Origin of the sequence: Burkholderia sp. SIMBA_051 (assembly GCF_046534915.1) — a bacterium.
Lineage (GTDB): Bacteria > Pseudomonadota > Gammaproteobacteria > Burkholderiales > Burkholderiaceae > Burkholderia > Burkholderia ambifaria.
Window position 1 is genome coordinate 1 of the sequence record NZ_JAWRXS010000017.1, and the last position, 111379, is coordinate 111379.

Annotated in this window: 112 protein-coding genes, 4 tRNA genes and 1 other RNA gene (1 of these 117 cut by a window edge); 42 read left to right on the forward strand and 75 right to left on the reverse strand. The window is 66.8% G+C overall.

Annotation, left to right across the window (positions count from 1 at the left end; all coding sequences use genetic code 11):
• Positions 1 to 2: 2 nt before the first annotated feature.
• The 4 genes from SB771_RS31205 to uvrC form a co-directional block, all read right to left on the reverse strand.
• Positions 3 to 75 (reverse strand) — tRNA-Gly (locus SB771_RS31205).
• A gap of 52 nt (positions 76 to 127) precedes the next feature.
• Positions 128 to 203, reverse strand: a tRNA-Gly gene (locus SB771_RS31210).
• A 141-nt stretch (positions 204 to 344) separates the two neighbouring features.
• Positions 345 to 932, reverse strand: coding sequence for a CDP-diacylglycerol--glycerol-3-phosphate 3-phosphatidyltransferase (gene pgsA, locus SB771_RS31215; RefSeq protein WP_006757520.1), 588 nt, complete (start codon positions 930 to 932; stop codon positions 345 to 347).
• A gap of 108 nt (positions 933 to 1040) precedes the next feature.
• Positions 1041 to 3095 carry an excinuclease ABC subunit UvrC gene (gene uvrC / locus SB771_RS31220; protein WP_175661046.1) on the reverse strand — a complete coding sequence of 685 codons (2055 nt, stop codon included), beginning with the start codon at positions 3093 to 3095 and terminating at the stop codon, positions 1041 to 1043.
• Between the two features lie 75 nt (positions 3096 to 3170).
• Here uvrC and earP point away from each other — a divergent pair, with 75 nt between their 5' ends.
• The 3 genes from earP (at position 3171) to SB771_RS31235 (ending at position 6717) form a co-directional block, all read left to right on the forward strand.
• Positions 3171 to 4364, forward strand: coding sequence for an elongation factor P maturation arginine rhamnosyltransferase EarP (gene earP, locus SB771_RS31225; protein ID WP_175661045.1), 1194 nt, complete (start codon positions 3171 to 3173; stop codon positions 4362 to 4364).
• Between the two features lie 137 nt (positions 4365 to 4501).
• On the forward strand, positions 4502 to 5059 hold the full coding sequence (gene efp / locus SB771_RS31230; protein WP_006751871.1) for an elongation factor P: 558 nt from the start codon (positions 4502 to 4504) through the stop codon (positions 5057 to 5059).
• A 272-nt stretch (positions 5060 to 5331) separates the two neighbouring features.
• A complete protein-coding gene (locus tag SB771_RS31235; RefSeq protein WP_175656041.1) occupies positions 5332 to 6717 on the forward strand; it encodes a sigma-54-dependent transcriptional regulator in 1386 nt (461 codons plus the stop codon).
• A gap of 158 nt (positions 6718 to 6875) precedes the next feature.
• On the opposite strand, the gene nagZ is transcribed toward SB771_RS31235, so the two are convergent.
• The 22 genes from nagZ to SB771_RS31345 all read right to left on the reverse strand — a co-directional run bounded on the left by nagZ (position 6876) and on the right by SB771_RS31345 (position 26758).
• Complete coding sequence (gene nagZ, locus SB771_RS31240; RefSeq protein WP_175661044.1) at positions 6876 to 7904, reverse strand: beta-N-acetylhexosaminidase; 1029 nt, start codon at positions 7902 to 7904, stop codon at positions 6876 to 6878.
• A 16-nt stretch (positions 7905 to 7920) separates the two neighbouring features.
• A complete protein-coding gene (gene acpS, locus SB771_RS31245) occupies positions 7921 to 8361 on the reverse strand; it encodes a holo-ACP synthase (protein WP_175661043.1) in 441 nt (146 codons plus the stop codon).
• Positions 8362 to 8430: 69 nt separating this feature from the next.
• The gene (pdxJ, locus tag SB771_RS31250) at positions 8431 to 9207 is read right to left on the reverse strand and encodes a pyridoxine 5'-phosphate synthase (protein ID WP_011656356.1); all 777 of its coding nucleotides are present in this window, start codon (positions 9205 to 9207) and stop codon (positions 8431 to 8433) included.
• The gene (gene recO, locus SB771_RS31255; protein WP_175661042.1) at positions 9204 to 10043 is read right to left on the reverse strand and encodes a DNA repair protein RecO; all 840 of its coding nucleotides are present in this window, start codon (positions 10041 to 10043) and stop codon (positions 9204 to 9206) included. Before recO ends, pdxJ begins: the two co-directional genes overlap by 4 nt.
• Positions 10030 to 10929, reverse strand: a complete 900-nt coding sequence (gene era / locus SB771_RS31260; protein ID WP_011656354.1) for a GTPase Era — start codon at positions 10927 to 10929, stop codon at positions 10030 to 10032. The genes recO and era overlap by 14 nt, the downstream gene beginning before the upstream one ends.
• A gap of 60 nt (positions 10930 to 10989) precedes the next feature.
• On the reverse strand, positions 10990 to 12267 hold the full coding sequence (rnc, locus tag SB771_RS31265) for a ribonuclease III (protein ID WP_175661041.1): 1278 nt from the start codon (positions 12265 to 12267) through the stop codon (positions 10990 to 10992).
• Between the two features lie 160 nt (positions 12268 to 12427).
• Positions 12428 to 13321 carry a signal peptidase I gene (lepB, locus tag SB771_RS31270; RefSeq protein ID WP_105833451.1) on the reverse strand — a complete coding sequence of 298 codons (894 nt, stop codon included), beginning with the start codon at positions 13319 to 13321 and terminating at the stop codon, positions 12428 to 12430.
• 16 nt (positions 13322 to 13337) lie between these two features.
• Positions 13338 to 15131, reverse strand: a complete 1794-nt coding sequence (lepA, locus tag SB771_RS31275) for a translation elongation factor 4 (protein ID WP_006759775.1) — start codon at positions 15129 to 15131, stop codon at positions 13338 to 13340.
• Between the two features lie 213 nt (positions 15132 to 15344).
• The gene (locus SB771_RS31280) at positions 15345 to 15581 is read right to left on the reverse strand and encodes a glutaredoxin family protein (RefSeq protein WP_012363408.1); all 237 of its coding nucleotides are present in this window, start codon (positions 15579 to 15581) and stop codon (positions 15345 to 15347) included.
• A 7-nt stretch (positions 15582 to 15588) separates the two neighbouring features.
• Positions 15589 to 17088, reverse strand: coding sequence for a DegQ family serine endoprotease (locus SB771_RS31285; protein WP_011656350.1), 1500 nt, complete (start codon positions 17086 to 17088; stop codon positions 15589 to 15591).
• 16 nt (positions 17089 to 17104) lie between these two features.
• Positions 17105 to 18157, reverse strand: coding sequence for a MucB/RseB C-terminal domain-containing protein (locus SB771_RS31290; RefSeq protein WP_175661040.1), 1053 nt, complete (start codon positions 18155 to 18157; stop codon positions 17105 to 17107).
• A 5-nt stretch (positions 18158 to 18162) separates the two neighbouring features.
• Positions 18163 to 18780, reverse strand: a complete 618-nt coding sequence (locus SB771_RS31295; protein ID WP_012363405.1) for a sigma-E factor negative regulatory protein — start codon at positions 18778 to 18780, stop codon at positions 18163 to 18165.
• An 87-nt stretch (positions 18781 to 18867) separates the two neighbouring features.
• On the reverse strand, positions 18868 to 19467 hold the full coding sequence (gene rpoE / locus SB771_RS31300; RefSeq protein ID WP_006752490.1) for an RNA polymerase sigma factor RpoE: 600 nt from the start codon (positions 19465 to 19467) through the stop codon (positions 18868 to 18870).
• 91 nt (positions 19468 to 19558) lie between these two features.
• The gene (locus tag SB771_RS31305; protein WP_105833448.1) at positions 19559 to 20023 is read right to left on the reverse strand and encodes a protein YgfX; all 465 of its coding nucleotides are present in this window, start codon (positions 20021 to 20023) and stop codon (positions 19559 to 19561) included.
• A 12-nt stretch (positions 20024 to 20035) separates the two neighbouring features.
• Positions 20036 to 21268, reverse strand: coding sequence for a beta-ketoacyl-ACP synthase II (gene fabF / locus SB771_RS31310; RefSeq protein ID WP_105833447.1), 1233 nt, complete (start codon positions 21266 to 21268; stop codon positions 20036 to 20038).
• A gap of 162 nt (positions 21269 to 21430) precedes the next feature.
• The gene (gene acpP, locus SB771_RS31315) at positions 21431 to 21670 is read right to left on the reverse strand and encodes an acyl carrier protein (RefSeq protein ID WP_004197638.1); all 240 of its coding nucleotides are present in this window, start codon (positions 21668 to 21670) and stop codon (positions 21431 to 21433) included.
• A gap of 144 nt (positions 21671 to 21814) precedes the next feature.
• The gene (fabG, locus tag SB771_RS31320) at positions 21815 to 22564 is read right to left on the reverse strand and encodes a 3-oxoacyl-ACP reductase FabG (protein ID WP_006752487.1); all 750 of its coding nucleotides are present in this window, start codon (positions 22562 to 22564) and stop codon (positions 21815 to 21817) included.
• A gap of 36 nt (positions 22565 to 22600) precedes the next feature.
• Positions 22601 to 23533, reverse strand: a complete 933-nt coding sequence (gene fabD / locus SB771_RS31325; RefSeq protein WP_105833446.1) for an ACP S-malonyltransferase — start codon at positions 23531 to 23533, stop codon at positions 22601 to 22603.
• A gap of 85 nt (positions 23534 to 23618) precedes the next feature.
• On the reverse strand, positions 23619 to 24608 hold the full coding sequence (locus tag SB771_RS31330; RefSeq protein ID WP_011656343.1) for a beta-ketoacyl-ACP synthase III: 990 nt from the start codon (positions 24606 to 24608) through the stop codon (positions 23619 to 23621).
• Positions 24609 to 25715, reverse strand: coding sequence for a phosphate acyltransferase PlsX (gene plsX / locus SB771_RS31335; RefSeq protein ID WP_165751092.1), 1107 nt, complete (start codon positions 25713 to 25715; stop codon positions 24609 to 24611).
• A 129-nt stretch (positions 25716 to 25844) separates the two neighbouring features.
• Complete coding sequence (rpmF, locus tag SB771_RS31340; protein WP_006051932.1) at positions 25845 to 26024, reverse strand: 50S ribosomal protein L32; 180 nt, start codon at positions 26022 to 26024, stop codon at positions 25845 to 25847.
• 98 nt (positions 26025 to 26122) lie between these two features.
• On the reverse strand, positions 26123 to 26758 hold the full coding sequence (locus SB771_RS31345; protein WP_175661076.1) for a YceD family protein: 636 nt from the start codon (positions 26756 to 26758) through the stop codon (positions 26123 to 26125).
• A gap of 256 nt (positions 26759 to 27014) precedes the next feature.
• Here SB771_RS31345 and SB771_RS31350 point away from each other — a divergent pair, with 256 nt between their 5' ends.
• Both SB771_RS31350 and SB771_RS31355 read left to right on the forward strand, forming a co-directional pair.
• Positions 27015 to 27644 (forward strand): Maf-like protein, encoded by a 630-nt coding sequence (locus SB771_RS31350; RefSeq protein ID WP_006759763.1) that lies wholly within the window; start codon positions 27015 to 27017, stop codon positions 27642 to 27644.
• The gene (locus tag SB771_RS31355; protein ID WP_011656340.1) at positions 27641 to 28363 is read left to right on the forward strand and encodes an SAM-dependent methyltransferase; all 723 of its coding nucleotides are present in this window, start codon (positions 27641 to 27643) and stop codon (positions 28361 to 28363) included. Before SB771_RS31350 ends, SB771_RS31355 begins: the two co-directional genes overlap by 4 nt.
• Before the next feature lie 70 nt (positions 28364 to 28433).
• On the opposite strand, the gene SB771_RS31360 is transcribed toward SB771_RS31355, so the two are convergent.
• Genes SB771_RS31360 through SB771_RS31375 form a run of 4 tightly spaced genes read right to left on the reverse strand, consistent with a single transcriptional unit; the run spans position 28434 to position 31515 of the window.
• Complete coding sequence (locus SB771_RS31360; protein ID WP_011656339.1) at positions 28434 to 29426, reverse strand: S49 family peptidase; 993 nt, start codon at positions 29424 to 29426, stop codon at positions 28434 to 28436.
• 12 nt (positions 29427 to 29438) lie between these two features.
• Complete coding sequence (locus SB771_RS31365; protein ID WP_126227395.1) at positions 29439 to 29849, reverse strand: Rieske (2Fe-2S) protein; 411 nt, start codon at positions 29847 to 29849, stop codon at positions 29439 to 29441.
• Complete coding sequence (locus SB771_RS31370; RefSeq protein WP_041491125.1) at positions 29846 to 30505, reverse strand: HAD-IA family hydrolase; 660 nt, start codon at positions 30503 to 30505, stop codon at positions 29846 to 29848. Before SB771_RS31370 ends, SB771_RS31365 begins: the two co-directional genes overlap by 4 nt.
• 5 nt (positions 30506 to 30510) lie before the next feature.
• Positions 30511 to 31515: an RluA family pseudouridine synthase gene (locus SB771_RS31375; protein WP_105833442.1), complete on the reverse strand. Its 1005-nt coding sequence runs from the start codon at positions 31513 to 31515 to the stop codon at positions 30511 to 30513.
• A 721-nt stretch (positions 31516 to 32236) separates the two neighbouring features.
• On the opposite strand from SB771_RS31375, the gene SB771_RS31380 reads away from it, so the two are divergent.
• From SB771_RS31380 to SB771_RS31405, 6 genes are all read left to right on the forward strand, one after another.
• Positions 32237 to 35428 carry a ribonuclease E/G gene (locus SB771_RS31380; RefSeq protein ID WP_175661039.1) on the forward strand — a complete coding sequence of 1064 codons (3192 nt, stop codon included), beginning with the start codon at positions 32237 to 32239 and terminating at the stop codon, positions 35426 to 35428.
• 131 nt (positions 35429 to 35559) lie between these two features.
• The gene (gene moaA / locus SB771_RS31385; RefSeq protein WP_175661038.1) at positions 35560 to 36672 is read left to right on the forward strand and encodes a GTP 3',8-cyclase MoaA; all 1113 of its coding nucleotides are present in this window, start codon (positions 35560 to 35562) and stop codon (positions 36670 to 36672) included.
• A gap of 28 nt (positions 36673 to 36700) precedes the next feature.
• Entirely contained in the window at positions 36701 to 37318 is a 618-nt protein-coding gene (mobA, locus tag SB771_RS31390; protein WP_175661037.1) for a molybdenum cofactor guanylyltransferase MobA, read from the forward strand.
• Between the two features lie 105 nt (positions 37319 to 37423).
• The gene (glp, locus tag SB771_RS31395; RefSeq protein ID WP_175661036.1) at positions 37424 to 38719 is read left to right on the forward strand and encodes a gephyrin-like molybdotransferase Glp; all 1296 of its coding nucleotides are present in this window, start codon (positions 37424 to 37426) and stop codon (positions 38717 to 38719) included.
• Between the two features lie 37 nt (positions 38720 to 38756).
• Positions 38757 to 39032, forward strand: coding sequence for a hypothetical protein (locus SB771_RS31400; RefSeq protein ID WP_006476519.1), 276 nt, complete (start codon positions 38757 to 38759; stop codon positions 39030 to 39032).
• Positions 39029 to 39514 (forward strand): GNAT family N-acetyltransferase, encoded by a 486-nt coding sequence (locus SB771_RS31405; RefSeq protein WP_175661035.1) that lies wholly within the window; start codon positions 39029 to 39031, stop codon positions 39512 to 39514. The genes SB771_RS31400 and SB771_RS31405 overlap by 4 nt, the downstream gene beginning before the upstream one ends.
• A gap of 94 nt (positions 39515 to 39608) precedes the next feature.
• On the opposite strand, the gene SB771_RS31410 is transcribed toward SB771_RS31405, so the two are convergent.
• The 5 genes from SB771_RS31410 to pncB form a co-directional block, all read right to left on the reverse strand.
• Entirely contained in the window at positions 39609 to 41096 is a 1488-nt protein-coding gene (locus tag SB771_RS31410; protein ID WP_175661034.1) for a DNA recombination protein RmuC, read from the reverse strand.
• Complete coding sequence (locus SB771_RS31415) at positions 41093 to 42082, reverse strand: 2-hydroxyacid dehydrogenase (RefSeq protein WP_175661033.1); 990 nt, start codon at positions 42080 to 42082, stop codon at positions 41093 to 41095. The genes SB771_RS31410 and SB771_RS31415 overlap by 4 nt, the downstream gene beginning before the upstream one ends.
• 81 nt (positions 42083 to 42163) lie before the next feature.
• Complete coding sequence (locus SB771_RS31420) at positions 42164 to 43594, reverse strand: sodium:proton antiporter (RefSeq protein ID WP_175661032.1); 1431 nt, start codon at positions 43592 to 43594, stop codon at positions 42164 to 42166.
• Positions 43595 to 43646: 52 nt separating this feature from the next.
• A complete protein-coding gene (locus tag SB771_RS31425; protein ID WP_175661031.1) occupies positions 43647 to 44309 on the reverse strand; it encodes a lactate utilization protein C in 663 nt (220 codons plus the stop codon).
• Positions 44310 to 44395: 86 nt separating this feature from the next.
• Positions 44396 to 45595, reverse strand: a complete 1200-nt coding sequence (pncB, locus tag SB771_RS31430; RefSeq protein ID WP_011656325.1) for a nicotinate phosphoribosyltransferase — start codon at positions 45593 to 45595, stop codon at positions 44396 to 44398.
• Positions 45596 to 45881: 286 nt separating this feature from the next.
• Between pncB and fdxA the strand changes: the two genes are divergently transcribed.
• The 8 genes from fdxA to SB771_RS31470 all read left to right on the forward strand — a co-directional run bounded on the left by fdxA (position 45882) and on the right by SB771_RS31470 (position 50274).
• Positions 45882 to 46205, forward strand: a complete 324-nt coding sequence (fdxA, locus tag SB771_RS31435; RefSeq protein WP_006753067.1) for a ferredoxin FdxA — start codon at positions 45882 to 45884, stop codon at positions 46203 to 46205.
• A 105-nt stretch (positions 46206 to 46310) separates the two neighbouring features.
• Positions 46311 to 46386 (forward strand) — tRNA-Asn (locus tag SB771_RS31440).
• Positions 46387 to 46457: 71 nt separating this feature from the next.
• Positions 46458 to 46533, forward strand: a tRNA-Asn gene (locus tag SB771_RS31445).
• A gap of 107 nt (positions 46534 to 46640) precedes the next feature.
• Positions 46641 to 47126: a CreA family protein gene (locus tag SB771_RS31450; RefSeq protein WP_011656324.1), complete on the forward strand. Its 486-nt coding sequence runs from the start codon at positions 46641 to 46643 to the stop codon at positions 47124 to 47126.
• A 63-nt stretch (positions 47127 to 47189) separates the two neighbouring features.
• Entirely contained in the window at positions 47190 to 48110 is a 921-nt protein-coding gene (locus SB771_RS31455; RefSeq protein ID WP_175661030.1) for an AraC family transcriptional regulator, read from the forward strand.
• A gap of 122 nt (positions 48111 to 48232) precedes the next feature.
• The gene (locus SB771_RS31460; RefSeq protein WP_175661029.1) at positions 48233 to 49006 is read left to right on the forward strand and encodes an AzlC family ABC transporter permease; all 774 of its coding nucleotides are present in this window, start codon (positions 48233 to 48235) and stop codon (positions 49004 to 49006) included.
• Positions 49003 to 49341, forward strand: a complete 339-nt coding sequence (locus SB771_RS31465; RefSeq protein ID WP_012363382.1) for an AzlD domain-containing protein — start codon at positions 49003 to 49005, stop codon at positions 49339 to 49341. Before SB771_RS31460 ends, SB771_RS31465 begins: the two co-directional genes overlap by 4 nt.
• A gap of 156 nt (positions 49342 to 49497) precedes the next feature.
• Positions 49498 to 50274 carry a DUF4088 family protein gene (locus tag SB771_RS31470; protein ID WP_105833464.1) on the forward strand — a complete coding sequence of 259 codons (777 nt, stop codon included), beginning with the start codon at positions 49498 to 49500 and terminating at the stop codon, positions 50272 to 50274.
• A gap of 115 nt (positions 50275 to 50389) precedes the next feature.
• On the opposite strand, the gene SB771_RS31475 is transcribed toward SB771_RS31470, so the two are convergent.
• Positions 50390 to 50800: a hypothetical protein gene (locus tag SB771_RS31475; RefSeq protein WP_011656319.1), complete on the reverse strand. Its 411-nt coding sequence runs from the start codon at positions 50798 to 50800 to the stop codon at positions 50390 to 50392.
• A 287-nt stretch (positions 50801 to 51087) separates the two neighbouring features.
• Between SB771_RS31475 and SB771_RS31480 the strand changes: the two genes are divergently transcribed.
• The 3 genes from SB771_RS31480 to fumC all read left to right on the forward strand — a co-directional run bounded on the left by SB771_RS31480 (position 51088) and on the right by fumC (position 54359).
• Entirely contained in the window at positions 51088 to 51306 is a 219-nt protein-coding gene (locus tag SB771_RS31480; RefSeq protein WP_006753074.1) for an RNA-binding S4 domain-containing protein, read from the forward strand.
• A gap of 128 nt (positions 51307 to 51434) precedes the next feature.
• Positions 51435 to 52823, forward strand: coding sequence for a multidrug efflux MATE transporter NorM (gene norM, locus SB771_RS31485; RefSeq protein ID WP_011656317.1), 1389 nt, complete (start codon positions 51435 to 51437; stop codon positions 52821 to 52823).
• A gap of 141 nt (positions 52824 to 52964) precedes the next feature.
• Positions 52965 to 54359 carry a class II fumarate hydratase gene (gene fumC / locus SB771_RS31490; RefSeq protein WP_166725229.1) on the forward strand — a complete coding sequence of 465 codons (1395 nt, stop codon included), beginning with the start codon at positions 52965 to 52967 and terminating at the stop codon, positions 54357 to 54359.
• 55 nt (positions 54360 to 54414) lie between these two features.
• Here fumC and SB771_RS31495 read toward each other — a convergent pair whose 3' ends face one another.
• Together SB771_RS31495 and SB771_RS31500 are read right to left on the reverse strand one after the other, a co-directional pair.
• The gene (locus tag SB771_RS31495; protein ID WP_011656315.1) at positions 54415 to 54927 is read right to left on the reverse strand and encodes an acyl-CoA thioesterase; all 513 of its coding nucleotides are present in this window, start codon (positions 54925 to 54927) and stop codon (positions 54415 to 54417) included.
• Positions 54928 to 55070: 143 nt separating this feature from the next.
• Positions 55071 to 55211 (reverse strand): hypothetical protein, encoded by a 141-nt coding sequence (locus SB771_RS31500; RefSeq protein WP_006753078.1) that lies wholly within the window; start codon positions 55209 to 55211, stop codon positions 55071 to 55073.
• A gap of 174 nt (positions 55212 to 55385) precedes the next feature.
• On the opposite strand from SB771_RS31500, the gene SB771_RS31505 reads away from it, so the two are divergent.
• Together SB771_RS31505 and SB771_RS31510 are read left to right on the forward strand one after the other, a co-directional pair.
• Positions 55386 to 56093: an ArsR/SmtB family transcription factor gene (locus SB771_RS31505; RefSeq protein WP_175661028.1), complete on the forward strand. Its 708-nt coding sequence runs from the start codon at positions 55386 to 55388 to the stop codon at positions 56091 to 56093.
• Positions 56094 to 56255: 162 nt separating this feature from the next.
• Complete coding sequence (locus SB771_RS31510) at positions 56256 to 58826, forward strand: DUF6600 domain-containing protein (protein WP_175661027.1); 2571 nt, start codon at positions 56256 to 56258, stop codon at positions 58824 to 58826.
• Between the two features lie 107 nt (positions 58827 to 58933).
• Here the strand turns inward: SB771_RS31510 and SB771_RS31515 are convergent, their stop codons facing one another.
• Both SB771_RS31515 and SB771_RS31520 read right to left on the reverse strand, forming a co-directional pair.
• The gene (locus tag SB771_RS31515) at positions 58934 to 59905 is read right to left on the reverse strand and encodes a thymidylate synthase (RefSeq protein ID WP_126227378.1); all 972 of its coding nucleotides are present in this window, start codon (positions 59903 to 59905) and stop codon (positions 58934 to 58936) included.
• Positions 59906 to 59947: 42 nt separating this feature from the next.
• Positions 59948 to 61345, reverse strand: a complete 1398-nt coding sequence (locus tag SB771_RS31520) for a sigma-54 dependent transcriptional regulator (RefSeq protein ID WP_012363373.1) — start codon at positions 61343 to 61345, stop codon at positions 59948 to 59950.
• A gap of 464 nt (positions 61346 to 61809) precedes the next feature.
• Here SB771_RS31520 and SB771_RS31525 point away from each other — a divergent pair, with 464 nt between their 5' ends.
• Positions 61810 to 62178: a hypothetical protein gene (locus SB771_RS31525; RefSeq protein ID WP_410721234.1), complete on the forward strand. Its 369-nt coding sequence runs from the start codon at positions 61810 to 61812 to the stop codon at positions 62176 to 62178.
• A 282-nt stretch (positions 62179 to 62460) separates the two neighbouring features.
• Positions 62461 to 62961 carry a dihydrofolate reductase gene (locus SB771_RS31530; RefSeq protein ID WP_041491123.1) on the forward strand — a complete coding sequence of 167 codons (501 nt, stop codon included), beginning with the start codon at positions 62461 to 62463 and terminating at the stop codon, positions 62959 to 62961.
• 87 nt (positions 62962 to 63048) lie between these two features.
• Here SB771_RS31530 and pmbA read toward each other — a convergent pair whose 3' ends face one another.
• Entirely contained in the window at positions 63049 to 64419 is a 1371-nt protein-coding gene (gene pmbA / locus SB771_RS31535; RefSeq protein ID WP_011656307.1) for a metalloprotease PmbA, read from the reverse strand.
• Between the two features lie 130 nt (positions 64420 to 64549).
• Between pmbA and yjgA the strand changes: the two genes are divergently transcribed.
• Entirely contained in the window at positions 64550 to 65152 is a 603-nt protein-coding gene (gene yjgA / locus SB771_RS31540; RefSeq protein WP_279607318.1) for a ribosome biogenesis factor YjgA, read from the forward strand.
• Entirely contained in the window at positions 65136 to 65744 is a 609-nt protein-coding gene (gene mog, locus SB771_RS31545) for a molybdopterin adenylyltransferase (protein WP_011544905.1), read from the forward strand. Before yjgA ends, mog begins: the two co-directional genes overlap by 17 nt.
• 34 nt (positions 65745 to 65778) lie before the next feature.
• Here mog and orn read toward each other — a convergent pair whose 3' ends face one another.
• Complete coding sequence (gene orn, locus SB771_RS31550) at positions 65779 to 66399, reverse strand: oligoribonuclease (RefSeq protein ID WP_011656304.1); 621 nt, start codon at positions 66397 to 66399, stop codon at positions 65779 to 65781.
• Between the two features lie 99 nt (positions 66400 to 66498).
• Here orn and SB771_RS31555 point away from each other — a divergent pair, with 99 nt between their 5' ends.
• From SB771_RS31555 to SB771_RS31565, 3 genes are read left to right on the forward strand one after another with little or no spacing between them, the layout of a single operon-like run.
• Positions 66499 to 67758 carry a M48 family metallopeptidase gene (locus SB771_RS31555; protein WP_175661025.1) on the forward strand — a complete coding sequence of 420 codons (1260 nt, stop codon included), beginning with the start codon at positions 66499 to 66501 and terminating at the stop codon, positions 67756 to 67758.
• A complete protein-coding gene (gene rsgA, locus SB771_RS31560; protein WP_012363367.1) occupies positions 67755 to 68696 on the forward strand; it encodes a ribosome small subunit-dependent GTPase A in 942 nt (313 codons plus the stop codon). Before SB771_RS31555 ends, rsgA begins: the two co-directional genes overlap by 4 nt.
• Before the next feature lie 52 nt (positions 68697 to 68748).
• The gene (locus SB771_RS31565) at positions 68749 to 69066 is read left to right on the forward strand and encodes a hypothetical protein (RefSeq protein WP_012363366.1); all 318 of its coding nucleotides are present in this window, start codon (positions 68749 to 68751) and stop codon (positions 69064 to 69066) included.
• Positions 69067 to 69178: 112 nt separating this feature from the next.
• On the opposite strand, the gene SB771_RS31570 is transcribed toward SB771_RS31565, so the two are convergent.
• The 6 genes from SB771_RS31570 to rpsP all read right to left on the reverse strand — a co-directional run bounded on the left by SB771_RS31570 (position 69179) and on the right by rpsP (position 73305).
• Entirely contained in the window at positions 69179 to 70117 is a 939-nt protein-coding gene (locus SB771_RS31570; protein ID WP_011656300.1) for a CobD/CbiB family protein, read from the reverse strand.
• Positions 70118 to 70237: 120 nt separating this feature from the next.
• Complete coding sequence (locus SB771_RS31575) at positions 70238 to 70924, reverse strand: CoA pyrophosphatase (RefSeq protein ID WP_011656299.1); 687 nt, start codon at positions 70922 to 70924, stop codon at positions 70238 to 70240.
• A gap of 86 nt (positions 70925 to 71010) precedes the next feature.
• Entirely contained in the window at positions 71011 to 71403 is a 393-nt protein-coding gene (gene rplS / locus SB771_RS31580) for a 50S ribosomal protein L19 (protein ID WP_011883860.1), read from the reverse strand.
• A 133-nt stretch (positions 71404 to 71536) separates the two neighbouring features.
• On the reverse strand, positions 71537 to 72331 hold the full coding sequence (gene trmD, locus SB771_RS31585) for a tRNA (guanosine(37)-N1)-methyltransferase TrmD (protein WP_175661024.1): 795 nt from the start codon (positions 72329 to 72331) through the stop codon (positions 71537 to 71539).
• The gene (rimM, locus tag SB771_RS31590) at positions 72328 to 73008 is read right to left on the reverse strand and encodes a ribosome maturation factor RimM (protein ID WP_105833421.1); all 681 of its coding nucleotides are present in this window, start codon (positions 73006 to 73008) and stop codon (positions 72328 to 72330) included. The genes trmD and rimM overlap by 4 nt, the downstream gene beginning before the upstream one ends.
• A gap of 42 nt (positions 73009 to 73050) precedes the next feature.
• The gene (gene rpsP, locus SB771_RS31595; protein WP_006476550.1) at positions 73051 to 73305 is read right to left on the reverse strand and encodes a 30S ribosomal protein S16; all 255 of its coding nucleotides are present in this window, start codon (positions 73303 to 73305) and stop codon (positions 73051 to 73053) included.
• 153 nt (positions 73306 to 73458) lie between these two features.
• On the opposite strand from rpsP, the gene SB771_RS31600 reads away from it, so the two are divergent.
• Together SB771_RS31600 and SB771_RS31605 are read left to right on the forward strand one after the other, a co-directional pair.
• Positions 73459 to 74598: a PQQ-dependent sugar dehydrogenase gene (locus tag SB771_RS31600; RefSeq protein WP_175661023.1), complete on the forward strand. Its 1140-nt coding sequence runs from the start codon at positions 73459 to 73461 to the stop codon at positions 74596 to 74598.
• Positions 74599 to 74707: 109 nt separating this feature from the next.
• A complete protein-coding gene (locus tag SB771_RS31605; RefSeq protein ID WP_175661022.1) occupies positions 74708 to 75175 on the forward strand; it encodes an NINE protein in 468 nt (155 codons plus the stop codon).
• A 17-nt stretch (positions 75176 to 75192) separates the two neighbouring features.
• On the opposite strand, the gene SB771_RS31610 is transcribed toward SB771_RS31605, so the two are convergent.
• Both SB771_RS31610 and SB771_RS31615 read right to left on the reverse strand, forming a co-directional pair.
• Positions 75193 to 76371 carry a PA0069 family radical SAM protein gene (locus SB771_RS31610; protein WP_175661021.1) on the reverse strand — a complete coding sequence of 393 codons (1179 nt, stop codon included), beginning with the start codon at positions 76369 to 76371 and terminating at the stop codon, positions 75193 to 75195.
• Between the two features lie 103 nt (positions 76372 to 76474).
• Positions 76475 to 76963, reverse strand: a complete 489-nt coding sequence (locus SB771_RS31615; protein ID WP_006762687.1) for an Lrp/AsnC ligand binding domain-containing protein — start codon at positions 76961 to 76963, stop codon at positions 76475 to 76477.
• A 145-nt stretch (positions 76964 to 77108) separates the two neighbouring features.
• Between SB771_RS31615 and SB771_RS31620 the strand changes: the two genes are divergently transcribed.
• Positions 77109 to 78395, forward strand: coding sequence for a D-amino acid dehydrogenase (locus tag SB771_RS31620; RefSeq protein WP_175661020.1), 1287 nt, complete (start codon positions 77109 to 77111; stop codon positions 78393 to 78395).
• Between the two features lie 378 nt (positions 78396 to 78773).
• On the opposite strand, the gene SB771_RS31625 is transcribed toward SB771_RS31620, so the two are convergent.
• From SB771_RS31625 to SB771_RS31645, 5 genes are all read right to left on the reverse strand, one after another.
• Positions 78774 to 79721, reverse strand: a complete 948-nt coding sequence (locus SB771_RS31625; RefSeq protein ID WP_175661019.1) for an electron transfer flavoprotein subunit alpha/FixB family protein — start codon at positions 79719 to 79721, stop codon at positions 78774 to 78776.
• Positions 79722 to 79737: 16 nt separating this feature from the next.
• Positions 79738 to 80487: an electron transfer flavoprotein subunit beta/FixA family protein gene (locus tag SB771_RS31630; RefSeq protein ID WP_175661018.1), complete on the reverse strand. Its 750-nt coding sequence runs from the start codon at positions 80485 to 80487 to the stop codon at positions 79738 to 79740.
• 229 nt (positions 80488 to 80716) lie between these two features.
• A complete protein-coding gene (locus SB771_RS31635) occupies positions 80717 to 81511 on the reverse strand; it encodes a MetQ/NlpA family ABC transporter substrate-binding protein (RefSeq protein ID WP_011656290.1) in 795 nt (264 codons plus the stop codon).
• A gap of 28 nt (positions 81512 to 81539) precedes the next feature.
• Positions 81540 to 82193 (reverse strand): methionine ABC transporter permease, encoded by a 654-nt coding sequence (locus tag SB771_RS31640; protein WP_011656289.1) that lies wholly within the window; start codon positions 82191 to 82193, stop codon positions 81540 to 81542.
• On the reverse strand, positions 82183 to 83217 hold the full coding sequence (locus tag SB771_RS31645; protein ID WP_105833416.1) for a methionine ABC transporter ATP-binding protein: 1035 nt from the start codon (positions 83215 to 83217) through the stop codon (positions 82183 to 82185). The genes SB771_RS31640 and SB771_RS31645 overlap by 11 nt, the downstream gene beginning before the upstream one ends.
• Positions 83218 to 83432: 215 nt before the next feature.
• Here SB771_RS31645 and SB771_RS31650 point away from each other — a divergent pair, with 215 nt between their 5' ends.
• On the forward strand, positions 83433 to 84353 hold the full coding sequence (locus SB771_RS31650) for an alpha/beta hydrolase (protein ID WP_175661017.1): 921 nt from the start codon (positions 83433 to 83435) through the stop codon (positions 84351 to 84353).
• A 26-nt stretch (positions 84354 to 84379) separates the two neighbouring features.
• Here SB771_RS31650 and SB771_RS31655 read toward each other — a convergent pair whose 3' ends face one another.
• The gene (locus tag SB771_RS31655) at positions 84380 to 85303 is read right to left on the reverse strand and encodes a histone deacetylase family protein (RefSeq protein ID WP_006750743.1); all 924 of its coding nucleotides are present in this window, start codon (positions 85301 to 85303) and stop codon (positions 84380 to 84382) included.
• A 43-nt stretch (positions 85304 to 85346) separates the two neighbouring features.
• Here SB771_RS31655 and mltB point away from each other — a divergent pair, with 43 nt between their 5' ends.
• Complete coding sequence (gene mltB, locus SB771_RS31660) at positions 85347 to 86693, forward strand: lytic murein transglycosylase B (RefSeq protein ID WP_175705033.1); 1347 nt, start codon at positions 85347 to 85349, stop codon at positions 86691 to 86693.
• A 78-nt stretch (positions 86694 to 86771) separates the two neighbouring features.
• Here mltB and cysM read toward each other — a convergent pair whose 3' ends face one another.
• The 16 genes from cysM to gyrA all read right to left on the reverse strand — a co-directional run bounded on the left by cysM (position 86772) and on the right by gyrA (position 104490).
• Positions 86772 to 87674 carry a cysteine synthase CysM gene (gene cysM / locus SB771_RS31665; protein WP_011656285.1) on the reverse strand — a complete coding sequence of 301 codons (903 nt, stop codon included), beginning with the start codon at positions 87672 to 87674 and terminating at the stop codon, positions 86772 to 86774.
• A 192-nt stretch (positions 87675 to 87866) separates the two neighbouring features.
• Positions 87867 to 88211, reverse strand: coding sequence for a ComEA family DNA-binding protein (locus SB771_RS31670; RefSeq protein ID WP_006750746.1), 345 nt, complete (start codon positions 88209 to 88211; stop codon positions 87867 to 87869).
• A gap of 73 nt (positions 88212 to 88284) precedes the next feature.
• On the reverse strand, positions 88285 to 89277 hold the full coding sequence (gene rfaD / locus SB771_RS31675) for an ADP-glyceromanno-heptose 6-epimerase (protein ID WP_166722807.1): 993 nt from the start codon (positions 89275 to 89277) through the stop codon (positions 88285 to 88287).
• 55 nt (positions 89278 to 89332) lie between these two features.
• Positions 89333 to 90283, reverse strand: coding sequence for a D-glycero-beta-D-manno-heptose-7-phosphate kinase (rfaE1, locus tag SB771_RS31680; RefSeq protein WP_175661015.1), 951 nt, complete (start codon positions 90281 to 90283; stop codon positions 89333 to 89335).
• A 7-nt stretch (positions 90284 to 90290) separates the two neighbouring features.
• Complete coding sequence (locus SB771_RS31685) at positions 90291 to 91691, reverse strand: UDP-glucose dehydrogenase family protein (protein WP_175661014.1); 1401 nt, start codon at positions 91689 to 91691, stop codon at positions 90291 to 90293.
• Between the two features lie 90 nt (positions 91692 to 91781).
• Positions 91782 to 92954 (reverse strand): lipopolysaccharide assembly protein LapB, encoded by a 1173-nt coding sequence (gene lapB, locus SB771_RS31690; RefSeq protein WP_175661013.1) that lies wholly within the window; start codon positions 92952 to 92954, stop codon positions 91782 to 91784.
• A gap of 53 nt (positions 92955 to 93007) precedes the next feature.
• Positions 93008 to 93301 (reverse strand): lipopolysaccharide assembly protein LapA domain-containing protein, encoded by a 294-nt coding sequence (locus tag SB771_RS31695; RefSeq protein WP_006750751.1) that lies wholly within the window; start codon positions 93299 to 93301, stop codon positions 93008 to 93010.
• 210 nt (positions 93302 to 93511) lie between these two features.
• Positions 93512 to 93835, reverse strand: a complete 324-nt coding sequence (locus SB771_RS31700; RefSeq protein WP_006750752.1) for an integration host factor subunit beta — start codon at positions 93833 to 93835, stop codon at positions 93512 to 93514.
• A 22-nt stretch (positions 93836 to 93857) separates the two neighbouring features.
• Positions 93858 to 95570, reverse strand: a complete 1713-nt coding sequence (gene rpsA / locus SB771_RS31705; RefSeq protein ID WP_034183438.1) for a 30S ribosomal protein S1 — start codon at positions 95568 to 95570, stop codon at positions 93858 to 93860.
• A 141-nt stretch (positions 95571 to 95711) separates the two neighbouring features.
• A complete protein-coding gene (gene cmk, locus SB771_RS31710) occupies positions 95712 to 96398 on the reverse strand; it encodes a (d)CMP kinase (protein ID WP_006750754.1) in 687 nt (228 codons plus the stop codon).
• A 13-nt stretch (positions 96399 to 96411) separates the two neighbouring features.
• On the reverse strand, positions 96412 to 97716 hold the full coding sequence (aroA, locus tag SB771_RS31715) for a 3-phosphoshikimate 1-carboxyvinyltransferase (protein ID WP_105833411.1): 1305 nt from the start codon (positions 97714 to 97716) through the stop codon (positions 96412 to 96414).
• A 13-nt stretch (positions 97717 to 97729) separates the two neighbouring features.
• Positions 97730 to 98656 (reverse strand): prephenate dehydrogenase/arogenate dehydrogenase family protein, encoded by a 927-nt coding sequence (locus SB771_RS31720; RefSeq protein ID WP_175661012.1) that lies wholly within the window; start codon positions 98654 to 98656, stop codon positions 97730 to 97732.
• 186 nt (positions 98657 to 98842) lie between these two features.
• Positions 98843 to 99925, reverse strand: coding sequence for a prephenate dehydratase (gene pheA / locus SB771_RS31725; RefSeq protein WP_011656277.1), 1083 nt, complete (start codon positions 99923 to 99925; stop codon positions 98843 to 98845).
• A gap of 34 nt (positions 99926 to 99959) precedes the next feature.
• A complete protein-coding gene (gene serC / locus SB771_RS31730; RefSeq protein ID WP_175661011.1) occupies positions 99960 to 101042 on the reverse strand; it encodes a 3-phosphoserine/phosphohydroxythreonine transaminase in 1083 nt (360 codons plus the stop codon).
• A gap of 161 nt (positions 101043 to 101203) precedes the next feature.
• Positions 101204 to 101803, reverse strand: a complete 600-nt coding sequence (locus tag SB771_RS31735; protein ID WP_006750759.1) for a DUF2059 domain-containing protein — start codon at positions 101801 to 101803, stop codon at positions 101204 to 101206.
• An 83-nt stretch (positions 101804 to 101886) separates the two neighbouring features.
• The gene (gyrA, locus tag SB771_RS31740) at positions 101887 to 104490 is read right to left on the reverse strand and encodes a DNA gyrase subunit A (protein WP_011656274.1); all 2604 of its coding nucleotides are present in this window, start codon (positions 104488 to 104490) and stop codon (positions 101887 to 101889) included.
• Positions 104491 to 105028: 538 nt separating this feature from the next.
• Between gyrA and ompA the strand changes: the two genes are divergently transcribed.
• From ompA to ssrA, 4 genes are all read left to right on the forward strand, one after another.
• Positions 105029 to 105697 carry an outer membrane protein OmpA gene (gene ompA, locus SB771_RS31745; protein ID WP_006750761.1) on the forward strand — a complete coding sequence of 223 codons (669 nt, stop codon included), beginning with the start codon at positions 105029 to 105031 and terminating at the stop codon, positions 105695 to 105697.
• Between the two features lie 154 nt (positions 105698 to 105851).
• Positions 105852 to 106550 (forward strand): bifunctional 2-polyprenyl-6-hydroxyphenol methylase/3-demethylubiquinol 3-O-methyltransferase UbiG, encoded by a 699-nt coding sequence (ubiG, locus tag SB771_RS31750; RefSeq protein ID WP_011656273.1) that lies wholly within the window; start codon positions 105852 to 105854, stop codon positions 106548 to 106550.
• Positions 106551 to 106563: 13 nt separating this feature from the next.
• The gene (gph, locus tag SB771_RS31755; RefSeq protein ID WP_175661010.1) at positions 106564 to 107280 is read left to right on the forward strand and encodes a phosphoglycolate phosphatase; all 717 of its coding nucleotides are present in this window, start codon (positions 106564 to 106566) and stop codon (positions 107278 to 107280) included.
• A gap of 17 nt (positions 107281 to 107297) precedes the next feature.
• Positions 107298 to 107667, forward strand: a transfer-messenger RNA (tmRNA) gene (ssrA, locus tag SB771_RS31760).
• 240 nt (positions 107668 to 107907) lie between these two features.
• Here the strand turns inward: ssrA and SB771_RS31765 are convergent.
• From SB771_RS31765 to SB771_RS31775, 3 genes are all read right to left on the reverse strand, one after another.
• Positions 107908 to 108261, reverse strand: coding sequence for a DUF4148 domain-containing protein (locus tag SB771_RS31765; RefSeq protein WP_011656259.1), 354 nt, complete (start codon positions 108259 to 108261; stop codon positions 107908 to 107910).
• Between the two features lie 324 nt (positions 108262 to 108585).
• On the reverse strand, positions 108586 to 108855 hold the full coding sequence (locus SB771_RS31770) for a hypothetical protein (protein WP_012363336.1): 270 nt from the start codon (positions 108853 to 108855) through the stop codon (positions 108586 to 108588).
• Positions 108856 to 108955: 100 nt separating this feature from the next.
• Positions 108956 to 110062, reverse strand: coding sequence for a substrate-binding domain-containing protein (locus SB771_RS31775; protein ID WP_175661009.1), 1107 nt, complete (start codon positions 110060 to 110062; stop codon positions 108956 to 108958).
• A gap of 131 nt (positions 110063 to 110193) precedes the next feature.
• On the opposite strand from SB771_RS31775, the gene SB771_RS31780 reads away from it, so the two are divergent.
• Both SB771_RS31780 and SB771_RS31785 read left to right on the forward strand, forming a co-directional pair.
• A complete protein-coding gene (locus tag SB771_RS31780; protein ID WP_175661008.1) occupies positions 110194 to 110694 on the forward strand; it encodes an NAD(P)H-dependent oxidoreductase subunit E in 501 nt (166 codons plus the stop codon).
• A protein-coding gene (locus tag SB771_RS31785) for a formate dehydrogenase beta subunit (RefSeq protein ID WP_175661007.1) crosses the window boundary here: on the forward strand, positions 110691 to 111379 show its beginning. Its footprint extends 889 nt past the window's final position; only the first 689 of its 1578 coding nucleotides appear in the window; the start codon lies at positions 110691 to 110693; the stop codon falls past the right edge of the window. Before SB771_RS31780 ends, SB771_RS31785 begins: the two co-directional genes overlap by 4 nt.

Below are 111379 nucleotides of genomic sequence, written 5' to 3' on the forward strand. Positions count from 1 at the left end.
GGAGCGGGAGACGAGTCTCGAACTCGCGACCTCAACCTTGGCAAGGTTGCGCTCTACCAACTGAGCTACTCCCGCATATGTCCTGCATCTGCAGCGCTTTGCCGTACAACACGCTGCCAGAAAAATCTGGAGCGGGAGACGAGTCTCGAACTCGCGACCTCAACCTTGGCAAGGTTGCGCTCTACCAACTGAGCTACTCCCGCGTATTGCTGCCTACTGCTTCCGTCACACACTTACTTCGTCGTGCAGCGGAGAAGCGAGATTATGGCGAAGGCACATTCGTGTGTCAAGAGCTTTTCCAGCCCTTTTTACAAAAACCGGTGCGATCGAATCGGACGATCACGTCATGCGCCGCCGCGCTCGCGGATCTGCGGCCATGCGAGCTTCATGTAGTACAGCATCGACCAGATCGTCAGCACCGCCGCCAGATACATCAGCCACTCGCCCCACACGCGCGTGTCGATCGTCGCGATGCCGAGCGGCAGCGGGCCGTAGTACAGCAGCATCGGAATCGCGACCATCTGGCACGCGGTCTTGAACTTGCCGAGCTGGTTCACCGCGACGCTCTTCGATGCGCCGATCTGGGCCATCCATTCGCGCAGCGCCGAGATCGCGATCTCGCGACCGACGATCACCAGCGCGATCGCCGCATCGACCCGCGAAATCTGCACGAGGATCAGCAGCGCGGCCGTCACCATCAGCTTGTCCGCGACCGGATCGAGGAACGCGCCGAACGACGACGTCTGGTTCCACTTGCGGGCGAGAAACCCGTCGAACCAGTCGGTCAGCGCGGCGAGGATGAAGATCGCCGCTGCCGCGAGGTTGCGGTGCGCGCCGCCCATCACCGTGTCCGGCAGATAGAACACGCCGACGACGAGCGGAATCAGCACGATCCGGACCCACGTCAGGAAAATCGGGAAATTGAACGGCATGGCATGCGGGTCAGTAAGGGATTCGCAATTGTGCCGTGTCGACCGGCCTGCTACAAGGACGCAAGACCGCGAGAGCGCGGGCAGGCGCGGCCGGTCGCACGGCCCGGATCAGTGAAGCTGCTTGTAGATCTGCTCGGCGAGCGCGTGCGAGATGCCCTCGACGCTCGCCAGTTCCTCGACGCTCGCGGCGACCACCCCGCGCAGCCCGCCGAATCGCGCGAGCAGCCGCTGACGGCGTTTCGCGCCGACCCCTTCGAGCTCCTCGAGCCGCGACGTCTGGCGTGCCTTCGCCCGCTTCGCGCGCATCCCGGTGATCGCAAAACGGTGCGCCTCGTCGCGGATCTGCGCGACGAGCATCAGCGCGGCGCTCTCCTTGCCGAGTTCGAGCGGCGTGCGTCCGTCGGCGAACACGAGCGTCTCGAGGCCGACCTTGCGCCCCTCGCCCTTCGCGACGCCGACCAGCATCGACGTGTCGAGCCCGAGCTCGGTGAACACCTGCCGCGCGATCTCGACCTGTCCCTTGCCGCCGTCGATCAGCACGATGTTCGGCAGCAAACTCGACGCCTCGGCCTCGCGCGTCGATTCGCCGTCGATGCCGGCTGCCGCGTCGGCGGCCGCCGCCTGCGCGGCCTGCTCGACCATCTTCTCGTAGCGGCGCGTCAGCACCTGCCGCATGGCCGCGTAATCGTCGCCCGGCGTGATGCCGGTGATGTTGTAGCGACGGTACTCGCCCGACTGCATCTTGTGATGGTGGTAGACGACGCACGACGCCTGCGTCGCCTCGCCCATCGTGTGACTGATGTCGAAACACTCGATCCGCAGCATCGCGAGATCGTCGCATTCGAAGCTGAGCGTCTCCGCCAGCGCGCGCGTGCGCGCCTGCTGCGAGCCCTGCTCGGACAGCAGCCGCGCAAGCGCGAGCCGGGCATTCTGTTCGGCCATCGACAGCCATGCGCGCCGCTGCCCCTGCGGCTGCCGCACCAGCGATACCTTGTGACCGGCCTGCTCGGACAGCAGCTCGAGCAGGTCGCGGCTTGCGGGCGCATGGCTCACGACCAGCACGGGCGGCACGCGATTGCCGAGATAGTGCTGCGCGATGAACGCATCGAGCACCTCGGCCTCGACCGAGGCCGCCGATGCCCCCGACGCCGACGGCGCCGCGTCACGCGCGGCGGCAGCTTCGTCCGCGGACTCGCCGGGCAACGCCGCGGCGGCTTCGTCGGCACCATCCGCGCCGTCGGCTTCGTCGCCGAGGCCGCCTTCGGCAAGCGTCAGCGCACTTTCGACATGCGCGGGGAAATAGGCCTTGTCGCCAAGATGCCGGCCGCCGCGCACCATCGCCAGGTTCACGCACACGCGTCCGCCCTGCGCGACCACCGCGAGGATGTCGACGTCGCTGTCGCTGCCGACCTCGATCGCCTGCTGGTGCAGCACCGTCGCGAGCGAACTCATCTGGTTGCGCACGGCCGCCGCCTGCTCGAACTTCAGCTCGGCCGCGAACGCGTGCATCTTCTGCTCGAGCTCCTTCATCACTTCCGACTGCCGGCCGAGCAGGAAGCGCGCGGCGTTCGACACGTCGATCGCGTAGTCGTCCGCGGAAATCGCGCCGACGCACGGCGCCGTGCAGCGCCCGATCTGATGCAGCAGGCACGGCCGCGTGCGGTTGTTGAAGACGGAATCCTCGCAGGTGCGCAACTGGAAGACGCGCTGCAGGATCTGGATGCTCTCGCGCACGGCCCACGCGCTGGGGAACGGTCCGAAATACTGGTTCTGCTTGTCGACCGAGCCGCGGTAGTAGGCCATGCGCGGAAAGCGGTGCGCGGTGAGCTTCAGGTACGGGTACGACTTGTCGTCGCGAAACAGGATGTTGTAGCGCGGCGCGAGCGCCTTGATCAGGTTGTTCTCGAGCAGCAGCGCCTCGGCCTCGGAGCGCGTGACGGTCGTCTCGATGCGCGCGATGCGCGTGACCATCATCGCGATGCGCGGCGACAGCTGCGTCTTCGTGAAATAGCTCGACACGCGCTTCTTCAGGTCGCGCGCCTTGCCGACGTAAAGCACGGCGCCCGCCGTGTCGTAGTAGCGGTAGACGCCCGGCATGTGCGGCAACTGGGCGAGGATCTTCTTCGGTTCGAACGGGATGTCGACGGCTTCTGGGGATGTCATGCGTGATCCGGGGGCCTTGTGGCGCGGAACGGGTCCATTAGAATCGCCAGTTTAGAGCATTCACCGCCCGCATCGATGCCCCGCACCGCCCCTGCCCCCGCTTCCGCTTCACCGCTCGCGCCCGACGAGCCGATCGCATGCGACCTCTTCTGCACCGTGATCGACAACTTCGGCGACGTCGGCGTGTGCTGGCGCCTCGCGCGCCAGCTCGCGCACGAACACGGCTGGCAGGTGCGCCTCTTCATCGACGACCTGCACACGTTCGCGCGGCTGCAGGCGGGCGTCGATCCCGAGGCGCCCCGGCAGACGCTCGACGGCATCGTGGTCGAACACTGGCATGCGGAAGTCGGCGATGCGCTCGAGATCGCCGATGTCGTGATCGAGGCGTTCGCGTGCGAGCTGCCCGGCGCGTATCTCGCGGCGATGGCCAGCCGCACGCGCCGCCCCGTGTGGATCAATCTCGAATATCTGAGCGCCGAGGACTGGGTCGCCGATTTCCATTTGCGGCCGTCGCCGCATCCGCGCTACCCGTTGCTGAAGACGTTCTTCTTCCCGGGGCTGTCGGCCGGCACGGGCGGCGTGCTGAAAGAAGGCGACCTCGACGCGCGCCGCACGGCCTTCGAAGCCGACGCGGCGGCGCGTGCCGCGTGGTGGCGGCAGGCGACCGGCGACGCGCCGCCGGCGCCCGGCACGACGGTCGTCAGCCTGTTCGCGTATGAAAATCCGGCGGTCGACGCGCTGCTCGCGCAGTGGCGCGACAGCCCGTCGCCCATCGTCGCGCTGGTGCCGGCCGGCCGCGTGTCTCCCGCCGTCGCGCGCTTTTTCGGGGTCGAATCGTTCGGCGCCGGCGCACGCGCGACGAACGGCAACCTGACCGCATACGGGCTCGCGTTCGTCCCCCAGGCCGACTTCGACCGGCTGCTGTGGGTGGCCGACGTCAATTTCGTGCGCGGCGAGGATTCGTTCGTCCGCGCGCAATGGGCGCGCAAGCCGTTCGTGTGGCACATCTACCCGCAGGCCGACGATGCGCACCTGCCGAAGCTCGACGCCGCGCTCGCGCACCTGTCGGCCGGCCTCGCCGACGCGCCCCGCACGGCGCTCGAGCGCTTCTGGCATGCGTGGAACGGCGTCGGCACGCCCGACTGGGGCGATTTGCTCCAACATCGTGCAGCACTCGACGCCAACGCGGCCCGCTGGGCCGATGAGTTGGCGAGCGTCGGCGATCTCGCCGGAAAGCTGGCGGAATTCGCAAAATCTCAGTTAAAATAAGCGGTTATCCGACGGCTGACCACGCAAGCGCTCGCTTTCAACGCGCTTGGCGCCCATCGGAACCCTCCCGCTTGCGCCGTCAGCCGTTGCGCAACGCTCAAGCATCTATTTATTTGATTGGATCAGGACAGTTTTTTATGAAGACCGCACAGGAACTCCGCGTAGGCAACGTCGTTCAGATCGGCAGCGACGCATGGGTCATCGCAAAGACGGAATACAACAAGTCGGGCCGTAACGCCGCCGTCGTCAAGATGAAGATGAAGAACCTGCTGACGAACGCAGGTCAGGAATCGGTCTACAAGGCCGACGACAAGTTCGACGTCGTCATGCTCGACCGCAAGGAAGTGACGTACTCGTACTTCGCCGACCCGATGTACGTGTTCATGGACGCCGACTACAACCAGTACGAAGTCGAAGCGGAAATGATGGGCGAAGCGCTGAACTACCTCGAAGACGGCATGGCTTGCGAAGTCGTGTTCTACAACGAGAAGGCGATCTCGGTCGAACTGCCGACGATCCTGGTTCGCGAGATCACCTACACGGAACCGGCCGTCAAGGGCGACACGTCGTCGGGCAAGGTGCTGAAGAACGCCAAGCTCGCAACGGGCTTCGAACTGCAAGTGCCGCTCTTCTGCAGCACCGGCGACAAGATCGAAATCGATACGCGCACGAACGAATACCGCAGCCGCGCGTAATCGCCTGCGATTTCCGTCTCGAACAAAGCGCCCTGCGGGGCGCTTTTTATTTGCCTGCCGTCAACAGCAACAGAGGCTCCGGCACCATAGGCAACACAAAATCCAGCACTAAAGGTATTCAATTTGTATCATCGGTAACTGTTTTATAGCGATGGAGAAATAATGCCCGTCAGGCGTGCAGCGGGGCATAAAATCAGTCTTTAATCTGACATGCGGCTGCGGCTGGCTCGACGGCCGACAGCCCGCCTCTCTTGACTCGACTCGCGTCCACCATGCCACACGCCCTGATTGTCGAAGACGATCCCAACAGTCTGTCCGGCCTGACCGCGCTGCTTGCCGCAGACGGCTTCTCGGTCGACACGGCCACGTCGCTCGCCGAGGCACGCACGGCGCTCGGCCGCTCGATTCCCGATGTCGTCCTCGTCGACCTGAACCTGCCGGACGGCAGCGGGTTCGACCTGCTCCAGCATCTGCCGCAGCAGCAGCCGAACGGGTCGCTGCCGGTGATCGTGCTGACGGGCAACGCGACGGTGGAGAGCGCAATCGAGGGCCTGCGTCACGGCATCTGGGACTACCTGCTCAAGCCGATCAACATTCCGCGCCTGCGCAGCCTGCTGGCCCGGATTCCGCGGCCCTACGAACTGATCGACGAAGTGCGGACGCTGCGTGCGTCGCTGCGCCACCTCGGCCGCTTCGGCGCGCTGGTCGGCCGCAGCGAGGCGATGCAGCACGTGTACGACATGATCGAGCACAACGCGGGCACCGAAACGGCCGTGCTGTTCGCGGGCGAGGCCGGCACCGGCAAGAAGCTGGCCGCGCGTACGCTGCACGACCTGAGCCGGCGCCGCAAGGGGCCGTTCGTGTCGTTCGACTGCCGCACGATCGCGCAAGCCGGCCGTCACGGCGCGTCGCTCGACAGCATCCTGTTCGGTCATGAGCGCGGTGCGTTCGACGGCGCCGAGCGGCGCGAATCGGGCCTGTTCGAACAGGCCGGCGGCGGCACGCTGTGCCTCGACGAGATCACCGCGCTGCCGCTCGTGCTGCAGGAGGCGCTGCTGCATGCGCTCGATTCGCAGAACTTCATGCGGATCGGCGGCACGAGCTCGATCGCGAGCGACTTCCGGCTGATCGCGACCACGCGCCGCTCGGCCCGCGACGCGGTCGCGAACGGCCTGCTGCGCGAGGATCTGTGGCTGCGTCTCGATGCGGCATCGATCACGATGCCGCCGCTGCGCGAGCGCGACGGCGATGCGCTCGCCATCGCGGATTCCCTGATCGACGAACTGAACCGCGACGCGCGCGCCACCGGCCGCGGCACGACCGACAAGCGCGCGGCGCAGGGCTTCGTGCGCGAATGCCTGTCCTACGAATGGCCCGGCAACGTGCGCGAACTGCAGGAGCGCGTGCGGTTTGCCTATGATGCGTCCGGCGACTTCATCGAGACGCTGCGCGCCGGCGAAGCGAGCTTCGCGGCCGGCGCCGCGCTGAACGGCAGCAGCGTGCAGATCAAGGTCGGCACCCCGCTGTCCGACGTAGAGGATCTGCTGATCCGCGCGACGCTCGACGCGGTCGGCGGCACGCGCCATCGCGCCGCGACGCTGCTCGGCATCAGCCCCAAGACGCTGTACAACAAGCTGCAGCGAATGAAGGTCAACTGACCGGGCCGCCGTGGTTGGGAGCGCTGGCTGGAGCTGACGGTTAGTTGCGTAAAGACGTATCGCGCCCCGCGCTTCACGTCCCGATGAAAAAAGCCGCGCATTTGCGCGGCTTTTCGTTTTCGGCAACGGGAGAGCGGCATCGCGCCGCCTTTCCCCGCTTACGCCAGTGCGCTGCTCAACAGCGCCTGCGCCTGCAGATACTCGGGCTGCACGATCAGCTTGTCCCACTTGAGCGACTTGCCGCGCGCGCGCATCCGCTTCAGGCGTCGCACCGACTCGGTCGACGCCTGCGCCTTCAGACCGTTCAGCACGACCTCGGCCGCCTCCGGCTGGTTGCAGACGAGCACCATGTCGCAACCGGCGGCGAGCGCCGCGTCGGCCGCCTGCGTGAGCGTGCCGCCTTCGCGTGCGGCCTCCATCGACAGGTCGTCGCTGAAGATCGCGCCGGTGAAGCCCAACTGCCCGCGCAGGATGTCCTGCAGCCACACGCGCGAGAAGCCGGCCGGCCGCTTGTCGACCTGCGTGTAGATCACGTGCGCGGGAATCACGGCGGACAGCGACAATCCGAGCCAGTCGTACGGCGCGACGTCCTGCTTGAGGATCGCATCGAGCGGCCGGTCGTCGGTCGGCAGCGCGACGTGCGAATCGGCTTCCGCGAAGCCGTGCCCCGGGAAATGCTTGCCGCAGTTCGCCATGCCCGCGAGCGACAGCCCGTGGTTCAGGCTCTTCGCGAGCAGCGTGACGACGCGCGGGTCGCGATGGAACGCGCGATCGCCGATCACCTTCGAGTGCCCGTAATCGAGGTCGAGCACCGGCGTGAAGCTCATGTCGATCCCGCACGCGCGCAGTTCGGCGGCCAGGATGTAGCCGACCGCGGTGGCGACCTTGGTCGCGAGCAGCACGTCGCGGTCCCACAGTTCGCCGAGGCGGCGCATCGCGGGCAGCACCGTGAAGCCGTCGGTACGGAACCGCTGCACGCGGCCACCCTCGTGATCGACGGCGATCAGGATGTCCTCGCGCACCGCGCGGATCGAATCGGTCAGCGCGGTCAGCTGCGCGCGGTTCTGGAAATGCCGCGCGAACAGGATCACGCCGCCGGTGTTCGGATGGGCAAGGCGCCGCGCATCGTCGCGCGACAGGGCCGTGCCGACGACGTCGAGCATGACCGGGCCGGGAGTCGTTTTCATCGAATCGGGAAGTCCGTCAGGAAGTGGTTCGGGAAACAGATGTGGGGGCAGGCGGCGGTGCGGCGTCGGTCTCGGCGACCACGAACGACACCGCGTAGTCGCGTTCGTCGCTGACCGTCACGCGTGCCGTGATGCCACGCGCGGCGAGCCAGTCGGCCAGCTCGCCCGACGCGACGACGTACGGTTCGCCACTGCGCTGGTTGAGGGTCTGCAGTGCGCGCCAGGTCATTGGCCAGTGCATGCCGAGCCCGATCGCCTTCGAGAACGCTTCCTTCGCGGAAAAGCGCGTCGCGAGGAACGCGATGCCGCGCGCCTCGGAGCGCGCGCGGCGCGCGTGGAACACGCGCAGCTCGTCGGGGCCCAGCACCTTCTCGGCAAACCGGCCGCCCGTGCGCTCGAGCACGGCCGCGATGCGGCTTATCTGGACGACGTCGGTGCCGATGCCGTAGATCGCCATGTCAGCGCCCGCCGTGATGCGCGGACGATGCCGGGCGGCGAGCGAAGCGCGCGCGGAGGAAATGCATCGTCAGCGCGCGCCGCCGTGCAGCGCTGCGACACGCGCGGCGACCATGATCGCCTTCATCTCGCGCACCGCGTTGTCCCAGCCCGCGAAGATCGCGTGCGCGACGATCGCGTGGCCGATGTTCAGTTCGACGATGCCGTCGATCGCGGCGATCTGCTGCACGTTCGTGTAATGCAGGCCGTGGCCCGCGTTGACCTTCAGGCCCAGTCGCGCGCCGGCCTGCACGCCCGCGACGATGCGCTCGTATTCGCGCTGCTGCTCGGCTTCGTCGTGCGCATCGGCGTAGCGGCCCGTATGCAGCTCGACCACCGGCGCACCGGCTTCGTGCGCGGCGCGGATCTGCGTTTCGTCCGGATCGATGAACAGCGACACGCGCACGCCGGCGTCGGCGAGCTGCTTGCAGGCCGCACGCACGGCCTCGAAGCGGCCTGCGACGTCGAGGCCGCCTTCGGTCGTCAGCTCCTCACGCTTCTCGGGCACGAGGCACGCGTCGTGCGGACGCACGTCGCACGCGATATCGAGCATCTCGGCCGTCACCGCGCATTCGAGGTTCATACGCGTCTTCAGCAGCGGGCGCAGCTTGCGCACGTCGGCGTCGACGATATGGCGGCGGTCCTCGCGCAGGTGCAGCGTGATCACGTCCGCACCGGCCTCTTCGGCGGCGAGCGCCGCGCGGATCGGATCGGGATAGGCCGTGCCGCGCGCGTTGCGCAGCGTCGCGACGTGGTCGATGTTCACGCCGAGATCGATGGCGGTGGGCGTTGTCAGGAAGAAGCTCATAGGTTTTGCAGGTCGATCAGGATCTGACGCGTGGCAAGCGGCGTACCGCCGAGATAGGTGTTCAGCAGGAAGCGCATCAGCGTCTTGCTTTGCGCTACCGTCTGGGCTCGATGGTAATCGTCCTGCTCCATGTCGAGCAACGTCTGTCCGGTAATCACCGGCCAGTGCGACGGCACGTCGTCGTCGGCATTGCGCACGCCGCGCTCGGGATCGAACACGTAGCGGCGATCGGGCTCGACCGCGCGGCGCGCGACCGTGCGGTTCAGCGCCATCGCATAGCCGGTCTCGCGCAGCAGCACGCGTTCGAACGAGCGCAGCACCTGCACCGCGGGTTCGCCGTGCGCGAGGCGCGTGAGCGTCAGCACGTAATGATTGAAGAGCGGCGGCTGGGGATCCTCGCGCGCGCAGAATTTCACGAGCAGCTCGTTCACGTAGAAGCCGCACAACAGCCCGTCGCCGCCGAGCGGCAGCATCCCGCCCACCCACTCGGCGCCCGTCAGCGTGCGCACTTCGGATTTGCCCGACCAGGACAGCAGCAACGGCTGGAACGTCTGCAGCACGCCGCGCAGCGCGGAGTGCGGGCGCTTCGCGCCCTTCGCGACGAGCGCGAGGCGGCCGTGATCGCGCGTGAGCACGTCGATGATCAGGCTCGTTTCCCGGTACGGATAGCTGTGCAGCACGAACCCAGGCTGCTCGGCGACGCGGAAATCGGACGTGCGAGACGTCGCGCGCCGCGCCTTGCGACGCGGCGGTTCGGGCGGTGCCGGCAGCGGCGCGTCGTTCGCGCCGGCGGTCACCGCGTCTTCGGTCGACGTCAGCGCGTCATTCGTACCCATAGGCGCGCAGCCCCGCCTCGTTATCGGCCCAGCCGCTCTTCACCTTCACGAAGGTCTCGAGATACACGGGGCCGTCGAACAGCCTCTCCATGTCCATCCGCGCCTCGGTGCTGATCTGCTTGAGCTTCTCGCCCTTCTTGCCGATCACCATCGCCTTGTGCGAATCGCGCTCGACGAGGATTGTCGCGAAGATGCGCTTCAGGCGCCCTTCCTCCTCGAACTTGTCGATCAGCACGGTGCTCGTGTACGGCAGTTCGTCGCCGGTCCAGCGGAACACCTTCTCGCGCAGGATTTCGGCCGCGAGGAAGCGCGAGCTGCGGTCGGTCAGCTCGTCCTCGCCGTAGATCGGCTCGCCTTCCGGCAGGTACGGCTTGATCGTGTCGAGCAGGCGCTTGATGTCTTCCGGCCGCTGCGCCGACAGCGGCACGAGTTCGGTGAATTCGCGCAGCCCGCTCATCTGCTGCATGAACGGGAACAGCGTCGCCTTGTCGGTCACGCGGTCGATCTTGTTCGCGATCAGCAGCGTCGGCATGCCGGGCGGGATCAGGTCGAGCACCTTCTGGTCGTCGGGCCCGAATCGGCCGGCCTCGATCACGAACAGGATCACGTCGACCGACGTGAGCGTCGACGTGACCGCGCGGTTCAGCGAGCGGTTCAGCGCAGTGCTGTGACGGGTCTGGAAGCCCGGCGTGTCGACGAACACGAATTGCGCGTCGTCGAACGTGTTGATGCCGGTGATGCGGTGGCGGGTCGTTTGCGCCTTGCGCGACGTGATGCTGATCTTCTGGCCGACGAGTGCGTTCATCAACGTCGACTTGCCGACGTTCGGGCGGCCCACGATCGCGATCATGCCGCAACGGAAACCGGTAGGAGCGGGAGTGTTCATATCGTTTGGGAGACAGGTTCTGAACCGGCCGCGCGGCGCGCGGCACGATCGGTGGGCAATTCAGTGGTCGGCATCCGCCGCGCGCGCCTGCGCGGCGGCGAGGGTCGCGCCGCCCGGCGGCGTGTCGGCATCGGGCGCCGCGGCGTCGCGGGCGCGCAGCGTCGCGCGCGTGGCGGCATCGGAACCGGCAGCCGGCTTGTCCGCGGACGACACGGCCGGATCGGCCGCCTGGCCCGCCGGCTTGTCGGCTGCACGGGGTGCGCCTGCGCTTTCCGCGGGCTTGTCGGCACGCTCGGCCGGCTTGTCCGCCGCGCGCGAGCCGGTTTCGCCGCGATCCGACGGCTTGTCGGACGCCTTCTCGGCAGGTTTGTCGGCCGTCGGCTTCGCGGCACGGTCAGCCTTGTCCGCGGCCGTTTCCACATGCGCCGCGCGAATCGCGGCCATCGGCGTCGGCGTCGGTCGTTCGCTCGGCGGCGTGTCGGCGTCGGTCGCTGCAAACGCAGCCGCGGCCACCTTCGCATCGCGCGCCGCCGCACGCTCCTTGCGTTCCGGAGAACGCAGGTCGAGCGCTTCCTGCACGCCCTTCACGCCCGGCACGATTTCGGGCTCGACGTGCTTCGATCCGCGTGCGTTCTTCGAACGCTTCGGCTTCGCGGCCAGCATCGGCGCGGCCGCCAGCACCTCGTCGAGCGCCTTCTTCGCGGCAGCCTGCTCCGCTGCCCGCCGGCTCGCGCCGGAGCCCGACACCTTCACGTCGAGCTTCGGCACCGTGCATTCGACCTCGAACTGCTGATTGTGCGCCGCACCATGCGTCGCGACGACCGTGTAGGTCGGCAGCGCGATCTTGTGCCCCTGCAGGTATTCCTGCAGCAGCGTCTTCGCGTCCTTGCCGAGCGTGCGCGGATCGATGTGATCGAGAATCGGGATATAGAGGCGCTTGATGACCCCTTGGGCGGCTTCGAAGCCGCCATCGAGGAATACGGCCCCGATGATGGCTTCGAACGCGTCCGCGAGGATCGACGGGCGGCGGAAGCCGCCGCTGCGCAGCTCGCCCTCGCCCAGCCGCAACCCTTCGGAGATATTCAGGGCCTGAGCGATTTCATACAGCGACTGCTGCTTGACGAGATTGGCGCGCACGCGCGACAGGTCGCCTTCGTCCAGCTTGCTGAAACGCTGGAACAAAAGGGCGGCCACCGCGCAATTCAGAACGGAATCGCCGAGAAACTCGAGCCGTTCGTTATGCGTGGCACTGTGACTGCGGTGGGTCAAAGCCTGGCGCAACAATTCCGCATTGCGAAATTCGTAGCGCAGCCGGCTTTCCAACTGGGATGGGGGCATGTGCAGGAGTATAACGCGGGCGCCGGTCGGGCCGAAACGGCACGGCCGGACGCGAAAAGGCGTGACGGAGCGGTGTTACCGCCGGTTCTTAAAGTAGTCCGGCAATACGTGACGCGGCCCGTGCGTCACGTATTGCATGTTGGATGCGAGTCGAACGCGATCAGTTGAAGGAACCGATCCGCTTCAGGTCGCCGAAGTTCATCCAGATGAAGAACGCGCGGCCGACGATGTTGTTGTCCGGCACGAAACCCCAGTAGCGGCTGTCCGCGCTGTTGTCGCGGTTGTCGCCCATCATGAAGTAGTGACCCGGCGGCACCTTGCAGATCACGCCGCGGCTGTTGTACGTGCAATTGTCGCGATACGGATAGTCGTAGGCGCCCATCACGAACGGCGGCACGGCGGGATTGTTGAGGATCGCATTCTTCTTCGTGCCGATCGTTTCCTCGAACTGCTTCGCGTAGTTCTGGCGCTCGTCATCGAAGAAATCCGGCAGCGGCGCTTCAGGCACCGCTTGGCCGTTGATCGTCAGCTGCTTGTCCTGGTAGGCGACCGTGTCGCCCGGCAGGCCGATCACGCGCTTGATGTAATCGACCGACTCGTCCTTCGGATAGCGGAACACGACGACGTCGCCGCGCGACAGCGGGCTGCCCTGCGTGATCTTCGTGTTCGTGATCGGCAGGCGCAGGCCGTATTCGAACTTGTTGACGAGGATGAAGTCGCCGACCAGCAGCGTCGGCACCATCGAGCCCGAAGGAATCTTGAACGGCTCGACGATGAACGAACGCACGACGAACACGGCCAGGATCACCGGGAAGAAGCTCGCGGTGTACTCGAGCCACCACGGCTGGCGCAGCTTTTCGTCGCGCAGCTTCGAACGCGTCTGCACCGCGTTTTCGTCCGCGAAACGCTTGTCGATGCGCGACTGCTGGCGATCGAACTCTTCGATCGCCACGTCGGCCGCCTTGCGTCGCCGCGGCAGGAACACCAGTTTGTCCAGCACCCACGCTACGCCCGTCACGACGACGAGCACAAAAAGAATCAGCGCAAAATTCATAAAAGGAACAGTCCTGTTATTTGTCTTCGACGCGCAAGATCGCGAGGAACGCTTCCTGCGGGATCTCGACCGAACCCACCTGCTTCATGCGCTTCTTGCCTTCTTTCTGCTTCTCGAGCAGTTTCTTCTTCCGCGTGATGTCGCCGCCGTAGCACTTCGCGAGCACGTTCTTGCGGAGCGCCTTGATGTTCTCGCGCGCGACGATGTGCGCGCCGATCGCGGCCTGGATCGCCACGTCGTACATCTGGCGCGGAATGATCTCGCGCATCTTCGCGGCGACTTCGCGACCGCGATACTGCGACTGCGACCGGTGCACGATGATCGACAGTGCATCGACCTTGTCGCCGTTGATCAGCATGTCGACCTTCACGACGTCCGACGAACGGTATTCCTTGAACTCGTAGTCCATCGACGCATAGCCGCGCGACACCGACTTCAGGCGATCGAAGAAGTCGAGCACGATCTCGGCCATCGGGATCTCGTACGTGAGCTGCACCTGGCGGCCGTGATACTGCATGTTGATCTGCGAGCCGCGCTTCTGCTCGCACAGCGTGATCACGGAGCCGACGTAATCCTGCGGCATGTACAGGTTCACGGTGACGATCGGCTCGCGAACTTCGGCGATGCGGCCGGGCTCCGGCATCTTCGCCGGGTTCTCGACCATGATCGTCGAGCCGTCGCTTTGCACGACCTCGTAGACGACCGTCGGCGCGGTCGTGATGAGATCCATGTCGAACTCGCGTTCGAGCCGCTCCTGCACGATTTCCATGTGCAGCAGCCCGAGGAAGCCGCAGCGGAAACCGAAGCCGAGCGCCTGCGACACTTCCGGCTCGTACTGCAGCGATGCGTCGTTGAGCTTCAGCTTCTCGAGCGATTCGCGCAGCGCATCGTACTGGTTAGCCTCGACCGGATACAGCCCCGCGAACACCTGCGGCTTCACTTCCTTGAAGCCCGGCAGCGGCTCGCTGGCGGCCTTCGCCACATGCGTGACCGTATCGCCGACCTTCGCGGCCGTCAGCTCCTTGATGCCGGCGATGATGAAGCCCACCTGCCCGGCCGACAGCGATTCGAGATTGCGCGACTTCGGCGTGAACACGCCGACGTGCTCGACCGGATACTGCGCGCCGGTCGCCATCATCTTGATCTTTTCCTTCGGGCGCAGCGTGCCGTTGACGATGCGCACGAGCATCACGACGCCGACGTAGTTGTCGAACCAGGAATCGATGATGAGCGCCTGCAGCGGCGCGGCCGGATCGCCCTTCGGCGGCGGCACCTTCGCGATCAGCGACTCGAGCACGTCCTCGACGCCGAGGCCCGTCTTCGCGCTGCAGCGCGTCGCGTCGGTCGCATCGATGCCGATCACGTCCTCGATCTCCTCGATCGCGTTTTCGGGGTTCGCGGCCGGCAGGTCGATCTTGTTCAGCACCGGCACGACCTCGACGCCGAGCTCGATCGCCGTGTAGCAGTTCGCGACCGTCTGCGCCTCGACACCCTGGCTCGCGTCGACCACGAGCAGCGCGCCTTCGCACGCGGACAGCGAACGGCTGACCTCGTACGAGAAGTCGACGTGCCCCGGCGTATCGATCAGGTTGAGGTTGTAGACCTTGCCGTCGCGGGCGCGATAGGACAGTGCCGCCGTCTGCGCCTTGATCGTGATGCCGCGCTCGCGCTCGATATCCATCGAGTCGAGTACTTGCGCCTCCATTTCACGGTCGGCGAGACCGCCGCATACCTGGATGATGCGATCCGCGAGTGTCGACTTGCCATGGTCGATGTGCGCGATGATCGAGAAATTGCGAATATGATCCATTCAGTGCCGATCAAGCGAAAAAGGCGCGCTCGACGACTGCGGAGCACGCCTTGTGTAAGTCGGTGAAAAAACGGCTTATTTTAGCCGAAAAGGCCTTTGCCGGGCGGTAATTTGGGACGCCCCGGCCCGGGGCACCCCGCTGGAGCCTTTGTGGTAAGGGCCCGCCGACGAAAGCCCCGCGCGCGGGGCGGCCGGCCGACGCCCGGGGTCGGTTCAGCGCCGCGCCGCGAGTGCGCCGCGCACCCTCGCCTCGTCGAACCGGTGGCGACACACTTCCGCGCCGTCCAGCAGCAGCACGGGCACGTCCTCGTCGTAGCGGGCAACGAGCGCCGGATCGGCATCGATGTCCACGTAACGGACCTCGATGCCGGATTCGGCCGCCACCGGCGCCAGCGCGTCGCGCATGTCGTCGCACAGATGGCACCAGCCGCGGCCGTAGAGCGTGAACATCGGCGCGTTACTTCTGGGTCGGGCGCGGGCGCACCGGCACGAACTGCGTGTTGTCGCCGCGCCGCACGAGCACCGCGACCGCCTTCTGCGAATCGAGCTGCGCGGTCACTTCGGCGAACTGCTTCGCGCTCGTGATGTCGGTGTCGCCGACGCGCAGCACGATGTCGCCGCGCTGCAGGCCCGCACGGGCGGCCGGGCCGTCGACGGCGTCGATCTGCACGCCATTCTTCAGCTTCAGCGATTTCATCTGATCCGCCGGAATGTCGCTGACCGTCAAGCCGAGCGAATTTGCCTGGCGCGGCTTCTGCGGCGTGTTCTTGCGCTGCTCGGCCTTCGCCGTCGTCTCCGCCGGCGTCTCGGCGATCGTGATCGGCAGATCGCGCGCCTGACCCTTGCGCCATACGCTGACGGTCGCCTTCGTGCCCGGCTTCGTGTCGCCGACCATGCGCGGCAGATCCGACGCCGTCTCGACCGGCCGGCCATTGAACTTCAGGATGATGTCGCCCGGCTGGATGCCCGCCTTGTCGGCCGGACCGCCCGGCTCGACGCTGCTGACGAGCGCGCCCTCCGCCTTCGGCAGCCCGATCGAGTCGGCCACGTCCTTCGTCACCTCGCCGATCGCCACCGCGATGCGGCCGCGCGTGACCTTGCCGGTCGCCTTCAGTTGGTCGGCCACGCGCATCGCCTCGTCGATCGGGATCGCGAACGAAATGCCCATGAAACCGCCGGTGCGGCTGTAGATCTGCGAGTTGATGCCGATCACCTCGCCCTGCATGTTGATCAGCGGCCCGCCCGAGTTGCCGGGGTTCACCGCGACGTCGGTCTGGATGAACGGCAGGTAGTCGCCCGTGTTGCGGCTCTTCGAGCTCACGATGCCGGCCGTCACGGTGTTGTCGAGGCCGAACGGCGAACCGATCGCGACGACCCACTCGCCGACGCGCACCTTGTTCGAATCGCCGATCGCGACGACCGGCAGGTTCGACGCCTGGATCTTGACCACCGCGACGTCCGTGCGGTCGTCGACGCCGATCAGCTTCGCCTTGAATTCGCGCTTGTCGGTCAGCGTCACGTAGATGGTGTCCGCATCGTCGACGACGTGCGCGTTCGTCATCACGTAACCGTCCGCCGACACGATGAAGCCCGAACCGACGCCGCGGTTCTGCTCGGCGTCGGGCGGATTGTCCGGCGCCGGCGCGTTCTTCGGATTGCCGTTGCCGCCACCGTTGCCCGGCGCCTGCGGCAGCGGAATGCCGAAGAAGCGCCGGAAGAATTCCGACATGTCGCCGTTGTCGAAGCCCGGCGGGAGCGCACCGCGCGGGCCGGGAATCGGCACGTTCGCGGTAGTCCGGATGTTCACGACGGCCGGCCCGACCTTTTCGACCAGATCGGCGAAGTCGGGAAGGCTGGCGGCGGGCGGCGTGGCCGCCACCGCGGTATGCGGGATGAGGGGCAGGCAGGCACACAGCACCGCCGCCGCGAACACGTTGCGCAGCGTGAGTTTCGTCATGTCGGAAGCCGTAGCGTTACTTGGAAGCCTTGTATTCTATGGCAGCCGCGAACTGCTGCAACGTGGCCGGCGGCACTTCGCCGAGCACGGTGATCCAGTAATCGCCGCGACGCTTCACGAGAACGTGGGTCGCACCGGTGCTGCCCGCGCCTTCCTTGCGCGTGTTCTTTTCGGCCGGCTCGATGAAGACGGAGATCGTCGCGAGCCCGTCGGTGAAGACGGCCTGGTCGACCGGAATCGGCGGATCGCCGGCGTCGCGCGCGGCCATCGGGCGGCGCACCTCGCGAATCTTCCGGAAGCCGGCGACGTTCGGCGCGATCTGCCAGCCCTGCGCTTCCATGTCGACCGTCGCGACCGGCGGGCGGACGACCGTCCAGCCGCTCAAATTGCGCATGCCGGCCGCGATCGCGGCCTTGTCGCCGGACGTGCCGCCCGTCTGGACTTGCGAGAACGCGATCTGCTCGAGCACGTGATCGCTCGCGTCGAGCGTCTGCGAACGCAGCAGCAGGCCCGTCCGGGCATCGGCCCACAACTTGTACGTGAAGCGGTACGCATCCTTCGGCACGAGTTCGACGACTTGCGCGTCGAGCCCCGCCACGCGGTCCTTGCCGAGCAGCTTCGCGTCGTAAACGGACATCACGTGGTCGCCGCCCGCGCCGAGCAGCGAAGGAAACGAGTCGCGCGTCTGGCGGCGCTCGACCACGCACAGCTTGCGCTCCGGCACGAACGTGTACAGCTCGTCGTTATGCCGCAGCACCTTGCGCGGCTTGCCGTCGAGCGTTTCGATCCGCTCGAACTCGCCGTCGCGGGACGCCACGTGCGCGATGCGCGACGACTGGACATACGCGCCGCGCTGGTAGACGAACGTGCCCTCGTAGCTCTGCTGCTGCGCCGCCTGCTGGATGCGGTCGAGCCACTCCGCCGCACCCTTGCGGGTTGCGACGGGATCGTCCGGTTGCTGGGCGCTGGCAGGGAGGGATTGAACGGACAACAGGGCGGCTGCGCAAAGCAGGAGGGCCGGCAGCCGCTTCCATCCGGAGATGGCGTGATTCAACTGCAATGTCCGCATCGAGTTTATTGGCCTGGCGTGGTGGTCACGGCAGCGCGGATCAGCGGCATCGAGCCTGTGACGACGGGCTGCTGCGCGAATTGCTGGTGCGCTTCAAGGTATTGGTCGAGACTTGCGTCGCGGATGATGTTGACGTCCTGCAGGCCCGGCTGTGCCGATGCCTGTGCAACCGTCACGCGCTGCAGGTTGCCGCTCTGCGGCGCGCCTGCCGACGCGACCTGGACGGCGCCGGGCGCACCGGCCGTCTGCAGTTGCGGAACGACGATCCACGTGAGCGTGGCGGCCGCGGCGGCCACCGCGAAAGCGGGCACGACACGGCGGCGCAGCGACAGCAGCTTGCGCGCGACCGGCGCGGCGGCCGGTGCAAGCAGGTGCGGCTCGCTTTCGAGCGCGGCGGACATGCGCGCGGTGAACGCGACGCTCAGCGCGGGCGACAGCGCGAGCTCGTCCGAGCGCAGCGCATCGCCGATCAGGTGGTAGTGGGCCCACGTCGCGCGATCCGCACGATCGAGCTCAGCCAGAAACTGCCCGTGATCCGGGCCGTCGAACAGCTCACCGTCGACCAGAGCGGAAAGACGCTCGCCGCGCGAGTACGCTTGCGACTGCTTATTGACCGACCCCATGATGCTCCCCATCTTGCACACACCCCGTCGTGAATTCACGACTCTATCCGTAACTAGACCCTGACCGCGCCGTTACACCCGTCGCGCTTACCAGCGCTTGCCTTCAGGCGTATCGAGCAGCGGACGCAATTTAGCAGCGATTGCCTCGCGCGCCCGGAAGATCCGCGAGCGGACCGTCCCGATCGGACAATCCATCATTTCCGCGATCTCTTCGTAGCTCAGGCCCTCGATCTCGCGCAGCGTAATCGCCTGGCGCAACTCTTCGGGCAGGACGGCCATTGCAGCGTTGACCGTCTCGGCAATCTGCTTGCTCATCAACATCGACTCAGGCGTGTTGATATCCCTTAGTTGGTCTGCGTCGGAGAAAGTTTCCGCTTCCTCGGCATCGGCCTCCGTGGAGGTCGGTGCCCGGCGGCCCTGCGTCGCAAGGTAGTTCTTCGCCGTATTGACGGCAATCCGGTACAACCACGTGTAGAACGCCGACTCGCCGCGGAACTGCGGCAGCGCACGATACGCCTTGATGAACGCATCCTGGGCCACATCCTCGACCTCGGCGGGATCCCGCACGAGGCGCGAGATCAGCCGAATGATCTTGCGGTGGTATTTGGAGACCAGGAGTTCGAACGCCGCCTTGTCGCCTTTCTGTACGCGCTCGACCAGAGCCTGATCGATTTCTTTTTCACTCACCTGACAAATCCGTTAACTAGGGATGCAACGCGGAGCGTTATTGTAGCGTTCCGGCGCCGGCCGCTGGTTACGGTAGGTAACCAAGCCGCCGTCATGCCCGCGCCGCCGTGCCCGCGGTACGCGCCAGCACGGATAGCGCGCTGAACGACGCGGCGTCGAGCGCATCGGCCGGAATCAGCAGCGGCCGGGCGCGCCGGGCGCCCTGCCCGACAGACAGCACGAGCAGCAGGCTGCTCCAGTGCGCGTGGCCGGTCACGCGGCCGCGGGCCAGCAAGCGCCCGGTGCGGCCAAACGCCGCAATCTCCCCGAATGCATCGATCCGCAATTCGGCCGGCAGCCGACGGGCACAGGCCCGCGCGGCACACACGGCAAGCAGCGCGGCCGTCGCCGCAGACACGCACGCGCCGGCGGCGGCGCCGGCCCGCGGCGCCCAGAACAGGTACACGGACGCGGCAGCCGCCGCGACGAACGCGGCCAGCACGACATACGACACGGCCGAGGCCCGCAACGCAAAGCGCTGCGGACGCCCGGCCGGAGCATCGATTGGACTCGTCAAGCGATTTCGACGTCAGACGCGCTTGAACACCAGCGTGCCGTTGGTACCACCGAAGCCGAAGTTGTTCTTCACGGCCACGTCGATCTTCATGTCCCGCGCGGTGTTCGCGCAGTAATCGAGATCGCACTCGGGGTCCTGGTTGAAGATGTTGATGGTCGGCGGCGACACGTTGTTGTGCAGCGCCAGCACCGTGAACACCGACTCCAGACCACCCGCGCCACCCAACAGGTGGCCCGTCATCGACTTCGTCGAGTTCACGACGAGCTTGTACGCGTGCTCGCCGAATGCCGCCTTCACCGCGTCGGACTCGTTCTTGTCACCGAGCTGCGTCGACGTGCCGTGCGCGTTCAGGTACTGGACCTCGTCCGGGTTCACGCCGGCGTCGCGCAGGGCCGCGACCATGCAGCGGCGCGGACCGTCCATGTTCGGCGCGGTCATGTGGTATGCGTCGCCCGTCATGCCGAAGCCCGAGACTTCCGCATAGATCTTCGCGCCGCGCGCCTTCGCCGCCTCGTACTCTTCGAGCACCATCACGCCCGAACCCTCGCCCAGCACGAAGCCGTCGCGGTCCTTGTCCCACGGACGGGACGCGGTAGCCGGATCGTCGTTGCGGGTCGACAGCGCCCGCGCGGCCGCGAAGCCGCCGATGCCCAGCGGCGACACCGTCGATTCGGCGCCGCCCGCGACCATCACGTCGGCGTCGCCGGCCTGGATCAGGCGTGCCGCGAGGCCGATGCTGTGCAGACCGGTCGTGCAGGCCGTCACGGCCGCGAGGTTCGGGCCCTTCAGGCCGAACATGATGCTCAGGTGACCCGAGATCATGTTGATGATCGAACCCGGCACGAAGAACGGCGAAATACGGCGTGCGCCGCGATCGACGTAGGTCTGGTGCGTGTCTTCGATCATCGGCAGGCCGCCGATGCCGGAGCCGACCAGCACGCCGATGCGTTCCGCATTGGCTTCGTTCACCTCGAGGCCGCTGTCCCGGATTGCCTGGACGCCGGCTGCGATGCCGTAATGGATGAACGTATCCATGTTGCGGGCTTCCTTCGCCGGGATGTACTCCTCGGCGCTGAAACCCTTCACCTCGCCCGCGAAATGCACGGCGAGGTTCGACGGATCGAACTTCGTGACGGTGGCGATGCCGGACTTGCCGGCGACGAGATTGGCCCAGCCGTCGGCAACATTATTGCCAACGGGCGAAATCAGCCCCAGGCCTGTAACGACAACACGACGGCGGCTCACGGTAACCTCTTTTCCATTGGATGACAAAAACAAAAGCCACAGTGGCCCCAGGAACCAGCCCTGCGAGCCCTGCGGCTGTTAGTCCGTCCGGCGCGAATGCCGGCAGGATGGCGCGTCAATCGCGAAGATCGCGGCGACGTTGCGGACAAACGCGAAAGGCGCTTATGCCTTGACGTTTGCGCGAGCGTAGTCGATCGCTTGCTGAACCGTCGTGATCTTCTCTGCTTCTTCGTCCGGGATTTCCATGCCGAACTCGTCTTCGAGCGCCATCACCAGTTCGACCGTGTCGAGCGAGTCAGCACCCAGATCGTTCACGAACGATGCTTCGTTCTTGATCTCGGCTTCCGCGACGCCCAGTTGCTCAGCGACGATCTTCTTGACACGTTGTTCGATGTTATCCATTACCCCTCCGAGGGAAAGTTCAGATTTACAAGTGCGCGCATTTTATCAGGTTTGCTGACGCCAAAACGCGCGTTGGCTTGATGGTCGATCCAGCACCGATCCGCCTGAAAAACGGGATACGGCGCGGATGGTAAACGAAAACCGTTACGACATGTACATGCCGCCGTTCACGTGCAGCGTCGTGCCGGTGATGTAACCGGCCTGCGGCGAGGCGAGGAACGCGACGGCATGGGCGATGTCTTCCGGGCTGCCGAGTCGGCCGAGCGGAATCTGGGTCTTGAGCGCGGCCTGCTGTTCTTCCGGCAGCGTCTTCGTCATGTCGGTATCGATGAAGCCCGGCGCGACGCAGTTCACCGTGATGCCACGGCTGCCGATTTCGCGCGCGAGCGCGCGGGTCATGCCCGCGACGCCGGCCTTCGCGGCCGCGTAGTTGGCCTGGCCCGGGTTGCCGGCCGAACCGACCACCGACGTGATGTTGATGATGCGGCCGCCGCGGGCCTTCATCATCGGGCGCAGCACCGCGCGCGACAGGCGGAACACCGACTTCAGGTTGGTGTCGATCACCGCGTCCCAGTCCTCGTCCTTCATGCGCATCGCGAGCTGGTCCTGCGTGATCCCGGCGTTGTTCACGAGCACGTGGAGCGCGCCGAATTCCTTCACGGTCGCGTCGATCAGCGCTTCGGCGGCCGCCGCGTCGTTGACGTTCAGCACCGCGCCTCGGCCCGTCACGCCCGCTTCCGCGAACCCGGCGGTAATCGCGGCGGCGCCCGATTCGCTCGTCGCGGTGCCGATCACCGTCGCGCCCAGGCGCGCGAGTTCGAGCGCGATCGCCCGGCCGATGCCGCGCGATGCGCCGGTCACGATCGCGACCTGTTTATCGAGAGTCTTTTCCATGAATCGAATATCCGTCTCTTGAGGAAAGGCGCCGCGTCAGGCGGTCGCCAGCTTCAGTGCTTCGTCGAGCGAAGCCGGATCGAACACCGAGGCGCCGACCAGGTTGCCGTCGATGCGCTTCGTCAGGCCCGCGAGCACCTTGCCCGGACCGCATTCGATCACGTGCGTGACGCCCGTGCCCGCGATGTGCTGCACGCATTCGACCCAGCGCACGGGGCCCGCGGCCTGGCGCACCAGCGCGTCCTTGATCGCGGCCGGATCGCTGACCACCGCGACGTCGATGTTGTTGACGACCGGAATCTGCGGCGCCTTCACGTCGACGTTCGCGAGATAGTCGCGCAACTGGTCCGACGCCGGCTTGAGCAGCGACGAATGGAACGGCGCCGACACCGGCAGCGGCAGCGCGCGCTTCGCGCCCTTCGCCTTCGCGATTTCGCACGCCTTCTCGACGGCCGCCTTCGCGCCCGCGATCACGACCTGCGCCGGCGCGTTGAAGTTCACGGCTTCGACGACGCCCGCTGCCGCGGCTTCGGCGCACACCGCGCGCACCGTATCGTCATCGAGGCCCAGGATCGCGGCCATGCCGCCCTGGCCGACCGGCACGGCCGTCTGCATCGCCTGCGCACGGAAGCGCACGAGCGGCACCGCGTCCTTGAACGCGATCGCGCCCGCCGCGACGAGCGCCGTGTATTCGCCGAGGCTGTGGCCCGCGACGATCGACGGCGCCGGGCCGCCGGCCTGCTGCCACGCGCGATAGCACGCGTAGGCAGCCGTCAGCATCACGGGCTGCGTATTGGTGGTCAGATTCAGCTCTTCGGCCGGACCTTCGGCGATCAGCTTGCCGAGATCCTGATTGAGTGCATCGGATGCTTCCTGGAGCGTCTCGCGCACGACGGCCAGATCGGCGAATGCGTTGAGCATGCCGACCGACTGCGAGCCCTGCCCCGGAAAAACGAATGCAAATTTCATATCGTCCCCAATTGAATCGATTCGAACGGCGCGCGCGAACGGCGCGCCGGTTTGGGAGCCGCGCGCGGCAGTCGCGCGCCGCGGATCAGAAGCGGAAGACCGACGCGCCCCAGGTGAAGCCGCCGCCGACGCCCTCGATCAGCACGTGCTGGCCGCGCTTGATACGACCGTCGCGCACCGCGGTGTCGAGCGCCAGCGGGATCGATGCAGCCGACGTGTTGCCGTGCTGGTCGACCGTCACGACCATGCGCTCCTGCGGCAGGCCGAGCTTGCGGCAGGTGCTGGTCATGATGCGGATGTTGGCCTGGTGAGGAATCAGCCAGTCGACCTGCTCGGGTGCGAGATTCGCCTTGGCGAGTGCCTCGATCGCGACCTTTTCGAGCACGTTGACCGCGAGCTTGAACACGGCCTGCCCGTCCATGTACAGGAACGCGCTGCCGTCGATCACGCCGCGATTGACGTTACCCGGCGTGCAGAGGATGTGCGAATAGCTGCCGTCCGCGTGCAGCGCGCTGCCGAGCACGCCCGGCTCTTCCGATGCGGACAGGATCACCGCGCCCGCGCCGTCGCCGAACAGCACGCAGGTGGTGCGATCCTTGAAATCGAGAATGCGCGAGAACGTCTCCGCGCCGATCACGAGCGCCGTACGGTGCTGGCCGCTGCGGATGAAGCTGTCGGCCGTCGCCATCGCATAGGCGAAGCCGGAGCACACGGCCTGCACGTCGAATGCCGCGCCGCCGTTCCTGATGCCAAGCTTGTTCTGCAGCAGGCACGCCGTACTGGGGAACACGAAATCCGGGGTCGAAGTCGCGACAATGATCAGATCGATCGATTGCGGATCGATGTCGGCCGCCTCGATCGCACGACGCGCCGCTTCGAGCGCGAGATCGCTCGTCGTGACGTCCGGTGCGGCGAAATGGCGCGCATGGATGCCCGTGCGCGCAACGATCCACTCATCGCTCGTCTCGATGCCTTCCTTCGCGAGACGGTCGGCGAGCTGCTGGTTCGTGACGCGGTCGGGCGGCAGGTAGCTGCCCGTGCCGAGCACGCGGGAATAGAGAGTCGATTGGGCCATTTATGCTTTAGAGGATTGCGCAGCGGAAGGTTCAGCGTGATGGCCTGGGGCCGGGCTCGTCGGGCCCGCGCCGCCCGCGTCGTGTCCGCCGTCGCCGAGCGACACCGAATTATCCGCCATCGCGCGCGCGAGGCGCTCCAGCACGCCGTTTTTGACGGCATCATAACCCCGTTTGATCGCCCACTCAAACGCGTAGGCATCGGCCGAACCATGGCTTTTGATCACGAGGCCCTTCAGTCCCAGCAGCGCCGCGCCGTTGTACTGGCGATGGTCGACGCGCTTCTTGAAGCGCATCAGCACCGGCAGCGCAAGCAGCGCCATCAGCTTCGACATCAGCGAACGGCCGAACTCCTCGCGGATGATATCGGACAGCATCTGCGCGAGCCCCTCGGACGTCTTGAGCGCGACGTTGCCGACGAAGCCGTCGCAGACGATCACGTCGACCGTACCCTTGTAGATGTCGTTGCCTTCGACGTTGCCGCGGAAATTCAGCGTGCTGGCGCGCAGCAGTTCACCCGCGCGCTTGATCGTCTCGTTGCCCTTGATGACCTCTTCGCCGATGTTCAGCAGGCCGATCGTCGGACGCTCCTTGCCTTCGAGCGCGGCGACGAGCGCGTGCCCCATCTCCGCGAACTGCAGCAGATGCTGCGGCTCGCAGTCGACGTTCGCGCCGAGGTCCAGCATCATCGTGTAGCCGGTCGGGTTCGGCAGGGCGAACGCGATCGCGGGCCGCTCGATGCCGGGCAGCGTCTTGAGCACATAACGGGATACGGCCATCAGCGCGCCGGTGTTGCCGGCGGAGATACAGGCCTGGGCCGCGCCTTCCTTGACCTGGTTGAGCGCGACACGCATCGAAGAATCCTTCTTCTTGCGCAGCGCGACTTCGACAGGGTCGTCCATCGCCACGACTTCGGTGGCGGGCACGATGGTCAGCGCGGGATCGTCGAGGGCTTTCAGCTTTTTCAGCTGAGCGCGGATCGCGCTTTCGATGCCGACGAGCATCAGGTGCGCATCAGGATGCGCGCGGACGAACTTGACTGCCGCGGGAACGGTCACGGACGGGCCGTGGTCGCCTCCCATGCAATCGATTGTGAGCTTTACGGTCATGGAATGCGACGAATTTCAGGCACAAAAAAGCGGCAGTTGAATGCCGCCTTTTTGTTGAGCCAGGAAAGTGTCAAGCGAACCAGTTGTCACGCGAACGGCGAGCGTAGCGCGCAACGCGTGACTTGACGCTTAGTCGTTCTTCGTCTTGACGACTTTCTTGCCGCGATAGTAGCCGTTCGGGCTGACGTGGTGACGCAGGTGCACTTCACCCGTGCTCGGCTCGACTGCCAGCGGCGCTGCCGTCAGGAAATCGTGCGAACGATGCATGCCGCGCTTCGACGGCGACTTCTTGTTTTGCTGGACTGCCATGACTAACTCCTAATTGATTTTCCGGATTCTAACACAGCCCGATCCGGCGCTTAACTACCCTGGCCCAAAGCCTTTACGCCTTCCCGCGCCACAACTGCTTAGTGTTTCTTGCTGCCGTCCCCGTCCTTCTTCAACGCTTGCAGCGCTGCGAACGGATTCGGCCGTTTGCCTTCGTCCTCGTCTTCGGCGGACTCGTCGTCCGCCTCTTCCGAAGGACCGCTCACACCCGACACGAGGCTTTCGTGAACTGCCGGGCAAACCTCGTGCTTGGGCACGAGCGGCAACGAAAGCAGCAATTCCTCTTCGATCAAGTCGACGAGATCGAACTGGCGTGTGCCCACGATCACATCGGCTTCATCGTCGTCGAGCGGAAATTCTTCAGCTTCTTCTTCGGTCGCAACGACCCGGTACGTCATGTCGACGTCGAACGTCTGGTCGTACGGGGTCATGCAGCGCTGGCACGTGAGCCACGCATGGCCGTGCACCGCGAGTCGCAGATACGGCTGCTGCCCATCGGCGCCGTCGTCCTGCAACTCCTTCTGGGTGAATCCTTCGGCCTGCCACGTGAAGACCGTGTCGCGATCTGGCGCGTCCACCGGCACTTCGTTTAACATGCGCGGCAGCTGCGACAGACGCACCGCACCCGCTGCCTGCCGCCCGCTGCGGGCGAATTCGAACAGGTCGACTGCGTGCGGATCAAGCGATGCCGCCGGCTTGCCAGAAGAAGTGTTCATGTTGCGCTCCTGCCTACAGGCTGACTTGCGGGATCCGGCTTGCCGGCGCCGCTTATCTGGCGCCGCCCACGGACGTGATCTACGCCACGTACGATTACGTAACTTTACTTCCGAAGACCCGGCAGGCGCCACCACAGCGAAAGCCTGCCGACGAAAAGCGGGAAAGCATACCTGTTTTACCTTTTGCGGTCAATCACTTATGCTTGCGCCCTCGCAACGCCCCGCCACACCTGACGATTCACCGACCCAATCGACCATGCCGCATACCGTTTGCCGCCCGCCGCGGCTGATTCTCGCCTCCAGTTCCCGCTACCGCCGCACGCTTCTCGAGCGCCTCGGCCTGCCGTTCGACGTCGTATCGCCCGACCTCGACGAAACCCCGCTCGCGGGTGAAACGCCGGCCGCGACCGCGCTGCGTCTCGCCGGCGCGAAGGCGCGCGCGGTCGCCGCGACCATCGACGCGCCGGACGGCGTGCTCGTGATCGGGTCGGACCAGGTCGCGACGTTCGACGGCCTCCAGATCGGCAAGCCCGGCACGCATGAGCGCGCGCTTGCGCAGCTGCTGTCGATGCAGGGCCGCGACGTCGAGTTCCACAGTGCGCTCAGCCTGTACGACAGCCGCACGGGCGAAACGCAGAGCGAGGACGTCGTCACGCACGTGCGCTTCCGTTCGCTGCCCGAAGCCGAACTCGATGCGTACCTGCGCGCGGAAACGCCGTACGACGTCGCCGGCAGCGCGAAGTCCGAGGGGCTCGGCATCGCGCTGCTCGACGCGATCGACTCCGACGACCCGACGGCGCTCGTCGGCCTGCCGCTGATCGCGCTCACGCGGATGCTGCGCACCGCGGGCTATCCGCTGTTCACTACTCACGGAGACCGCGCATGACGGCCGGCACGCTTTATCTCGTCCCGAACACGCTCGGCGAAGGCGACGAATCGATGCTCGCCGCCGTGCTGCCCGCGGCCGTGCAGGCGCGCGCCGGCACGCTCGGCTATTACATCGGCGAAAACGCGAAAACGACCCGCGCGTTCCTGAAGAAGATCGGCACGACGCGGCCGATCCAGGAAATCGCGATCCGCGAACTGAACGTCAACACGCCGGCCGGCGAGATCGACAAGCTGCTCGCACCGGTGCTCGCGGGCACGGACGCCGGGCTCGTGTCCGAGGCCGGCTGCCCCGCCGTGGCCGACCCCGGCGCGCTGCTGGTGCGCCGTGCGCATGAACGCGGCGTGAAGGTCGTGCCGCTCGTCGGGCCGAGTTCGATCCTGCTCGCGCTGATGGCGTCGGGCCTGAACGGCCAGAGTTTTGCGTTCAACGGCTACCTGCCGGTCGATGCGGCCGCGCGCGCGAAACGCCTGCGCGAGCTCGAGCAACTGTCGCGCAAGGGCCGCCAGACGCAGATCTTCATCGAGACGCCGTACCGGAACCAAGCGATGCTCGATACGCTCGTCGCGACCTGCGCGCCGTCGACGCAGATCTGCGTCGCGGCCGACCTGACCCTCGAAACCGAGACGATCGCCAGCCGTTCGGTGGCGGACTGGAAAAAAGCGCCGGCGCCGAATCTGCACAAGCGCCCCGCCATCTTCCTGCTGCTCGCGAACTGACGCGCCGGCGCCCGCAGCCGCATTGCGGCACGGGGCGCCCGGCTTCGTTCGCCGCGGCGCGGGCCCGCGCTCAGCGCAGGCTGAACGACGTGCCGCCGGCGGCGAGCGCCTTCATCGCGGCACCGCCGACCGCCGCGCCGAATTTGCGCGCGACGCGGTTCGTCAGGCTTTCCTTCACCGTGTAGTCGACGAGATCCGGCGCCTTCAGCACGTCGCGCGCGACCGTGTCGGTCGTGCCGTAGCCGTCGGCGAGGCCAAGCTCGACGCTCTTCTCGCCCGTCCAGAACAGACCCGAGAACATGTCGGGCGTTTCGTGCAGCCGCTTGCCGCGACCGTCCTTCACGGCCTTGATGAACTGCGCATGGACCTGGTCGAGCAGTGCCTGCGCATGCGCGTCCATCTTCGGCGTCTCGGGCGAGAACGGGTCGTAGAAGCCCTTGTTTTCGCCCGACGTGTGCAGACGGCGATCGACGCCGAGCTTGCCCATCAGGCCCGTGAAGCCGAACCCGTCCATCAGCACGCCGATCGAGCCGACGATGCTCGCCTTGTCGACGAAGATCTTGTCGGCGGCGGACGCAATGTAATAACCGCCCGATGCGCACATGTCGGTCACGACGACGTACAGCGGCTTGTTGGGATATTTCGTGCGCAGCCGGCGGATCTCGTCGTAGACCATCCCGGCCTGCACCGGGCTGCCGCCCGGGCTGTTGATCCGCAGCACGACGCCGGCCGCGCCGTCGTCGTCGAACGCGGCGTCGAGCGCCGTATTGATGTCTTCGCCGTTCGCGTTGGTGCCTGCCGCGATCTCGCCGTCGATCGTCACGAGCGCCGTGTGGCGCCCGGTCGACGCGAACTTCGCGTCGTTCGAGAAATCGATCAGCGCGAACGCGAGCAGCAGGAACACGCCGAGGAACGCGAAGCGGAAGAAGATCTTCCAGCGCCGCGCCGCGCGCTGTTCCTTGACGGCCGCGAGCGCGATCCGCTCGAGCGCCGCGCGCTCCCAGTTCGGCTCGCGGCTGTCGGGACGGGACGAGGAATCAGGGATATTCGGTTGGTCGGCCATGCAGTGGTGTCGTCAGTCGGTCGTGGCTGGAGGAGTCGAAGCGGCGGGACGCAGGTCGGCATCGGGCACCCAGAATACCGCACGGCCATCGGGCATGTCGCGCTCGTCGACCTCCACCGGCCGCAGGCGGCCGCCGCGGCACGGGCCGCCGACGCACTTGCCGGTGTCCGGCGCGTAGATCGCACCGTGCGTCGCGCACATCAGGTAAAGGCCCGACGACTCGAAGAACTGCCCTTCGGCCCAGTCGAGCTCCATCGGCACGTGTGCGCAGCGGTTCAGGTAGCCGTACGCACGGCCGTCGTAGCGTACGAAGAACACGACCGCCTGCTCGCCGCGCAGCGTCGCGTCGACGCGCACGCCGGCGCCGCCGTCGGTCAAGGCGTCCGATGCGCACACGCGCACGGCTTCCGGCGCCGCGCTCATGCGTGCTCCCGCAGCCACGCCGCCAGCGCGACGACGTCCGGCGCGACGAAGCGCGGCGTCAGCGCGGCCAGCGCCTCGGCCGTATGCGCGCCGTAGGACACGCCGACGCCGGCTGCGCCCGCGCTCGCCGCCATCTGCAGGTCGTGCGTGGTGTCGCCGATCATCACGGTACGCGCCAGATCCTGCCCCAATTCGCGGGACAGTTCGTGCAGCATCGCCGGGTGCGGCTTCGAGAACGTTTCGTCCGCGCAGCGCGTCGCATCGAACAGGCTCGTCAGCTTCGACTGGTCCAGCACGCGATTCAGCCCGACCCGGCCCTTGCCGGTCGCGACCGCCAGGAGGTAACCCGTATCGCGCAATTCCGCGAGCAGTTCGCGCACGCCGGCGAACAACTCGATGCGCTGATCGTCCAGCAGGTAGTGAAAGCGGTAACGCTCGGCCAGCCGCGGATAGTCGGACGGATCGAGGGTCGGAGCAGTAATGCGCAGCGCATCGCGCAGCCCGAGGCCGATCACATAGCGGGACGCCTCGTCCGACGGCGTGGGCAGGCCGAGATCGCGGCACGCGGCCTGGATGCTGTGCGCGATGTGCGCAGTCGAATCCATCAGCGTGCCGTCCCAGTCGAAGACGATCAGGTCAAATTGCTGTCGGGCCATGCGAGTCATGCGTTATCGCGCAAAGCGCTGAGTTGATCGAGGAAGCGGCGGCATTCGTCCGGCAGCGGCGCGTCGAACTGCAGCGGCTCGCCGGTCAGCGGGTGCGCGAGCTTCAGCCGGTGCGCATGCAGGAACATCCGTTTCAGCGACGGCTGCGCGTTCGCGCGCGCCAGCGCCTTGTTCAGTGCGAAATCGCCGTACTTGGCGTCGCCGGCGATCGGCAGGCCGAGATGCGCGAGGTGCACCCGGATCTGATGGGTCCGGCCCGTTTTGAGTTCCGCTTCGACCAGCGCGTAATCCGGCCAGCGCTCGAGCAGGTTGAACACCGTGTGCGACGGCAGGCCGTCGTCCTGCACGCGCACGCGCCGCTCCCCTTCCGCGGTCGAATACTTGAACAGCGGCGCCTTCACCGCGCGGCGGCGGCCCCAGTCGGCCTGCCACTCCCCGTGTCCGCATGCGAAGTAACGCTTGTCCATCCGGTTTTCGCGGATCTGCTCGTGCAGGCCGACGAGCGCCGTGCGCTTCTTCGCGAGCATCAGGATCCCGGACGTCTCGCGGTCGAGCCGGTGCACGAGCTCGAGGAATTTCGCGCGCGGACGCGCCTGGCGCATCTGCTCGATCACGCCGAACGCGACGCCGCTGCCGCCGTGCACCGCGACGCCGGCCGGCTTGTTGATGACGAGCATCGCATCGTCTTCGTACAGCACCTCGAACTGCGCGGGCGGCACGATCGGCGTGTCGGCGCGCGCGAGATCGGCCGCCGCCACCCGCACCGGCGGCACGCGGACGATGTCGCCGAACGCGAGACGATACTGGGCATCGACCCGACCCTTATTCACGCGCACTTCGCCGCTGCGCAGGATCCGGTAAATATGGCTTTTGGGCACGCCTTTACAGACGCGCAACAGGAAGTTGTCGATCCGCTGACCGGCCGAGTTTTCGTCGATCTCGAGCATCGATACCTGGCCGCTTGCGACTGAATTCTGGGATATTTTGCCTAACTCATTCATACTGAATATAATTTTGCCCAGCCTGACGTTGAGGGTGGCCTGACAGGCCGGCCCCGGCTGAATCGGGCAAGGCGCAAGCGCAAACCGCTATTTTACTTGCGCCGGGGGTCCGCTGCTCGCCCCTAATCAAAGAGATGCAGCAAGTTGCACGCACGGCGCCGCCCGTCGGCAAGGATCGCGCCCACAGGCGGATTCGGTCGGCAAGGCGCCGCGGTAACGGAAAGTTGGTTGAAAAGAATTTGATCGGTAGCCCGACGGCGCGAAGTGCGTCCGCAGGCTGCCGGTTGCGAAAATTACGGCGTTGCGCCTGATTTGGCCCCGCGAAGGTGCGGGGCTTGGCGACGTCAAACCAGGGAAGTACACCCCAAGCGGGAAAGTCGGGTTGGATTCGATACTCCCCGCTGCGGCCCAAGCCGCAGCATCTGCCGCCCGTCGGCGCGCGCGACGTATTGTGCGCGCCCGTGGCGATGCCCGGACTCAGGCTTAGCGCGCTTGTGCAGCGTGCGGTGTGTGAACGCCGTGCTTTGAAACCGTATTCGCAGGTGCCCAACGGCCGCCGGCCCCGTCTTTCGGGCCCAAGCGCCTCTTCAGGCAATTCTCCCCGCCATCCTTCCCGCTCCAGCGTGCTTGTGACAACACAACAAGGTGCGGCCTGCCGTCGTTCCCGCCTTCGCGACTGACAACCGCGAGGCGCCGGCAGCGGAGCCGCCTGGAGTCGTTCATGAAACGCATGCTGTTCAATGCGACGCAGCAGGAGGAGCTGCGCGTCGCCATCGTCGATGGGCAAAAGCTCATCGACATCGACATCGAGACAGCCGGGCGCGAACAGCGCAAAGGCAATATCTACAAAGGTGTCATCACCCGTATCGAGCCGTCGCTCGAAGCGTGCTTCGTCAACTACGGCGAAGACCGCCATGGCTTCCTGCCGTTCAAGGAAGTGGCCCGCCAGTACTTCAAGGACGGCATCGACATGCGCTCCGCGCGCATCCAGGATGCGCTGCGCGAAGGCCAGGAACTGATCGTTCAGGTCGAGAAGGAAGAGCGCGGCAACAAGGGCGCCGCCCTCACGACCTTCATCTCGCTCGCCGGCCGCTACCTCGTGCTGATGCCGAACAATCCGCGCGGCGGCGGCGTGTCGCGCCGGATCGAGGGCGACGAGCGCCAGGAACTGCGCGAAACGATGGCGCAGCTGCAGATTCCGGACGGCATGAGCATGATCGCCCGCACCGCGGGCATCGGCCGCAGCGCCGAGGAACTGCAGTGGGACCTGAACTATCTGCTGCAGCTGTGGCGCGCGATCGAAGCGGCGTCGCAAAGCGGCAATGCCGGCCAGCCGATGCTGATCTATCTGGAATCGAGCCTCGTGATCCGCGCGATCCGGGACTATTTCCAGCCCGATATCGGCGAAATCCTGATCGACACGACCGAGATCCACGATCAGGCCCGTGCGTTCATGGACATCGTGATGCCGGACAACGTGTCGAAGGTGAAGCGCTACCACGACGACGTGCCGCTCTTCTCCCGCTTCCAGATCGAGCACCAGATCGAGACGGCCTACTCGCGCACGGTACCGCTGCCGTCCGGCGGCGCGATCGTGATCGACCACACCGAGGCCCTCGTCGCGATCGACGTGAACTCGGCGCGTGCGACCAAGGGCGCGGACATCGAGGAAACGGCGACCCGCACGAACCTCGAGGCGGCGGACGAAGTGGCCCGCCAGCTGCGCCTGCGCGACCTCGGCGGCCTGATCGTGATCGACTTCATCGACATGGAGTCGGCCAAGAGCCAGCGCGAAGTCGAGCAACGCCTGAAGGACGCGCTCAAGCACGACCGTGCGCGCGTGCAGATGGGCAAGATCTCCCGCTTCGGCCTGATGGAACTGTCGCGCCAGCGCCTGCGTCCGGCGCTGTCGGAAGGCAGCCACGTGACGTGCCCGCGCTGTAACGGCACCGGCCACATCCGCGATACCGAATCGTCCGCGCTGCAGGTCCTGCGGATCATTCAGGAAGAAGCGATGAAGGAAAACACCGCGGCGATCCACTGCCAGGTGCCGGTCGAGGTGACCGCCTTCCTGCTCAACGAGAAGCGTCAGGAAATCAACAAGATCGAGTCGCGCTTCAAGGTCGGCATCGTGCTGATCCCGAACAAGCACCTCGATACGCCGCACTACAAGCTCGAGCGCCTGCGTCACGACGACGCGCGCCTCGACGATCCGCGCGCGTCCTGGAAGATGGCCGAGGAAGCCGCCCGCGAACTGGAGTCGGAAACCGGCTACAGCAAGCGCACGGCCGACGTGAAGCCGAAGCAGGAAGCGGCGGTCAAGGGCATCACGCCCGAGCGCCCGGCGCCGAGCGCGGCACCGCAGCGCCCGGCCGAGCCGGTTGCGGCGGCGCCCGCCCCGGTCGCCGTGGCAAGCAACGGCGGCTTCATCGGCTGGCTGAAGGGTCTGTTCGGCATGTCGCCGGCTCCGGCGCCCGCGCCGGTTGCACCGGCACCGGCGAAGGAACAGGCTGCCCGCCCGGCCCGCGAGCGGACCGAGAAGACCGAGCAGCGCGGCGGCGATCGCAACCGCAACCGCCGTGGCGGCGCCCAGCAGGCTCAGGGTGGCCGCGACCAGGCAGCGACGGGCCGTGGCCAGTCTCAACGCCAGGAACGCGAAGGCAAGGAAATTCGCGAGCCGCGTGAACCGCGTGAACCGCGCGAGGGTCGTGAACCGCGTGAAAGCCGCGAGCCGCGCGAAAGCCGTGAGGGTCGCGAAGGTCGTGAGGGCCGTGGCCCGCGCGAAGGCCGTGAACCGCGCGAGCCGCGTGAAAGCCGTGAGAACCGCGAACCGCGCGAGCGCGTCGAGCAGCCGGAAGCCGTCGAGGCCGGCGGCCGCGGCGAGCGCCAGGAACGCGGCGAACGTCGCGAGCGCGGTGAACGCCGCAAGCCGGTGCAGCACGCGGCGACGCTCGAGACCGTCAACCGTGGCGAGAACCATCCGGAAGCGGAAGGCGACCAGGCCGTCGCAGCGCTGCCGGGCGCAGATGTCGGTGCCGACGCGGAAGCTGGCGCACGTGACGGCGAGGAACGTCGCCGTCGCCGCCGCGGCCGCCGTGGTGGTCGTCGCGAGCGCGAGGACGAAGGCTCGGTGGTCGAGCATGCCGAGCAAGGCGCGGACGGCGAAGGCCCCGTGCACGCCGTGACGACGGAAGCCCCGAACGCGGTCGAGCCGGCCCGTACGGCCGCACCGGTCGCCGTGGCGTCCGTGGCAGCCGTTTCGGCAGCAGGCGCCGCAGTTGCGGAAGCCGAAGTCGAGGAGCGTGCCGAAGCGGTCGCACCGGCCGCGGTCGAGTCGCAAACGGCACCGGTTCGTGTCGAAGCGACGCCGGTCGCACCGCTCGAGCCCGCACCGGTCGTACCGGCAGCCGAACCGGCACCGGTGGCGCCGGCCGCTGAATCGGAAGCCGGCCCGGCTCCGGTCGCGGTTTCGCCGACCGATGCGTTCGAAGTGCCGGCCGCACCGGCTGCCGTCGAAGCGCCGCAGTCCGCGCCCGTCGAGCAAGCCGCACCGGCACCGGTCGTCGCAGCTGAAGTCGCTCCGGCACCCGTTGCTCCGGCACCGGTCGCGCCCGCACCGGTCGCTCCGGTTCACGTCGAACCGGCTCGCGTCGAAGCCGCACCGGCCGAAACCGTTGCCGCACCGGCTCCGGCTCCGGCGCCCGCCCAGCCGGCCGCCGCGCCTGCTTCGGCGAGCCTCGATGCCGTGCTGGAGCAAGCCGGTCTCGTGTGGGTGAACACGGACGCCGACAAGTTCCGCGCTGCCCAGGAAGCCGCGTCGCGCCTGCCGCGTCCGGCCCGCGTGCCGCGCGAGCGCAAGGCGCAGCCGCCGGTCGACCCGACCCCGATGCAGCAGGTCGAAACGCACCGCTAAGCGGCGCATCGCCCGACCAGAAAAAGCCCGCCTCCGGCGGGCTTTTTCATTTCCGCGCTGCGGGTTTCCGCCCCCCGGCCCGGCCGGCCGCTTGCGGCTAAAATAGAGGCCTGACTCGCACTTCTTTCAACATGTCCCGACGCATCATTCCCCTCGCCGACGTCAGCGGGATGCCGGATATCTCCGGCGTCGCGCATACCCCCGACGGCGCGCTGGCCGACAGGTTCGCCAGGCCGCTGCGCGACTTGCGCATCTCGGTGACGGACCGCTGCAACTTCCGCTGCGTGTACTGCATGCCGCGAGACGTGTTCGACAAGGACTACCCGTTCCTGCCCCACAGCGCGCTGCTCACGCACGAAGAGATCGAGCGGGTGGCGCGGCTGTTCGTCGCCCACGGCGTCGAAAAGATCCGGATCACGGGCGGCGAGCCGCTGCTGCGCAAGAACCTCGAATTCCTGATCGAGCGTCTCGCGCGCCTGACGACTCACGACGGCCGCCCGCTCGACCTGACGCTGACCACCAACGGCTCGCTGCTCGCGCGCAAGGCGCGCGCGCTGAAGGACGCCGGCCTCACGCGCGTGACGGTCAGCCTCGACGCGCTCGACGACACGCTGTTCAAGCGCATGAACGACGCCGACTTCGCGAGCGCCGACGTGCTCGACGGCATCTTCGCCGCGCAGGCCGTGGGGCTCGCGCCCGTCAAGGTCAACATGGTCGTGAAGCGCGGCACCAACGATAGCGAGATCCTGCCGATGGCCGAGCGCTTCCGCGGCACCGGCGTGATCCTGCGCTTCATCGAATACATGGACGTCGGCACGTCGAACGGCTGGAACATGACCGAGGTGCTGCCGTCCGCGGACGTCGTCGCGCGGATCGCCGAGCGGTTCCCGCTCGTGCCGCTCGACGCGCACACGGCGGCGGAAACGGCGCAGCGCTGGGGCTATGCGGACGGCGGCGGCGAGATCGGCGTGATCTCGAGCGTCACGCAGGCATTCTGCGGCGACTGTACGCGCGCCCGGTTGTCGACCGAAGGCAAGCTGTACCTGTGCCTGTTCGCGTCGACGGGCCATGACCTGCGCGCGCTAGTGCGCGGCGGCGCCAGCGACGCCGAGATCGCGACCGCGATCGCCCGGATCTGGCAGGCCCGCACCGACCGCTATTCGCAGCTGCGCGGCAGCGCGGCCGCCGACGCCGCGCCCGACGGCGCCGGCAAGCGCGTCGAAATGTCGTACATCGGCGGCTGACGCGCGCCGCCCCAGCCGACTTCCCGCGATGTCCGCTTCCACCTCGCCCTCCATCGCCGGCCTGCTGCTCGCAGGCGGCCGTGCCACGCGCATGGACGGCGCAGACAAGGGCCTGCAGCTGCTCGACGGCATGCCGCTCGCGCTGCACGTGCTGCGCCGGTTCTCGCCGCAGGTCGACGAGACGCTGATCAGCGCGAATCGCAACGCCGATCGCTACGCCGAGCTCGGTGCGCCTTTCGACGCGCGCATCGTGGCGGACGAAACGGCCGATTTCCCCGGCCCGCTCGCGGGGCTGCTCGCCGGCATGCGGGCGGCGCGCGCCCCGCTCGTCGCGTGCGCGCCGTGCGATACGCCCTATTTGCCGGCCGACCTGGTCGCGCGGCTGCATGCGGCGCTCGACGCGCAGCAGGCCGACATCGCGATGGCCGTGACCGTCGACGCGCAGCACGCGCGTTCGCCGCAGCCGACCTTCGCGCTGCTGCGCACGTCGCTTGCCGACGATCTCGCCGCCGCGCTCGCGGCCGGCGAGCGGAAGGTGCGTGCGTGGTACGCACGCCACAAGACGGTCGAAGTCGAGTTTCGCGACGAGCGTGCGTTTTACAATGCCAATTCCTGGCATGAACTCGCCGCGCTTGCCCGCCGCTGACGGCACCGGCATCCGTTCCCGCCCGCCGCATGCGCCTTCGCGCTCAGGCGCCCTCCGCGCGCCACCGGCCACGAACCCGATACGCCTTGCGGCGCAGTCCGACTGATGATCACGCAATCCTCGCCCGCCTCCCGAACCGCACCCGATTCCGCCGCCCCGCTGTCGCTCGCCGACGCGCAGGCGCTCGCGTGCCGGTTCGCGGTGCCGGTCGACGCGTGCGACACGGTGTCGCTGCATGACGCACTCGACCGCGTGCTCGCGATCGACGTGAACGCGCCGTTCGACATTCCCGCGTACGACAACTCGGCGATGGACGGCTATGCGTTCGACGGCGGCGCAGGCGCGCCGGCAGCGGCCGCCGAAATCGCGCTGACGGTCGCCGGCACGGCGTTCGCCGGCCATCCGTTCGACGGCTCCGTGACGGCCGGCGCATGCATTCGCATCATGACCGGCGCGCCGATGCCGGCCGGGTGCGACACGGTCATTCCGCAGGAACGCGTGCGCGTCGACGGCGATGTGATCCGCTTCGCCGCACATGACGTCGCACGCGGCGCAAATTGCCGCCGGGCCGGCGAGGATCTCGCGCGCGGCGCCTGCGCGCTCGCCGCCGGCCGCATCCTGCGCCCGTCCGATCTCGGCCTGCTCGCGTCGTTCGGGTTGCGCGAAGTCACGGTGCGCCGCCGCGTGCGCGTCGCCGTGTTCTCGACCGGCGACGAACTGCGCGAACCCGGCGAGCCGCTCGGCCCCGGCTCGCTGTACGACAGCAACCGCGCGATGCTGGTCGCGATGCTGGAAAGGCTGCACATCGACGCGCTCGATCTCGGCATCGTCCGCGACGATCCGGCCGCGCTCGAACGCGCGCTGCGCGATGCCGCCGACGCACGGGCCGATGCAGTGATCACGTCGGGCGGCGTATCGGCCGGCGAAGCCGATTTCACGCGCGACGTGATGGCGCGGCTCGGCGACGTGACCTTCGCCAGCCTCGCATTGCGACCCGGCCGGCCGCTCGCGTGCGGCACGCTTTCGCGCGCGGGCGACGGCGCCGGCCCCGTGCTGTTCTTCGGGCTGCCCGGCAACCCGGTCGCGTCCGCCGTGACGTTCTACGCGATCGTGCGCCCCGCGCTGCTGACGCTGGCCGGCGCGCACACGCCGCCGCCGGCGACGTACACGGCGCTCAGCACCGTGGCATTGAAAAAGCGTCCGGGCCGCACCGAATACCTGCGCGCCATCGCGACGCGTGCCGCCGACGGCCAGTGGCACGTCGCGCCGGCCGGTTCGCAGAGTTCCGCATCGTTGAGCGGTCTCGCGACCGCCAACTGTTTCATCGTCCTGGGCCACGATTGCGCGACAGTCGACGCGGGCGCCCCGGTCGACATCCTGCCGCTCGACGGCCTGATCTGAATTCCAATCGATATATCTCTACGGGGGCAATCCGCACATGAAGAAACAAATCTCGTCGATCGCCGCGGGACAGACCGCAAAGGCGCTGATCCTCGTCTACCTGACGTTCAGCGTGCCGATCGTGCTGCTCGGCATCCTGGTCGCGTACATCCGCTACGGGATGGTGGAGCTGAGCACGATCCTGAGCGCGCTGCTGCTGAACGCGATCCTCGGTTTCGTCCTGCTGTGGATCGCCTGCCACGCCTACAACTGGGTCGCCTCGCGCTTCGGCGGCATCGAGATCGTGCTGTCCGATCCGCCGGAGGAAGCGTGAGCGGCACGCCGCTGATCCGCGCGGCCGAAGCGCGCGACGTCGGCGCGATCCTCGCGCTGATGCGCGAGCTGGCCGAGTTCGAGAAACTCACGCACCTGTTCGTCGCGAGCGATGCCGATCTGGCCGACGCACTGTTCGGCGCGCACCCGGCCGCCGAAGCGCTGGTAGCCGAGCGCGACGGCGCGATCGTCGCGTATGCACTGTTCTTCCACAACTATTCGACGTTTCTCGGCCGTCGCGGGCTGTATCTCGAGGATCTGTACGTGCAGCCGTCGCAGCGCGGCACGGGTCTCGGCACCGCGATGCTGCAGCACCTCGCGGCACTCGCCGTCGAACGCCGCTGCGCGCGCTTCGAATGGTCGGTGCTCGACTGGAACCAGCCGGCGATCGATTTCTACGAGAAGATGGGCGCGACCGTGCTGCCGGAGTGGCGCATCGTGCGCGTAACCGGCGACGCATTGGACGCGCTCGCCGCACGCTGAACGCGGGCCGGCCATGCCGGTCGCCGCTGAAAAAAAACGGGCGCCGCGGCGCCCGTTTTTCGTTTCAGCCGGTTACGACCGCACACGTCGTGCGTCATGCCTCGTCCGCATCGGCGCCGTCTGCGCCGTCAGCCACTTCCGCGCCCAGCAGCCCCGCCGCCGTATCGCCCGGCAGCGCCTCGACCTGCTTCAGCTTGCGGTTCATCACGCGCGTGCGCTGCTCGGCCGCCTCGATCGAGCGCGTGACCGTTTCGAGCTGCGCCTTCGTGCGCGCCAGCACGTCGCCGAACTTGCCGAACTCGGTCTTCACCGCGCCGAGCACCTGCCACACTTCGCTCGAGCGCTGCTCGATCGCGAGCGTGCGAAAGCCCATCTGCAAGCTGTTCAGCAACGCGGTCAGCGTGGTCGGCCCGGCCACCGTCACGCGATAGTCGCGCTGCAGCATGTCGGTCAGCCCCGGGCGGCGCAGGATCTCCGCAAAGAGCCCCTCGGTCGGCAGGAACAGCAGCGCGAAATCGGTCGTATGCGGCGGTGCGACGTACTTCTCTGCGATCGTCCTCGCCTCCATCCGCACGCGCGCCTCGAGCGCACGGGCCGCTTCCTCGACCGCCACCGAATCGGCACGTTCCTGCGCATCGATCAGCCGCTCGTAGTCCTCGCGCGGAAACTTCGCGTCGATCGGCAGCCACACCGGCGGCGCGTCGCCCGTCCCGGCGGTGCGGCCCGGCAGCCGGATCGCGAACTCGACGCGTTCGCTGCTCCTCGGCACCGTCGCGACGTTCTTCGCGTACTGGTCGGGCGTGAGCATCTGCTCGAGCAATGCCTCGAGCTGCACCTCGCCCCAGGTACCGCGCGTCTTCACGTTGGTCAGCACCTTCTTCAGATCGCCGACGCCGGCCGCGAGCGTCTGCATCTCGCCGAGCCCGCGGTGCACCTGCTCGAGCCGGTCCGACACGAGCTTGAACGATTCGCCGAGCCGGTGTTCGAGCGTCGCATGCAGCTTCTCGTCGACGGTGCGGCGCATCTCCTCGAGCTTCGCCGCGTTGTTCGTCTCGATTTCCTTCAGCCGCTGCTCGAGCGTCGCGCGCACTTCGCCGATCCGGCGATCGTTGGCCTCGGTCAGTTGCGTGAGCTGCCGGTTCAGCGTGTCGCCGAACAGCCGCAGCGCGACCGTCTGCTCTTCGCGCGCCTGCTGCGCCTGACGCTGCACGCTCTCGCGCATCGCGTCGAACTGCTGCGCGTTGCCGGCGACGAGCTTGCCGAGCTGTTGCGCGAAACCGTCGATCTGGTTGTTCTGCACGGTCGCGATGCTCGTCAGTTGGGTCGCGAGCGTCTGCTGAAGCTGCGAGAAACTGCCGGCCAGCTCGGTGCGCGAGCCGCGCGCGTTCTCGACGATCTCGCCGCGCAGCTCGCGTTCGAGCCGTTCGACCGCGAGCGCCTGCGCGTGCGCGGCGTCCTCGATCTGGTCGCCGAGCACAGCCGCATCGTCGTGGCGGCCGCCGCCGCGCACGAGCGCGACGATCGCCACCGCGAGCGCGACGGCCAGCACGACGACCGCCGCCAGCAACAACATCGTCGTCATGCGCGCGGCTTCCCGATCACGTCGGGGTTGATCGGATTCGGCGGCTGCCCCGCGCGCGGCCCGACGCCCAGTGCGGCGATCAGGTTGTCGGCCGCGAGGTTGGCCATCGCGCGGCGCGTCTTCTCGGTCGCGCTCGCGATGTGCGGCGTCAGCACGACGTTCGGCACTTCGAGCAGCGCCGGATGGACGTTCGGCTCGCCTTCATACACGTCGAGGCCGGCCGCGGCGATCGTCCCGTCGCGCAGCGCGGCAGCCAGCGCCGCGTCGTCGACGATGCCGCCGCGCGCGATGTTGGTCAGCGTCGCGGTCGGCTTCATCTTCGCGAGCTCGGCCGCGCCGATCGTGTGATGGTTCTCCTTCGTGTACGGAAGCACGAGCACGACGTGATCGGCGCGCGCGAGCAGCGCGTCCTTCGCCACGTATTCGGCGTTCAGCTCGGTCTCGATCTCGGGGGCGACCCTCGACCGGTTGTGATAGATCACCTGCATCCCGAAGCCGCGCGCGCGGCGTGCGAGTGCCTGGCCGATGCGCCCCATGCCGATGACGCCGAGCGTCGAGCCGTAAATGTCGCTGCCGAGGAAACCGTCGTACGTCCACTTCCGCCAGTGCCCGGCGCGCAGCCAGTGCTCGGATTCGGCGATCCGGCGCGCGGCCGCCATCATCAGCGCCCAGCCGAAATCCGCGGTGGACTCGTTCAGCACGTCGGGCGTGTTGGTGCCGAGCACGTTCGCCGCGTTGAACGCGGCCATGTCGAAGTTGTTGTAGCCGACCGCCATGTTCGACACGACGCGCAGGCGCGGCGCCGCCGCCAGCGTGGCCGCGCCGATCGGGTCGCCCGCCGTCAGCGCGCCATCCTTGTCGGCGAGACGCGCGGCAAGCGCATCGGGCGCAAGCGCGTCACCGTTGTTCCAGTCGACTTCGAAATACTGCTCGAGCCGTTCGATCACGTCCGGAAAGATCGGACGTGCGACCAGGATCTTCTGCATCGCCATCTCCGCATGCCGCGGCCGGAACGCGGCGCATCGTGCGCCGCCGGAACCGTCCGCGCTTGGTTGAAAATCGTCAGCCTACGCCGGGAAGAAGAGCCACGACGTCAGCAGGAACACCGGTACCAATATCACGAGCGCCCAGCCGAGATACGCGAAGAAGCTCGGCATCCTCACGCCGCGCGACTCCGCGATCGCCTTCACCATGAAGTTCGGCGCATTGCCGATGTAGCTGTTCGCGCCCATGAACACCGCCCCCGCGGAAATCGCGGCGAGCGTCGTCGCGCCCGTCGTCATCAGCGCTTGCGCGTCGCCGCCCGCGAGGTTGAAGAACACGAGATAGGTCGGCGCGTTGTCGAGGAACGACGACAGCAGGCCGGTCGCCCAGAAGTACATCGCGTCGATCGGCTTGCCGTCGGGGCCCGTGACGAGATGGACGATCTGCGCGAACGCGCCCTGCGCGCCCGCGCGCAGGATCACGATCACCGGTGCGATCGTCACGAAGATCCCGGCGAACAGCTTCGCGACCTCCTCGATCGGCGCCCAGTTGAATGCGTTGCCTTCGCGCGCCGAGCGCGGCGTCAGCGCGAGCGACGCGAGCGCCACGACGACGAGCGCGACGTCGCGCACGAGATTCTGCAGCGCGACGTGCGTGCCCCACACGTCGAACGTGATGCCCGGCTTCCAGATGCCGCTCATCAGCACGAGGCCGATCACGGCCGCGAGCAGCACGAAGTTGACCTTGCCGTCGATCGACAGCGCGCCGCCGTCGGGCGTCGGGTCGAGCGCGGCCGGCCGCTCCTCGCCGCCCTTCCGGTAGAAGTACGTATCCAGCACGAAGAACAGCGTCAGCAGCACCGCACAGATGAACAGCATCGGCAGCGCGAGATGCGTGGTCGTCCAGAAGAAGCTCACGCCGTTCAGGAAGCCGAGGAACAGCGGCGGATCGCCGAGCGGCGACAGCGAGCCGCCCGCGTTCGCGACGAGAAAGATGAAGAAGATCACGACGTGCACGACATGCTTGCGGTTATCGTTCGCGCGCAGCAGCGGGCGGATCAGCAGCATCGCGGCACCGGTCGTGCCCATCACGCTCGCGAGCAGCGTGCCGAGCGCGAGGATCGCGGTGTTCAGTTTCGGCGTGCCGTGCAGGTTGCCGTTGACGCAAATACCGCCGGCGACCGTATAGAGCGCGGTCAGCAGCACGATGAACGGGATGTATTCCTCGAGCAGCGCGTGCACGAGCGTACCGAACGCCGTGCCCGCGCCGAATGCGACCGCGAACGGCGCCAGGAACGCGATCGCCCACGCCGCGGCGATCTTGCCGAAATGGTGATGCCAGAACACCGGGGCGACGAGCGGGAACACCGCGATGGACAGCAGGATCCCGGCGAACGGGATACCCCAGAGTGCGGACAGCGTGGCACCGTCGAGCGTAGCGGCCGATGCGAGCGCGGGAACGGCGCCAAGCGCGGCTCCCGACGCCATGCCCGCCCAGGCGGCATGTCGTTTCATGCAGAACTTCCTTGTGCGAGTGAGTCGAGTGAGGATGAAGCCGGCGCGCGCGTCATGCGCCGCGCACGACGATCGCGTGAACGCGGTACGGGCCGTGTGCGCCCAGCACGATGGTCTGCTCGATATCGCCCGTGCGCGACGGGCCCGATACGAAATTGACCGCGCGCGGCAATTCGCCGCGCTCCGCGCGAATCAGCGCGAATGCGTCTTCATGGCCCGCGACGATCCGCGACGCCGGCACGATCGCGATGTGCGTCTCCGGCAGCAGCCCGGCCGATGCATAGGTGTCGGGGCCGGACAGCAGCACCAGCGAACCCGTTTCTGCGGTGGCGCAAAAGCAGCCGGTCAGGCCGACGAGATCGCCGTCGCGGGGCTTGCGGCATTCGACCGACAGGCCCGCGCCGGCCCAGTCGAGCTCGGCGAGCGTGCGCCATGCGACGGCCTGCATCGGCAGGCCGTGAGCGGAAAGATAGCGGGCGGCGGCGGCGGGCGCATCGGCCAGCGTCGCGACTTCGTCGACGGTCGTCGACAGGCGCGCCGCTTCATCGACGAATGCGGCGACGAGGTCGGCCGGCATCGGCGGGCGCGGCCCCTCGGGATGGCGAGCGAGATACTCGGCGACGCCGTCGCGCTCCGCTGCATCGGGTTCGGGCGCGCGTCCTTGCGCCGCGCGAATGCGTGCGAGGATCTGGCGACGGGCAGCGGAAGTGTCCATGAACGGTCCTCGTGACGTGAGCGTGCGATACCGTCGGATTATACCGGCCGCCCTCGCCGCGACGCACCTGGCCGGACGGCCGACGCCTACTGCGATGCGTCGTCGTCGGCCGGCTGCGCGATGCCGAACACCTGGCGCAGGTACGCGAGATACGCGCGGTCGTCGCACATGCTCTTGCCCGGCGAATCCGACAGCTTCGCGACCGGCTGTCCGTTGCAGCGGACCATCTTGATCACGATCTGCAGCGGCACGTAGCCGAGATCGTTCGTCAGGTTGGTGCCGACGCCGAACGCGAGCTTGCAGCGGTTGCGGAACCGTTCGTACAGCTGCATGACCTTCGGGATGTCGAGCGCATCCGAGAACACGAGCACCTTGGTGCGCGGGTCGCAGCGGTTCGCCTCGTAGTGGCGCAGCATGCGCTCGCCCCATTCGAACGGATCGCCCGAATCGTGGCGCGCGCCGTCGAACAGCTTGCAGAAGTACATGTCGAAGTCGTTCAGGAACGCATCCATCCCGTAGACGTCCGACAGCGCGATCCCGAGGTCGCCGCGATACTCTTTCGCCCACATCTCGAAACCGTAAGTCTGCGAATCGCGCAGCCGCGGGCCGAGCGCCTGGCATGCCTGCAGGTATTCGTGCGCCATCGTGCCGAGCGGCGTCAGCTCGTGCTTCATCGCGTAGAACACGTTGCTCGTGCCCGCGAACTGCGGCCCGAGCCCGTCACGCAGCGTCAGCGCGACCTCCTCGTGCCACACCTTCGAGAAGCGTCGGCGCGTGCCGTAGTCGGCGATCTTGCAGTCGGCGAACTCGGGCTTCGCGCCGAGCAGCTTGATCTTCTCGCGCAGCCGCTCGCGGCCTTCGCGATAGTCGGGCTCGCGCTGCGTGTTGCGGAAATAGACTTCATTGACGATCGCGAGCACCGGGATCTCGAACAGGATCGTGTGCAGCCACGGCCCCTCGATCACGATGTCGATCTCGCCGTTGCCCTTCGGCGAGGGCGTGATCGAGATGTACTTCTCGTTCAGGTGGAACAGCGCGAGGAAGTCGACGAAATCGCTCTTGATGAAGCGCATCCGCCGCAGGTAGTCGAGTTCGACGTCGGTGAAGCGCAGCGAACAGAGGCCGCGCACCTCGTCGCGGATCTCGTCGATGTACGGGACGAGATCGACGCCGGGCGTGCGGCACCGGAACCGGTACTCGACGTTTGCGGCGGGAAAGTGATGCAGGACGACCTGCATCATCGTGAACTTGTAGAGATCCGTGTCGAGCAGCGAAGTGATGATCATGATTACGGCACCGCCAATATCGAGACAGGGTCCGGCACACCGCGCGCCGCCCGGTCTGTCGGCCATGTTACCCGAATGCGGGCCGGACCATCGTGAAAGCGCGCCTGCCCGCTCCGGGCGGGCCGCGGCCGGCGCACGCGCGGCGACCCCCGTCGGCCCCATAAACTAATCACGAAACGATATAAGCCGGAAAGCCGACCACGTCATGCGGGTTTTGCGCTTCAGTTACAATGCCGCTTTTGGCGCAAACGCCACCCCATATATACCGCCAAGCAGGAGCGTTTTAATGACTCACGTTGTGACCGAAGGCTGCATCAAGTGCAAATACACGGACTGCGTGGATGTGTGCCCGGTGGATTGCTTCCGTGAAGGTCCCAACTTTCTCGCCATCGATCCGGACGAGTGCATCGACTGCGCCGTGTGCGTCGCCGAGTGCCCGACCAATGCGATCTATGCCGAAGAAGACGTTCCGGGCGACCAGCAGCAGTTCACCGAGCTGAACGCCGAGCTGGCGAAGAACTGGCCGTCGATCACGAAGACCAAGCCGGCACCGGCCGACGCGGACGAGTGGAAGGACGTGCAGGAAAAGCTGCACCTGCTCGAGCGCTGATCGCGCAGCGGCGCCGCGCAATATTTTTTGCGCCCCGCCGCTCAAAGGTATTGACAGGTTAGCCAACGCTCCATACAATCTCGTTTCTCTGCTGTTGTTGTTTGTTCCCCGATAGCTCAGTCGGTAGAGCGCCGGACTGTTAATCCGTAGGTCCCTGGTTCGAGCCCAGGTCGGGGAGCCAAAAAAGCAAAGGCCCGTTGAATGTGCGCGGGTTTCTTGTTGGAAACAAACCCAGCAGATGTACCGATTTATTCCCCGATAGCTCAGTCGGTAGAGCGCCGGACTGTTAATCCGTAGGTCCCTGGTTCGAGCCCAGGTCGGGGAGCCAGACAGCGAAAGGCCCGTCATTCGACGGGCCTTTTGTTTTTCCGGCGCCCGTCGCTCACCGCCGCGCATGCTAGAGTCTTTATCCCGCATTCGCATCCGGTTCCGTCGATGAAGCACCGCCTCCTTTCCGCCTTGCCGTTCGCCCTCCTCCTCTCGGCCTTTGCCGCCGCGCCGCTCGCGCACGCGGAGGAAGTCGGCAGCGTCAACACCCATTTCCGCGTGACGGGCTCCGACCGCGTGGTCGTCGAAGCGTACGACGATCCGCTCGTGGCCGGCGTCACCTGCTACGTGTCGCGGGCGCGCACCGGCGGGATCAAGGGCTCGCTCGGCGTCGCGGAGGATCCGAGCGAAGCGTCGATCGCGTGCCGGCAAGTCGGCCCGCTCAGCTTCAAGGAGCCGCTCAAGCAGCAGACCGACGTGTTCAGCGAGCGGATGTCGTTCATCTTCAAGACGCTGCATGTCGTGCGCGTCGTCGACAAGAAGCGCAACACGCTCGTCTACCTGACCTACAGCGATCGCATCGTCAGCGGCAGCCCGAAGAACGCCGTCACCGCGGTGCCGATGCCGGCCGGCACGACGATTCCGGTCAAGTAAGCCCGCGCCTGCCGGGGGTGCGCGAGCGCTACACTTACCCATTCGACCGCTCCGCGCCCGATCATGTCCGCCACCCGCCTTCCCGACGCCGCACGCTACTGGCGCACGCCGCTGCTGCCGGATGCGGATCTGCTCACGGCCACCTATCGCAACCACGCATTCGCGCCGCACTGGCACGACGCCTATACGATTCCGGTGATCCTCGAAGGTGCGGAGCGCTACACGTGTCGCGGCAGCGGCCATGTCGCCGAAACCGGCACGGTGCCCGTGATCAATCCCGGCGAAGTGCACACGGGCTCACGCGCGACCGACGAAGGCTGGTGCTATCGCGTGAGCTACGTGCCGGTCGACTACATTCGCGCGCTCGCCAGCACGATCGCCGGTCGGCCGCAGGATGCGCCGTGGTTCCCGTCCGACGTGATCCGCGACCCCGATCTCGCGGCGCGGCTCACGCTGGCCCACCGGATGATGGAGGCCGGTAGCGAACGCATACCGTCCTCCGCCCACGCGCACGACCAGTCGGCCGATGACGCTCCGACGGCCGGCGCTCCGGCAGCGGGTGCACCGCGCCTCTACGATCCCCTCGTCGCCGAAACGGCGATGCTCGACGCGCTGTCGACCCTGATCGCGCGCCATGCCGACGCGCGGCTGCAGCCTGCGGCGCTCGCGGCCGACGAGCCGCGCGTCGAGGTGATGCGCGAACGGCTCGCCGCCGATCTCACGTGCCCGGTCACGCTCGGCGACGTCGCGCAGGCCGCCGGCCTGTCGCCGTTTCACGCGGCGCGCCTGTTCACCCGCACGACCGGGATGCCCCCGCATGCGTGGCGCAACCAGTTGCGGCTGCAGCGTGCGCTCGCGCCGTTGCGCGCGGGCGTGTCGATTGCGGAGGTCGCCGCGGCCAGCGGCTTCGTCGACCAGAGTCATTTCACGCGACATTTCAAACGGATGTTCGGCGTACCGCCCGGACGCTGGCAGGCGCGCTGACGCGCCCACACCCCTCCCTGCATCGACCACCCGCTGCAACCGGCACGCGGATTGCGCCGCCGGCCCCCGCGGGCGCAAGAACATACAAGCCGCCACGGCATCGGCCCGCTATCCTCCCCGTCATGGAGAAGCGTCCCTTGAATCCCTCATCCACACCGTCGCCCCCGCCGCGCCGTCCGTTCAACGAATGGCTCGACGGCGCGCGCGACACGATCCCGATGATGATCGGCGCGGCGCCGTTCGGCGTGATCTTCGGCACGCTCGTCGCCGGCGGGCCGCTCGCCGCCTGGCACGGCGCGCTGATGTCGCTCGCGGTGTTCGCGGGCTCCGCGCAGTTCATCGCACTCGGCCTGATCGCCGGCAGCGCGAGCTTCGTCGTCGTGCTCGCGACGACGCTGATCGTGAACCTGCGTCACCTGCTGTACAGCGCGACGCTCGCGCCGTACGTCGCGCACCTGCCGCTGCGCTGGCGCGCGACGCTCGGCGCGCTGCTGACCGACGAGGTGTTCGCGGTCGCCTACTCGCACTACCGGCACTTCCCGCCCGGTGCGATCGGCCCCCACTACTTCTTCGGTTCGGGCCTCGCGATGTACCTGAACTGGCAGGTCTGGACGCTCGCGGGCATCGGCTTCGGCGCGGCCTTCCCCGGCCTCCAGTCGCTCGGCCTCGATTTCGCGATGGCGGCGACCTTCATCGCGATCGTCGTCCCGCAGCTCGGCAAGCTGCGCTATTTCGCGGCCGCAGCCACAGCCGGCACGCTCGCGTACTTCTGGCAGGGCTGGCCGTACAAGCTCGGGTTGCTGGGCGCGGTCGCCGTCGGCGTCGCGGTCGGTGTCGCGCTCACGGTAAGGCACGAGCGCTCGCGCACCGGTTCACGCACGGAGGCCGCATCGTGAGCTATGCGCTGCTGATCCTCGGGATGGCCGCGATCACCTATGCGATCCGGACCACGTTGTTCCTGTTCGGCGAGCGGCTGACCTTCCCGCCGCTCGTGCGGACCGCGCTCGGCTTCGTGCCCGTCACCGTGCTGACCGCGATCATCGTGCCGATGACCGTCTCTCCGCACGGCGGCACGGCCGAGCTGACGTGGCGCAACCCACAGCTCGTCGGCGCACTCGCGGCGGTGCTGGTGTCGGCGACGACGCGCCGCCCGCTCGTGACGATCGCCGTCGGGCTCGCGGTGTTCTTCTTCTGGCAAGGGATCGTGATGCCGCACTGGCTGCCGGCCTGAGCGGAGTTGGCGGCCGCGCTCAAGTTTTCGTCCGGCGCGCCGATATAGGGGATGAAGACCCGCCACAGCCTCGGCGCGAACGGTCCGTCGACGCTGCGCCCGTACCGGTGCACGACGCCGGGCGCCGACACGCGCGGGCCGCCATCGAGACGATTCATGGGCCAGATCACCCTTTCCCTCAAGGACGACACGCTTGCGTCCTTGCGCAAGGACTACGACGCGTTCGTACGCGTATCGCTGAAACTCGACCCGCAGTTCGCGACGCCGTCGTTCGAAGATTTCCTGCGCGCCAAGCTGCTCGACAACATGGTGCCGCTGACCGAGCATGCCGTGCAGCGGATGCTCGAAGGCGGCCAGTACGCGTGGGCGAAGCGCACGCTCGACAAGGAATTTCCGGACGTCGTCGCGATCCTGATGCGGCAGGCCGCCGAATTCGGCTTCGGCTTCGCGTCGCGCGCCGAGTGGACCCCCGACGAGCTCGCGAAGGCGTGCCGCGACTGGGCCAAGGCGATCGTCGCCGAAGCGCAGGGCGACGCGTCGCTGATCGATCCGCTCGCCGCGCAGATCAAGAGCGCGGTGCACGACATCCAGGCACTCGAGGAAATGATGCAGACGCCCGCGTGGCGGCTCGCGGAATCGCTGCGCCAGCGCATCTACGAGGCCAAGCTCGCGTGCGAGATGAGCGTCGGCAGCGCCGCGCGCGACAAGCTCGGCGAATTGCGCGGCCTGCTGCGGCTCGGGCTCGCGCACGGTTCGTTCCAGAAACAGGAAGCGCAGCAGATCATGGAATACCTGCGGCTCCTGAAGCCCGAGATCTTCATCGAGGAACCGTACGACGTATTCGCGCGCCTTGCCGCGTGGCTGCGCGGCGTGTTCGCGCCGTCCGCCGCCCGACCGGCGCACGGGCCGGGGCCGGAACAGCGCCGGCCATGACGATCGGCCCGCACGCATGAAGAACGGCCCGGTTCGCGCGAAGCGAACCGGGCCGCCGTTCGATCGCCGTCACGACGCGCCGTCCGGGGCGAACATCGTGACGGGCGGGCGCCGCTTACTGCGTGCCGCCCGCGGCCGATGCACCGCCCTGCACACCCGTCGACGCACCGCCTTCGACCGCCTCGTCGCCGACCTTCGACTTCGTCGAGCGGGCCTGGTGCTTGGCCGACTTCGTCGCATGCTTCGCGTGCTTCTTGGTCGAATGGACCGACGACGCCGCCGTATCCTTCGCGCCGTCGGCTGCCGCACCGACCGCATCGGTCGCGCCGCCGACCGCGCTGCCCGACGCATTCATGCCTGCACCACCCTGCATGCCCGCGCCGGCGCCGGCCCCTGCTGCCGGGGTCTGCGTCTGCACGCCGGCGCCTGCGGTACCCTGCGTTGCGACGCCCGTCTGCGCGAATGCGGCCGAAGTTGCGAACGCCGTCAGCGCGGCACCGATCAGCATCGTACGAATCTTGGACATGACTATCCTCCTCGAGAAGTTGTGGGCGCGGAGCACATCGATACGCTCCGTCGCGTCCCCTGCCGCAACACGCAGCAGGTACGACAGAAGACCCGCGCGTCGCCCGGCCGGTTCTCGAATCTCTCAGACTGTTACCCACCGTTTCATTTGCTGACGAATCGCTCACAGTCCTTAACAACTGCACGCGAACCCGTATGAACCCGCGCGGACATCCGCGCTCGCGCGCCGGGCCGCGGTGCCGTATGATGCGGAGCGATTCCTCCCGCGCATCGCGCGCCTCCTTCGTCATGCCCAATCTGGATTTCACGCTGACCGGCGAATACGTCGAACTGCACAACCTTCTCAAGATCACCGGTCTCGCCGACAGCGGCGGCACCGCGAAGATGTTCGTCGCGTCCGGCGCGGTGAAAGTCGACGGCGTGGTCGAGCTGCGCAAGACCTGCAAGATCCGCGCGGGCCAGGTGGTGCTGTTCGGCGATACGCGGATCGCGGTTCACGACGCATAGCCGTTCCCCTGACCGCGACATGGCCATCGGCGCGCGCGTTCGACACCGTTCGAATAAAGCCGTAAGCTAGCTGTCTCTCAAAATAAATACAGACAGCGCGGGCCCGCACCCGCGCGAGCGCCCATTCCATGTCGCATTCCGGTCTTACGCGGACGGCCGCCGCGCCGCCATCCCTGTCCAGTCATGCCGCCGATACCGCGCGCCTCGCCGCGCCGCTCGCGATCGCACAGCTCTCGCAGATGGCGATGAGCGTCACCGACACGGTGCTGCTCGGCTCGCTTGGCCCCGATTCGCTCGCAGCGGGCGGCCTCGGCGCGAACTACTTCTTCGTCATCGTGACCGTGCTGCAAGGCGTGCTGTCGTCGGTCAGCGTGAGCGTCGCGCATGCGCGCGGCGCGCAGGCGGAACACCGCGTGCCGCACATCTACTGGACCGGCTTCGTGCTGTCGTTGCTGCTCGCGATTCCGGCGATCGTCGCGCTGTCGCTGTCCGAACCGATCCTGCTGATGTTCCACGAGCCGCCGACGCTCGCGCATCACGTCGGCGAATACACCGGCATCCTGCGGTTCGCGGCGCTCGGCAGCCTGATCGGCGTCGGGCTGATGCGCGCCTTTCTCCCCGCGATCGGCGCCGCGCGGCGGCTGCTGTGGGTGTCGATCGGCGGCGTCGGCGTCAACGCCGTGCTGAACTACGGGCTGATCCACGGCGCATTCGGCTTGCCGCGGCTCGGCTTCCTCGGCTCCGCGGTCGCGACGACCATCACGATCTGGCTGACCGCGCTCGCGCTGATCTGGCTGCTGCACGGCCGCGAGCGGTTCCGCCATTTCGTGACCGCCGCCCGCCCGAAACTGCCCATGATGGGCGAGCTGATCGGCATCGGCTGGCCGGTCGCGATCACGTACGGGGTCGAATCGACGCTGTTTCTCGCGACGGGCCTGACCGTCGGTGTGCTCGGCGCGACCTCGCTCGCCGCGCACCAGATCGCGCTGAACGTCGCATCGCTCGCGTTCATGGTGCCGCTCGCGATCGGGCAGGCCGCGAACGTACGCGTCGGCTACTGGGTCGGCGCCGGCGAGCCGGTCGCCGCGCGGCACGCGGGCTTCGTCGCGCTCGGCCTCGGCGTCGCGTTCATGTCGCTGTCGGGGCTCGTGCTGATCGTCGCGCCGCATGCGATCGTCGGTCTGTACCTGCACCTCGACGACCCGGCCAACGCGGCGACCGTGTCGCTTGCCGCGTCGCTGCTCGGCATCGCCGCGGTGTTCCAGATCGTGGACGGGATGCAGACGGTCGCGTCGGGCGCGCTGCGCGGGCTGCGGGATACGCGCATCCCGATGCTCGCGGCCACCCTCGGCTACTGGGGCATCGGCTTCCCGACCGGTTACTGGCTCGCGTTCCACGCGGGCCTCGGCGCACGGGGCCTGTGGTGGGGGCTCGCGGCCGGCCTCGCGAGCGTCGCCGTGTTGATGGCCTGTCGCTTTCACATGAAGACCGCGTCGCTCATCGCGTCGGCGCGCTGAGCGCGATACGACGCGAATTCGCGGCCGGCGCTATGCTTGTCGGCTGAAGACCCAAGACGCCGCGCCAGCGGCGCGCCTGCCTCACGATACGCCCGACGCCGCGCGACGCGCGGCCTTTCCCCTTCCCAAGAGGAGTGCATCATGAACGAAGCAGTTCGGATGGAACGCGACACATTCGGCGAGATCGCCGTGCCGGCCGACCGGCTCTGGGGCGCGCAGACCGAGCGCTCGCTGCAGAATTTCCGGATCTCGACCGAGAAGCAGTCGCCCGAGCTGATCCACGCGCTCGCGATCGTCAAGCGCGCCGCGGCCGCCGTGAACCAGTCGCTCGGCGTGCTGGCCGACGACAAGGCGCGCGCGATCATCGACGCGGCCGACGAGATCATCGCGGGCAAGCATCCGCGCGAATTCCCGCTCGCCGTGTGGCAGACGGGATCCGGCACGCAGACCAACATGAACCTCAACGAGGTGATCGCGAACCGGGCGAGCGAGCTGCTCGGCGGCGAGCGCGGCGAAGCGCGCAAGGTCCATCCGAACGACGACGTGAACCGCGGCCAGTCGTCGAACGACGTGTTCCCGACCGCGATGCACGTCGCGGCCGCGTACGCGATCGTCAACCACCTGCTGCCCGCCCTGCGCACGCTGCGCGCGACGCTCGACGCGAAGTCGAAGGCCTTCGCCGACATCGTGAAGATCGGTCGCACGCACCTGCAGGACGCGACGCCGCTCACGCTCGGGCAGGAATTTTCCGGCTATGTCGCGCAACTCGACCAGAGCGTGCGGCACGTCGAGTCGGCACTGCCGCACCTGTACGAGCTCGCGCTCGGCGGCACCGCGGTCGGCACCGGGCTGAACGCGCATCCGGAGTTCGCGGTGCGTGTCGCCGACGAGATCGGCCGGCTGACGAAGCTGCCGTTCGTGACCGCGCCGAGCAAGTTCGAGGTGATGGCCGCCGCCGACGCATTGGTGTTCGCGCACGGCGCGCTGAAGACGGTCGCGGCCGGCCTGATGAAGATTGCCAACGATGTCCGCTGGCTCGCGAGCGGGCCGCGCTGCGGCCTCGGCGAACTGTCGATTCCGGAAAACGAGCCGGGCAGCTCGATCATGCCGGGCAAGGTGAATCCGACGCAGTCGGAAGCCGTGACGATGCTGTGCTGCCAGGTGTTCGGCAACGACGTGGCCGTGAACGTCGGCGGCGCCAGCGGCAACTTCGAGCTGAACGTGTTCCGCCCGATGATCGCGCACAACGTGCTGCAGTCGGTGCGGCTGCTCGCCGACGGCGCGCAAAGCTTCAACGATCACTGCGCGGCGGGCATCGAGCCGAACCGCGCGCGCATCGACCTGCTGCTGAACGAATCGCTGATGCTCGTGACGGCGCTCAATCCGCACATCGGCTACGACAAGGCCGCGCAGATCGCGAAGAAGGCGCACAAGGAAGGCACGACGCTGAAGGCCGCCGCGCTCGCGCTCGGCTACCTGACCGAGGCGGAATTCGATGCGTGGGTGCGACCCGAAGAGATGATCGGATCGCGGTGATCGCGGCTGACGCGATGACGGGACGGGCGCGGCGCGAACGCTGCGCCCGTTGCCGTCAGACGGTGCCCTTCGCCACTTCCTCGGGCTTCATCTCGACGATCTTGTCGAGCGCGGCGCGCACGTCGGCCGCATATTTCGCGAGGATCTTCTGCTCGTCGGTCTCGGGCACGAACGGCGGCACCGGCACCGGGTTGCCGTTCTCGTCGACCGCGACGAACACGACGAGACAGTCGGTCGTCTGACGCAGCACGCCCCCCTTCGGATCGCCGGCATGCACGGACACATGGATGTGCATGCTGGTGCGGCCCGTCGCGACGACGCGCGCCTTCAGCTCGACCAGGTTGCCGACAAGAATCGGACGCTGGAAGCGGATGTTGCCGACGCTGACCGTCACGCAATAGCGGCTCGACCAGACAGCCGCGCACGCATACGCGACCTCGTCGATCCACTTCATCAGCGCGCCGCCGTGCACCTTGCCGCCAAAGTTCACGGACGACGGCTCGGCGAGGAAGCGGAATACGGTTTCGGTGCGGTCCAGGGCGGCCGGCACGGGGGACTGTGGGGACATCGTGGTAACTCCAGGCGGCGGGGGTACTGCTATCGGCGCATTATACGTTGCACTGCGGCAACCCGTGGCCGGGCCGTCGCGTGGCCGCGGCCGCACGGGCACCCGCGCGTCGACCCGGCATCGGCACAGGAAAATGGCGCCCGTCAGCGGCGCACCGTGATTCCCTGATCGATCGTCCCGTACATCTCGAGGCTGCCGCCCCGCTCGCCGGCGGCGCCCGCGCCGCCCTGCGCACAGGCCGCGCATACTAACGCGGCCGCCAACAGGCAGAAAATCGTCTTCATCGTTGCATCGTGTCGCATCCCGGCGGCCCACTGCCGCCGCGTCCGGCCATTCTACGCGTGCGGGCCGGCGACCGCGGCTGGGCGCCCCGCCGCATCCGACATTTCATCCGAACGCGAAACATCGAATGTGCGCAGCGTCTACACTGCTGTCATTCCGCCTGACGAGACCCGACGATGACCGATCAAGACGACCACCACTTTCCGGGCCTGAGCCGGATCGGCGCACTGCTCGCCGATCCGGGACGCGCCGCGATGCTATGGGTGCTGATGGACGGCAGCGCGCGGCCGGCCGGCGAACTGACGATGATCGCGGGGCTATCGCCGTCCGCGGCGAGCGCGCACCTCGCACGCCTGACCGAAGGCGGCCTGCTCGCGCTCGACGTGCGCGGCCGGCACCGCTATTACCGGCTCGCGTCGGCCGACATCGCGGCGTCGCTCGAAGCGCTCGCGAACGTGGCCCGGGCGGCCGCGCCGAACCGTCCCGTGCCGCCGCCGGCCCGCACGGTGCCGGCCGAGCTGCGCTACGCGCGCACCTGCTACGACCACATGGCCGGCGAACTCGCGGTCCGCATCTTCGACGGGCTCACCGCGCGCGGCTGGCTGCACGCGGACGGCGATGCGATCGAGACCACCGAGCTCGGCACGCAAGCCCTCGGGCGCTGGGGCATCGACGTCGCGCAGCAGCGCACGCGCCGGCGCCGCTTCGCATGCGGCTGCCTCGACTGGAGCGAGCGGCGCGCGCATCTCGGCGGCGCGCTGGGCGCCGCCCTGCTCGACAGCTTCTGCGCGCACGGCTGGATCGAGCGCACGGCGCGGCCGCGCGTGCTGCGCGTCACCGTGCCCGGACGGCAGGTTTTCGACGACTGGCTTACGTCCGCTTGACACGCGGATTGCGACGGGACGACAACGACGCGCGACGGACAGGTTTTGTTACATCGCGTGCCATTCGACTTACAAAACACCGAGCACGGAAACAGGCCGAGCGGATATCGTGAACTCGACGGCACGAATCGACGCGCCGCAATAACGACGAAGACGCTCAACATGGCCTCCCTGTTCACGCTCAAGCGAACCGCCCGCTGCACCCTGCTCGCGTTCGCCGCGCTGGCGACCCTGCCTTCCGCATTCGCGCAAGCGACACAGGCCGCGCCGTACGCGGCCGCCGCCCGGCAACCGGGCGGCGATCCGCCGAGCCGCGTCGCCCGGCTCAACTACATGTCGGGCGCCGTGACGACGGAGCCGGCCGGCAGCGATACATGGTCATACGCGGCCGTGAACCGGCCGCTGACGACGGGCGACCAGCTGTGGAACGACGCCGGCGCGCGCTCCGAGCTGCACATCGGCTCGACCGCGGTGCGACTCGGCGAATCGACGAGCCTGTCGGTGCTGAACCTCGACGACACCACGACGCAACTGAAGGTCGGCCTCGGCACCGTATCGACGCACGTGCGCGATCTGCCGCCCGGCGGGTCGTACGAAATCGATACGCCCAATCTCGCGCTCGGCCTCACGGGCCCCGGCGACTATCGCGTCGATGTCGCGCCGAACGGTGCGAGCACGACGGTCACCGTGCGCAGCGGCAGCGCGACCGTGTACGGCAGCAACGGGCAATATCCGCTGTCGCCCGGCCAGCAGGTCGTGTTCACCGGCACCGACCTGCAGGTCGCGCAGCAATCGGCCGCGCCGGCCCCGGACGCGCTCGACCAGTGGGCCGCCAGCCGCGATGCGGCCGAGCAGCGCTCGGTATCGGCCCGCTACGTGTCGCGCGACATTCCCGGCTACCAGGATCTCGACGCGAACGGGACGTGGCGCGAGACCCCGAACTACGGTGCGGTCTGGGTGCCGAACGACACGCCGGCCGACTGGGCGCCGTATCGCGACGGTCACTGGATCTGGCAGGCGCCGTGGGGCTGGACCTGGGTCGACGACGCACCGTGGGGCTTCGCGCCGTACCACTACGGCCGCTGGGCCCATGTGGACGACAGCTGGGCGTGGGTGCCCGGCCCGGTGGCCGTCAGCCAGCCGCCCGCCTATGCACCGGCGCTGGTCGCGTTCGTGGGCGGCGGCAGCGGTCCCGACTGGAGCGTCGCGCTGACGGTCGGCGGCGTCGCCGCGGCCGGCTGCGCATGGTTCGCCCTCGGCCCGGGCGAAGCATGGCATCCCGGCTGGGGCGGCTGGAGCCCGCATTACTACGAACGCGTGAACCGGAACATCGTGGTGAACAACGTCACGGTGAACAAGACCGTGAACGTGACGAACATCACCAACATCACGAACATCAACAAGACCTACGTGAACTTCCGCGCGCCGCACGCGATCACGGCCGTGCCGGCGTCCGCATTCGTGCACGGCCAGCCGGTCGCGCACTTCTCGCAGCACGTCGATCCGCAACAGTGGCGCAACGCGCATGTGATGCCGGGCACGCCCGGCATTGCGCCGGTACGCCAGAGCTTGAACGGCGGATTGCGCACGGCCGGCTACCGGCCGCCGGCGGCGGTCGGACAGCACCCGTTCGTCGCGACGCGCAATCCGGCGGTGCCGGCCGCGTATCGCGATCAGGCGGCCGTCCATCTCGCCCGGCAGGGCGCACACGTGCCGGGCGCGGGCGCGCCGATCGCGAGAACCAGCGTGCCGGCCGACTATACGGCTCGCCCGGTCCGTATTCCGGGCAATCCGAAAGCCGGTGCGTGGGCGATGCGCAACGTGCAGCTCGTGAATCCGCACGGCCCCGTCGTGCAGCCGGCGCACGCGCCGCGCGAAGGCCAGCCTGCGCTCACGCAGGCGGCCCGGCCGGGCGCGCCGACGCCGGTCGTGCCGAATGGCGCGCGACCGATGAACACCGAAGCCCCCAATGCGCCGCGCTTCGCCAACGGCGCGATGCCACCAGCGCCGGGCAATTCGGCTGCGCATCAGGCCTTGAGCCCGGGTAATGGTGTCCCGCACCCACCGACGGCCGGCAACGAACCGACCCGGCACGACAACGCGCATGCAGCCGCGGCGCCGGCCCCGGTCTGGATGCAGCCGCACACGCCGATGGAGCGTCAGCGCCCGACGCCGCCGAGCGCCCTCCACGCGGCGGGCCAGAATGCGCCGCCGCCCGTGCGCAGCGCGGCGGCCGTCCCGCATCCGGAAGGCACGCCCGGAACACAACCCGGCGGCCATCAGGAAGCGCCGCGCGCGCGGCCGCAACCGCGGCCCGACACGACCGCGCAGATTCCGCAGCCGCATCCGCGCCCCGATTTCCCGACACCGGCCCAGCCAGCGCAGCCGCGTCCGGAGCGCGCTGCGCCGGCGCCGCAGCCGCGCCCCGACTTCGCGCAACCGGCACCGCACCGCGAAGTCGCACCGCCGCACGTGAACGAGTACCGGCCGCCCGCGCCCGCGGCGCATGACATGCCGCGACCGCAGCCGCAGGCCCCGCGGATGGAGCCGCGGCCGTCGATGCCCGCGCCGCACATGGAGCAGCGACCATCGATGCCAGCGCCGCACATGGAACCCCGCCCGTCGATGCCCGCACCGCATATGGAACCGCGGCCGCAACCGGCGCCCCACGTCGAGGCGCCGCGCCCGAGCAATCCGCCATCAGGCGGCCACGACGAACGACGCCATCAGTAACCGTCGCGCGATGAAACAGAAAGGCCCGAGCGGCGGGTGCCGTTCGGGCCTTCGTCATCGTGCCTGATGCGGGTCGCGTCACCCGCGCCGCCGGCGACCGCCGGTGCTCAGACCGCCATCGGCGCGGTCAACGGCTCATGGTGCCGGTAACCGACGAGCGAGAAATCGGACGGCTCGATCTGCTCGAGCCATTCGGGTGCATACACGCCCGTCTTCGCGTAATCGGGCACGCGCTCGGCGATCTCCAGCCGCGGGCTCTCGTACGGCTCGCGCGTGAGCTGCTGCTGCAGCATGTCGAGCTGGTTCTCGTAGATGTGCGCATCCCCGATGAAATACGTGAACCAGCGCGGCGTGTAGCCCGTCAGCCGGCCGACGAGCGCCAGCAGCGCGGCGCCTTCCGTCAGGTTGAACGGCGTGCCGAGGCCGACATCGTTGCTGCGGATGTACAGGCACAGCGAAATCTCGCGCTTCGTGACGTTCGGCAGGAACTGGTACAGCAGATGGCACGCAGGCAGCGCGATCTGGTCGAGCACGGCCGGATTCCATGCGTGAAACAGGATGCGACGGTCGGCCGGGTTCTCCATGATCGTATCGAGACACTGGCGCAGCTGATCGATCGCCTTGTACAGCAGCACCTTCGGCGCACCGTCCTCGTCGAAGCGCGTGACGATCCGGAAACCGCGGCGCGTCGCGTCGGCGATCTGCGCGTCGGCGCCCGCGTCGAGCACCTTGTAGCCGGGCCACTGGCGCCATTGCACGCCGTACACGTCGCCCAGGTCATCGACGCCCTGGCGGTACGGATTCGCGAGCCACTGCGCGTTGTCGTTCGCGTTCGCATCCCACACCTTGCAGCCGAGCGCGCGGAACTCGGCCGCGCTGCGCGACGCGCGCAGGAAACCGACCAGTTCGCCGATCGCGGACTTGAACGCCAGCTTCTTGGTCGTCACGGCCGGGAAGCCCTGCTGCAGGTCGAACCGCAGCATCGCACCGGGCATGCTGATGGTGCGAATGCCCGTGCGGTTCTCCTGCCAGGTGCCGGTGTCGAGGATGGTGCGAACGAGGTCGAGGTACTGTTTCATGCGGGTTCCTTCGGCCGCGAGGGCGGCCGTCACCCGCCAATTTTAGCAAGCGTGACGCGGAACCTCCGGCGCCGGCGCCGAAAACCCTGCCAGCGTGTCGCCGCGATCGCGCATGCCATGCGCGCACATCAGCCTGTACAGCGTGACGCGCGACACCCCCAGCTCACGCGCCGCATCGGCAAAACGGCCGCGATGACGCAGCAGCGCCTGCTCGATCGCCTGCCGCTCGGCCGCTTCCCGCGCCTCGGTGAGCGAGACGGGCGCCAGTATCGCGAATTCATGGAGCTCGAGATCGGCCGCGGTAATCATCCGGCCCTCCGACATCACGATCGCGCGGCGCACGCGATTGATCAGCTCGCGCACGTTGCCCGGCCACGAATAGCCGTACAGCGCGGCGATCGCGTCCGGGGAGAAGCCGCGCAAGCGACGATGCGCATCGCCCTTGAAACGCTCGAGCATGTGGCGGGCGAGCACCTCGATGTCCTTGCCGCGCGCGCGTAGCGGCGGCTCCTCGATCTTCAGCACGCACAGACGATGGAACAGATCCTCGCGGAACCGCCCTTCGCGCAGCGCCGTTTCCATGTCCACATGCGTCGCGCAGATCACGCGCACGTCGACCGGCACCGATACATGCGCGCCGAGCCGCTCGATCTTGCCTTCCTGCAGGAACCGCAGGAGGCTCGCCTGGCTCTCGAGCGGCAGGTCGCCGATTTCGTCGAGAAACAGCGTGCCGCCGTTGGCAGCCTCGACGCGGCCGATCTTGCGCTGGTTCGCGCCCGTAAACGCGCCGCGCTCATAGCCGAACAGTTCGGCTTGCAGCAGCGTCGACGGAATCGCCCCGCAGTTGATCGCGACGAACGGCGCGTGCGCGCGCGCCGAGCGCTCGTGAATCGCGACGGCCGTCAGCTCCTTGCCGGTACCCGATTCACCGGAGATGAACACCGGCGCATCGGTGGTCGCGACGCGCCGGATCGTCCTGAAAAGCCCGAGCATCGCATCGCAGGTGCCGACCATCTCGCCTTCGGTGCGCCCGGCGCCGACCGGCGACGCCACCGGGTCGGTCAGCGCGATCATGCCGTGCGCGTGGCCGACGGTCTCGACGATGCGCGACGTCTCGTACGGCATCGTCACGTAGTCGAAGCAATAGTCACGGATGAGATGGCGCAACGTGGCGTCCTGCAATTGGCCACGCCGGGTCGCCGCGATCCAGCCGATGTGCTGGATGCTCAGACACGCTTCGAGTTCGCGCAGATCCGCGGGCCTGAAACCCGGCGAGAAATCGAGCAGGCCGGCGGATGCCACGCCGTGCTGCACGACACGCCGCAAGTCGCGTGCGCTTTCCGCGAGATCGACGCACCATCCGCATTCGTCGAAATGCCCGCGCAACGCGTCGTTCGGCTCGCGCGAGAAATAGATCACATGCCGCTGCTCGGCTCCCATATGCCCACCCCGTTCATCAACCGTCTAACGATTGCCGCACGTGCGAAGTCACGTGCAAAAGGATCGAACCGGGTCAGCCGAAGCCGCTCGATTCGCCATGCCGATGCGCGGCAACGACAGAGCCTCGCATGATGGCGCTTATCTCGCGTCCAGTTATTTTTTGATCAACACAGCTTATTGAGTTATAGGCGCTGACTACGACAAACGGATTGCAGCGCGAATGGGCGAGCGGCCGAATCGCTCAGCGGTCGACGTTCATCAATCATCTGCACAGAACACATGCGCAGCGACCCGTACCTGCATCGACACACGCGCCGATTTTCATCCTTGAAGCGTATCGATTGAATCCGCAGTATTCCCAAGCCCCATCGTTTCAAGCCTGAAACATTTTCCGGCACTTTCGATCGCGATTCACAACGCGCGCTCCTGAGTCGCAGGCGCGACAACGCTTGCGGCGCGATGGCATGCATTTCGCTGAATTCATCACAGATCGGGAGCACGCGACCATGCGCAAACTCATTTTGCTTTCTTTCCTGCAGACAACGTTTGCGCTCTCCGGCGCGCTCCCGTTCATGTCGATACGTGCAGACGAATGCGTGACGCCCGCACATGCAGCGCTGCTCGTCGGCAGTGCATCCAGCATGCAACGGGACCACGGCTTCGGCATCGTGCCCGTGGCGGTGCCGCAACCGAATTCGGCCGACAAGGCATCGGTGACGCTGTGGGACGAAATCGTGCCGCGATCTCCGCTGCCGATACCGATCCCTGCGCCGCGGCCCGGCCACGTGCAGCACGCGATGGCAGGACATGCCCGTAACGGCACGGTGCAGTGATACGCATGCGATACCCCACCCCGCCATTTACCAAGGAATCCATATTGAATTGATGCGCGGCAAGCAATCACGATCGCGCCCGGTGTCGTCGACGTAACGACGCGAACCGTTTTTGTGTCCGTCCCCCGGCGGGCACTCTTTTTATTCAGGATGTCGCGATGCGAACGCCGCAGTGCGTACGCGCCGGCACGGCGAATGTGCCGGCGCATCCGCGCGAAGCCGGCGCGCGCCGCCGTTCCGGTAGAATCGGCGCCATTCCGGTTCTCCTCTTCCCCGACCTTCATGACGACGTTGACCCTGATCGTCGCGCGTGCCCGCAACGGCATCATCGGCCGCGACAACCAGTTGCCCTGGAAACTTCCTGAAGACCTCGCATTCTTCAAGCGCACGACGATGGGCGCACCGATCGTGATGGGCCGCAAGACCCACGAGTCGATCGGCCGGCCGCTGCCGGGGCGCCGCAACATCGTCGTCACGCGCGACGCAGCGCGCCGCTTCGACGGCTGCGACACCGTCACGTCGCTCGCCGACGCGCTCGCGCTCGCCGCGCGTGACGGAGCGGCCGAAGCATTCCTGATCGGCGGTGCGCAGCTCTATGCGGAAGGCCTCGCGCTCGCCGACAAGCTGATCGTCACAGAGATCGACGCGGACTTCGACGGCGATGCGTCGTTCCCGGCGCCCGATCCCGCGCACTGGCACGAAGTGTCGCGCGAACCGCATCAGGCCACCGCGCCGAACACGTTCGGCTATGCGTTCGTCGTCTACGCGCGCAAGCGCGACTGACCGACACGCGGCACGCGTAAAAAAGCCCGACCGGCTCACTCGCGCCGGTCGGGCTTTTGCGTTTCCTGGCGGCCGATGCCGCGCCGCTTACTGCCCGGCGATCGTCATCTGCTCGATCAACACCGAGCCCGTTTCCTTCGTCCCGCGCACGATCGAATCCGCGCCGATCGCGACGATGTGCCGGAACATCTCCTGCAGCGTGCTCGCGACGGTGATTTCCTCGACCGGATACTGGATCACGCCGTTCTCGACCCAGAAGCCCGCCGCCCCGCGCGAATAGTCGCCGGTCACGTAGTTCACGCCCTGCCCCATCAGTTCGGTCAGCAGCAGGCCCGTGCCGAGCTTCTTCAGCATCGCGTCGAAGTCGTCGCCCGGCTGCGTGTCCGAGCTGCGCAGCGCGAGGTTGTGCGAGCCGCCGGCGTTGCCGGTCGTCTGCGTGCCGAGCTTGCGTGCCGAATAGGTCGACAGGAAGTAGCCTTCGACGACGCCGTCCTTGACGACGCTGCGCGCACGCGTGCGCACGCCCTCCTCGTCGAACGGCGCGCTGCCCATCGCGCGCGGCACGTGCGGATCCTCGACGACCTGGACGTGCGGTGCGAACACCGGCTTGCCGAGGCTGTCGACGAGGAACGACGTCTTGCGGTACAGCGCGCCGCCGCTGACGGCCTGCACGAACGCGCCGAGCAGGCCGGCCGCGAGCGGCGCCTCGAACAGCACGGGTACCTTGCGGGTGTCGAGACGGCGCGCGCCCATCCGCGCGAGCGCACGCTCGGCCGCGTAGCGCCCGACGGCTTCCGGCGCCGCGAGATCGACCGCGCTGCGCTTCGACGAATACCAGTCGTCGCGCTGCATGTGGCGACCGCTGCCCGCGATCGGCGCGCAGGCGATGTAGTGGCGCGAGTACGGATAACCGGCGAGGAAACCGCGCGACGTCGCGAGCACGAACTGCGAATGCTGCGCCGACACGCTCGCGCCTTCCGAGTTGCGGATCTGCGGGCTGACCGCGAACGCGGCGTCTTCCGCGCGGCGCGCGAGCTCGACGGCCTCGTCGGCCGACAGCGCCCACGGGTGATACAGGTCGAGGTCGCGCGGGTCGGTTTCGAGCAGCTCGGCCTCGGCGAGGCCGGCCGCGTCGTCCTCTGCCGTGAAGCGCGCGATGTTGTACGCGGCGGCGACGGTATCCTTGATCGCGGCCGGCGAGAAGTCCGACGTGCTCGCGTTGCCGCGCTTCTTGCCGATGAACACCGTCACGCCGACCATCTTGTCGCGGTTGTGTTCGATCGTCTCGACCTCGCCGCGGCGCACCGACACCGACAGGCCGTCGCCTTCGGAGATTTCGGTGGCGGCGTCCGTCGCGCCGAGCGCCTTCGCATGGCGGAGGATGTCGGAGGCAATTTCTTTGAGCTGGTCCTGCGTGTGCGGGAAATAGCGCGCTTGTACGTCGAGATTGGCTGCCATCGTCGTCTTGGTATCCGGTGGCGGGCGGGCGCCCGCATGGTCAAAATGTTACGTATCCCGCGATCATAGCAAGGTCCGGCGCCGGGCACAGACAAGCTTGGGGTGTCCGCACCGCGATACAATGCCGCCCATGACACGCAAAACCCGAATCCAGCCGATCGAGCATGCCGCCGAAGTCGACGACAATGGCTACGATCGCCCCAGCAAATCCCAACTGAAGCGCGAAATGCACGAGCTGCAGGTGCTCGGCCAGGCGCTCGTCGATCTGCCGAAAGACGCGCTGAAACGCATGCCGATGCCCGAAAGCCTGTCGGACGCCGTTCGCGAAGCGCGCCGGATCACCGATCACGAAGGCAAGCGCCGCCAGCTCCAGTACGTCGGCCGCGTGATGCGCACGCTGACCGACGACGAGACGGCCGCGCTGCGCACCGCGCTCGACGCGCAGCGCGGCGTGAACAAGGCCGCGACGGCCCGCCTGCACTGGATCGAGCGCACGCGCGACCAGTTGCTCGCCAACGACGACGCGCTGACCGAATTCCTCCGCCAGCACCCCGACGCCGACATCCAGGAAGGCCGCACGCTGATCCGCAACGCGCGCAAGGAAGCCCAGCAAGGCAAGCCGCCGCGCTATTTCCGCGAGCTGTTCCAGTGGATCAAGACCGCGAGCGGCACGCCTGGCGGGGATGACGAAACGGCCGACGAAACCGGGGACGACCATGACGACGAAGCGTAACCACCCGGACGAGCTCGTGGTCGGCCTCGTGTCGATCAGCGACCGCGCGAGCACGGGCGTCTACGAGGACAAGGGCATTCCGGCGCTGCAGGAGTGGCTCGCCGGCACGCTGGTGTCGCCGTGGCGCGCCGAAACGCGCCTGATCCAGGACGACGCGCCGACGATCTCCGCCACGCTGACCGAACTCGTCGACGTCGCCGGCTGCGATCTGGTGCTGACGACCGGCGGCACCGGCCCCGCGCGCCGCGACGTGACGCCGGAAGCCACGCTGGCCGTGGCAACGAAGGAAATGCCGGGATTCGGCGAACAGATGCGGCAGATCAGCCTGAATTTCGTGCCGACCGCGATCCTGTCGCGGCAAGTCGCGGTGATCCGCGAGACGGCCGACCACGCGGCGCTGATCATCAACCTGCCCGGCCAGCCGAAGTCGATCCGGGAAACGCTCGAAGGGCTGCGCGACGCCGACGGCAAGTCGACCGTGCCCGGCATCTTCGCCGCGGTGCCCTACTGCATCGACCTGATCGGCGGCCCGTACATCGAGACCGACGCCGCGGTGGTCGCGGCGTTCCGGCCGAAGAGCGCGCGGCGCTAAGCGTGTAGCGGGCGCCGGGCGCATGCCGGCCCGCTCAGGCGGCCGGCGCGGACTCGCCTGCCGGCGCCGACGCGGCCGGAATCAGGAAATGCTGGCGGTAGTACTTCAGCTCGTCGATCGACTCGTGGATGTCCGCGAGCGCCGTGTGCATCGCGCGCTTCTGAAAACCCTTGTAGATCGCGGGCTGCCAGCGGCGGCACAGCTCCTTGAGCGTGCTGACGTCCAGGTTGCGGTAGTGGAAGAACCGCTCGAATTCCGGCATCCAGCGCGCCATGAAGCGGCGATCCTGGCAGATCGAGTTGCCGCACATCGGCGACTTGCCGGGCGACACGTACTGCGCGAGGAACGCCTGCAGCTGCGCGGCGGCGTCCGCCTCGGTCACGGTCGACGCGCGCACGCGATCGATCAGCCCCGAACGGCCGTGCGTCGACTTGTTCCAGTCGTCCATCTTCGCGAGCGTTTCGTCGCTCTGGTGGATCGCGAACACGGGGCCTTCCACCGCGATGTCGAGGGTGGAATTGGTCACGACGACCGCGATTTCGATGATGCGGTCGTTATCCGGGTCGAGGCCCGTCATCTCCATGTCGAGCCAGACGAGGTTCAACTCGTTGCGCACGAGCGCGGGCTGGCTGGCGGAAGCGGCGGTATCGGTCATGAGTCATCCTGGAAAATGGCGGACGGCGGGCGGCATCGCGTAAGCGGGCCCGGTCCGCAAGAACATATAATTCTCGCATAGAACCCTTTGGCGCCTTCGATGTCACCCTTTTCGTTCACCCTGCTGTTCGCGGTCGCCGTGCTCGCGATGGTCGTCACCAAGCTGTGGCTCGCGTCGCGGCAGATCCGCTTCGTCGCCGCGCACCGCAACGGCGTGCCCGCGCAGTTCAGCGCCACCATTCCGCTGACCGCCCACCAGCGCGCGGCCGACTACACGGTCGAGCGCACGCGGCTGGCGATGTTCGAGATCGTCGTCAGCGCGGCCGTGCTGGTCGGCCTCACGCTGCTCGGCGGCGTCGGCGCGCTCGACACGCTGCTGACCGGCTGGTTCAGCCGCGGCTACGGGCAGCAGGTCGCGCTCGTCGCCGCCGTGCTCGTGATCATGAGCGTGATCGACGTGCCGTTCGAGTATTACCGCCAGTTCGGAATCGAACAGCGGTTCGGCTTCAACCGGATGACCAAGCGCCTGTTCTTCACCGACATGCTGAAAAACACGCTGCTCGGCGCGGTGCTCGGCCTGCCGCTGCTGTTCGTCGTGCTGTGGCTGATGAACCAGGCCGGCGGCCTGTGGTGGCTGTGGACCTGGATCGTCTGGGTCGCGTTCCAGATGCTCGTGCTGCTGATCTACCCGACCTTCATCGCGCCGATCTTCAACAAGTTCGAGCCGCTGAAGGACGAAGCGCTGCGCGCGCGCATCGAGTCGCTGATGAAACGGTGCGGCTTCGCGGCGAAGGGCCTGTTCGTGATGGACGGCAGCCGCCGATCCGCGCACGGCAACGCGTACTTCACGGGCTTCGGCGCATCGAAGCGGATCGTGTTCTTCGATACGCTGCTCGCGCGGCTGTCCGGCGAGGAAATCGAGGCCGTGCTCGCGCACGAACTCGGCCACTTCAAGCGCCGCCACGTGATGAAGCGGATGCTCGTGTCGTTCGTGCTGAGCCTCGTGCTGCTCGCGCTGCTCGGCTGGCTCGCGCAGCGCACGTGGTTCTACACGGGGCTCGGCGTCACGCCGTCGCTCGACACGAGCAACGCGGGCGCCGCGCTCGTGCTGTTCTTCCTCGCGATCCCCGTGTTCCTGTTCTTCGCGACGCCGTTCAGCAGCCTCACGTCGCGCAAGCATGAATTCGAGGCCGACGCATTCGCGGCCAGCCAGACCGACGCCCAGGATCTCGTCAGCGCGCTCGTGAAGCTCTACGAAGACAACGCGTCGACGCTCACGCCCGACCCCGTCTATACGGCCTTCTACTACTCGCATCCGCCTGCGTCGCAGCGGATCGACCGCCTGATGCAGCACGCATGAGCCGGCCGACCTCCCGCAAGCCGGCCCCGCGCGCATCGGGCGCGCAGCGTGTCGAAGGCCGCGTGATCGCGGCGCACGGTCGCCACTACATCGTCGCGCCCGACGACGGCGGCCCGATGCTGCAGTGCTTCCCGCGCGGCAAGAAAAGCGAGATCGCGGTCGGCGACCGCGTCGTGTACGAACAGGCATCGGCCGACCAGGGCGTGATCGTCGAGATCGGCGAGCGGCGCAACCTGCTGTACCGCTCCGACCAGTTCAAGTCGAAGCTGTTCGCAGCCAATCTCGACCAGTTGCTGATCGTGCTCGCGACCGAGCCCTATTTCAGCGAGGATCTGCTCGGCCGCGCGCTGATCGCGGCCGAAGCGAACGAACTGAAGCCCCTCGTCGTGCTGAACAAGATCGACGTCGAAGCCGCGCTGCCGGTCGCCCGCGAGCGCCTGGCGCCCTACCGCGCGCTCGGCTACGACGTGCTCGAACTGTCGGTGAAGGGCTCGCCCGACGATGCGCGCGCGCAGCTGATGCCGCACCTGGCCGGGCACTCGACGATCCTGCTCGGTCAGTCCGGGATGGGCAAGTCGACGCTCGTGAACCTGCTCGTGCCCGATGCCGAGGCCGCGACCCGTGAAATCTCGGCCGCGCTCAACAGCGGCCGCCATACGACGACGTTCACGCGCCTCTACCCGCTCGAAGGCGGCGGCGCGCTGATCGATTCGCCGGGCTTCCAGGAATTCGGCCTGTACCACCTGACGGAGGGGCGCCTCGAGCGCGCGTTTCCGGAATTCCGCCCGCTGCTCGCGGACTGCCGTTTCTATAATTGTCATCATCTGCACGAGCCCGGCTGCGCGATTCTCGAAGCCGTGGCCGACGGCCGCATTGCGCCGTCGCGGCATGCGCTCTACGCGCAGCTCGTGCACGAGGCGAGCCAGATCGTCCGCTGACCATATGGCGGGCAGACAGCCGCCGGCCCGGCCTTCACCGACAGGAGCCGCGATGCGTTTCAAGGCCCCCGATCTCGCCACGGCGCAGCATTGGGCGAACGTGCTGCAGGTGGCCGGCATCGGTTGCGAGCTGCACAACTGCTATGCACCCGGTGCGCTCGGCGGCCTGCCCGCCGACGCATGCGCGCCCGAGCTGTGGCTCGACGACGAGCGCGACGATGCGCTCGCGCGGCGGCTTCTCGATGCGGCATCGCACGGCCCGTCGGCCGGCGCCGCGCCATGGCGCTGCCGCCAGTGCGGCGAGACGCTCGAAGCGCAATTCACCACCTGCTGGCAATGTGGCGCCGTGCGCGATCCGCTCGACGACTGACCGGATTCACCGGATTGACCGGATTGACCGGATTGACCGGATTGACCGACGCACAGCAAAAAGGCCGGCATCGAGCCGGCCTTGTCATTTCATCGGGCGCCGCGCAAGCGCGTCACGATACCCAGACCGCCAGCGTCAGCATCAACAGCAGGATCATCCACAGGATCACGGCGCGCCACACCAGGCCGACCGCCGACTGCAGCGTGCGCGGCGTGCAATCGTCGCCGACCGTCAACGGACCGCTGTCGCCGACCGCCAGCGCGTCGAGGCTCGACGGTTCCGCGAGCGGCCCTGCGAGGCGCGCGCCAAGTGCGCCGCTACCGGCCGCGAGCAGCACGCCGTCGTTCGGGTCGGGCCACTGGCGCGTGTGATTGCGCCACGCGTAGATCGCATCCTCGAAGTTGCCGACGATCGCGAAGCCGAGCGCGGTCAAGCGCGACGGAATCCAGTCGATCACGAAGAACGCCCGCTGCGCGAACGTCGAGAACGCGGCCGTGCGATCGTCGCCCGGCGTCGACCAGCTGCGCGCGAGATATTCGGAGATGCGATACAGCACGGCGCCTGCCGGACCGATCGGCAGCACATACCAGAAGAACACGCCGAACACGTGGCGATGCGACGCAACGACCGCATGAATCAGCGTATGGCGGACGATTTCACCGACCGGCATGTCGACCGTGTCGAGGCCCGTCCATTCATGCAGGATTTCGCGGGCGCGCGGCACGTCGTCGTTGTTGAGCGCGAGATGGATATCGGTGAAGTAGTGGCTGAACTGGCGGAAGCCGAGCGTGAAATACACGACGACGACGTTCCAGATGAACGCGAGCACGAAGCTCACCTTGTACAGTAGGAAGTAGATCAGCGCGACGATCAGCACCCACGGCAGCACGACTGCGAGCCATGCGAGCACGCCATGCTTTTGCTTGCCGGCGTCGAGGCCATGCGCGACGGTTTCCGCATGAAACTGGAACAGCGCGAACACCGGATTGCTTGGCGACAACGCGCGGACCTGTTCGATGATGAGAGCGAGGAGAACCGAAAAGAAAGTCATGCGTGGCGCCGTCTTCCGAGTTATGTCATTTTTTGCATAACGATAGCACAGCGTAAGCGACGGATGGCTGCTGGCGCGACGGCCCGCGAGCCGGCCGCGTGGGCACGCTCGGGCGCGATGTTATCCGGCTGCCAAGAAGCGGTACAGATTGCGCAACATGCCGGCAGTTGCGCCCCAGATGAAGTAATGCCCGGCCGACTCGCCATTCGGATAGGGCATCGCAAAAAAACGACGCTCGCCGCCTTCCCAGCGGAACACGCGCACCTGGTGGTTCGCGGGACTCATCAGGAACGCAAGCGGCACCTCGAAAATCTCGGCGACTTCGAACGCATCGGCCTGCACGGTGAACGGCGGATGCACGAGCCCCACGACCGGCGTCACGCAGAAGCCGGTGCCCGTCAGGTAGTCGGGCAGCGCACCGAGAATCTCCACCCGTTCGGCCGTCAGTCCGATTTCTTCCTTCGCCTCGCGCAACGCAGTCGCCGTCGCATCGCGATCGTATGACTCGCGACGGCCACCGGGGAAGCTGATCTGTCCGGCATGGTCGTTCAGGTGATCGGCGCGCTGGGTCAGCAGCACCGTGAGGCCGCTCTCGCGCACCACGAGCGGGATGAGGACGGCGGCGCTGCGCGGATCGACGCCTTCCACCAGGCGAGCCTCGCCGGGCTCGACGTTCCATTCGAGCGTGCGTGCGAAACGTTCGCGCAGCCCGGGCGGCGTCAGCAGGCGTGCATCGATGGACGGCAGGCCGGCGCCGGTGCCTTCGACCGGCAGCACTTCGGGATCAACGATGGGGCGGCGATTCAATGGGACTCTCGGTTCGTGACGTATCGAGCATATTGTCGCGCCAGAATGAAAAAAGCACCCGGGAGGGTGCTTTTTCCTTACAGCTCTTACTCTTGGGAAGCTGCTGCGGTGCGATCCTTCGACACCAGCTTTTCCTTGATTCGAGCCGACTTGCCCGAACGCTCGCGCAGGTAGTACAGCTTCGCACGACGCACATCACCGCGACGCTTGACGACGATGCTCGCCAGCAGCGGCGAGTAGGTCTGGAACGTACGCTCGACGCCTTCGCCCGACGAAATCTTGCGGACGATGAAGTTCGAGTTCAGGCCACGGTTGCGAATCGCGATCACGACGCCTTCGTAAGCCTGAACGCGCTTGCGGTTACCTTCAACCACGTTCACGTTCACGATCACCGTGTCGCCCGGGGCGAATTCGGGGATCGTCTTGCCGGCGAGCGCGCGCTCGATCTCTTCCTGCTCAAGTTTTGCAATCAGATTCATCACTGACTCCTAAAGCCATCGTGTCGGCGTTTGCGCCCGCCTGCTTCCAGGCCTGGCCCCGACAGAGGATGGATTCACATCAGGCGCCGCGCACGCATGCACGGCACCGCCATTTCCCGCCCGCGCCGCCGCCTCAGGAGGCGTTCTTCGCTTCGCGTGCGAGGTTCGCAAGCCAAGCCTCGTCGGCCCGGCTCAACAACTTTTCGCGGCGCGCCCGGACGATCAGATCCGGCCGCTTCCGCAACGTATTCTTCAATGCTTCCTGGCGGCGCCACCGCTCGATCTCGCCATGATGCCCGCCGAGCAGCACGTCCGGCACGCGCATTCCCTCGTATTCCTCGGGACGCGTGTAATGCGGACAATCGAGCAGCCCGTCGACGAAGCTGTCCTGCACGGCTGACTGCGCATCGTTCAGCACGCCGGGCAGCAGGCGCACGACGGCATCCATCATCGCCATCGCCGGCAGTTCGCCACCGGACAGAACGAAATCGCCGAGGCTGATTTCCTCGTCTACACAACGGTCGAGCAGACGCTGATCGATCGCCTCGTAGCGGCCGCACAGCACGATGACACCAGGCTCCTGCGCCATCCGCACCGCACGTTCGTGCGTGAACGGCGCACCTTGCGGCGACATCATCACCACACGCGTGCTCGCGACGCCCTGCTCCGCCTGCGCTGCCTTCGCAGCGCCGATCGCGGCCTCGAGCGGCTTGGCCAGCATCACCATGCCCGGACCGCCACCGTACGGACGATCGTCGACCGTGCGGTAGTTGTCCGTCGTGAAATCACGCGGGTTCCAGGTGCGCAACCCGAAGCGCTCCTGCTTCACGGCCCGGCTGGTGATACCCCAGTCGGTCAGCGCGCGGAACATTTCGGGAAAGAGCGTGACGACGTCGAACTGCACCGCGCTCTCCGTAACCTGGTTCATGAGTAATCGGCTTCCCAGTCGACGACGATGCGACGTGCCGCCTGATCCACCGTCTTGACGTATACGCCGACGAACGGAATCAGCCGTTCGTCGGTGGTCGGCCGACCATCCTTGCCGACTGCCGGATACTCGACGCGCATGATCGAATGCACGCCGTTGTCGATCATCCCGCTCACTGTCCCAAGCGCCACCGATTGCTCGTTGACGACCTCGAGACCGATCAGGTCGACCCAATAGAATTCGTCCGCGGCCAATGCCGGGAAATCTTCCCGGCGCACGAACACGCGAAAGCCGCGCAAAGCCAATGCGGCATCGCGGTCGCTGACACCCGCGGCATGCGCGACGACTGTGTCGCCGTGCGTTTTCGACTGCAGGATGCGGGCGGACAACCGCTCCCCACCCCGTTCCAGCCACCAGCGGCGCGCGTCGAGCAGCGCATCGCCGCCGCGACCGGCGTCGGCATGCGTCGCCACCTTGATCCAGCCTTTCAGGCCATAGGCGTCGACCACTGCCCCGACCTCGACAGCATCGTCGGGCCAGGCTTGCACCGCTTCGAGACTGCCCTGCTCGGCAGCCTCACCGGCGCTCGCGACAACGTCGCGCTCGACCGGCTTGCGGACGAATGCGCCAAACGACGCTCGCCCGCGCTTTGCGTTACCGGAATCGTGACCGGACATCAATGCTCCTTGCAGCCGGCACGACCGGCACACCGCGCCATGTTAGGCGGCCGGTTGCGCCTTTTGCGCTTCCTTCACGAGACGCTGGACGGTCGGCGACAGTTGCGCGCCAACACCTTGCCAGTACGTCAGGCGATCCTGAGCGATACGCAGCGATTCGCCCTTCGTGGCGACCGGGTTGTAGAAGCCGACGCGTTCGATGAAGCGGCCGTCACGACGATTGCGCGAATCGGTAGCAACGATGTTGTAGAACGGGCGCTTCTTCGAGCCGCCGCGAGCCAGACGGATGATAACCATATGAAATCCTTCGGGGAAACCGGGTTCGAAACTACTGAAACGTGCGATTATAGCCGGAAACCAAAGCCACAACAAACACTTACGCGCAAAAATTCCGCAGGCGCCGTGTTCGCCGGGCCTACAATCGTCGTGTTCACGACGCTCCCCGCCGCCATGCCGCTATTTTGCGCCGCCCTGGCGTACCGCGCGCAGCATCGCCTCACGGGCCTGCTGACCGGCTTCGCCATCTGCCTCGCAGCCACCACGGCGTGCGCCGCGCCGCCGGTGGGCGAACTCGTCGTGCCGCCCGGCTTTCACGTCACCGTACTGACCGACGCCGTGCCGACCGCCCGCGAAATGGCGTGGTCGCCGCGCGGGATCCTCTATGTCGGCTCGCGGGAAGGCCGCGTGCATGCGTTCGTGATGCACGAGGGCCGGATCACTGCCCGTTACGTGGTCGCATCGGGCCTCGACATGCCCGTCGGCGTCGCGTATCGCGACGGCGCGCTCTATATCTCCGCCGTGTCGCGCATCCTGCGCCTCGACCACATCGACGACCGGCTCGACCGGCCGCCCACGCCGGCGGTCGTGACGGACGCGCTGCCCACCGACCATCATCACGGCTGGAAATTCATCGCATTCGGCCCCGACGGCAAGCTCTACGTGCCGACCGGCGCGCCGTGCAACGTGTGCCTGGCCGATCGCAGCCGCTACGCGATCATCGCACGCATGAACGCCGACGGCAGCGGCCGCGAGGTATTTGCCCGCGGCGTGCGCAATACCGTCGGCTTCGCATGGCACCCCGACTCGGGCGAGCTGTGGTTCACCGACAACGGGCGCGACCTGATGGGCGACGATGTACCCGACGACAAGCTGAACCGCGCGCCGCGCGCGGGCCTCGACTTCGGCTTTCCATATTGCCATGGCGGCGACACGCTCGACCCTGAATTCGGGAGCGCCGACGTGTGCCGCCGCCATGTGCCGCCCGTGCTGAAACTCGGCGCGCACGTCGCGGCACTCGGCATGCGCTTCTATACGGGGCCGATGTTCCCGGCCTCGTATCGCAACAATGTATTCATTGCCGAGCACGGTTCGTGGAACCGCAGCACGAAGGTCGGCTACCGCGTGATGCGCGCCGTCGTGTCGGCCGACGGCAGCCACGCGCGCCAGACGCCGTTCATCACCGGCTGGTTGCGCGCGGACGGCACCGTGTGGGGACGCCCGGCCGACGTGCTGCCGCTGCCGGATGGCTCGCTGCTCGTCAGCGACGACTATGCAGGCGCCATCTACCGCGTCACCTATGCGGCACCTTGACGCAGCCGAGGGGTGACCGTGGCCGACCGCGCATCGTAGAATGCGTGCCGGGCCGAGCGCCCCGCGCCGGCCTGCCGGCCGCCACGCCAACGATAATCCGCCGCCACCCATGTCCAGCAGCACCGCACCGTCCCGCCGCTTCCGCTCCAAGACGCTCACCGCCGCCCTCGCGTTCCTCTTCGGTTCGCTCGGCGCGCACCGCTTCTACCTGTACGGCCTTCGCGACGTGTACGGCTGGGCGCACCTGCTCGCGACGATCGTCGGGATTCCGGGTTTCATGCTGCTCGCCGCCACCCAACGCACAGCCAGCCTCGGCTGGTGGCTCGCCGTGCCGGGTGCGATCTCGCTGCTCGCCGCGTTCCTCGCCGCGCTCGTCTACGGCCTGCGCCCCGACGAGAAATGGGACGCGCAATTCAATGCCGATACGGGCAAGCACAGCCGGTCGGGCTGGACGGTGATCTTCATCGTGATCTTCTCGCTGCTGATCGGCGCGTTCCTGCTGATGACCGCGCTTGCGCTGTCGTTCCAGACGTATTTCGAATCGCAAGTCGAAGCAGCAAAGCAGATTTCGCAGTAAGCGCCGACGGACACCGGTCAGAACAGGCTCAACTGCGTGTCGTCACGCGACTTCGTGCCCGTTGCGCCCACCACGGTGCGCCGCGCTGCCACCGCGCCGGCCGGCGCGCCGCGAAACTGCGACAGATCCAGAATGCCGTTCCTGCGCTCGTTCAACCCGAGCCGCTTCACGGCCTGACGGAAACGCTGCCGCAACAGGTCGGCCCAGATCCCCTCGCCCTTCATCCGTTTCGAGAAATCGGAGTCGTAGTCCTTCCCGCCGCGCATGTCGCGCACACGGTTCATCACGCGCTCCGCGCGATCGGGGAAATGCGCGGCGAGCCAGCTCTTGAACAGCGGCGCGACCTCCCACGGCAGCCGCAGGACGATATAGCTCGCATGCGTGGCGCCTGCTTCCGCGCAGGCCTCCAGCACGCGCTCCATGTCCGGCTCGGTGACGAACGGGATCATCGGTGCAATGCTGACACCCACCGGCACGCCCGCGTCGCGCAACGCGCGGATCGTACGCAGCCGGCGCGCCGGCGTCGCCGCACGCGGCTCGAGCGTGCGCGCGAGATCGGCGTCGAGCGTCGTGATCGTGACCGCCGCCATCACCTGCCCGCGCTCGGCCATCGGGGCAAGCAGGTCGAGATCGCGCTCGATCAGCGACGATTTCGTGATCGCGGCGAACGGCAACGCGTGATCGTGCATCACCTGGATCACGCTGCGCGTGATGCGCAGGTCGCGCTCGACCGGCTGGTATGCGTCGGTGTTGACGCCGAGCGCGATCGGCTCCGGCACGTAACGCTTGCGTGAAATCTCGCGCTCGAGCAATTCGGCCGCATTGACCTTCGCATAGATGCGACTCTCGAAGTCGAGCCCCGGCGACAGGCCGAGATAGCTGTGGGTCGGCCGTGCAAAGCAGTAGATGCACCCGTGCTCGCAGCCGCGATACGGATTGAGCGACACGCTGAACGGAATGTCCGGCGACTGGTTGTGCGTGAGGATGCTCTTCGCGCGCTCCTCGAACACCTGCGTGCGCAGCGGCGCGGGCAGATCGGCGTCGTCCGATTCATGCGCCCAGCCGTCGTCGACCGCTTCGCGCAGCGCCGTTTCGTACCGCCCCTGGAGGTTGTCGACCGCACCGCGCCCCTTGCGGGGCGCCGGCGGCGCTATCGGAAATTCGTTGTCGGACCGGCCGTCCATGCGCTCACCCATTCGCCTGCACCCAATACTGTATATTTATACAGTATTGGGTGCAGCATGCCAAGGGCGAGATAAGGGGTCTGACAGCGGCGCCGGCAACCGGCCGCCGCAGCGGTCATTCGCCGACCGAAATCGTCAGCGTCTCCTTGATTTCCTCCATCACGACATAGCTCTTCGACTGCACCGCGCCGGGCAGTTGCAGCAGGATGTCGCCGAGGAGCTTGCGATAGTCGGCCATTTCACCGATCCGCGCCTTGATCAGGTAGTCGAAGTCGCCGGACACCAGATGGCATTCGAGCACCTCGTCGATCTTCATCACTTCGCGACGGAACTGCTCGAACATGTTGCCGCCCTTGTGGCCGAGCGTGATCTCGACGAACACCAGCAGCGCGGCGCCGAGCTGGCCCGGATCGACGCGTGCGTGATAGCCGGTGATGACGCCGTCGCGCTCCATGCGCCGCACGCGCTCGATGCACGGCGTCACGGTCAGGCCGACCTGTTCCGCGAGGTCCTTCATCGCCATCCGGCCGTCGTCCTGCAGCAGTTTGAGGATACGGCGGTCGAGCTTGTCGAGCGAGCGTACTGGCTGGCGTTGCGTTCTCATTTGTTTATTCTGAAAACCTGAAAAATACGATAACAAAACCTGCACATTCGACAATACCATAGCTCAAAAAACTAGATCAGCTAGAGGTTACACGGAGACGCAGGTGCGCCCGGCCTCGACCTGATCCCTTCCATCTGGAGCAGCTATGCGAGTCGTCGTTCTGGGCAGCGGTGTGGTGGGCGTGGCAAGCGCGTATTACCTCGCGCGCGCCGGTCATGAAGTCACGGTGATCGACCGCGAGGCCGGCCCGGCGCTCGAGACGAGCTTCGCGAACGCCGGCCAGATCTCGCCCGGCTATGCGGCTCCGTGGGCCGCGCCCGGCGTGCCGCTGAAGGCCGTCAAGTGGATGTTCGAGAAGCACGCGCCGCTCGCGATCCGCCTCGACGGCACGCGTTTCCAGCTCCAGTGGATGTGGCAGATGCTGCGCAACTGCACGGCCGACCGCTACGCAGTCAACAAGGGCCGCATGGTCCGCCTCGCCGAATATAGTCGCGATTGCCTGCAGGCGCTGCGAGCCGATACCGGCATCCAGTACGAAGGGCGCACGGGCGGCACCCTGCAACTGTTCCGCACGCAACAGCAACTCGACGGCGCGGCGAAGGACATCGCGGTGCTGCAGGAAGCAAACGTGCCGTTCGAACTGCTGTCGCCGGCCGAATTGAAGAACGCCGAACCGGCGCTCGCCGCCGTGTCGCACAAGCTGACGGGCGGCCTGCGCCTGCCGGGCGACGAAACGGGCGACTGCCAGCTGTTCACGACGCGCCTCGCGGCGCTTGCGGAATCGCTCGGCGTGAAGTTCCGCTACAACACGCCGATCGATTCGCTCGCGATCGCAGGCGGCCGGATCGCCGGCGTGCAGTGCGACAGCGAGACGGTGCGCGCGGATGCATATGTCGTCGCGCTCGGCTCGTACTCGACCAGCTTCATCTCGAACTTGATGAAGATCCCGGTCTATCCGCTGAAGGGCTATTCGATCACCGCGCCGATCGTGAACGAGGCGGCGGCCCCTGTATCGACGGTGCTCGACGAAACCTACAAGATCGCCATCACGCGTTTCGACCAGCGCATCCGTGTCGGCGGCATGGCCGAGATCGTCGGCTTCGACAAGAACCTGCGTGCCGCGCGCCGCGAAACGCTCGAAATGTGCGTGAACGACCTGTTCCCCGGCGGCGGCGATACGTCGAAGGCAACGTTCTGGACGGGCCTGCGCCCGATGACGCCGGACGGCACGCCGATCGTCGGCCGCACGCCGGTCTCGAACCTGTTCCTGAACACCGGCCACGGCACGCTCGGCTGGACGATGTCGTGCGGGTCGGGCCAGCTGCTCGCCGACCTGATCTCGGGCAAGAAGCCGGCGATTCAGGCCGACGATCTGTCGGTGCATCGCTACCTGAAGGACGTGGCCGGCCAGACGCGCCCGGCATACGCATAAGCCGAAACGGCCCGCGGCGATGCGGGCGGTCGGCATCGATCGAAAGGCGCCCCTTGCGGGGCGCCTTTTTCGTTGCAGCGAACGCGTTGCCAGCGCCGGAGCGGGCTTGCGCAAGCGCGCGCTTACGTTCGTTGCTTTTCCCGCCAACGATCGACGCTGCGGGGCCGCCTGCCTGCCTGCCCGCCTGCCTGCCCGCCTGCCTGCCTGCCTGCCTGCCTGCCTGCCTGCCTGCACAAGAGCATGCTCCCCGCAGCGATTGCGCAATCACGGCTCTGCGTATCGCAGAACACCCCGCTCTCATCTGCACGCCACAAAAAAAGGGGCGCTCATCGCGCCCCTTGTCTTGCTGCATGCTTACCGCCGAAGCGGCGTGCCGCGTCAGCCGAGTTCGCTCACGAGCTCCGGCACGAGCGCGAACAGATCGCCGACGAGGCCGTAGTCGGCCACGCTGAAGATCGGTGCTTCCGGATCCTTGTTGATCGCGACGATCACCTTCGAATCCTTCATGCCGGCCAGATGCTGGATCGCACCCGAGATGCCGACCGCGATGTACAACTGCGGTGCGACGATCTTGCCGGTCTGGCCGACCTGGTAGTCGTTCGGCACATAGCCGGCGTCGACTGCCGCGCGCGATGCGCCGAGTGCCGCCGACAGCTTGTCGGCCAGCGGCTCGAGCACCTTCGTGTAGTTCTCGCCGCTGCCCAGACCGCGGCCGCCCGACACGATGATGTTCGCGCTGGTGAGTTCCGGACGGTCCAGCTTCGTCACTTCACGGCTCACGAATTGCGACTTCCCTGCGTCGGCCGCCGCTTCGATCTTTTCGACCGATGCGCTGCCACCTTCGGCCGCTACCGGATCGAAACCCGTCGCACGCACCGTGATGACCTTGATCGGATCGCTCGACTGCACCGTCGCGATCGCGTTGCCTGCGTAGATCGGGCGCTCGAACGTGTCGGCCGAATCGACCGCCGTGATGTCGGAGATCTGAGCAACGTCCAGCTTAGCGGCAATACGCGGCGCGATGTTCTTGCCGTAGGCGGTCGCCGGCGCGAGGATGTGCGAGTAATCCTTCGCGATGTTCAGCGCGGTCGCTTCGACGTTTTCCGCGAGGCCCGCTTCGAGCTGCGGCGCGTCGGCCAGCAGCACTTTCGACACACCCGCGATCTTCGCGGCCGCTTCGGCTGCGCCTTGCGCGTTGTGGCCCGCGACCAGCACGTGAATGTCGCCGCCGACGAATTTGCCAACCTCGGCCGCCGCCGCCACCGTGTTCAGCGTCGCGGCCTTGATCGACGCGTTGTCGTGTTCTGCAATCACCAGAATCGTCATTTCTTTCCGCTCCCTCTTACAGCACCTTGGCTTCGATCTTCAGCTTCTCGACCAGCGTCTTCACGTCCGGCACCTTCACGCCGGCAGCGCGCTTCGGCGGCTCGGCCACCTTCAGCGTCTTCAGACGCGGCGTCACGTCCACACCGAGGTCTTCCGGCTTCACGTTTTCAAGCGGCTTCTTCTTCGCCTTCATGATGTTCGGCAGCGTCACGTAGCGCGGCTCGTTCAGGCGCAGATCGGTCGTGACCACCGCCGGCAGCGTCAGCGACAGCGTTTCCGCGCCGCCGTCGACTTCACGTGCGACCGTGGCCTTGCCGTCGGCGATCGTCACCTTCGACGCGAACGTCGCTTGCGGGAGACCTGCCAGCGCGGCCAGCATCTGGCCCGTCTGGTTCGAATCGTCGTCGATCGCCTGCTTGCCGAGGATCACCAGTTGCGGCTGTTCCTTGTCGACCAGCGCCTTCAAGATCTTGGCGACGGCCAGCGGCTCGACGCTGTCGTTCGACTCGACGAGGATCGCGCGATCCGCGCCGATCGCCAGCGCCGTGCGCAGCGTTTCCTGCGCTTGCGCGACGCCGACCGACACCGCGATCACTTCGGTCGCGACGCCCGCTTCCTTCAGGCGCACCGCTTCTTCCACCGCGATTTCGTCGAACGGGTTCATCGACATCTTCACGTTCGCGATGTCGACGCCCGTGTTGTCCGACTTCACGCGGACCTTCACGTTGTAATCGACCACTCTTTTCACTGGCACCAGGATTTTCATGCACACGCTCCAAAGTTACGAATACGACCAGAGGCCATTCTATAGCGAGGCCTCATGACTGCGCGGCCCAGCGGACCCATCCATCGCGGCTATCGAGGATAGCGCTCCTCTTCGGCGCGCCGGCAATAGCGAACGGTCGTTCTATTTTAAAAGAGAAAAAACCCGGACGCAAAGCCCGGGTTTTCGATCATCGACTCTAATCGTCGCCGGGCGCGCCCTGTACCTCGTGTTACCAGGCGGCGATGACCGCCCCGCCGAACTTCTGTTCGATGAACTGCTTCACTTCCGCCGAATGGTAGGCCGCCACCAGCTTCGCGACCCACGGCTTGCTCCGGTCGGCGTCGCGAATCGCGAGAACGTTCGCGTACGGGCCGTTCGGGCCCTCGATCGCGATCGCGTCCTGCTTCGGTTTCAACCCCGCTTCCATCGCGTAGTTGGTATTGATCGCGGCCGCATCGACGTCGGCCAGCGAGCGCGGAATCTGCGCCGCATCGAGCTCGACGATCTTCAGCTTGCGCGGATTGTCGACGATGTCGAGCGGCGTCGCCTTGAGGCCAGCGTCCGCGCGCAGCTTCAGGAGCCCCTGCTTCTGCAGCAACAGCAGCGCGCGGCCGCCGTTGGTCGGGTCGTTCGGCACCGCGATGCGCGCGCCAGGCTTGAGTTCGGCCAGCGACTTCACGCGCTTCGAATAGATGCCCATCGGAAACGTGACCGTGTCGGCGACCTTGATCAGCTTGTAGCCGCGATCCTTCACCTGCGCCTGCAGATACGGATCGTGCTGGTAGCTGTTCGCGTCCAGATCGCCCGACGCGAGCGCCGCGTTCGGCTGCACGTAGTCGGAGAATTCGACGACGCGGATGTCGAGGCCGCTCTTGGCCGCGACCTTCTTCACCACGTCCATGATCTGCGCGTGCGGGCCGCCCGTCACGCCCACCTTGATGGTTTCGGCCTGCGCATGTGCGCTCACGAACAGCGCGGCCGCGCCGAGTGCGGCCGCGAACTTCAGCATGAAACGTCGTTGCATCGTCTCCCCCAAATGGATGAATGTCGTTTTACTTGTGGCTCAGCCGGCGCACGAGCCAGTCGCCGAACGATTGCACGATCTGCACGAACACGATCAGGATCGCGACGACCGTCCACATCACTTCCGGCAGATAGCGCTGATAGCCGTAGCGGATGCCCAGATCGCCGAGCCCGCCGCCGCCGATCGCACCGGCCATCGCCGAATAGCCGACGAGCGACACGAACGTGATCGTCAGGCCCGCGACGATGCCCGGCAGCGATTCGGGCAGCAGCACCTTGAACACGATCTGCGACGTCGTCGCGCCCATCGACTGCGCGGCCTCGATCAGCCCGCGGTCGACCTCGCGCAGCGCGGTCTCGACCAGCCGCGCGACGAACGGCGCGGCCGCGAGCGTCAGCGGCACGACCGCCGCGGCCGTGCCGATCGACGATCCCGTGACGAGCCGCGTGAGCGGAATGACCGCGACCAGCAGGATGATGAACGGCGTCGAGCGCACCGCGTTCACGATGCCGCCGAGCACGCGATTCAGGCCGAGGTTCTGCAGCACGCCCTGACGGTCGGTCAGGTACAGCAGCACGCCGAGCGGCAGCCCGACGAGCGCGCCGACCGCTCCCGAGATGCCGACCATGATCAGCGTCTCCCAGAACGACTGCACGAACATATCGAACATCTCACTCAACATACGAAAGCTCCTCTACCACTACACCTTGCTCGCGCAGGAACGCGAGCGCCTGCCCGACCTTGCCCGGTTCGCCGCCCGCGAGCACCGCGAGCGACCCGAACGCCTGACCCTGGATCTCGTCGATCTGGCCGTGCAGGATGTTGAAATCGAGTTCGTACCGGCGGATCGTCTCCGACAGGATCGGCTGGTCGACACCCGAGCCGGTGAACGCCAGCCGCAGCAAATGCCCGCTGCCCGTCTTCAGTCGCTCGGCCACCCGTGCCTTCAGCGCCGGCGGCAGCTCCTGCGCGATCACGTCGCCGATCAGCGCGCGCGTCACTTCATGATGCGGCTGCAGGAACACGTCGATCACGCGGCCTTCTTCGACCACGCGGCCGGCGTCGAGCACCGCCACGCGGTCGCACACCTGCTTGATCACTTCCATCTGGTGGGTGATCAGCACGATCGTCAGGCCGAGCTCGCGGTTGATGCGCTTGAGCAGATCGAGGATCGAGCGCGTGGTCTCTGGGTCGAGCGCCGACGTCGCTTCGTCCGACAGCAGCACCTGCGGCTTGCTCGCGAGCGCGCGGGCGATGCCGACGCGCTGCTTCTGGCCGCCGCTGATCTGGGCCGGATAGCGGTCCTTCTGCGCGGACAGCCCGACGAGGTCGAGCAGCGGCAGCACGGCCGCCTCGATGTCGGCGCGGCCTGCACCGGCCAGCTCGAGCGGCAGCGCGACGTTGTCGAATACCGTGCGTGACGACAGCAGGTTGAAGTGCTGGAAGATCATGCCGATTTCGCGGCGCGCTTCGCGCAGCGCGCCCGCCGGCAGCAGCGTGAGATCGCGTCCGCCGACGACGACGTTGCCTTCGGTCGGCCGCGTGAGCAGGTTGATGGTGCGCACGAGCGTGCTCTTGCCGGCGCCGCTTCGGCCGATGATGCCGAACACCTCGCCCTGCGGGATCGTCAGGTTGACGTTGTGCAACGCGTCGACCCAGCCGGTCGGGCCGGGGAAACGCTGAGACAGATTGCGTAATTCGATCATGTAAACAGAACGGCGGCCGGCTGGCGAGGCCCGCCAGTCGGCCGCCGATGCATCTGGAATAGCCGGCGATTTTACCGCAAACGCCTCATTCCCCTTAATAATCGATTTCGATCTTTTCATAACCAGACGAAATTAGAGGGGCGCTGCTGGCCCGCCTCCGGAATGCGGCGACTATGATCCGGAACACCGATGCCAACGAACAGGGGACCCGCCAGATGAACGCCACTACCACGCCGGCCGCCGGACCCGTCACCGCAGCACCTGAGCCGGCGTCGCCGCCCGCTCCGCGCATGGGCCGGCTGCGCACCGCGGACGGACTCGAACTGGCGTCGTACCGCTGGCCGGCCGGCGACGGCACGGAGCCGCCGCGCGCGACGCTCGCGCTCGTGCACGGCCTCGCCGAGCACGCGGGCCGTTACGCGGCGCTGGCGGCCAGACTGAACGCGTCGGGCATCGACGTGCTGGCGATCGATCTGCGCGGGCACGGCCAGTCGCCCGGCAAACGTGCGTGGGTCGAGCGTTTCGACGGTTACCTGAACGATGCGGATGCGCTCGTTGCCGAAGCCGCCTGCGGCGATACGCCGCTCTTCCTGATGGGACACAGCATGGGCGGCGCCGTCGCGGCGCTGTATGCGATCGAACGCGTGCCCGCCCGCGGCCACGCGCTGGCCGGTCTCGTGCTGTCGAGCCCCGCGCTCGCGCCGGGGCGCGACGTGCCGCGCTGGATGCTCGCGATGAGCCGCTTCATCAGCCGTGCATGGCCGAGCTTCCCCGCGATCAGGATCGATGCGGCGCTGCTGTCGCGGGATCCGGTCGTCGTCGCGGCCAATCGTGCCGATCCGCTCGTACACCATGGCGCGGTGCCGGCGCGCACAGGTGCCGAAATCCTCGACGCGATGGCGCGCGTCGAGCGCGGCCGCGGTGCGCTGCGCATGCCGGTGCTCGTCTATCACGGCACCGAGGACAAGCTGACCGAGCCCGACGGAAGCCGCGCATTCGGCGCCCACGTCGGCTCGCCCGATCGCACGCTGACGCTATACGAAGGCGGGTTCCACGAGACGATGAACGATCTCGAGCGCGATCGCGTGATCGATGCGCTGATCGCGTGGATTCACGCGCGCGTGCCGGCGCGCTGAACGCGCGCGGCCGCGCTGCCTGCCGGTCAAATGCCGGCCAGCACGCGCAGGTGCGCGACGACGCTGCGGCCGAGCGCGGACAGGTTGTAGCCGCCCTCGAGACAGCTCACGATGCGGCCCTGCGCATGTCGGCGCGCGACGTCGACGACCTGCGCGGTCAGCCATTCGAAATCAGCCTCGACGAGGCCGAGGTTGCCGATGTCGTCCTCGCGATGCGCATCGAAACCGGCCGACACGAACAGCATCTGCGGCTTGAACGCGTCGAGACGCGGCAGCCAGAACATGTCGACCGCTTCGCGGATCGCCATCCCGTTGCTGCGTGCCGGCATCGGCAGGTTGACCATGTTCGGCGCCTGGTGATCGGCGCCCGAGAACGGGTACAGCGGATGCTGGAAGAAGCTGCACATCAGCACGCGCTCGTCGTTCGCGAACGCGGCTTCGGTGCCGTTGCCGTGATGCACGTCGAAATCGATGATCGCGACGCGCTCGATGCCGTGGACGTCGAGCGCATGCCGCGCGGCGATCGCCACGTTGTTGAAGAAGCAGAAGCCCATCGCCCGCGCGGGTTCCGCGTGATGGCCGGGCGGCCGCACGCTGCAGAACGCATTCGCGTAGCGGCCTTCGATCACCGCGTCGGTCGCCGCGATCGCCGCGCCGGCCGCCCGCAGCGCGGCGCGCCACGTGTCGCGGTTCATCAGCGTGTCGGGATCGATCTCGACGTAGCCGTCGACGGGCGTCATGCTGCGGATGTAGTCGATATGGGCCTGCGTATGCACGCGGCCCAGCGCCACCTCGCTCGCGAACGGGGCGGTTTCGTGCACGATCAGGTCGTCGATACGGCTCGCGATCAGCTGATCCTGGATCGCCGACAGTCGGGCCGGGCATTCCGGATGCCATTCCCCCATCTCGTGCAGCATGCAATCGGGGTGCGTATAGAAGGCGGTTGCCATAAGCTGTCATCCGCGACGCAAGGTGCGCCACGAGTCTCCATCAATGATGTCCATCGTCTGCCGCGAATTCGCCGCTAACTTACCACAACGGTGCGCTGCATCGCCCCGGCACGCAGGGTGCGTCGGGTATACTGCGCCGAACCCCATCGCCCTGTCAGCCCGCTTCGACATGAATTCCAGCAAGCCTGCCGCCCTTCTCTCCGCACTGTCGCGCGTTCGCGTTCCGCTCGTTGCCGCTGCCGTCGCCGCTACGCTGGCCGCCGCACCCGCCGTCGCGCAGACGCAGCCTGCGAAGTCCTCCGGCACGCGCGTCGCGCAGGAGCAATCGCAGCAGCAGCCGTCGCAAGGCCAGACCTTCGAAGAGGAAATCGTTCCGCAGCGTTACGCGAACAACGCGAAGGTCGATGCGTTCATCGACGAGATGGTGAGCCGCAACGGCTTCGATTCCGCGAGCCTGCATGCGCTGTTCTCGCGCATCAGCTACTCGGCCACCGCCGTGAAGCTCGTGAAGCCGGCACCGACGCCTTCGGTGAAGAACTGGAGCGTCTATCGTTCGCGCTTCATCGAGCCGATCCGCATCAACGCGGGCGTGAAATTCTGGAAGGCGAACCAGGCGACGCTGCAGCGCGCGTCACGGGAATTCGGCGTGCCGCCCGAAGTGATCGTCGGCATCATCGGTGTCGAAACGATCTACGGCCGCTACATGGGCAACTTCCGCGTGCTCGATACGCTGACCACGCTCACGTTCGACTATCCGGACACGCCGAATCGCGACAGCCGCCAGGCAACGTTCCGCAAGAACCTCGAGGACTTCCTGGTCTGGACTCGCGACAACCAGCTCGACCCGACCACCGTGCTCGGCTCGTACACGGGCGCGATCGGCATCCCGCAGTTCCTGCCGAGCAGCATCCGCCAGTATGCGGTCGACTACGACGGCGGCCACGTCGATCTGCGCAGCAGTCCTGCCGATGCGATCGGCAGCGTCGCGAACTACCTGAAGCAGCATGGCTGGGAGACCGATCGCCCGGTGGTCTGGCGCATCACGCCCGACACGGGCAGCCTCGGCATCGCGCAGGCAGCGGCGGACGGTCAGCCCGAGCCGCACTGGGCGCTGTCGCAACTGCTGCGCGCCGGCCTGACCCTCAACGAGCCGACGGTCAACATCACCACCGAAGGCGGCACGCCGGTCACCGTGGTCGACCTGCCGTCGCCGGGACGCGCGACCGAATACATGCTCGGCCTGAAGAATTTCTACGTGCTGACGCGCTACAACCGCAGCTTCTTCTATGCGCTCACCGTGTACCAGCTCGGCGAAGCCGTGAAGGCGCAGATGGAAGCGAGCGGCGCGCTGCCGCTGCCTGCCGCGGATACGGAGACGCCGGCGCAGTAATCAACGGCCCGCGCAAAGAAAAAAACGCCGCTCATGCGGCGTTTTTTTATCGTTCGACGCTGCGGACGCCGATCGGGCTCAGGCAGGAAATACACCGGTCGACAGATAGCGGTCGCCGCGATCGCAAACGATGAACACGATCGTCGCGTTCTCGACCTGGCGGGCGATGCGCATCGCGACTTCGCATGCGCCGCCCGACGAAATGCCGGCAAAGATGCCTTCGACGGCCGCGAGCCGACGCGCCATCGTTTCCGACGCGGCCTGGCTCACGCTCTCGACGCGATCGACGCGGCTGCGATCGAAGATCGTCGGCATGTAGGCTTCCGGCCATTTGCGAATGCCCGGAATGCGCGACCCTTCTTCCGGCTGCGCGCCGACGATCTCGATCGCCGGATTCTGTTCCTTCAAATAGCGCGACGTGCCCATGATCGTGCCCGTCGTGCCCATCGCCGATACGAAGTGCGTGATGCGCCCTTCGGTGTCGCGCCAGATCTCCGGGCCCGTTCCTTCGTAGTGCGCGACCGGATTGTCGGGGTTCCCGAACTGATCGAGGATCACGCCCTTGCCTTCGCGCTGCATCTGCTCCGCGAGGTCGCGCGCCAGTTCCATCCCGCCCTTTACCGGCGTCAGGATGATTTCGGCGCCGTAAGCGGCCATGCTCTGGCGACGCTCGACCGACAGATCCTCGGGCATGACCAGCACCATCTTGTACCCACGGATGGCCGCGGCCATCGCGAGCGCGATGCCCGTGTTGCCGCTCGTCGCCTCGATCAGCGTATCGCCCGGCTTGATGCGACCGCGCGCCTCGGCCTTGCTGATCATCGACAGCGCCGGGCGATCCTTCACGGACCCCGCCGGATTGTTGCCTTCCAGCTTGGCGAGCACCACGTTGTTGCGTGCGCGAATCTCGTCGTCCGGCAGGCGGACCAGTTGCACGAGCGGCGTGTTGCCGATCGTGTCTTCGATAGTTTTGTAAGCCATGGAGATACCGTGAGTGCGAGGCCGATCAATCAATCGATTGTAAACCAGCGCGGGGGCGCGCGCCGGCAACCCCATCGCGACGATGGAATAGGTCTGCCGCATGACGCATGACGCATGACGCAAAAAACCCGCGGCATGCCGCGGGAAGCCGTCGCAAGACGGCGACTGAAGGAGCCTTTCGTCTGGTGTGCGTTACTTCTGCGCGGTGCGAGCGGGCGCCGCGGCAGGTTTCGCCGCAGCGGGCTTGCCGGCGGCCGGGGCCGTCGCGACCGAACCGGCCGCGCCGATCGTCAACCCTTCCTGCTGAAGGCGCTCGACCGTATGGCCGCCCATGCCTTTCACACGCGACGCGAGATCTTCTGCATTCCTGAACGGGCCGCGTGCGCCGCGCTCGTCGAGAATCGCCTTTGCCCGCGCGGGACCGATGCCCTTGATGCCGACGAGTGCATCTTCATTCGCGGTGTTGACGTCGACGGCCGCCCATGCCGACGCGATCGCGCCGAGCATCGCGGCCGCGGCAAACCATTTTTTGATCATGTGCTGGATCTCCGATGAAAACGATCGGCGGCTGCCGACCGTGAGACCCAGTCTAGCGACGCAGCGCGTGCGTTTAAACCTGGCCGGACAGCCAACGCACGTAGCGGTCGACACCTTCCTGCACCGTCAGGAACGGCGCATCGTAGCCCGCACCACGCAGCTTCGTCTGGTCGGCCTGCGTGAAGCACTGGTACTTGCCGCGCAGCGCGTCGGGGAACGCCACGTATTCGATCAGCCCTTGCTCGACCTGCTGCGCGAGCGTCAGCGGCGGCAGGTTGTCGAGCGCGCGCAACGTGTTCACGACCGTCGATGCGACGTCGTTGAACGGTTGCGCACGGCCGGTGCCGAGGTTGAAGATGCCCGACTTCTCCGGATGATCGAAGAAGAACAGGTTCACTTTCGCGACGTCCTCGACCGACACGAAGTCGCGCGTCTGCTCGCCCGGCGCATAACCGTTGTACTCGCCGAACAGCTTGACCTTGCCTTCCGCGCGGAACTGGTTGAAGTTGTGGAATGCGACCGATGCCATGCGGCCCTTGTGCGTCTCGCGCGGGCCGTACACGTTGAAGTAGCGGAACCCGGCGATCTGGCTCTTCGCGCTCGGCAGCACGCGGCGGATCACCTGGTCGAACAGGAACTTCGAATAGCCGTAGACGTTCAGCGGCGCCTCGACCTCGCGCTCCTCGACGAACCGCGTCGAGCCGCCGTAAGTCGCGGCCGACGACGCGTACAGGAACTGCGCGCCCTGCGCGAGACATGCATCGAGCACCGCGCGGCTGTAGCGGAAGTTGTTGTCCATCATGTAGCGGCCGTCGGTTTCCATCGTGTCCGAACAGGCGCCTTCGTGGAACACCGCGCGTACCTTGCCGAAATCGCCGCGCGTGAAGCGCTCGACGAATTCCGTCTTGTCGAGATAGTCGTCGATCTCGCAATCGACGAGGTTGCGGAACTTGTCCGCGCGCGTCAGATTGTCGACCGCGATGATGCGCGACTCGCCGCGCTCGTTGAGCGCCTTGACGATGTTCGCGCCGATAAAACCGGCTGCGCCGGTGACGATGATGGTCATGATCGTTCTGCCTGAAAAATTACGAGACATCCGTGCGGCGCGCCGCCGAATGCGCTCAGTGAAACAGTTCGTCGTAGTCTACCGTGGCCGTACCGAGCTTGCCGACCACGATGCCTGCCGCACGGTTCGCGAGCACGACGGCATCGACGAGCGGCACGCCGGCGCCGAGCATCGTCGCGACCGTCGCGATCACGGTATCGCCCGCGCCGGACACGTCATACACCTCGCGCGCGAGCGCCGGGGCATGCAGTTCGCCGTTGGCGGAAAAAAGCGTCATCCCCTCTTCCGAACGCGTGAGCAGCAGCGCGTCGAGATCGAGATCCGCACGCAGCCTGGCGACGCGCGCGCGCAGGTCGTCTTCCGATTGCCACTGACCGACGACTTCGCGCAGCTCGGCGCGGTTCGGCGTGATCAGCGACGCGCCGCGATAGCGCGCCCAGTCGCCGCCCTTCGGATCGACGAGCACCGGCTTGCCGGCCGCGCGGGCCTTGTCGATCATCGTCGTCACGTGTGTCAGCCCGCCTTTCGCGTAATCCGACATCAGCACGACGTCGTGCTGCGGCAGCAGTGTATCGAAACGCGCGAGCCCCGCGAGCAACACCTCGTGCTTCGGCATCGCCTCGAAGTCGACCCGCAACAACTGCTGCTGACGCGCGAGCACGCGCAGCTTGATCGTCGTCGGCAGCGACGCATCGCGCTCGAGATGAGGCGTCACGCCGCTGCTGTCGAGCAACTCGACAATCCGCTCGCCCGGTTCGTCACAGCCGACCACGCACAAGAGCCCGGCCTGACCGCCGAGCGTCACGGCGTTGCGCGCGACGTTGGCCGCGCCGCCGAGGCGCTCCTCCTGACGCTGCACATGCACGACGGGCACCGGCGCTTCCGGCGAAATGCGGTCGACGTTGCCGAACCAGTAGCGGTCGAGCATCACGTCCCCGACGACGAGCACGCGCGAACCCGCGAGCTGCGCACGCGGTACCGGCACCACTTCTCGAAGGGTAGTCATCGTGCGTTCATCCACGGGAGGAAGACTGGGGAGCGACATGCGGACGCCCGATCGCATGGTAGTCGATGCCGAGTTCGGCCATCGCGTCCGGCTCGTACAGGTTGCGCCCGTCGAAGATCACCGGCGCCTTCAGCTCGGCCTTCAGGCGCGTGAAATCCGGGCTCCTGAATTCCTTCCACTCGGTGACGATCACGAGCGCATCCGCGGCGATCACGGCTGCGTCCTGGGTATCGACGAAATGGAGGCGCGCAAGCGCGTCGGAAGCCTCGCCAAGATCGAGCGCGAACACACGGCGCGCTTCGTCGATCGCGACCGGATCGTACGCGCGCACGGTCGCGCCACGCTCGAGCAGCGCGGCGATCAGCCGGCGGCTCGGCGCCTCGCGCATGTCGTCGGTATTCGGCTTGAACGCGAGGCCCCAGACCGCGAACTCGCGACCGCTCAGATCCGCGCCGAAGCGCTGCTCGATCTTGCCGATCAGCACGTCCTTCTGCGCGGAGTTGGCGGCCTCGACGGCCTCCAGGATGCGCAGCGGCTGGCCGTTTTCGCCCGCGGTGCGGATCAGCGCCTGCACGTCCTTCGGGAAGCACGAGCCGCCGTAACCGACGCCCGCGTACAGGAAGTGATAGCCGATGCGCGGATCGGAGCCGATCCCGCGGCGCACGGCTTCGATGTCGGCGCCGACCTTGTCGGCGAGATTCGACATCTCGTTCATGAACGAGATACGCGTGGCGAGCATCGCATTCGCCGCATACTTGGCGAATTCCGCCGAACGCACGTCCATGTAGATCGTGCGCTCGTGGTTGCGGTTGAACGGCGCATACAGCTTCTTCATCTTTTCGCGCGCCACCGTGCCCGTCTCGTCGTCGTCGACGCCGATGATGATGCGGTCCGGGCGCATGAAGTCCTCGACTGCCGCGCCTTCCTTCAGGAATTCAGGATTCGATACGACCGAGAACCGGTGCGCGACGCTGCCCGCGAGCCCGCGGGCGCCGAGCGCCTCGTCGACCACCGCACGCACGCGCTGCGCGGTGCCGACCGGCACCGTCGACTTGTCGACGATCACCTTGAAACCCGTCATGTGACGGCCGATGTTGCGCGCGGCCTCGAGCACGTATTGCAGGTCGGCCGAGCCGTCCTCGTCGGGCGGCGTGCCGACCGCGATGAACTGGATCTCGCCGTGCGCGACGCTCGCCGCGATGTCGGTCGAGAAGCGCAGACGTCCCGCCGCGCGGTTGCGCGCAATGATGTCCAGCAGGCCCGGTTCGTGAATCGGCATCCCGCCGTTGTTCAGGATGTCGATCTTGCGCGGATCGACATCCAGGCAAAAGACGTCGTGGCCGATCTCGGCGAGACAGGAGCCCGTGACAAGACCGACATAGCCGGTGCCGATGATGGTGATTTTCATAGATGTTCCGGTACGTCCCGGTAATTGACTAACTTGGCCGCCGGGCCGGACCCGGCGGCAACCGCAGCGCGTCGGCGCCGCACGCCGGGATCAGCCCGGCATCGCAGGTTCGACGCGGCGCGGCGCATAGGTTTCCCAGCCGCTGCAACCGGGGCACTGCCAGTAGAAGAGCCGTGCCCGGAAACCGCAATTCTGGCACGTATAGCGTGGCAGATTCTTGGTGCGCTGCTTGATCAGCGCGCGCATCATTTCAAGTTCCTTACGGCGCGGCTCGTCGGCCGCCGCGATCTGCGCGTCGAGCAGGTGCAGCATGCCGGACAGGTTCGGCGACTTCTCCATCTGCGTGCGTGCGAGCGTATGCGCGGCCTCCTGGCCGCGCAACCCCGCGATGTGCTGATACGCGATTTCGAGCAGGTCGTTCGACGGATAACGCTCGACATAGCCCATCAGCAGCTCGGCGCCCTCGACCGGCTTGCCGAGCGCGACATAGGCCTTCATCAGCTTGTCGGCGACGAGCGGCAGATACGCCGGATTCTGCGCTTCGACGCGCTTCCAGTGCTCGATCGCGGCCGCGTGATCGGCCGCCGCCGCCGCCGCGTCGCCGGACAGTATCGTCGCGCGCACGTTCTGCGGGTTCGCGGCAAGCGCGAGCTTCAGCTGTTCGGCCGCTGCCGCGGCGTCCTTGCGCTGCAGCGCGTCCTGCGCGAGTTCGCAGTGGAACTGCGCGATTTCGATGGCGAGCGGCTTGTCGCTCATCGACTCGATCCGCTTCGCGGTATCGATCGACTTGTTCCAGTCCTTCTCGATCTCGTAGATCGTCAGCAGCGCCCGCTGCGCACCCAGCGCGTAGTCGCCGTCGGCGAGCCGGTGGAAGGCCTCTTCGGCACGATCGAGCAGGCCGGCTTTCAGAAAATCCTGGCCGAGTTCATACAGCGCGTGGTCGCGCTCGTTCACCGGCAGGTCCGTGCGACTCAGCAGATTCTGGTGCACGCGGATCGCACGGTCCGTTTCACCGCGGCGGCGAAACAGGTTGCCGAGCGCGAAGTGCAGTTCGACCGTCTCCGGGTCGAGCTTCGCGACCTCGATGAACGCGTCGATCGCCTTGTCCGGTTGTTCGTTCAACAGAAAGTTCAGGCCGCGGAAATACGATCGCGGCAGGTTGGCGCTCTCCGACAGGAGGTTCTTCAGGTCATAGCGTGACGCCGCCCAGCCGAGCGCGAACGCCACCGGAATTGCGAGCAACCACCAGAAATCCAGATCCATGCGAAATATCGAAGCAGAGACGAAAACCGCGCGGGATTCGCGCGGCGTCCGTATTAAATGACGGGCGGCATCGGCGGCTGATCGACGACGACCGGGGTTTCGCGCACCGCGCGCAGGTCGCGCTTCAGGCGCCCGTTCTCGAGGCGCAGACGGAAGATCGCCGGCAGCGCGGACAGCAGGCCGGCCAGCAGACCCACGACGAAGAACGCGAGGCCGATCAGGATCAGCGGCGCTTGCCATGCGTAGCCGGCAAGGAAATTCAGCGTCGCGGTTTGCGTATTGGCCAGTGCGAGCACCAGCAGCAGCACGAACACCAATACCCGGATCAGCCAGACGATAAACTTCATGTAGCCCTCTCTTTGTTGAGGTTTGCCGTGACGCGCGACTCCCCTTCGCGACGCCGAATCGACCCGTATTGTAAAGGAAGCGTTTCCGCGTCACCGCACATCCTGCGGATGCGCGTTGCCACACGGCCGCCGAAAACGAAAAAAGCGCCCGCTAGGGGCGCTTTTTTCTTCAGCCTTCGCCGGACAGGTTCCGGGCAAGCCGAACGACGCTCAACGCTCGTCGTCCGGATCATCAGCTTTCAGCGGCTCGCCGGCGCGGCCGTCGACGCGTTCGCGCAATTCCTTGCCGGGCTTGAAGTGAGGCACGAACTTCTCGGGCACCTGCACTTTCTCCCCCGACTTCGGGTTGCGTCCGACGCGCGCCGGGCGACGGTTGAGGCCGAAGCTGCCGAAACCCCGAATTTCGATGCGATGCCCTTTCGACAGGGCGTCGGACATCGCATCGAGCATCGTTTTCACCGCGAAATCCGCATCCTTGAGGACAAGTTGCGGAAATCGCAGTGCCAGCTGCGCGACCAACTCGGATTTGGTCATACTTCAGCAGACCTCGTGAGGCTTACTGGTTCTGGCCGTCGAGCTTCGCCTTCAGCAGCGCGCCGAGGTTGGTCGTACCGGTCGCGGCAGCGCTGGAGTCGGACTGCAGGCCGCGGATCGCTTCCTGTTGTTCAGCCGAATCCTTCGCCTTGATCGACAGGTTGATGCCACGCGACTTGCGATCGATGTTGATCACCATCGCGTTGACCTTGTCGCCTTCCTTCAGCACGTTGCGTGCGTCTTCGACGCGATCCTGCGAGATTTCCGATGCGCGCAGGTAGCCTTCGATGTCGCCCGTCAGCGTAATGACAGCGCCCTTCGCATCGACCGTCTTCACCACGCCGTCGACGATCGAACCCTTGTCGTTCATTGCAACGTAGTTGCTGAACGGGTCGCCTTCGAGCTGCTTGATGCCGAGCGAAATACGCTCCTTCTCGACGTCGATACCGAGCACGATTGCTTCGACTTCGTCGCCCTTCTTGTACTTGCGAACGGCTTCTTCGCCGGCTTCGCTCCACGACAGGTCCGACAGGTGGACCAGGCCGTCGATGCCGCCCGGCAGACCGATGAACACGCCGAAGTCGGTGATCGACTTGATTGCGCCCGTGATCTTGTCGCCCTTCTTGAAGTTGCGGCTGAAGTCATCCCACGGATTCGGCTTGCACTGCTTCATGCCGAGGCTGATACGACGACGGTCTTCGTCGATCTCGAGGACCATGACTTCGACTTCGTCGCCCAGCTGGACAACCTTCGACGGAGCAACGTTCTTGTTGGTCCAGTCCATTTCCGACACGTGGACGAGGCCTTCGATGCCCGATTCCACTTCGACGAATGCGCCGTAGTCGGTGATGTTCGTGACCTTGCCGAACAGGCGCGTGCCCGACGGGTAACGGCGCGAGATGCCTTCCCACGGATCGTCGCCCAGTTGCTTGATGCCCAGCGAGACGCGGTTCTTCTCTTGGTCGAACTTGAGGATCTTCGCGGTGACTTCCTGGCCAACCGACAGGACTTCGCTCGGGTGACGCACACGACGCCATGCGATGTCGGTGATGTGCAGCAGGCCGTCGATGCCGCCGAGGTCGACGAACGCGCCGTAGTCGGTGATGTTCTTGACCACGCCGTTGACGATCGCGCCTTCCTTCAGCGTCTCGAGCAGCTTCGCGCGCTCTTCGCCCTGGGTTGCTTCGATCACTGCACGACGCGACAGCACGACGTTGTTACGCTTGCGATCGAGCTTGATCACGCGGAACTCGAGCGTCTTGCCTTCGTACGGGGTCGTGTCCTTGACCGGACGCGTGTCGACCAGCGAACCCGGCAGGAACGCGCGGATGCCGTTGACCATCACGGTCATGCCGCCCTTCACCTTGCCGGTGATCGTGCCGGTGACGAGTTCGTTGTTGTCGAGGGCCTTTTCCAGCGACAGCCACGATGCAAGGCGCTTCGCCTTGTCGCGCGACAGGATCGTGTCGCCGTAGCCGTTTTCGAGTGCGTCGATCGCGACGGACACGAAATCGCCCGACTGCACCTCAACCTCGCCCTGATCGTTCAGGAATTCCTCGATCGGAATGTAAGCCTCGGACTTCAGGCCTGCATTGACGACCACGAAGTTGTGGTCGACGCGCACGACTTCGGCGGAAATCACTTCGCCGGCGCGCATGTCTTGACGGGTCAGCGACTCTTCGAACAGAGCCGCAAAGGATTCGGTATTCGGGGTGGAGGTTTGCAGGTCGGACATAAAAATCTGATTGTGCATGGATCGCTGTGCGCCACGCCGGCCGAAATGGCAGGCTGAAAGGGCCAGATCGAATCCACACGGGGTTAAGGGTTCGAAACACGCTTCGCGCTCAAGCGCGAAGCACCTACAACACCCGCCTTTTCAGGCGGGCTGGCCAAGCGCCCGGTACCACTGCAGCACCTGGTCGACAGCTTCATCGACCGAAAGCGCCGACGTATCGAGCAGCTCGGCATCTGCCGCGGGCTTCAGTGGCGCCGCTGCGCGATTGCTGTCGCGCGCGTCACGTTCACGAAGATCCCGGAGCAAGTCATCTATATTAGCAGAAAAACCTTTTTGCATCAATTGCTTATGCCGTCTGGCCGCGCGTGCCTCGGCGCTGGCCGTCAGGAACACCTTCAGCACGGCGTCCGGGAAGATCACGGTGCCCATGTCGCGCCCGTCGGCGACGAGGCCCGGCGTCTTGCGGAACGCGCGCTGGCGCGCGACCAGCGCGGAGCGCACCGGCCCGTGCACGGCAATCGCCGACGCGCGGTTGCCGACCGCTTCGGCGCGAATGTCGTTCGACACGTCGACGCCGTCGAGCTGCGCGCAGCCCTCGCGGAACGTGATGTGAAGATCGTCGATCAGCTTCACGAGCGCATCGATGTCCTCCGCCGCGATGCCGTAGCGCACGCTCGCGAGCGCCGCGAGGCGGTACAGCGCGCCGCTGTCGAGCAGGTGGAAGCCGAGATGCGCGGCGACGAGCGCCGCGACGGTCCCCTTGCCGGAAGCAGTCGGGCCGTCGATCGTGATGACGGGGGTCGGGTGAAAGGGTCGGGTCGATTTCATCGGGTGAGTCGGGTCAGGCTTTGGCGAGCGCGGCGAAGCGGTCGAAATAGTCGGGGAACGTCTTGCCGACGCACTTCGGATCGTTGATCCGCACGGGCACGCCGCCCAGGCTGACGAGCGAGAAGCACATCGCCATGCGGTGATCGTCGTACGTGTCGATCGCGGCATTCGGCGTGAGCCGTTGCGGCGGCGTGACGACCAGATAGTCGGCACCTTCCTCGACGATCGCGCCGACCTTGCGCAGCTCGGTCGCCATCGCCGCGATGCGGTCGGTTTCCTTCACGCGCCAGCTCGCGATATTGCGCAGCGTGCTCGTGCCGCTCGCGAACAGTGCCGCGACCGCGATGGTCATCGCCGCGTCGGGAATCAGGTTGAAGTCCATGTCGATCGGATCGAGCTTGCCGTGGTCGTGGCCGATGCCGCGCACCTCGATCCAGTCGTCGCCCATCGACACGTTCGCCCCCATCTGCATCAGTGCATTCGCGAAGCCGACGTCGCCCTGGATGCTCGCGCGCCCCACGCCCTCGACACGCAGCGGACCGCCGCCGAGCGCGCCGGCCGCGAGGAAGTACGAGGCCGACGACGCATCGCCCTCGACCATGATGCGGCCCGGCGACCGGTAGCGGACGCCGGCCGGCACGACGAAGCGCTGCCAGCCGTCGCGCTCGACGGTCACGCCGAAGCGCTCCATCAGCCGGATCGTGATGTCGATGTACGGCTTCGAGATCAGCTCGCCGTCGATTTCGACGACGGTCCTGCCATCCTTCGCCTTCACGAGCGGCAGCGTCATCAGCAGCGCGGTGAGGAACTGGCTCGACACGTCGCCGCGCACGCGGATCGGCGCGTCGACCGAGATCGTCCCGGGCTTGATCCGCAGCGGCGGAAAGCCTTCGTTCTGCTCGTAGTCGATCTGCGCGCCGATCTGGCGCAGGCCGTCGACGAGGTCGCCGATCGGCCGCTCGTGCATGCGCGGCACGCCGTGCACGCGATAGTCGCCGCCGTTGATCGCGAGCGCCGCCGTCAACGGTCGCACCGCCGTGCCCGCATTGCCGAGGAACAGGTCGGCAGTCTTCGCGGTGAACGCGCCGCGCGTGCCGGTGACGACACAAGTGTCGCCGTCGCGCGCGAGCTTCACGCCGAGCTTGCCGAGCGCATCGAGCATCACGCGCGTGTCGTCGGAATCCAGCAGGTTGGTGATCGTCGTGTCGCCTTCGGCAAGCGCCGCGAGCAGCAGCACGCGGTTCGAGATGCTCTTCGAGCCGGGCAGGCGCACGGTGCCCGAAGCGCTGGAATACGGGCCGAGATCGAGATAGTCCATGGGAATCGTCCTGTTATTTCTTGACCGGTTCGGCAGCGGGCTGCGCGCCGCGCTCCTGCCATGCCTTGCGTGCGGCGCGCGAGCGCGTGAACACGGCTTCGAGCGCCGCGCCGTCGCCGGCGTCGATCGCAGCACGCAGCCGTGCGAGCACGCGCGTGTAGCCGTCGAGCTCGTCGAGCAGCGCCGCGCGATTCGCGACGCACACGTCGCGCCACATTTCCGGACTCGACGCCGCGATCCGCGTGAAGTCGCGAAAGCCGCCCGCCGCATACGAGAATTTCAGTTCGGCATCCGCCTCGCCGAGAATCTGCTCGACGAGCGCGAACGACAGCACGTGCGGCAGATGACTGATCGACGCGAACACGCGATCGTGCTGCTCGGTACTCATCGTGCGCACATCGGCGCCGGTCGCCCGCCACATCGCGTCGATCCGCGCAACCGAGGCCGGCGCGTTCTCCGGCAGCGGGCACAGCACGACGTTGCGGCCGACGTACAGATCGGGCAGCGCGGCTTCGACGCCGCTCGACTCGCGCCCGGCGATCGGATGCCCCGGCACGAACTGCGCGATCCGCGCACCGAGCGCTGCGCGCGCGGCCGCGACGACATCGGACTTCGTGCTGCCCGCGTCGGTGACGATCGTCGCGGCGTCGAGCCACGGCGCGATGCGCGCGAGCAGCGGGCCCGTTTGCGCGACCGGGGCGGCCAGCAGCACGAGATCGGCGCCGGCCAGTGCGTCGCGCAGTTGCGCGTCGTCGTCGAGCGCCGCCGCGCGGTCGATCACGCCGAGTGCCAGCGCGCGGTCGACCGACGCACGCGAACGACCGACGCCGACGACTTCACCCGCGCCGCCCGGCGCGCGCTCGCGCAGTGCGCGCGCCAGCGATCCGCCGATCAGGCCGACGCCGAAAATGACCAGTTTGTTGAATGCAAAGCCTGACACGACAAGAGCCAAGTGACGCGCGCGGAACGACGCCCCGCGCACGGAAGTCCAGATCCCGGGCAACGGGCCCGCACCCGGCGCGCCCTGCACCGGATACCGCCCGAGCCCGCCTTCGGCAGTGCCACCCGGCCTGCCCTGCCCGCTGCACCCGCCGCCCGCGCGGTGCGGGTGACGGGCCGCCGCGCGTCAGCGCGCGCGCGGATACGAACCGAGTATCTTCAGGAACGCGGCCTTCTGGCCGAGCTCCGCGAGCGCGGCGGCCACCGCCGCTTCGTCCCGGTGCCCTTCGATGTCGATGTAGAAGTAATACTCCCACGTGCCGACGCGCGCCGGACGCGACTCGAAGCGCGTCATCGACACGCCGTGCCGCGCGAGCGGTTCGAGCAGCTTGAACACCGCGCCCGGCTCGTTCTTCACCGACACGATCAGCGACGTCTGGTCATGACCGCTCTGCCCGGCCGGCTCCTTGCCGATGATCACGAAGCGCGTGCGGTTGTGCGGATCGTCCTGGATCAGCGAGAACGCGATCTGCAGCCCGTAGTGCGCGGCCGCGCGATCGCCGGCGATGGCCGCGACGCTCGGGTCGGCCGCCGCGAGGCGCGCGGCCTCCGCGTTGCTCGACACCGCTTGCCGCTCGAGCTGCGGCGCGTTCGCGGCAAGCCACTGCTGGCATTGCGCGAGCGCCTGCGCATGCGCGCAGACGCGCGTGACGCCGTCGAGCGTGCCGCTCTGCGTGAGCAGGTTGTGATGGATCGGCAGCGCGAGCTCGCCGCTGATCAGCAACTGGGTTTGCAGCAGCAGATCGAGCGTGCGCGACACGGCGCCTTCGGTCGAATTCTCGACGGGCGCGATGCCGAATGCGGCCGCACCGGCCTCGACCGAGCGGAACACCTCGTCGATCGACGGACACGGCAGCCCTTCGATCGACTGGCCGAAATACTCGAACATCGCCTGTTCGCTGTACGTGCCGACCGGCCCGAGGAATGCGACGTGGATCGTCTGCTCGAGCGCGCGGCTCGCGGCCATGATCTCGCGCCAGATGGCGCTGATGTGCTCGCCCGCGAGCGGCCCCGCGCTCATGTCCTGCAGGCGCGCGATCACCTGCAGCTCGCGCTCCGGCCGAAACACCGGCGCGTTGAAATGCTTCTTGACCTCGCCCACCTCGAGCGCCACCGCGGCGCGCTGGTTGAGGAGCGCGATCAGCTGCGCGTCGATCGCATCGATGCGGTCGCGCAGCGGTTTCAGGCGGGAATTCAGTTCGTCGTCCATGCGTAGTTGCCGTGCTGTTTGAACAGCGTCGCGCTCAGGCGCCGCGCTGTTCGAAGTCCTTCATGTACTCGACGAGCGCCTTCACGCCCTCGAGCGGCACCGCGTTGTAGATCGACGCCCGCATGCCGCCGACGGACTTGTGGCCCTTCAGCTGCAGCAGCCCGCGCGCCTTTGCGCCGGCAAGGAAGTCTTCATTGCGCGTTTCGTCGGCCAGGAAAAAGGGTACGTTCATGCGCGAACGCACCGCCGGCTCGACCTTGTTCAGGTAGAAGCCGCTCGCATCGATCGTGTCGTAGAGCAGCTTCGCCTTCTCGGTATTGCGGGCCTCGATCGCCTCGAGGCCACCCTGCCGCTTCAGCCACTGGAACACGAGGCCCGCGATGTAGATCGCATAGGTGGGCGGCGTGTTGTACAGCGAGTTGTTCGCGGCGACGGTCTTCCATTCGAATGCGGACGGGCAGATCGACAGCGCGCGATCGAGCAGATCCTCGCGAACGATCACGACCGTCACGCCGGCCATCCCGATGTTCTTCTGCGCGCCGCCGAACAGCACGCCGTACTTCGCGACGTCCATCGGGCGCGACAGGATGTGCGACGACACGTCCGCGACGAGGGGGACGTCGCCGAGGTCGGGAATCTCGAACGTCTCGACGCCGTCGATCGTCTCGTTCGTGCACAGATGCACGTACGCCGGATCGTCCGACAGTTGCCACTCGGCGCGGGCGGGCGCGCGCGTGAAACCGTCCGCCGTCTTGCCCGATGCGGCCAGATGCGGCGTGCCGTATTTCTTCGCTTCGTTGAACGACTTCTGCGACCACGAGCCCGTCACGACGAAGTCGGCGGTCTTGCGCGAACCGAGCAGGTTCATCGGCACGATCGCGTTCTCGGCAATGCCGCCGCCCTGCAGGAACAGGATCCGGTGGCTGGCCGGCACCTCGAGCAGCTCGCGCAGGTCGGCCAGCGCCGCCTCGTGGATCGACATGAATTCCTTGCCGCGATGGCTCATCTCCATCACGCTCATGCCGCTGCCGTGCCAGTCGAGCATTTCGTCGGCGGCCTGCCGCAGCACTTCCTCGGGCAGCGCCGCAGGACCGGCGGAGAAATTAAAGACGCGCATCGTGAAAACCTCGGGAGGGACGCGACCGGCTTGCCGCCGGCAGTAAGAACCGCGCCAGAAAAGGAATGGCCGCTTGCGCTCGCGCGCAAACGGCCATTATCGCACTGTCATCAGGCTCCCGCCAAACCCGGCCGAATGGCCGGGCGGCGTGCCCGGACGGCTTACTTGCCCGGCTTGACTGCCGCGACTTCCTTGTCAGCCTGCGCGCGCGTCGCCTGGATCGCTTGCGGCATGTACTTCTGCATCAGGCCGTTGACCACGTCGCGACCGACCTGATCCTGAACCTGGATGAACTTGCGGCCCGTCGGGCTCTTGTAGAACGTCGTCAGATCCTTGATCTCCGACGTGCTGTAGTACTTCGCGTAGGCGTCGTACTGAGCCGACATCGCGTCGCTCTGGAACTGCTGCGTGCCGAACACCTTGCCCGCGCCGTCAACCAGCTTCGGCACCGCGTTCTTCTGCAGCGACGGCACGGCCGCCTGCTTCTGCTTGTCGTTCAGCGACTTGTTTTCCGACAGCGCGTCCGACAGGATCGCCGGCACGAGCTGCTTTGCCTGCATTTCGGCGCTGTTGCCGATAGCCGACACGAGCTTCGGCGCGTCGATCGCGTCGAGCAGATCCTTGATCGCAGCCTTCTTGTCGGCGTCGATCGGCGCAGCTGCCGCGGTCGCAGCCGGTGCGGAATTCGACAGCGCTTGCGCCATCGCGAACGTCGGCACCAGTGCAGCCAGCAGAACCAGTTGCTTGAATTGCTTTTGCATCATCACTCCCTTTTGGAAATATGAATGGTTGCTCGCCGACCGCGGCGCGTAGCGCCCGCGGCGGCTCGAGTCTCATCCGTTATTCAGGCTTCGCCGTCCGACGCCTCGTCGGCCTCGCCTTCGCCCTCTTCGGCTTCCGCGACCTGCTGCAGGCCGGAGAGCTTGGTACCCTCATCGAGACTGATGAGTGTAACACCTTGCGTAGCGCGCCCCATCTCGCGTATCTCGGAAACGCGGGTACGAATCAACACGCCGGCAGTCGTGATCAGCATGATCTGATCCTCGGCGTCGACGAGCGTCGCGGCCACGACCTTGCCGTTGCGCTCGGACGTCTGGATCGCGATCATCCCCTTCGTGCCGCGGCCGTGACGCGTGTACTCGGCGATCGGCGTGCGCTTGCCGTAGCCGTTCTCGGTCGCGGTGAGCACGGTCTGCTCCTCGCTGCCGGCGACCAGCAGCGCGATGACCTGCTGGCCGTCTTCGAGCTGCATGCCGCGCACGCCGCGCGCCTCGCGCCCCATCGGGCGCACGTCGTTCTCGTCGAAGCGCACGGCCTTGCCGGAGTCGGAGAACAGCATCACGTCATGCGCGCCGTCGGTGATCGACGCGCCGATCAGATAGTCGCCCTCGTCGAGGCCAACCGCGATGATGCCCTTCTTCATCGGGCGGCTGAATGCCTCGAGCGGCGTCTTCTTCACGGTGCCGAGCGACGTCGCCATGAACACGAACTTGTCGGCCGAGAATTCCTTGACCGGCAGCACGACGTTGATCTTCTCGCCTTCCTGCAGCGGGAACATGTTGACGATCGGGCGGCCGCGCGAGTTGCGCGAGCCCTGCGGCACTTCATAGACCTTGACCCAGTACACGCGGCCGCGGTTCGAGAAGCACAGGATGTAATCGTGCGTGTTCGCGATGAACAGCGTCTCGATCCAGTCGTCTTCCTTCATCTGCGTCGCCTGCTTGCCGCGACCGCCGCGCTTCTGCGCGCGATACTCGGACAGCGGCTGCGACTTCACGTAGCCCGCGTGCGACATCGTGACGACCATGTCCTGCGGCGTGATCAGGTCTTCCGTATTCAGTTCGGTCGCGTTCAGCTCGATGCGCGAGCGGCGTGCGTCGCCGAATTCGGCCTTCACCGACGTCAGCTCGTCGCCGATCATCGTCGTGATCCGCTCCGGGCGCGCGAGGATGTCCAGCAGGTCGGCGATCTGTGCCATCACTTCGCGGTACTCGCCGATGATCTTGTCCTGCTCGAGACCGGTCAGGCGTTGCAGACGCATCTGCAGGATTTCCTGCGCCTGCGTGTCGGACAGGCGATACAGCCCGTCGGTCTGCATCCCGAACGCGGGGTTCAGGCCTTCCGGACGATACGCGGAGCGGCCGCCCGCCGACGCGTTCTCGGTCTCGGCGCGCGTGAGCATCTCGCGCACGAGCGACGAATCCCACGGCTTCGCCATCAGTTCCTGCTTCGCGATCGGCGGCGTCGGCGCGGCCTTGATGATCGCGATGAACTCGTCGATGTTCGCGAGCGCGACCGCGAGACCTTCGAGCACGTGGCCGCGTTCGCGGGCCTTGCGCAGTTCGTAGATCGTGCGGCGCGTCAGCACTTCGCGTCGGTGCGACAGGAAGCACTGCAGGATTTCCTTCAGGTTCAGCAGCTTCGGCTGGCCGTCGACCAGCGCGACCATGTTCATGCCGAACGTGTCCTGCAGCTGCGTCGCCTTGTACAGGTTGTTCAGCACGACTTCCGGCACTTCGCCGCGCTTGAGCTCGATCACGACGCGCATGCCGCTCTTGTCGGACTCGTCGCGGATGTCGGAGATGCCCTCGAGCTTCTTCTCGTTGACGAGCTCGGCGATCCGCTCGAGCAGCGAGCGCTTGTTCACCTGGTACGGCAGCTCGTCGACGATGATCGCCATCCGCTGGCCGCGGTCGATCTCCTCGAAGTGCGTGGTGGCGCGCATCACGACGCGGCCGCGGCCGGTGCGATAGCCGTCGCGCACGCCGGCGACGCCGTAGATGATGCCGGCCGTCGGAAAATCCGGGGCCGGAATGATCTCGATCAGCTCGTCGATCGTCGCTTCGGAATTGTTCAGCAGGTGCTGACAAGCGTCGACGACTTCGTTCAGGTTGTGCGGCGGGATGTTGGTCGCCATGCCGACCGCGATGCCCGACGAGCCGTTGATCAGCAGGTTCGGAATGCGCGACGGCAGGACCGCCGGCTGCATTTCGTTGCCGTCGTAGTTCGGCTCGAAGTCGACCGTTTCCTTGTCGATGTCGGCGAGCAGCTCGTGACCGATCTTCGCCATGCGAATTTCGGTGTAACGCATCGCCGCGGCATTGTCGCCGTCGATCGAGCCGAAGTTGCCCTGCCCGTCGATCAGCATGTAGCGCAGCGAGAAGTCCTGCGCCATCCGGACGATCGTGTCGTACACCGCGGTATCGCCGTGCGGGTGATACTTACCGATCACGTCACCGACGATACGCGCCGATTTCTTGTACGCGCGGTTCCAGTCGTTGTTCAGTTCGTGCATCGCGAACAGTACGCGCCGGTGCACGGGCTTCAGGCCATCGCGGACATCCGGAAGGGCACGTCCGACGATCACGCTCATCGCGTAATCGAGATACGAACGGCGCATTTCCTCCTCAAGGGAGGTGGGCAGGGTCTCTTTGGCGAATTGATCCATGTATCCGTATCGTTTCGGAGCGAAGACGGCGACCGCCTTTCGCGTGGGCGCTGCATGCGCAACGCAACGCGAGATTCTAACATGCGCCCATCGGCCGCCAGTTCGCCACCCCCTCTATATGTAAACAGCAAGAAACGTCGTCACGCGCGGGCCGCCCCCGTCCCAGCCCTGATCCCGCCCCTTCACTGCGCCGCGCGGCCGCACGAATCACTGACGCGCACGCGAGTAAACATATGCAGCCTTTCGCGCAATTTCGCCGACACGCCCTTGACAATCCCTAAAAGTTACGGCAGGTCGGTGTTGCGCATGCACCACAAACGTCGAGGCGATCTTGGGGTGGGGAGGATTTTTTTTCGTAGGAAGGGAACGATATGGCAAAATGCCAACGCACTGGAAGTTAGACGCTGCTCGAAGTCTACACAGAGCGGTGCCGCGTTTTTTGTGCCGCACCAATGTTATACTTCGAGCAATGTATGACTTGTCACCGTCAACAGGCTCGCAGTAAACCTGCGGTAATCTCAATTTCGAGAGGAGAAATATGAATAAACTTTCAAAGCTCGCGTTCATTGCAGCTACCGCAGTTATGGCTGCATCCGCTTCGGCACAGTCGGTGCCGGCGTCGCGTCAAGCCGTCAACGACAACTGGGTGAACGGCACGGGCGAATGGGTGTGGATGAACGGCACGAACGAGCTCTGCTGGCGTGACGCGTTCTGGACGCCGGCCACCGCCAACGCAAAGTGCGATGGCGCACTGGTCGCCCAGGCACCGCAGCCGCCGGTCGCCCCGGTCGCTCCGGCCATCTCGAGCCAGAAGATCACGTACCAAGCCGACGCACTGTTCGACTTCGACAAGGCAACGCTCAAGCCGCTGGGCAAGCAGAAGCTGGACGAACTGGCTTCGAAGATCCAGGGCATGAACACGGAAGTGGTCGTCGCAACGGGCTACACGGACCGCATCGGTTCGGACAAGTACAACGACCGTCTGTCGCTGCGCCGTGCGCAAGCAGTCAAGTCGTACCTGGTCAGCAAGGGTGTCCCGGCCAACAAGATCTACACGGAAGGCAAGGGCAAGCGCAACCCGGTCACGACGGGCTGCAACCAGAAGAACCGCAAGCAACTGATCGCCTGCCTCGCACCGGATCGCCGCGTGGAAGTGGAAGTGGTCGGTACGCAAGAAGTCCAGAAGACGACCGTTCCGGCGCAGTAAGCCACGGTTTTCGACTGCTTCAAAGCCCCGCTCCGGCGGGGCTTTTTCGTTGCCGCCCGTCCACGTGCTCGTCGCTTCGCCGCTCGCCCGCATCTTATATACTCGGGGCTGACGCACCGTTGCACCGCCCTCCTCCCGTAGCCCGTTTGCCGACATGACCAACGCCGATCCGCACGAACTCCAGAAATTCAGCGACCTCGCCCATCGGTGGTGGGATCCGAATGCCGAATTCAAGCCCTTGCACGAGCTGAACCCGGTCCGGCTCGGCTGGATCGATGCGCATGCGCACCTGGCCGGCAAGCGCGCGCTCGATATCGGTTGCGGCGGCGGCATCCTGTCCGAATCGATGGCCGGGCTCGGCGCGCAGGTCAAAGGCATCGACCTGTCGACCGAGGCGCTCGGCGTCGCGGATCTGCACAGCCTGGAAAGCGGCGTCACGGTCGACTACGAGGCGATCGCCGCCGAAGCGCTCGCCGAACGCGAGCCGGGCACCTACGACGTCGTCACGTGCATGGAGATGCTCGAGCACGTGCCGTCGCCGGCCGGCATCGTCTCTGCGTGCGCCACGCTCGTCAAACCGGGCGGCTGGGTGTTCTTCTCGACGCTGAACCGCAACCTGAAGTCGTACCTGTTCGCGGTGATCGGCGCGGAATACATCGCACGAATGCTGCCGAAGGGTACCCACGACTACGCGCGCTTCATCCGGCCGTCGGAACTGGCGAGCTTCGTGCGCGGCACCGATCTGCACATCGTGGAGATCAAGGGCATTACCTATCACCCGATCGGCAAGCGCTTCGCGCTGTCGAACGACACCGACATCAACTATCTCGTCGCGTGCCGCCGCGGCGCGTGACCTTCCAACCGGCATGACGACTCCCCTTTCGACCGGGCGGGCCGCGCTCGACGAGCCGCGCCTGCTGCACTGCGCTGCGGTGCTGTTCGACCTCGATGGCACGCTCGCCGACACGGCGCCCGATCTCGCCGCTGCCGTCAACAAGATGCAGCGCGTGCGCGGCCTGCCCGAAACACCGCTCGACGTGCTGCGCCCACTGGCATCGGCCGGTGCGCGCGGCCTGCTCGGCGGCGCGTTCGGCATCGACCCGCAATCGCCCGGCTACGACGCGATGCGCGACGAGTTCCTGGCCAATTACGCGACGGACATCTGCGTGCACACGACGCTGTTCCCCGGCATCGGCGACGTGCTCGACGAACTCGATACACGCGGCGTGCGCTGGGGCATCGTCACGAACAAGGTGATGCGCCTCACCGCACCGCTCGCCGACCTGCTTGGGCTGGCGCGACGCGCGGCCTGCATCGTCGGGGGCGACACAACGCCGCACTCGAAACCGCATCCGGCCCCGCTGCTGCATGCGGCCGAACAAATGACGCTCGCGCCGGAACGCATCGTCTACGTGGGCGACGATCTTCGCGACATCCAGGCCGGCAGCGCGGCAGGCATGGCGACGGTCGCGGCCGCCTATGGTTATTGCGGCGACGGCGCCGCGCCGGGCGACTGGCAGGCGCAGCATCTCGTCGGCTCGACGCAGGAACTACGCGAACTGCTGCGCGATGTTGGGCTATAATGATCGATCTGATCCGCGGGGGCGACCTGGTTTCGACAGGGGTTGTGAAGCGGCTAGGGCATGTCGAGGACCCGTCACCTCGTTAATCAATGGGAAAATCGTAACTGCAAACGACGATACGTTCGCACTGGCAGCCTAACGGCCGCCGTCCTCTGCCTAGTTCACTGACGGGCTAGTGTCGCAAGACCGGTAGCAATACCGCCAGAGGTCATTTACGTCAGTTAAGCCCTGTCGGCGTCGCGACGCCAGGGTCGAAAATCTAGCGAATCGCCGTAGTGCAGCGTGTTCGTCCGCGTCGCTGCGGTTAAATCAAATGACTGAACTAAACATGTAGAACTAGTCGTGGAGCGCTTCTGGACGCGGGTTCGATTCCCGCCGCCTCCACCAAATTCCGCGCTTGACGCACAAACCCCGCACGACGCGAGTCTGCGGGGTTTTTTGTTGCCGGCGAAACCGTACGTCCCGCGCGTTACCGAAAAAGCGCCCAGCCCCGGGCGGGCCGGGCGGAATGCCGCCGGTATGCCGGCGGCAGGAGGTAACGGATGCTCGGTACCGCCGGGCACCGCGGCGGGCGCGCAACGTGTCGTCGTTGCGCCGCCCGCGCAGCGTCATCCGGTGATGCGCCGCTTAGCTGCCGCGATACAGCGACTTCATTTCTTCGGCGCTGGCCGGGCGCACGCCGATCGCACGCGAGCCCGATGCCGATGCGCCCTGCGCTTGGGCGCCATAGCCGCTGGCATCGGCGCCTTGCGCCTGGGCAAGCGCGCTGCGTTGCTGCTCGGCGACGCGCGCAGTGGCTGCCTGGATGGCTTCCGGATAGTGCGGATCTTCGCCGCGGGCGGTGTTGTAACCGGCCTGCTGGAGCTGAACCAGTTCGGCGCGAACTTGTGCGCGGGTGAGTGCCGAGCCGGGCTGCGCGAACGACACGACCGGGGCGACGAGAGCGGCAGCAACGACAACGGCTTGAACGAGCGACTTCATGATGACCTACCTCCAGATTTGTCTGATTTCGCGGTGAACACCCGTTCATCGCTGACAGATCGAAGTTTATGTAGGCGCGTGCTTAAGAATAAGGCAGGTTTCAGGAAGACATCCTTCCTGGATTAAGGGTTAACCCTAGATCTATGAATTCGACATTCGGCCGCTCCGGCGCCGGATGCTCAGGCTCGACCACAACGTACGTGCCGCAAAAAACACGGCCCCGCGAAGCAGCAAGCTTCGCGGGGCCCGGAGACAACCGCCCGATCTCATGCGGTTATCGGCAACGCGCTCGCGGCGGCAGCGATGCTGCACGCCGGCGCGAGCTTACTGGGTGTCGAGCGGGCACTTCAGGTTGCAGCCGTTCGGGTCACCCAGATCGCCCTTGCGGCGCAACGCCGACTTCTTGCCGTTCTGGTATTTCTGCGACGGTGCTGACGCTGCGAACGGCATCTGCGGATGCTCGGCCAGGCGGAACTGTTCGCTCAGGATCCCGCCGGGCACGCCGGGAGAATTCTGCGCAAACGCAAACGGCGAAACAGCGACCAGAAGCCCCGCGGTCAACGCTGCCGCGGCAAGGGGAACGGAAAATTTCATGGCGGGATGACGCCTGAACGGCGTGCTTGTTGGGACGTTGATCAAGCGGCAAGCGTAGCGCAAATCCCCCGCTGTTGCAGCGCGCTTCGCACGCTTGCCGTTACCGTGCGTTGCCGTCCGGCCCACCCGCCTCGGCCGTGCCCGCGAGCCCGGCCGCGATGCCGGTCAGCGTCCCGCACGCGGCCGGATCGTAGCCATCGAGATGCGCGACGCGCTCGACGAAGCGCGCATCGCGCAGCAAGGCCAGCACGCCGGCGAGCGGGTGCGAGTCGAGCCGCGCGCGTTCGCACGCAAAGTAATAGTCCTCGTCGACGACGGGGATGAAATCGAGCCCGAAATGATGGGCGGCCGGCTCGACGCCGAAGCCGAGATCGGCCATCCCGCTCGCGACGAACGCGGCGATCGCCGAGTGCGTGAGTTCGGCCGACGCATAGCCGTCGATACGCTCGGGATCGATGCCGATCGCGCGCAACGCGAGATCGAGCAGCATGCGCGTGCCCGACCCCGGCTGCCGGTTCACGAAGCGAATGTCGTTGCGCGCGAGATCGGCGAGCCCACGGATCTGCTTCGGGTTGCCGCGCGGCACGAACAGCCCCTGCTGGCGACGCGTCAGATGAATCAGCACGTGACGCGTGTCGTCGAGCCACGGCCGGTAGATCTGCGCGCACTGCTCGCGAAACGCGCCGCGCGGCAGATGGAACCCGGCCAGCTCGCATTCGCCGCGCGCGAGCGCCTGCACGGCCTCGACGCTCTCGCGATACTTGATGTCGACGGCTGCCTGCGCATCGACGAGCGCGGAAACGAGCGCCGCGACCGCGTAGCCGTGCGATGCATGGATGCGCACGGCGCCGTCGCGTTGCGCGAGCCGCCGGTTCAGGTCGCTCGCCACCTCGGCCGCCAAGGTGCGCAGGTTCCCGTCGAGACGGCTGCGCGCAAGGCGCTGCGCGTCGACGACCGCCTGCCCCAGTTCCGACAGCGTCGATCCCTTGCCGCGCGCGGTTTCGATCAGCTCGCCGCCGACGCACGACTCCAGCGCCCGCAGCAGCCCCCACGCGTGCCGATACGACAGCCCTTTCGCCTGCGCGGCCTGCGCGATGCTGCCCGTCTCGGCCACGAGTTCGAGCAAAGGCGCGACGTCCGACAGGCTCGCGGTGCGGCCCTCCGTGTCGCGTACGGTCAGATACGCGTCGCATTCAATTCGAATCAATTATGCACTCCGATTTCCTATTGCGACTGCGAAATCTTCCGCTTATCGTTGGGGAAAATCAATCAGTACGAAGTCCTGCTGCGCACTATATGCATTCGCAGCGCATATGAGACTTTGGAGGAGCATAAGCGATGTCCCCGAATTCCCCTGCGCCCGACGGGCTCGTCGAGCGCCATGCGCGCGCCGGCCGCTCGCTCGTCGCGATCCTGCACGCGATCCAGGACGACGCCGGCTACGTGCCGGCCGGCTGCGTTGCGCCGCTCGCGAAGGCACTGAACCTGTCGCGCGCGGAAGTGCACGGCGTGCTCACCTACTATCACCACTTCCGCACCGCGCCGCCCGCGCGCGTGACGATCCAGATGTGCCGCGCCGAGGCGTGCCGCAGCATGGGCTGCGAAACGCTGGCGGCGCACGCGGAAGCGCGCACGGGCTGCCGGTTCGACGCCGCGCACGGCGATGGCGCCACTGCGCACGCGCCGGGCGACGTCGCGCTCGAATCGGTCTACTGCCTGGGGCTGTGCGCACAATCGCCGTCGATGACGGTCAACGGCGTGCTGCACGCGAAGGTCACGCCCGAGAAGTTCGACGCGCTGCTCGCCGACGCGGCCGCCCACGCCCCGGAGGCCGCATGACGACCCGCATCTACGTTCCGCGCGATTCGTCCGCACTGGCGCTCGGCGCCGACACCCTTGCCGCCGCGATCGTCGCGGAAGCCGGGCGGCGCGGCGTCGCGATCGAACTGGTCCGCAACGGTACGCGCGGCTTGCTGTGGCTCGAGCCGCTCGTCGAGGTCGGCACGGCCGCCGGGCGCGTCGGCTACGCGAACCTGTCGGCCGCCGACGTGCCCGCGCTGTTCGACGCGAACTGGCTCGACGGCGGCACGCATCCGAGCGGCGTCGGCCTCGTCGATGCGCTGCCCTATCTCGCGCGCCAGCAGCGGCTCACGTTCGCGCGCATCGGCCTGACCGATCCGCTGTCGATCGACGACTACCTGAAGCACGACGGCCTCGCCGGCCTGAAGAACGCGCTCGCGCTCGACGGCGACGCTGCGTGCGAGACGCTGATCGAATCGGGGCTGCGCGGCCGCGGCGGCGCGGCCTTCCCGGCCGGCATCAAGTGGCGCACGGTCCGGCAGGCCAGCGCGACACAGAAGTACATCGTCTGCAACGCGGACGAAGGCGATTCGGGCACGTTCTCCGATCGCCTGATCATGGAAAGCGATCCGTACTGCCTGATCGAAGGGATGATCATCGCGGGCATCGCGACGGGCGCGACGCTCGGCTACATCTACGTGCGCAGCGAATATCCGCACGCGAT

Coding starts and splice junctions, on each gene's coding strand:
- pgsA (WP_006757520.1), bottom strand. CDS start 932: ATGCCGTTCAATTTCCCGATTTTCCTGACGTGGGTCCGGATCGTGCTG.
- uvrC (WP_175661046.1), bottom strand. CDS start 3,095: ATGACATCCCCAGAAGCCGTCGACATCCCGTTCGAACCGAAGAAGATC.
- earP (WP_175661045.1), top strand. CDS start 3,171: ATGCCCCGCACCGCCCCTGCCCCCGCTTCCGCTTCACCGCTCGCGCCC.
- efp (WP_006751871.1), top strand. CDS start 4,502: ATGAAGACCGCACAGGAACTCCGCGTAGGCAACGTCGTTCAGATCGGC.
- SB771_RS31235 (WP_175656041.1), top strand. CDS start 5,332: ATGCCACACGCCCTGATTGTCGAAGACGATCCCAACAGTCTGTCCGGC.
- nagZ (WP_175661044.1), bottom strand. CDS start 7,904: ATGAAAACGACTCCCGGCCCGGTCATGCTCGACGTCGTCGGCACGGCC.
- acpS (WP_175661043.1), bottom strand. CDS start 8,361: ATGGCGATCTACGGCATCGGCACCGACGTCGTCCAGATAAGCCGCATC.
- pdxJ (WP_011656356.1), bottom strand. CDS start 9,207: ATGAGCTTCTTCCTGACAACGCCCACCGCCATCGATCTCGGCGTGAAC.
- recO (WP_175661042.1), bottom strand. CDS start 10,043: ATGGGTACGAATGACGCGCTGACGTCGACCGAAGACGCGGTGACCGCC.
- era (WP_011656354.1), bottom strand. CDS start 10,929: ATGAACACTCCCGCTCCTACCGGTTTCCGTTGCGGCATGATCGCGATC.
- rnc (WP_175661041.1), bottom strand. CDS start 12,267: ATGCCCCCATCCCAGTTGGAAAGCCGGCTGCGCTACGAATTTCGCAAT.
- lepB (WP_105833451.1), bottom strand. CDS start 13,321: ATGAATTTTGCGCTGATTCTTTTTGTGCTCGTCGTCGTGACGGGCGTA.
- lepA (WP_006759775.1), bottom strand. CDS start 15,131: ATGGATCATATTCGCAATTTCTCGATCATCGCGCACATCGACCATGGC.
- SB771_RS31280 (WP_012363408.1), bottom strand. CDS start 15,581: ATGTTCACGCTCTACGGCCGCGGCTGGTGCCATCTGTGCGACGACATG.
- SB771_RS31285 (WP_011656350.1), bottom strand. CDS start 17,088: ATGACGAAACTCACGCTGCGCAACGTGTTCGCGGCGGCGGTGCTGTGT.
- SB771_RS31290 (WP_175661040.1), bottom strand. CDS start 18,157: ATGCGGACATTGCAGTTGAATCACGCCATCTCCGGATGGAAGCGGCTG.
- SB771_RS31295 (WP_012363405.1), bottom strand. CDS start 18,780: ATGGGGTCGGTCAATAAGCAGTCGCAAGCGTACTCGCGCGGCGAGCGT.
- acpP (WP_004197638.1), bottom strand. CDS start 21,670: ATGGATAACATCGAACAACGTGTCAAGAAGATCGTCGCTGAGCAACTG.
- fabG (WP_006752487.1), bottom strand. CDS start 22,564: ATGGAAAAGACTCTCGATAAACAGGTCGCGATCGTGACCGGCGCATCG.
- fabD (WP_105833446.1), bottom strand. CDS start 23,533: ATGAAATTTGCATTCGTTTTTCCGGGGCAGGGCTCGCAGTCGGTCGGC.
- SB771_RS31330 (WP_011656343.1), bottom strand. CDS start 24,608: ATGGCCCAATCGACTCTCTATTCCCGCGTGCTCGGCACGGGCAGCTAC.
- plsX (WP_165751092.1), bottom strand. CDS start 25,715: ATGACCGTAAAGCTCACAATCGATTGCATGGGAGGCGACCACGGCCCG.
- rpmF (WP_006051932.1), bottom strand. CDS start 26,024: ATGGCAGTCCAGCAAAACAAGAAGTCGCCGTCGAAGCGCGGCATGCAT.
- SB771_RS31345 (WP_175661076.1), bottom strand. CDS start 26,758: ATGAACACTTCTTCTGGCAAGCCGGCGGCATCGCTTGATCCGCACGCA.
- SB771_RS31350 (WP_006759763.1), top strand. CDS start 27,015: ATGCCGCATACCGTTTGCCGCCCGCCGCGGCTGATTCTCGCCTCCAGT.
- SB771_RS31355 (WP_011656340.1), top strand. CDS start 27,641: ATGACGGCCGGCACGCTTTATCTCGTCCCGAACACGCTCGGCGAAGGC.
- SB771_RS31360 (WP_011656339.1), bottom strand. CDS start 29,426: ATGGCCGACCAACCGAATATCCCTGATTCCTCGTCCCGTCCCGACAGC.
- SB771_RS31365 (WP_126227395.1), bottom strand. CDS start 29,849: ATGAGCGCGGCGCCGGAAGCCGTGCGCGTGTGCGCATCGGACGCCTTG.
- SB771_RS31370 (WP_041491125.1), bottom strand. CDS start 30,505: ATGGCCCGACAGCAATTTGACCTGATCGTCTTCGACTGGGACGGCACG.
- SB771_RS31375 (WP_105833442.1), bottom strand. CDS start 31,515: ATGAATGAGTTAGGCAAAATATCCCAGAATTCAGTCGCAAGCGGCCAG.
- SB771_RS31380 (WP_175661039.1), top strand. CDS start 32,237: ATGAAACGCATGCTGTTCAATGCGACGCAGCAGGAGGAGCTGCGCGTC.
- moaA (WP_175661038.1), top strand. CDS start 35,560: ATGTCCCGACGCATCATTCCCCTCGCCGACGTCAGCGGGATGCCGGAT.
- mobA (WP_175661037.1), top strand. CDS start 36,701: ATGTCCGCTTCCACCTCGCCCTCCATCGCCGGCCTGCTGCTCGCAGGC.
- glp (WP_175661036.1), top strand. CDS start 37,424: ATGATCACGCAATCCTCGCCCGCCTCCCGAACCGCACCCGATTCCGCC.
- SB771_RS31400 (WP_006476519.1), top strand. CDS start 38,757: ATGAAGAAACAAATCTCGTCGATCGCCGCGGGACAGACCGCAAAGGCG.
- SB771_RS31410 (WP_175661034.1), bottom strand. CDS start 41,096: ATGACGACGATGTTGTTGCTGGCGGCGGTCGTCGTGCTGGCCGTCGCG.
- SB771_RS31415 (WP_175661033.1), bottom strand. CDS start 42,082: ATGCAGAAGATCCTGGTCGCACGTCCGATCTTTCCGGACGTGATCGAA.
- SB771_RS31420 (WP_175661032.1), bottom strand. CDS start 43,594: ATGAAACGACATGCCGCCTGGGCGGGCATGGCGTCGGGAGCCGCGCTT.
- SB771_RS31425 (WP_175661031.1), bottom strand. CDS start 44,309: ATGGACACTTCCGCTGCCCGTCGCCAGATCCTCGCACGCATTCGCGCG.
- pncB (WP_011656325.1), bottom strand. CDS start 45,595: ATGATCATCACTTCGCTGCTCGACACGGATCTCTACAAGTTCACGATG.
- fdxA (WP_006753067.1), top strand. CDS start 45,882: ATGACTCACGTTGTGACCGAAGGCTGCATCAAGTGCAAATACACGGAC.
- SB771_RS31450 (WP_011656324.1), top strand. CDS start 46,641: ATGAAGCACCGCCTCCTTTCCGCCTTGCCGTTCGCCCTCCTCCTCTCG.
- SB771_RS31455 (WP_175661030.1), top strand. CDS start 47,190: ATGTCCGCCACCCGCCTTCCCGACGCCGCACGCTACTGGCGCACGCCG.
- SB771_RS31460 (WP_175661029.1), top strand. CDS start 48,233: ATGGAGAAGCGTCCCTTGAATCCCTCATCCACACCGTCGCCCCCGCCG.
- SB771_RS31470 (WP_105833464.1), top strand. CDS start 49,498: ATGGGCCAGATCACCCTTTCCCTCAAGGACGACACGCTTGCGTCCTTG.
- SB771_RS31475 (WP_011656319.1), bottom strand. CDS start 50,800: ATGTCCAAGATTCGTACGATGCTGATCGGTGCCGCGCTGACGGCGTTC.
- SB771_RS31480 (WP_006753074.1), top strand. CDS start 51,088: ATGCCCAATCTGGATTTCACGCTGACCGGCGAATACGTCGAACTGCAC.
- norM (WP_011656317.1), top strand. CDS start 51,435: ATGTCGCATTCCGGTCTTACGCGGACGGCCGCCGCGCCGCCATCCCTG.
- fumC (WP_166725229.1), top strand. CDS start 52,965: ATGAACGAAGCAGTTCGGATGGAACGCGACACATTCGGCGAGATCGCC.
- SB771_RS31495 (WP_011656315.1), bottom strand. CDS start 54,927: ATGTCCCCACAGTCCCCCGTGCCGGCCGCCCTGGACCGCACCGAAACC.
- SB771_RS31500 (WP_006753078.1), bottom strand. CDS start 55,211: ATGAAGACGATTTTCTGCCTGTTGGCGGCCGCGTTAGTATGCGCGGCC.
- SB771_RS31505 (WP_175661028.1), top strand. CDS start 55,386: ATGACCGATCAAGACGACCACCACTTTCCGGGCCTGAGCCGGATCGGC.
- SB771_RS31510 (WP_175661027.1), top strand. CDS start 56,256: ATGGCCTCCCTGTTCACGCTCAAGCGAACCGCCCGCTGCACCCTGCTC.
- SB771_RS31515 (WP_126227378.1), bottom strand. CDS start 59,905: ATGAAACAGTACCTCGACCTCGTTCGCACCATCCTCGACACCGGCACC.
- SB771_RS31520 (WP_012363373.1), bottom strand. CDS start 61,345: ATGGGAGCCGAGCAGCGGCATGTGATCTATTTCTCGCGCGAGCCGAAC.
- SB771_RS31525 (WP_410721234.1), top strand. CDS start 61,810: ATGCATTTCGCTGAATTCATCACAGATCGGGAGCACGCGACCATGCGC.
- SB771_RS31530 (WP_041491123.1), top strand. CDS start 62,461: ATGACGACGTTGACCCTGATCGTCGCGCGTGCCCGCAACGGCATCATC.
- pmbA (WP_011656307.1), bottom strand. CDS start 64,419: ATGGCAGCCAATCTCGACGTACAAGCGCGCTATTTCCCGCACACGCAG.
- yjgA (WP_279607318.1), top strand. CDS start 64,550: ATGACACGCAAAACCCGAATCCAGCCGATCGAGCATGCCGCCGAAGTC.
- mog (WP_011544905.1), top strand. CDS start 65,136: ATGACGACGAAGCGTAACCACCCGGACGAGCTCGTGGTCGGCCTCGTG.
- orn (WP_011656304.1), bottom strand. CDS start 66,399: ATGACCGATACCGCCGCTTCCGCCAGCCAGCCCGCGCTCGTGCGCAAC.
- SB771_RS31555 (WP_175661025.1), top strand. CDS start 66,499: ATGTCACCCTTTTCGTTCACCCTGCTGTTCGCGGTCGCCGTGCTCGCG.
- rsgA (WP_012363367.1), top strand. CDS start 67,755: ATGAGCCGGCCGACCTCCCGCAAGCCGGCCCCGCGCGCATCGGGCGCG.
- SB771_RS31565 (WP_012363366.1), top strand. CDS start 68,749: ATGCGTTTCAAGGCCCCCGATCTCGCCACGGCGCAGCATTGGGCGAAC.
- SB771_RS31570 (WP_011656300.1), bottom strand. CDS start 70,117: ATGACTTTCTTTTCGGTTCTCCTCGCTCTCATCATCGAACAGGTCCGC.
- rplS (WP_011883860.1), bottom strand. CDS start 71,403: ATGAATCTGATTGCAAAACTTGAGCAGGAAGAGATCGAGCGCGCGCTC.
- trmD (WP_175661024.1), bottom strand. CDS start 72,331: ATGAACCAGGTTACGGAGAGCGCGGTGCAGTTCGACGTCGTCACGCTC.
- rimM (WP_105833421.1), bottom strand. CDS start 73,008: ATGTCCGGTCACGATTCCGGTAACGCAAAGCGCGGGCGAGCGTCGTTT.
- rpsP (WP_006476550.1), bottom strand. CDS start 73,305: ATGGTTATCATCCGTCTGGCTCGCGGCGGCTCGAAGAAGCGCCCGTTC.
- SB771_RS31600 (WP_175661023.1), top strand. CDS start 73,459: ATGCCGCTATTTTGCGCCGCCCTGGCGTACCGCGCGCAGCATCGCCTC.
- SB771_RS31605 (WP_175661022.1), top strand. CDS start 74,708: ATGTCCAGCAGCACCGCACCGTCCCGCCGCTTCCGCTCCAAGACGCTC.
- SB771_RS31610 (WP_175661021.1), bottom strand. CDS start 76,371: ATGGGTGAGCGCATGGACGGCCGGTCCGACAACGAATTTCCGATAGCG.
- SB771_RS31615 (WP_006762687.1), bottom strand. CDS start 76,963: ATGAGAACGCAACGCCAGCCAGTACGCTCGCTCGACAAGCTCGACCGC.
- SB771_RS31620 (WP_175661020.1), top strand. CDS start 77,109: ATGCGAGTCGTCGTTCTGGGCAGCGGTGTGGTGGGCGTGGCAAGCGCG.
- SB771_RS31625 (WP_175661019.1), bottom strand. CDS start 79,721: ATGACGATTCTGGTGATTGCAGAACACGACAACGCGTCGATCAAGGCC.
- SB771_RS31630 (WP_175661018.1), bottom strand. CDS start 80,487: ATGAAAATCCTGGTGCCAGTGAAAAGAGTGGTCGATTACAACGTGAAG.
- SB771_RS31635 (WP_011656290.1), bottom strand. CDS start 81,511: ATGCAACGACGTTTCATGCTGAAGTTCGCGGCCGCACTCGGCGCGGCC.
- SB771_RS31640 (WP_011656289.1), bottom strand. CDS start 82,193: ATGTTGAGTGAGATGTTCGATATGTTCGTGCAGTCGTTCTGGGAGACG.
- SB771_RS31645 (WP_105833416.1), bottom strand. CDS start 83,217: ATGATCGAATTACGCAATCTGTCTCAGCGTTTCCCCGGCCCGACCGGC.
- SB771_RS31650 (WP_175661017.1), top strand. CDS start 83,433: ATGAACGCCACTACCACGCCGGCCGCCGGACCCGTCACCGCAGCACCT.
- SB771_RS31655 (WP_006750743.1), bottom strand. CDS start 85,303: ATGGCAACCGCCTTCTATACGCACCCCGATTGCATGCTGCACGAGATG.
- mltB (WP_175705033.1), top strand. CDS start 85,347: ATGATGTCCATCGTCTGCCGCGAATTCGCCGCTAACTTACCACAACGG.
- cysM (WP_011656285.1), bottom strand. CDS start 87,674: ATGGCTTACAAAACTATCGAAGACACGATCGGCAACACGCCGCTCGTG.
- SB771_RS31670 (WP_006750746.1), bottom strand. CDS start 88,211: ATGATCAAAAAATGGTTTGCCGCGGCCGCGATGCTCGGCGCGATCGCG.
- rfaD (WP_166722807.1), bottom strand. CDS start 89,277: ATGACCATCATCGTCACCGGCGCAGCCGGTTTTATCGGCGCGAACATC.
- rfaE1 (WP_175661015.1), bottom strand. CDS start 90,283: ATGACTACCCTTCGAGAAGTGGTGCCGGTACCGCGTGCGCAGCTCGCG.
- SB771_RS31685 (WP_175661014.1), bottom strand. CDS start 91,691: ATGAAAATCACCATCATCGGCACCGGCTATGTCGGTCTTGTCACGGGC.
- lapB (WP_175661013.1), bottom strand. CDS start 92,954: ATGGATCTGGATTTCTGGTGGTTGCTCGCAATTCCGGTGGCGTTCGCG.
- SB771_RS31695 (WP_006750751.1), bottom strand. CDS start 93,301: ATGAAGTTTATCGTCTGGCTGATCCGGGTATTGGTGTTCGTGCTGCTG.
- SB771_RS31700 (WP_006750752.1), bottom strand. CDS start 93,835: ATGACCAAATCCGAGTTGGTCGCGCAGCTGGCACTGCGATTTCCGCAA.
- rpsA (WP_034183438.1), bottom strand. CDS start 95,570: ATGTCCGACCTGCAAACCTCCACCCCGAATACCGAATCCTTTGCGGCT.
- cmk (WP_006750754.1), bottom strand. CDS start 96,398: ATGAAATCGACCCGACCCTTTCACCCGACCCCCGTCATCACGATCGAC.
- aroA (WP_105833411.1), bottom strand. CDS start 97,716: ATGGACTATCTCGATCTCGGCCCGTATTCCAGCGCTTCGGGCACCGTG.
- pheA (WP_011656277.1), bottom strand. CDS start 99,925: ATGGACGACGAACTGAATTCCCGCCTGAAACCGCTGCGCGACCGCATC.
- serC (WP_175661011.1), bottom strand. CDS start 101,042: ATGCGCGTCTTTAATTTCTCCGCCGGTCCTGCGGCGCTGCCCGAGGAA.
- SB771_RS31735 (WP_006750759.1), bottom strand. CDS start 101,803: ATGCAAAAGCAATTCAAGCAACTGGTTCTGCTGGCTGCACTGGTGCCG.
- gyrA (WP_011656274.1), bottom strand. CDS start 104,490: ATGGATCAATTCGCCAAAGAGACCCTGCCCACCTCCCTTGAGGAGGAA.
- ompA (WP_006750761.1), top strand. CDS start 105,029: ATGAATAAACTTTCAAAGCTCGCGTTCATTGCAGCTACCGCAGTTATG.
- ubiG (WP_011656273.1), top strand. CDS start 105,852: ATGACCAACGCCGATCCGCACGAACTCCAGAAATTCAGCGACCTCGCC.
- gph (WP_175661010.1), top strand. CDS start 106,564: ATGACGACTCCCCTTTCGACCGGGCGGGCCGCGCTCGACGAGCCGCGC.
- SB771_RS31765 (WP_011656259.1), bottom strand. CDS start 108,261: ATGAAGTCGCTCGTTCAAGCCGTTGTCGTTGCTGCCGCTCTCGTCGCC.
- SB771_RS31770 (WP_012363336.1), bottom strand. CDS start 108,855: ATGAAATTTTCCGTTCCCCTTGCCGCGGCAGCGTTGACCGCGGGGCTT.
- SB771_RS31780 (WP_175661008.1), top strand. CDS start 110,194: ATGTCCCCGAATTCCCCTGCGCCCGACGGGCTCGTCGAGCGCCATGCG.